The organism is Sulfurospirillum sp. SCADC (genome assembly GCF_000743525.1).
In the GTDB taxonomy this organism is placed as follows: domain Bacteria; phylum Campylobacterota; class Campylobacteria; order Campylobacterales; family Sulfurospirillaceae; genus Sulfurospirillum.
In genome coordinates, this window is record NZ_JQGK01000004.1 from 1 (window position 1) to 114,584 (window position 114,584).

Genomic DNA, 114,584 nt, shown 5'->3' on the forward strand with positions numbered 1-114,584 from the left:
TTTCGACCAGAAATAGAGGGTAACTCCCCTTGTTTATGGTCGAAATTATACTACAAAATTGCTTCTAAAGCCCTAAAAATAAGGGTTTTACTTGTTTTTCAGGGTCGACTACTTAAATCGAGGTATGTGCAAAACGATTCAGAGCATCTTTTATGATGCCATGTTAGGCTATTCAAAAACATTTGGCTTGGAGCAAAGATTGCATGACGATGTTTTTCCATCCGTTGTCCATAAACAGATAAAGTCAGATAATATCAATGCTGTAAACAATGCATACCAACATTTACAAATAATTAATGATACGGATATACCTGATCCAATAAAAGATATTATTCGAAAATATATCGAATCGTGTGACGATAATGAGTAAAATTAATTTTTAGGATTTTATCAGAAAGAGCTGATATAAAAGTCCAATAGTCATAATGGAATTCTTTTCAAGTTTCTTGTTGCCTTTATTATTGCGTAGTAAGAGTTTTGAATATATATGATTTGATAAAAGCTCTTACTTCCTCTACCTACTATTTCAAAATCTGTAGCATATTCAAGAGAATTCATGTTAAAATAAAATAATTATAACGTACTTGCTAATTTTTATGATTTTAATTGAGAAAAGTTTTTAATGTACTTTTTAATGTACCTTATTTTTAAAATATGTATTTAAGTGCCAATAAATAGATATGTTAGAGACCAGCATTCGAGCCACTCTTTCTTAACAAGTAAAATCCCATAAAATAGGCTTTATTAAAGCAATACAGAATTAATGTTCTGTGCTTTGTTACTAATTTGTTCATAAAATTAGACAAAATATTCTATCAATAGCCATTATAATTTTTAATAATATTTTTGTAATCAAGAGGATATATAATGTCTTATGTTTACAAAAATGGGAATAAATATCTCTACAAAAAAAGAATCCCCAATTCAAAGCACTTTTATTCCTTTACTTTATCAACAAATAAGAAAAAATCTGAAAAAATAGCACATTATTTTAATTTACTCAGTAGGAATTTTTTTATACTTTTAAGGGATCTAAAAATGGAAAAATGGGATTACGATGAAGTGATTAGGGTTTTAGATAATTACAAAGAAAAAGCATTAATTGAATATTCTAATTTAGAAAAAACTCGTCATATCTCACTTTCTAAACTGTTTCTTATAACCAAAGAAATTTTTGGTAAGAAAGAGTTTCTTTCCGGAGCACAACCCGAAGTTATAGATAAAGCTTTAGAAGCTTACGAATGGTTAGCTCTGTCATATGCAGATGATAAAAAGCCTATTATTGTCAGACGAGTTTAGCACTTCGTCTGACACATGGTAAAGGAAGTACGCTTCCATGGAGTATTTGCAACATTTGTGGGCTGGATGTCGATACGTTTTGTGAGCTCAATGGCTTGCCTCTGCTCGATCGTGCGCAGATTTACCAAGATGTCATCAACGCTGGATTTGAGATATTTTACAAAAAAGGCAATACCAATCACAGTACTGCCGCAAGTGTTTTTCGCATCATTCGCGCCATCGCCAACGACGAACACTCCGTACTTCCTCTGGGTGTTTACTTAGAAGGTGAGTACGGACTAAGCGATGTAGTGCTCAATGTTCCCGTTGTCGTGACGCGAAAAGGTGCAACGAAAATCCTCAATTACAAACTGCTTCCCGAAGAGCTTGAAGCCTTACATGTAAGCGCGAAAACGATGCAAAAGATGGCGCAAGAGGTGCTTACAAATTCATTGCTTTTAGTTGCGCCTCGCTCATAGGTGTTTTAGTGCCTTTTTCATCGTATTGGAAGCCGCTAACGGGGCTGCTGTGTTTAAATTCGATTTCATTGGTCAGCTTTCCAGATTCGTAGTAAAGCTTGGAGATGCCCTCCGCTTTGTTCTCATGAAACGGTGTTTCACTTTGCAGCTTGCCTGATGGATAGTAAATCTTTGCGATGCCCTCAGCCTTGTCGTTGATAAAAGGCGTTTTACTTTGCACTGTGCCAGATTTGAAATAGCTTTTTCTTAAGCCCTCCACGACATCATTTTTAAACGGTGTTTCGCCTTGCAACTCGCCTGATTCGTAATAGGTTTTGCCTACTCCTTCGCGTTTGCCCTCTTTAAAGGGCGTTTCACCGCGTAATTTGCCTGAGTCATAGTAAAATTTTCCTGTGCCATTGGCGAGCGCGTGGGTTTTGACCTCGATTAAAACGCCATCGTGTCTCTCTTCCAAATCGCCGTATTCGTAAATCTTTTCAGCACCATAAAGCGTTACGCTCAAAAGCACCATTAGTAACCATTTCATTGTTGGGTTCCTTCTCAATTTTTCGCGCATAGTAGCATATTAGATTTAACAGCGCCACTTCCATTCGAGAATTTCTGGCAAATCCTGCCCATACGTTTCGATGTAAGCTTTATGCTCGCGGAGTTTTTCGCGCATTTTTGCTTTGATCTCTTCGGCGTAAGGCTGCATATTAGGCACGCGATCCATCACGTCCATGACCAGATGAAACCGATCCATATCGTTTAAAACGACCATATCAAAGGGCGTTGTAGTCGTTCCCTCTTCTTTGTACCCTCTTACATGTAAATGCTCATGATTGGCTCTTCGGTACGCCAAACGGTGAATCAACCACGGATACCCATGGTACGCAAAAATCACAGGCGTCTCTTTGGGAAAGAGGGCGTTAAACGCTTCATGGTTAAGCCCGTGCGGATGCTCTTCGCTGGGTTGCAAGCACATCAAGTCCACGACATTGATAAAGCGAATGCTAAGATCGGGCACAAGGGTGCGTAAAATGCTCACTGCCGCTAGGCTCTCTAACGTTGGCACATCGCCACAGCATGCCATCACCACATCGGGCTCGCTTTTTTCATCACTGCTTGCCCACTGCCAAATCCCCATCCCTTTTTCACAGTGTGCAATGGCGTCTTCCATGCTAAGCCATTGCAATTCAGGCTGTTTGCCTGCAACGATGACATTGATGGCATCACGACTTTTAAGACAATGCTTCCCCACCCACAAAAGCGTGTTAGCATCGGGTGGAAAATAGACATTGACGATGTGCGCTTTTTTGTTCACGACGACATCGATAAACCCTGGGTCTTGGTGTGAAAAACCGTTGTGATCTTGACGCCAAACGTGCGAAGTCAGAAGATAATTGAGTGAAGCAATAGGTTTACGCCATGGGATTTCACGGCTCGTGACCTTAAGCCATTTGGCATGTTGGTTGAACATCGAGTCGATGATGTGGATAAACGCTTCATAACACGAGAAAAAGCCGTGCCTTCCTGTGAGCAGATACCCTTCAAGCCAGCCTTGGCAGGTGTGTTCGGAGAGGATTTCCATAACGCGACCGTCTTGGGAAAGGTGGTCATCACTTCCATCATGTTCTGCCATCCAAACACGATTGGTCACTTCAAAAAGGGCTCCTAAGCGGTTGGACGCCGTTTCATCAGGGCCGAAGACGCGAAACGTGTGCATGTTTTGGCGCATCACATCGCGAAGAAATGTACCTAAAACACGTGTGGATTCAGCGATAGATTGCCCATGAGATTGAACGTCCACCGCATAGGTTTTAAAATCAGGCAGATGCAAAGGCTCTAAAAGTGCTCCGCCATTGGCGTGAGGGTTTGCTCCCATACGTTTTTTGCCTTTGGGTGCAAGAGATGCCAGTTTTGGGATAAGTGTGCCATTGGCATCAAAAAGCTCTTCGGGCTTGTAACTTTTCATCCAGTTTTCAAGAATACTAATGTGCTCAGGCTTTGTATCTAACTCGGAGAGTGGGACTTGGTGCGAACGCCATGAGCCTTCGGTTTTAAGTCCATCGACCTCTTTAGGGCCACTCCACCCTTTGGGACTGCGCAGAATGATCATCGGCCAGCGAGGGCGCATTGTGTTTGCATTGACTCTGGCTTCATGCCAAATCGTTTTGATTTTAGTGACAATAATATCTAAGGTCTCTGCCATTTTTTGGTGCATGTATTCAGGTTCATCGCCTTCAACAAAGTAGAGCTCATAGCCATAGCCGATGAAAAGGTTTTCAAGCTCATCGTGCGAGATGCGCGCTAGGACGGTTGGATTGGCGATCTTATACCCATTGAGGTGGAGAATGGGAAGCACAGCACCATCGCGTTTGGGGTCTAAAAATTTGTTGGAGTGCCACGCGGTCGCCAAGGGCCCTGTTTCGGCTTCACCATCGCCTACCACGCAACATGCGATGAGCTCTGGATTGTCAAAGACCGCTCCATAAGCGTGTGAGAGCGCGTAACCCAGTTCGCCTCCTTCGTGGATGGAACCGGGCGTTTGGGGTGCTACGTGACTGGGAATGCCGCCAGGAAACGAGAACTGTTTAAAGAGTTTTTGCATGCCAGCTTCATTTTGGGAGATGTCGGGATAGACTTCGCTGTAGGTTCCTTCCAAATAGGTGTTGGCAACCACCGCAGGGCCTCCATGCCCAGGCCCTGCGATGAAAAGCATGTTGAGGTTATCTTTAAGGATCATCCGATTCATGTGCGCGTAGATAAAATTCAGCCCCGGCGTCGTGCCCCAATGCCCCAAAAGGCGAGGTTTGATATGCTCTAAAGTGAGAGGTTTTGTGAGCAAGGGATTTTCAAGTAGGTAAATTTGCCCCACAGAAAGGTAGTTCGCCGCACGCCAATACGCGTTAATGTGCTCTAATTCAGATGAGGAAAGTGGGTGATGTTTCATAAAACTCCTTTAGAATGAGTCTTGACTATGCTACTTCAATTTTACTTAAAAATCATGCGTTTGGCTTTACATGTAAAAAGTTAAAAGGGTGTATAGGTGGTCATTGTAATTTTCTTGATACCCTTTAGATGTAGGATTTTGCAAACATTTCAGGAGTCAAAATGCTAAAAGGTGTTCAAGGCGTTATCTGCGACTGGGCAGGAACAATGGTTGATTTTGGTTCACTCTCTCCCGTAGCTGCCTTTAAAGAGGCGTTTGAGCGTTACGGCTTTGAAGTCAGTTTTGAAGAGATACGCACGTTTATGGGTATGTTGAAATTTGAACATACGAAAGCGATTTTAGCGTTGGCGAAAGAGCGATTTTTGAAACAATTCGGACGTTACCCAACAGAAGAAGATGCAAGAGCGATTTACCACTCTTTTGAGCCAGCTTTATTTGATTCTTTAGCGCATTACTCCAAACCCATTCGAGGAGCCGTTCAGTTTGCTGAGGTTTTAAAGCAACGGGGTATTCAATTAGGCTCAACAACAGGATACACCTGTTCTATGATGGAAGTCGTCACCCATGAAGCTGCCAAAGAGGGGTATCGCCCCGATTGTTATGTTTCCCCATCAGCCTATCTTCCAGGACGTCCACACCCTTTTATGATCTATAAAAATGCGATTGAACTTGAGATCTATCCGCTTTCATCCATCATCAAAATCGGAGATACGATCAGCGATATTCATGAAGGTCTCAATGCAGGATGCTGGAGCATTGGCGTTGCCATGAGTGGCAATGAACTTGGGCTTTCGTATGAAGAGATGGAAGCACTTCCTAAAGAGCTTTTAAGCGAGAAATGCGCATTGGCACGTAAGCGATTGTACGATGCAGGGGCGCATTATGTGATTGATGGTATTTGGGAAGCTTTACCTCTTTTAGAAATCATCAATGAAAAAATCATCCAAGGAGAAAAACCATGTCTGATCGGTTTTGCGCGGGTATAAACCCAGAGTTGATTCCTCAAAATCCCTATCTTTTATTGACACCCGGTCCTTTGAGTACAAGCCGAGGTGTGCGTGCTTCTATGCTGCAAGATTGGTGTACATGGGATAGAGATTACAATGACATTGTTCAGAATATTCGCACAACATTGGTGAGCTTTGCTTCAAAAAGTGATGCGTATACCGCCATTTTGATGCAAGGAAGTGGAACGTTTAGCGTTGAAGCGGCTCTTGGAACACTTATGCCACGCGATGGAAGTACGCTGTTGGTTCTAGCCAATGGTTCGTATGGTGAGCGTATGGAAAGCATAGCTACGTATGCAGGTATTCCTGTGGTGAAACACACAGCACTGGAGATGCAGACCTTTTGTCTTGAAACGCTCGAAGAGACTCTAAAAACAGACCTTTCGATTACCAGTGTCGCTGTGGTGCATTGTGAGACAACGACAGGTATTTTAAACCCTATTGAGAAGATTGGTCGTATCGTTAAACAGTACCATAAACATTTTATTGTTGATGCTATGAGTAGTTTTGGCGGCATTCCCATTGATATGGATGCCTTGGACATTGATGTCTTGATTTCAAGTGCTAATAAATGTATTCAAGGCGTTCCAGGCTTTGGTTTTATGCTCTTTAAAAAAGAGCTTTTGAAACAGTGCAAAGGCAATGCAAGGTCTTTAAGCTTAGATGCGTATGATCAATGGGATGTTATGGAAAAAGGCGAGGGCAAATGGCGCTTTACCTCACCGACGCATGTGGTGCGTGCGTTTGATGAAGCGTTACACGAGCTTGAGTTGGAAGGTGGTATTGAAAAACGCCATGCTCGTTACAGTGCCAATCAACTGCTTTTGGTTGAAGGTATGGAGGCATTAGGGTTTACCTGTGTGGTTGATAAATCCCTTCAAAGCCCGATTATCACCAGTTTTTACTCTCCAAAAGAGGATGCTTATGATTTTAAAACATTTTATGACAGACTGAAAGAGAGTGGTTTTGTGATTTACCCCGGTAAAGTGTCGAACTGTGATAGTTTTCGCATCGGAACCATTGGGGATGTTTACCCTGAAGATATAACACGCTTGCTTCACGCCATTAAAAAGGCGATTTTTTGGTAATGCCCTACGCCTTAGAGAGTGGCTTTGCGCTGGTTTTTATGGCGTATCTGTTTCAGTTGTACAAAACATTTAAGACCAAACGAGGGGATGGCATAGCGCTCAATGGCTATTTAGTCACGTTCATTACGCTATCAGGTTACATCGTTTGGAGTAAGGGCACTATCGGTACGGTTAAGATTGCAGAGCTTTTTGTGCATACGCTCACCTTTGCCTACATTTTTAGTAAAAGCAAACGAGTAGCTTTTTCAAAAAAAGATACGGGCATTTTTATCGTAGCACTGATTGGCTCTTTGAATCTTATCGGCGGTATCGCCCAAGCGTACAAAAGTTTTCAAAATATTGCACCGCACGATGTCAGTTTTATGCACTATCTGCTCATTTTTATTGCAAACCTCCTCTTTTTACATGTAGCCTTTGTGGAACACGATCGTCTGGCTATTTTTGCAGGGCTTATCATTACAAACCTCGTTTACATGTACATTCTTTTCAAAACAGCCCAGAGTATTGCAAAGCGGTTACCGTAACCAAATTGTGGCTATCTATCGATAGGATTTTAACAAATCTTGTACGAAGGAGAGCGTATGTTTCAAAGAGGATTGTGTGTGATGGCAGGTGTGATGCTTGCGGGAAGTACTTTAATGGCAAAAGAGAGTTTGACGGTTTATACGGCGCTAGAGTCTGATCAAGTAAAGCCTTATTTAGAATCTTTTCAAAAAGTACAACCGGATATTGACGTTAAAATTGTACGTGATTCGACAGGCATTATTACCGCAAAATTATTAGCTGAAAAAGCCAATCCCCAAGTCGATGTTGTGTGGGGAACCGCCGCTACTAGCCTCGTTCTTTTGGAACAAAATGGGATGCTTCAACCTTACGCCCCCGCTTCTTTGGATAAAATCGACGCAAAATACCGCGATAGTAAAAACCCTCCTATGTGGGTTGGAAATGATGTTTGGGGTAGTGCGATCTGTTTTAACGAAGTGGAAGCTAAAAAGCAAAACCTCCCTTTACCCACCAGTTGGGAAGACCTTACAAAGCCTATTTATAAGGGCAAAATCGTTATGCCAAATCCTGCTAGTTCAGGGACAGGATTTTTAGATGTAACGGCGTGGCTTAAAATCTTTGGAGAGAAAAAAGGGTGGGATTACATGGATAAACTCCATGAGAACATCGGTCAATACACTCACTCAGGCTCCAAACCCTGCAAAATGGCAGCTGCGGGTGAATTTCCTATCGGGATCAGTTTTGAGTACCGTGCGGCAAAGTCTAAAAAAGAGGGTGCTCCTATTGCGATTGTCTATCCTAAAGAGGGGTTAGGTTGGGATTTGGAAGCGACGGCGATTGTGAAGGGAACCAAAAACCTAGAGGCTGCTCAAAAATTTGTCAACTGGGCAACGGGGGAAGAGGCAAACAAATTGTATGCTGAAAACTTTGCGGTGGTTGCCTACAAAGGGCTTTCTAAAAAAATCGAAAACATTCCTGAAAACTACGCTTCGATGCTGATTGAAAACGATTTTGGATGGTCGGCTAAAAACAGAGAAGCCATTTTACAAGAGTGGTCAAAACGCTACGAATCAAAATCTGAACCAAAAAAATAAGATGCAAAAAGGGGAGATAGATCCCCTCTTTCGATAAGGGAACAACGTGTTTGAAAGTGCTATTACTATTTCCAATGTGACCAAGCGTTTTGATGATTTTGTTGCACTGAATGAAATCAATCTTACGATTGATAAAGGGGAGCTTGTCTGTTTTTTAGGACCATCGGGATGCGGTAAGACAACACTACTGCGTATCATTGCAGGTCTTGAAACGTGTGATGAGGGTGAAATCATTCAAAATGGAAAGAGCATTACACATCTTCCTCCGCACAAACGCGATTATGGCATTGTCTTTCAAAGCTACGCTCTTTTTCCTAACCTTACAGTAGCCAAAAATATCGGTTACGGACTCAAAAAGAGAGATGTCGAAAAAAAAGAGGCTAAAAAACGGGTGAAAGAGCTCTTAGCGCTCGTGGGGCTGAGTGGGAGTGAAGATAAGTACCCAAGTGAACTCAGTGGTGGGCAACAGCAACGGGTTGCGTTTGCAAGAGCCATCGCTACCAATCCCTCTCTCTTGTTGCTCGATGAACCCCTCTCCGCACTGGATGCACGGGTGAGAGAACATCTGCGTCAAGAGATACGTGAACTTCAAAAAAACCTTGGCATTACGACGATTATGGTCACGCATGACCAAGAAGAGGCTCTGAGTATTGCCGATAAAATTGTGGTTATGAATCATGGGATTATTGAGCAAATCGGCACGCCTTTGGAGATTTACCATCATCCTAAAAGCCTTTTTGTGGCAGATTTTGTAGGGAAAATCAATCTTCTAGATGCTATCTACAAGGGAAATGGTTTTTTTGGGGTAGGGCAACTTCGCTTTAAAGTGGATGTTGTATCCCAGACCGATATTGTTGTAGGTGAAAAGATGAAGCTTTTAGTCAGACCTGAAGATATTAAGCCGTATCAAGAGAGTTATGAAGAGGTCAATATCATTGAAGGCGATGTGCTCAAGGTTACATTTTTAGGGAGCTTTTGCAGGATTTTAATGAGCATCAAGGGGCTTTTAGAAGAGCAGTTACTGTTTGATATTCCTCATAAAATGATCAAACAGTTTGCCATCAAAGAGGGAAATGCGCTTCAGTTGGGCATTTTCCCAAGTGATATTTGCTACTTTAAAGATACACACAATGCCTAGGCTGTTTGGCAATAGCCATAAAATGCTTTTTGGATTGATCGCTCTGATCCTTGTCTTTTTTTTGGCTCTTATTATCTTTTTCCCTCTTGTGGAAATTTTACAAAAAAGCGTCTATTCTTCTGAGGGAAAGTTGATTTACCTTGAGCATTTTAGTCTCTATCTGAGTCAGCCCAATACGCATACGCTGATTGGCAATTCATTGTTGGTTTCGCTTACAACCACGCTTATTATTGTTCCCATCTCTTTTATCTTTGCCTATGCCCTCATGCGTTCATGTATACCGTTCAAACCCCTGTTTCGCTACTTAGCACTTATTCCACTTCTCGCCCCATCCTTGCTTCCTGCTATCTCGTTTGTGTACCTCTTTGGCAATCAAGGTTTTTTGAAATCATGGATGGGAGAGAACTCCATTTACGGACCTTGGGGTATTATTTTAGGCGAATGCTTTTATGTGTTTCCGCATGTTTTGATGATCATCCTAAGTGCGCTTAGCCTCTCAGACGCAAGGTTATACGAAGCGGCGCAGAGTATGGGGGCTGGAAGTATCCGAAAATTTTTGACGATTACGCTTCCTAGTGCCAAATATGGACTTATATCGGCAACTATGGTATGTTTTACGCTGGTCATCACAGACTTTGGTGTTCCAAAAGTCATTGGAGGCGATTTTCATCTTTTAGCGACGGAGATTTACAAACAAGTCATCGGGCAACAAAATTTTGAATTGGGCGCCACGGTGGGTGTTTTACTGCTCATTCCATCGGTGATTACGTTTAGTGTGGATGCCCTTTTGCAAAAAAAGCAGCGCTCTAGTGTAGGCTCAAAATTTGTGCTGTACCGACCTAAACCCACTCGGTTATTTGACACGATCATGTTTTTCTTCTGTTTGGGCGTGGTGCTTTTACTGTTGATTATTTTAGGGGTCTCTCTTTTTGCCTCTTTTGTTAAATTTTGGCCGTATGATTTGAGTCTGGTGCTTAAAAATTACAACTTTGATATGATGGATGGTGGTGGCTGGAGCTCGTATCTAAACTCACTGCAACTTGCCATTTGGAGCGCGCTCTTTGGAACCATTATTGTTTTTCTAACCGCTTATGTGGTAGAGCGTAGCCGTTTATGGGCACCGCTGCTTGGGCTCATCAAACTGTTTGCACTGCTTCCTATGGCAGTCCCTGGGCTTGTTTTGGGCTTAGGCTACATCTTCTTTTTTAACAGTGCTACGAATCCATTGCATGGTATTTATGGAAGTTTAACGATCTTGATTTTATGTACGATTGCTCACTTTTTTACGACCAGTTATATGACGGCTATGACAACCATTAAGCAGATTGATCGTGAGTTTGACGATGTTGCAGAGTCGATGGGCGTTCCTTTTTATAAAACGTTTTTTAAGGTAACGGTGCCTATCGCACTCCCTTCGATTTTAGAGATAGCACGCTATTATTTTGTCAATGCGATGACAACGGTTTCAGCCGTTGTTTTTTTATACTCTCCTCAAACGACACTGGCGTCAATAGCCGTTTTAAATATGGATGATGCAGGAGATATGAGTGCAGCAGCGGCAATGGCGACACTTATTGTTGCGACTTCGGTTGGCATTACGCTGTTGTTTAATGCTGTTTCTTATGGTGTGAGTAAAGCAAGCCAAAGGTGGCGAATGTGTTAAAAAAAAGTTACATGTAAAGATGGTATTTCATCTTTACATGTAAAGCATTAAAGCGTGATTTTTGTTCCTAAAACGACTAGAAATTTGGCGATCCACTGAGGATGTGCCGGCCATGCAGGAGCAGTGACGAGGTTGCCGTCAACTGCAGCTTCCGTCACTTCAATCGCTTTGTATGTTCCACCTGCTTTGGTGACCTCAGGGGCGCATGCTGGGTAAGCGGAGCAACTTTTTCCACCCAAAACATCGGCTGCTGCTAAGAGTTGTGCGCCATGGCAAATCGCTGCGATAGGTTTGTTGGCTTTAGCAAAATGGCGTACCATTTCGAGCACTTTTTCATTGAGTCTTAGGTATTCAGGAGCGCGCCCTCCGGGGACGACAAGGGCGTCAAACTCTTCGACTTTAATCGCATCAAATGTACCATTAAGTGTAAAATTGTGACCTGGTTTTTCACTGTAGGTCTGGTCTCCCTCAAAATCATGAATCGCAGTACGGATAAACTCACCCGCTTTTTTGTTCGGACAAACAGCGATCACCGTGTGCCCCACTGCACCTAACGCTTGAAAAGGCACCATCACTTCGTAATCTTCCACATAGTCTCCGACGATAAACAGAATTTTCTTTGCCATGAAGTCTCCTTTAAAAATGGTTGTACTTAAGATTATAGCTGTATTGCATTACGAATTTCTTAATAGAATTCATCAGAATTCAAGACACGTTTTACATCAAAGTTATAGCCCTATCGTAACACGCTGTTTTGATGTTATTCAACAATAACCGTATACGTATGCTCAGGAATCTGTCGTAAATAAAAGATCATTTTCGCTGGTTTTTCACTGCATGCTACGGTGGTATTGGGTTTCATAAACGGAAAGGAAGCGGTGGTTAAGGTCTCATCTTTAGCGTTTAAAAGATGAAAATCATGCAAGCCACATTTGTTGCGACTGTCGCTTTCGCAGGCAACAGTGACACTTTTTTCGTTCTCATTGTAGCTTACATGTAAATCAATCGTATAACTCACAGGATGAGCGAAAAGCCTATAAACCAAGAGGCAAAGCAATAAAAGTTTTTTCATGGAGTGACTCCTAAACAAAAATCGTAGTTACTTTTTTGCGTCTCAATTGCAAAAACACTCTGAACGTTTTGCAGAGTATAGGCACTGTAAAGCGTGCCATCAATCGTGCAGACAATTGAAGGCTGTGTCGGCGAAAAGAGCGTTGTAAAGAGAATAACAATGCGTTTATCGACAACATTTGCCTTTACATGTAAAGGTTCAATACGTTCATCTTGATCACCTTTTTGAAGGACAAGGTTGAAATGGTTGCTCTGAAGCGGATAGAAATGGGCATCCAGAAAGTTTTTTTCTTCCCTCTCATCAAGCAGATGATCGTGGTTGGTGTCAAATTCAAACAGTAGCAGTTTGGAATTGAGCGTATCGAACATCCACTCGTGCACGATGCGATCCGATTCTATCCTCAGTGTGGTATCGATAAAAAAATGGGGATGCGCCCAAAGCGCTAGATGCGTCCCTACAACGAGTAAAAAAATTCTCATATCAGTATGGCAACACCTAAGCCAAACAGCAACGCAATGCCCACATAGCGGAGCGTTTGAAACAGAGTCTCATAGCGACGTATCTGTAGGGATTGTTTTAATTGTGTGGAGAGTATGGCTGCGATGGACATCGTGATGCCCATGCCAAGACTCATACTCACCGCACTGGCAACACCAAGGGTGTAATAGCCTAAAATCATGGAAAACAAAACGATGCTCATCACGCCAGGGCAAGGAACGATACCGATGGAGAGGGCGAGTTTGAAGAGTGTTTTATCGTTGGAAGGAAGCGGTATGTGTTTAGAATCGGTACGCTCTTTGAGGGTTTCATAGAGCAAAAAAAGTGCAATCAAAATGATAAAACAGGCGGAGAGTTTGTACATGTTCTCATTGATCAACTGAAAATGTTTGGTAATAGTGTGTTGAAAAAAGAGATACAAAATCGCCGTAATGCTTAAAGCCGAGAGTGTGTGAATGATGGAAGAGAGAAAAGCTGCTTTGAACGCAACACGGATGTTGGCGCCATGCACCAAAAAATAACTCGCGATAACCATTTTCCCATGCCCAGGGCCTAGTGCATGCACCAGCCCGTAGACAAAAGCACTCAGTATAATATACCCATACATTGCGCCACTTTGCGTCGCTTCTAACGCCTCAAATGCTTCCGTGATGGCAAAATTGATCTCTTTTTGCCATGCAATGATCTGCCCTAAAAACGTGTGGTAGAACATGCTCATCGCTCAATCTTCTCAAGTTGGGTCATCTGTTTGGGTTTGAGCTCTTTGTGAACGTTGGCGACAGGTTTGACATGCGCGTCACGCCCATAGATAAAACTCTGCTCTTCGACGATCACTTTATAGGCTTTGTTGAGAGTGAGGGCTCTTTGTTTGGAAGGAAGCAAGAGGTACGCAATGTCATCACGCAGTTTGGCAATCGCCTCTTTTTTAAGTTTCCAATACGCCTCTAAGCGCACATTTGGATTTTCAAGTTTGGTAAGCAACTCTTTTTGAATGTTGGCACTGTCTTTCTGCCAGCCTTTGACAAAAAACTTCTCCATCACCTCTTCATTGTCTCTAAACTCATCGCCGGCATTGTTGTTTTTGAGGTAGCGGACGTATTCGCTCTCACCATTGGGCAGAAGCATATCGCGCACGCCTTTGAATCCTTTTTCACTCCAGTGGTACCAGCCATCTTTGTGTGCCCCTTTTTCAAATTTGCGCTGAAAGACAAAGGTACTATCGGCGATGGCGCCAATGTTGTTGTGACATCCCATGCAAAAGAGCGTCTCTTCATAACTTTGAGGTCTTAGATCCCCTTTGGCATCTTCGATGAAACCTTGATAGTACCAGCCTATTTTATTATTGAGCCCTGTTTCAGGGTTGCCGATGTAAATGTCGATGTTATCGGGGGATGACTCTTTCTCTTTAAGATCTTCCATGCCTGCATTGGAGAGTTGAAAGTAGGGGTACCAAAAGAGTTTTTTGCCATAGCGAAGCTCTTTCATGCGAGGTGCTAATGCGATCTCACCGTTTGCATCAATGTCGATGTAGCGAACGGAGTGTAAAAACTCGGTATCTTTGGGGTAGAGCCCTGGTGCGATGAGGTAGTCGTTGGATTCGAGCAGTTTTTTGGCTTCACCCACATAGCTCATACTAAAGTGGGAAAGCTTTAGGGACTGCGCATCGTATGCAGGCTGTTTCCAGTTGAAAACGATTTCATTTGCCACGTCTAGTACCCCGTTTTGGTTCAAATCCACTCCGTAGCGCTTCTCATCTGTGGGAGCAATAACAAGGCTTTTTTGTTTAATAAGCGATTCAGTGATGAGCAAATTGAGTTTGTAAACTTCTTTATCGAAATGACCGTTTTCATCGTGTTGAAACGGTTTTGCAAGGCGAATAAGGACATCATCCGTACTACCGTTTGTCGGCCAAAAGGTGCCTAAAAAAGGATAATACGCAAACGCTCTCCAGCCCGTGTAGTCGCCATTGGGCGCTTGATCAAACCCCTCATCATCAAAGTGAAAATAACAATCAGGCACATACCCGTCCCACTGGTGATTGTCATTAAAATCCCATGCAGGTTGAAGATTTTTGAGTTTTTCTTGCAAAATAATCTTGCCATTTTTAAGGTAATTGTCTTCCCTGACATACGTCAAAATCGATGCGTCACTGATCGCATTGACCGCCTTCGTACGGTCCAAAAAGAGGTTGCTCCAAGGGTTTTTCAAAGCAGGAGCGGGAAAGTCGTAGGCGAGTTGTAACTCATCATCAAAAAGCGCGTAGTTGGGGATTTTATTTTTGATGTGACAGCTAAAACAGGGGTTGTGAAGGATATTGGGATTTTGAGCATCTTCTGTTTTCGTATAACATTGGCTTGTAATGTACGCTGTTTCATTGATGAGATGCGTGTTTTTGAGATCGATGTCGCCTGCAATGACGTTACATGTAAACAGGGCGATACCTAAATAAATTTTTATCATGATGTGATCTTGTGATGGAATAATTGTAATTGTAAAGCGCAATGGTTGCAATTTGATTACGTCAACTTTGAGTCAAATGTCACACATTTGTAATAGAGCCGTAATGAATTAATTTTAAAATTGAACTCTCATTTAAACTTAGAAGGAAGGAAAATGTCTTATACTCTGCTTAAAAATGTCATGACGACATCGTTCATCGGTTTGGTACTGAGTGCCTGTAGTACCACCACGCTATCGCCTGCGACGCAAGCGAATAATGAGGTCTATTTTAAACCTGTTAAAGCTCCGATTGCGGACGCGGAGAAAAAACAGATTATGACTTCAGAGGAAGTGGTTATCAACGGGCAGACGCATAAAATCGGTTGGCACACCATCGCACGAACGGGTCAAGTCTTACCCAGTTTAGACGGTAAAACGACGGAGATTTTTGGTCAAGTGAAAGATGAAACAGGAAAGCCTATTAGCCATAGCGATGGAAGTCCGTTTGTCTGTAAAACCAGCAAAGATGGCTCAGGCCCTGATCACACAACGCTTCATGAACGCAATGGACACTTTTATGCCATTACTCAATTTGAGTGTGGACCAGCAGCGATGTACATCTCACGACTTGAAAAAACGGCGGAGGGTGGATTTAAAGCGGTTGCGACTAGCCACATCTCACAAGCAGGTTATTACGGTGGATGGGTGCATTGTGCAGGTATGAAAACACCGTGGGGAAGCCATTTGGGCAGTGAAGAGTATGAAGCAAATGCCAGAGCCGTCGCCAAAGATGAGTACTATAATAACTTCACGCGCTATTTTAAAGAGGGCGAAAAAGCGCTCAATCCTTACTATTGGGGATGGATGCCAGAAGTGACCATCACAAGCGATAAAGGCGATACAGAGTACGTTAAACACTACTCAATGGGTCGTTTTGCACATGAGTTAGGCTATGTTATGCCGGATGAAAAAACGGTTTACTTGACCGATGATGGACTGAATGGTGCATTGTTTATGTTTATTGCCGATAAAGCGAAAGATTTGAGTGCAGGGACATTGTATTCAGCCAAGTTAGCGCAAAAAAGTGATCTTAATGGCGGTTCATTTGGTATAACATGGATCAATTTAGGACATGCAAACGATGCGCAAATTCGCAAGTTTATCGATAAAAAGCTCGCCTTTGAAGATATGTTTGAAGCGGTCAAAGACACCGATGGTAAATGCCCTGCAGATTTTCGTTCGGTCAATACAGCATGGGGAACAGAGTGTTTGAAACTCAAAACGGGTATGGGCGTTGTTGCGTCTCGTTTGGAGAGTCGAAGATTTGCAGCGTATCAAGGTGCAACGACAGAGTTTAACAAAAAAGAGGGCATTACCTTTGATGCAAAACGCAATCAACTCTACATCGCCATCAGTAGAATTCTCTACGGTATGGAAGATTACAAAAAAAGTGGTGAAGCCAGTACTAAATATGACCTTGGCGGTGGCAATCACATCAGACTTCCACGCAATGACTGCGGTGGTGTGTATAAGCTAGCGATCACAAGCGGACAAAAAGACTCTAGCGGCGTTGCGATTGCTAGTAATTTAGTCGCAGGCAATTTTGTGGGTGAAGTGATGGGCGTGATGAAAACTTATCCTAAGGGCAGTGAGTTTGAGAGCAATAAATGTGCGATCGATGGCATTGCAGAGCCTGACAACTTAACGTTTATCACCAAATCCAATGTCTTAATTATCGGTGAAGATACAGGTTTGCATCAGATCGATTATGTGTGGGCGTATGATGTTGAGACCAAAAGCCTCACAAGAATCCTTACAACACCGTACGGTTCTGAAACCACTTCTCCGTTTTGGTATCCAAACATTGGTGGTAATGGGTATTTGACAACGGTCATTCAACATCCTTACGGTGAGAGCGACAAAGATAAAAAAAGCTCACCACAAGACATTGAGTCATGGGTTGGCGTCGTAGGACCTTTCCCTGCCTTTGAATAAACTCTTGTTTGAAAGCTCAGGTACATTTTCCTGAGCTTTCTCTCCTTTATGGTTGGGTATGTTTTTTGCTTGTATCTTTACATGTAAAAGGAGTTTTCCATGGATAACAGACTATTTGAAATCGACCCGTACGCAGGGGTGAGTTATGGACTTTACAATTCGCTCAAAGGCGAAGATGGCAGTTTTGAGGACTTTTTGCTTCACTACGACTCCACGGGAGCCAGTAAAAATGATAGCTCATGGCTGACCGATTTGATCAACCAAGATACGCTCACGTCACTCTCCTCTACCACGGTTGTTGAAGCGATGAACACGTTGGGTGTGAGCGCACTTGATTTTGGAAGCTCTTCAAGCTATTTTGACACGCAAGTGTACGCGGCTAAAATGCAGTTGATGCAAGCGTTTTCTCAACGGGATGACTACGAAGCGATGAAACCTCTACTTGAACAGTTGATGGGTTAACGGCAAACGTAAGTGATGATGTCCGATTGAATCGAGCCAATGACAGGTTTTACCCATGGTTTAGGGGTATCGGTTGAGATCGCTTTGGCTGATTTGATACTATTGCCCAATTCGCGAATCACTCGTGATGGACAGTTAACTTCCACTTTGATGTAAAGAATCGTATCGTAGCTTAAGCGCTTGAGCGTCACATTGAAAAGCGTCGCTTTTTTACTCTCCTCAATTATGTAGTACTTATAAATATCTTTTTGCACCGTACGAGGCACTTCCACTTCACTTTTACGCGCTCCAAAGCAGTTGAGGCTCAGTGTCAGTGCTACTGCTATTCCAAAAAATTTTTGAATTTTCATGGGGATCTCCTAATGTCAATCTATGAGTTATTCTATCCAAAGCAGACTCATTTTGGCTTAAGCGGAATTTTCTAGTATGCGAGTTCAACAACAACGCTGCAATACGCTTTTACAGCAAAGCTCTAAAAGCTACGTTAACACTGGGTGTTCTTCGGCAGAAAGCCCACGCACCTTTGGTGCTTTCTCTTCTTGCAAAACTTAATGCACAAGAACTCTATTAAAGCGTCACTATTTCATTATTTATGATCTTTTTAGATACAATTGAAAAATTTACAGTGGTATTAGGTTTGCAAGAGGGGGCTTTGCATGGCGAATAGTGGCGAAAAAGAGCAAGATCAAAAAGAAAAAATCAAACACCTCTCCAAAGAGCTTCGTGCCGTGCAGAAAAATCTTGTGGAGCAGTTTTACACAGACCCACTCACGCGCCTTCCCAATCTTTATAAATTGCGTCATGACCTCGAAGAGATTAGTGATTTTACACTGATTATTGCCAACATTGACAACTTTAAATTGCTCAATGATTTTTACGGGTTTGTTGTGGGTGATTTCATCTTAGAATCTTTTGCAAAAAGCCTTAAAACCGAACTTCAAGATGTAAGTGTTTACCGCATGGCTGGCGATGAATTTGCCATTTTACTGCATGAACGCATGAGTTTTTACCTCTTAAAAAATTACCTCACCTATCTTTCGAAACAACTTACCCATCTGAAGTATGCTTACGCACAAACAGAGATTTACGTGGATTGCACGCTTTCATCCAGTGCGAGTTTTTCACACAGTGACATCTTTTCCAAAGTGAGTATGGCACTCAAATACGCCAAAAGAGAGCAGCTCAAATTTTGGATTTTTGAAGATACGATGAATTTCTCACAAGAGTACGAAAGCAACCTCAAATACGCCACCAAGGTGCGTAAAGCCATTATGGATTTCTCTGGCATTGTGCCGTATTTTCAGCCCATTATTGACAACACAACCGATGAGATCGTGAAGTTTGAAGCGCTCTCTCGTTTGGTCGATGAAGAGGGTGTCATTCACTCACCACACAATTTTATACCCATCGCGAAGATGATTAAGGTCTACGATAAAATCACGATGGCGATCATCGATAAAAGCTTCAAAGTGTTTGAAACACATCCGTTTGATTTTAGCATCAACCTCTCGTTTGAGGACATCATCAACGAGGAGATTTACGACTTTATCATCCGAAAACTGCGTGATTCTGATATGGGGCATCGCGTCACATTTGAGCTTTTGGAATCCGAACGTGTCAATGACTTTGACAAAGTCATGCACTTTTTCAATGAGATCAAACGCTACGGTGCGAAGGTTGCAATCGATGATTTTGGCAGTGGTTTTTCCAACTTCTCCTACATCATCAAGCTCAATCCCGATTTTATCAAGATCGATGGAAGCCTTATCAAAGACATCGACAAAGATAAAAATGCGCAGATTGTCGTGGAAACCATTGTCGATTTTTCCAAAAAAATGGGCATCAAAACAGTCGCAGAATTCGTCCACTCCAGCACGGTTCTCTCTACCGTCAAACAGCTTGGCATCGACTATTCACAAGGCTATTTCATCGACATGCCTTCACCTCAAATCGCGCTCTAAACTCTTTACATGTAAAGACTAAGCGACCTCCGTATCCCACAAAATACTTATACCGTATTCGGGATCGGGGACGACGTATTTAAAGTACTCACTTGTCCCTTTTCGCCCATGCAACCGCACCGCAATTTGCCCCTCTTTTAACAGTTGCTTCATCTCATACTCGCTGAGACTGCGTTTATTCCACCGCAAAAAGGTGTTCGAGTAGACCCGAAACCGACACGTTGCCTCGCTACTAAACACATAATCATCGTTGATGTCACGCTCCTTTTTCGCATGCTCACACGTATAAAGATTGACCTTTTGACCCTGAATGGTAAGCTTTTGCGAGATCACTGCACCTCCGCAGTAAGGACATTTGCCTAGAACCATGACACACCTCAGTTTTGATTTATGAGAGTATGGTAGCAAAGTAGGAGAAGTAAGGTTAAAAATATTTCAGAATGAAAGATAATGCACAAAAAGCTCTTTTTTTGATACAATAGAAGCACTAAAAAGAGGAAGCATCTTATGACAAAAGAGTTGATTTTAGACTATCTGACAACGCACAAAGCGTTTTTACAAGAGCAGTTTAATGTCAAAAAAATAGGACTTTTTGGAAGTTACGCCAAAGAGCAACAAACCTCACAAAGCGACATTGACATCATCGTCGATATGCCCGCTAGTTTTGACAATTACTACGCACTCAAAGAACTTCTTGAAAAAGAGCTGGGTGCGAAAGTCGATCTTGGGCTTGAAAAATCGATTCGTAAACTTATCAAAGAAAAAATCGCTCACGAAGTGCTCTATGTCTAGTCGCGATATAAGCCTTTATATTGTTGATATTTACATCGCAATCGATAAAATTTCCCGCTTTACATGTAAGATTCAAAATGGTGCTGAACTACTTGTACATGAAATGGCGTGGGACGCGTGCATCAGGGAGCTTGAGATCATCGGCGAGGCAACAAAAATACTTTTAAATAGAGGTCTTCTTAAAAGTGAATACCGTCGTATCGTCGACTTTCGCAACCAAATCAGTCATGGCTATTTTGGAATTGATGAAGAGATCGTTTGGGATGTGATCGCGCATAAATTGCCTGAATATCAAGCAGAATTGGTCACGATTGTGTCAAAAGAAAAGATAGCTCTTTTGGGCGCTATTGAACATGCGAAGGCAGAAAATGAGAAGAATGCACAAGTTTTGAAGTTTTTAGAGGGGCTAATGAAATAGCATCTATTCTTCGAGTAAAATGCCACTTTCAATGAAGCCACTAATTTTATTCACGATTTCTATATCATTTGTGGAAAAATATTCTTGGTGATAAAAATATTTATAAAGTATAAATAACTTATCTTTGTTTGTTTCAATATATAGAAAATTATCTTTTAAAACTTCAGTTGGTAAAGTTTTACTATCACCCAAAGAATATTGATGCTTTAAGTCATGTAAAAAAACTTCCATTACTGCTAATGTTTTAGTATTAAGTGTTTTTAAAGAATACAAAATATTTTCAGGAATTTTTATGTAAAAATCAGGAAATATTTTTATTTCAGAATCACGAATGTATGGAATTTTTTGTGCTATTTCAGTTAATCGAATAAGAAGATTATATTTTACAAAAATGATAGTAGTAAATGTCAAAAGATAAATTGTTCTTTCATTTACATCTTTTATTTTTTCGACATATTCTAAACAATTATTGAGCACTTGAATATAAATACGTGCATTTTTTTCTTCACTGAGTTGAATCGCATCTAAAATCGTTGTTTTATAGGATTTGAGAAGTTTATACTTATCATTTTGATAGATAACGTCAAAAAGCTCTTCTACACTTGGGCTGTAGAGTATAAATTTATTGACACTTTTTTCTTTGACGGTGTTAAAAATACTTTTATCATCACTTAGAAATGCTTCTTGCTTTGTAATGATGATAGTTTTGGTTTGGAAGTTTTCTGTGAGATTGGTAATAAAACCAAAAAGGTCGTTAAGGTCTATTTTGGAAGATTTTCGCTCAAAATCATCAAAGCAGACAATGCCGTTTGAAAGAGCTTCAGAGGCTTTATGTAATTTTTCTTTATTGGATAACTCATCTTTTAATTTAGCGATATTTTTTGCATCAATTTCAAAACCAAAAAAAGAGATTTTAGGTATAAAATCGACTGATTTTGTAAAAACAGAAGAAGCTTTTTTTATAAGATCGTTATCGCTTTCATATAAAAAACTATATGCTTTCTGCAAAATCTCGTTTTCAATATCTTTGATAGAGTCTTTACCATAAAGACTCACGAAAACATAACTTTTCTTTTTTGCTTTGATTTTTGGGATTAAATCTTTTTCAATGATATTTTTCCAAAAGTGGGTTTTTCCTGAACCCCATGCGCCTGAAAGCATCAAGATAGTGCCATTATTATCGTCATTCTCTAAATAGGGTTTTTTGCCTTCAATGAGGTACTGTTTGATGCTTTCAGAATTTGCCATAGACTACAAAAACCTCTCAACAAAAGCATCCAGATCTTCATCGCTCATCGCACCACTGACACGCTCAACTTCTTCGCCATCTTTAAAAACAATCAGCGTAGGAATGGAGCGAATCTTAAAGCGTGAAGCCAAAAATTGTTCGGCTTCGGTGTCAACTTTGGCAAATAAAACACGAAGCGGATAGACGCGTGCGGCTTGTTGGAAGGTGGGGGCGAAGGCTTTGCATGGAGCACACCACGGAGCCCAGAAGTCGACGATGACGGGAACATCGGTGTTGCTAAGGACTGCTTCAAGGATGTCGCTGGTCAGAGCGATGGGGTGTGGGTCGAGCAGGGACGTTTGGCATTTGCCGCAGTTTGCTTTTTTGTAGACTTCGAGTTTTGGGACATTATTGGTAGCCAAACAGTTGGGACAGATGACTTTCATGATTTATCCTTGTGTTGCGTATGCTTTTAAGGCGCTGAGTATTTCAGGTTCTATCGACCACTCTTTGCCATCGACTGACATCACTGATTCGCGTTTGATGCCATCAACTGAGCCTTTGGCGACGATGAATTCAAGGTAGGTTTCAACCTCTTCAAAGCTGGGTAAAACGTTTACATGTAAAACTTTTTCGAGCTCTGCGATGAAGCCGTATCCGCCCCAATTCGATACCGAAGCGATCATCGGGCAGTCGCAGGGAATGACGCAGTAGTCGTAGAAAAACTCTTTATCTTTAAGTACATCGGCGAAACTTCCCATGCCCACTTCATTGCCACCATCGCCGATGCCAAAGCTTGGGGCGGTTTTGGAGCCCAGTTTAAAAAGCTCGTCCACAGGTGCTGTGAACTCTTTGATGTCAACACCGCGAGAGTTGAGGTAGCGCCCTTCGTGGTTTTGCCCACATCGCTCGATGGAGAGGTGTGCAACGGGTTTATAGGTGTCTAAAAGCATCTCGTATTCTTGAACGCTTAGCCCTTCAAGAGGGATGTAGAGGGTTTTTATGTCGAAAAAGTACTCCTCACAAAAATGATCGGTGACGATGACAGGCGTGTAGCCTAACGTTTTGAACGCTTTGGCTAAAAAGTACGCCCCCAAAGGGCCATCGGTTTCGGCAAAACCTGCTACGTAAAAACCAGTGTAGATGAACACAACGCCTTTGTCCAGTTTTAAAAAAGCATGAACCGCATTTTTGGTGTGTTCGCTTCGGTAATGCGCTTGAATTTTGTCCATATGACGGGTGGAATGTTGAAGAACGATCTCTTCGATTGTATTAAAAGTGTGCATAAAAGCCTTTACATGTAAGAATTGTCTGGAAAAATTGTATCTAAAAATTGGGTACAATTCGATTAGTTTTTGATTAAAGGATGACCATGACGCCAAAAGAGTTACGCGCCAAAATCGCTAAAGGCGAGTTTACCAGACCCACAGCGGGCGAATGCCCCGGCTACATTCAGATGAATATGGTAGCCCTTCCCAAAGAGTATGCCAAGCGCTTTGAAGCGTTTGCCAAAGAGAATGCCAAAGCGATTCCCGTGCTTGAGGTGATTTACGAGGGGCATCATTCGAGTATTTTAGCTAAAGGTGCTGACATCTTAAGCGAAATTCCAAAGTACAACATTTTGCGAGATGGCGTTGTGGTCGAAACTGTGACCGACATCACGCCTTATTACAATCCTGATTTGGTCTTTTTCTTGATTGGGTGTAGCTTTTCGTTTGAGACCGCACTCATTGAAAATGGCATGCCACTGCGCCACGTCGATCAGCAAAAAAATGTCGCGATGTATCGCACCAATATCGCGCTTAAACCTGTGGAAGGCTTTTCAGGTGAGATGGTCGTAAGCATGCGCCCGATCAAAAAAGAAAAAGTCGCCGACGCGTGTGTTGTGACAAGTCATTTCCCTCGTATGCACGGCTCGCCGATACAAGTGGGTTACCCTGAGATGATCGGCATTAACGATGTTTCAAAGCCTGATTATGGCGATGCGATTGAGATCAAAGCGGATGAAATTCCATTGTTTTGGCCTTGCGGTGTCACGCCTCAAAATGTCATCACAGCCATGAAACTTCCCTTTGCGATCACCCACGCACCAGGGCATATGTTTGTGACCGATAAAAAAGACAGCGAATACTACGAATAAAATCCAATAATGTCATAAAGCACCAAAGGTGCGTGGGCTCACTGCCGAAGTGAACTCAGCGTTAGCGTAGCTTTTAGAGCTTTGCTCTAAAAGCGTGTCACGGTATAAATGCCTCTTGAAGAGGGTGAAACTGATAGGTTTTCACCACTTCAGGAAGCTTCTTCTCCAACATCTCAATTCCTTGAGGTTCATTTTTATTGCCATGAATCAAGATGATACTTCCTGTTTTTATCGGCTCATTTTTCGCGATCCACGCATTCGCACCGAGGGGAATCAAAAAGTAGGTCTCACGCAGTTCTCGCATCAGTTTTTCATCGGCAATGAGACCGGGAAAGCGAAAAAAGACCGATGGCGTAATGCCTTCTTCTAAGAGTTTTTTCTCCACACCTAAAATCTCACCTTGAACATCGGTGTTTACATGTAACATAAAATTATCGCAAATCGGAAGCTTTGGGTCGTAAAAATGGGTATGCGAATGGTTCACCCATGTGATCTGCAAAAGCGGATTATGGACCAGTTCTTTAAACTCTTTTTCATGGTGCTCTTTCCACGCGGAACTCAGTGCAATCGCAATCGGTGTTTTGCCATTTTGCTTTGTGAGTTTTTCGATAAAATCGCGCTCGTACCCTTGTTTGCTTGAAGGGCAGAGATCCATGCTGAGGTAAATCGCCTTGGGATTTTGCGTAAGGGCGTGGGTCGCGCCACCGTTTACATGTAAAGCGGTTGCCTCCTTTAAACGCTTGGCAAAAAGGCTTTGGTAAAAGCGCTCATCCAAAGGCTGAAATTTAGTTGCATCGAGGGCGAGAACTTTGGTTTGCAGGGTTTGCGTGTTTGTGGTAAGGTAAAACGTGACGCCACTGAGCTCAAAACGGCGAGAAATCAGCAGAAGTGTTCCATTTTGTTCGTATGCTTTGACAAAGACTTCGTAGCGCTTTATGTGCTCAACTGCTACCAAAGGAAGCCAACCGAGCATTAAAGCAAAAATTAGTCGTAACATGCACACTCCTTTTACAAGAATTTTAGCTCTTTTTTGAAAAAATATGATTATAATTTTGTAAATAGACTTCTTTCATACCTCTTGAAAAGATAAAGAGTTTGCTAAGAGTGCGTTAATTTTTGAAACTCAAAATTGAGTCATAGCCAAAGCTATGGCGATATTTTTAGTTTCAAAAAGTGATGGGCTATGAGCGACACTCTTTTTTCAATGAGGTATGAAAAAAGTCTAATATTGTCTAGGCGGTGTTTGAAGTTTCAAACGGATTTTGAAGGCTTTTAAAGCCTAATTGTAAGAATGAGAATGAGAGAATGACGGTCAACGAAGCAGTTTTAGAGATGCGTTACAGCGGAATCCCTGAAGAAGACATTGAGGAGATTCTCGAAATTTGCAAAAAAAAGGGGCTTAGTCCTCAAAACATTGACAATGAACTAGCAACCAGAGGCTTGGATAAAGTGTTTGAGTTTGAGTACGATGCCAGTGAGAGTTGGTTTGAAAGTGGAGCAAGTGCTTCAGCGCCAAAAGTCCCCAATAAACAGGGCACAGAAAAGGAAAAAAAGTAGATGGCAAAGCAGATAAGACAGATCATTGAAGAGTACTACGATGTGGTTTGGAACGAGAAAAAACTCGACCAAGCACAACGATTTTTAGACCCTTCACTCAATTTTAGAGGCTCGCTCGGTATGCGAGTCGATAGTATCAATGGGTTTTGTGACTACGCCAAGATGCTTTTTAGCGCCTTCCCCAATCTCTACCATGTGATCGAAGACATCGTCATCGATGGCGATAAAGCCGCTGTAAGACTCGTTTACACCGCAACACACTCTGGAAAACTCTTTGGTTTCGAGCCTACAGGAAATCGCATCCGTTACTCAGGAGCCTGCTTTTTTAAATTTGAAAATGAAAAAATCGTAGACGCGTGGGTCTTGGGTGATCTTAACGCACTTTACGGACAACTTAACAGCGCCAATCATTAAGAGTTCTGAAAGAACTTTTAACACGCTTTCAAAGCAAAGCTTCTCAAGCTACGTTAACACTAGGTTCTCTTCGGCAGAGAGCCCAAGAACTCTTGGTGCTTTCACTTCTTGCAAAATTATTTTGCAAGAAGGTTATTAGTTGTTGCATTTTTTTGCCTCTTTATGTGCCATCATGGAGTGAACGAGTAACGTCGTTACGATGATGGCACCTCCCATCAACGTATTGATATGCGGTTTTTCATCCATCAATATCCAGACCCAAAAGGGTGCGAGTACAGGTTCTATAATCGTTAAAAGCGCTACTTCAACCGAGGGTAAAAACTTGGTGCCAATGCCTATAAACGCGCGCGAAAGTGGCGTTAGTAAAATCCCCATAAAGAAAATAATCCCGATAGAGTAGCTATCCGGTAACACCATAGGTGCGCTAAGCATGGCGAGAAGCGATGCGATGAGAGCCCCTGTTCCAAAACATGCCAAACGATTGACCTCTTTGTTTCGCTCTAAAACAGATAGCATTGAAACAAAGGCTAATACACAGCTAAAAGCATAGAAATTTCCTTCCATATTGCCAAGACCTAAGTCATTAAATAAAATGATCGAAAGTCCTATAAAAACAAAAAAGATCGCTCCAAAGGTACGGCGTGGTGTTTTTTGTCTGAAAAAGATAAATGCGATCATTGCGCTCACCAAAGGGCCTGTACTTAAGATAAACACAGCACTTGCAACACTGGTATGTTTGATGGCAAGGATAAACAGAAAATTGCTAAGTCCTATACAAAGTCCACTCCAAAGTATGGAAGAGAGGTGATTTTTGTAGATGGAAACAATAGTATTTTTATATTTTATCCACAGCGTAAGATTGAGACTTACAAACATGCACAGACCAAAATAAAAGGTAAAGTTCTGCGCGCTCACATGGGTCATCTTAATCAATGGCGATTCAAAACTCATTAAAATCATACCAAGGGAGGTAATCCTAAAGGCTTTTGCGTAGGTCATGGGATTACTTTGTTTGGTTTTTGCGAAAGGTGATGTAGAGTTTTTCGATCTTTGTGCGCGCCCAAGGGGTTTTACGGAAAAATTTGAGGCATGCGTTGATGCTGGGATTGACATGAAAGCAGTTCATACGCATCATTTCATCGAGTTTTTCCCAACCGTAATGTTCTTGCAATTCAGTAATAAGTTTTTCAAGTGTGACGCCATGAAGGGGATTGGTAGTGTGTTCGGTATTGTTCATTGATTCCTCAAAAATGGGTTTTACATGTAAGGGAAATCCTTACATGTAAAAGGTGTTTAGTATTTTTCAACAACGAGTCCACCGTAACTTTGTACGGTTGGCATAATCTCGATGCGATTGACATTGACGTGTTCTGGAAGTTCTGCCAACGCGAAAATGGTATTGGCAATATCTTCTTTCGCAAGCGGTGTGGAATGGGCATAGACTGCATCGGCTTTGGCTTTATCCCCTTTAAACCTAATATCGGAAAATTCGGTTTGTGCCATGCCTGGCTCAATGTTGGTTACACGCACATGCGTGCCTTTTAGGTCGGTTCGAAGGTTGAGTGAAAACTGTTTGACAAACGCTTTGGTCGCGCCATACACATTGCCACCCTCGTACGGCCAACTGCCTGCGGTGGAACCGATGTTAAAAATGTACCCTGTTTTGCGCGCCACCATGACCGGAAGAACGGCTTTGGTTACGTAGAGTAAGCCTTTGATATTGGTGTCGATCATCTTCTCCCAATCATCCAAACTCGCTTCATTCGCATGCTCTAGTCCCAAGGCAAGTCCTGCGTTATTGACCAAAATATCGATGTTTTTGTACTCGTTTGGAAGTGAGGCGATGGCACTAAACACCTCTTCTTTTTGAGTCACATCAAAACACAGTGGCAAAATTTCGCAGGTGGATAAACGATTTTTCAGTGCTTCAAGTCGCTCTTTGCGACGACCCGTAACGATGACTTTATAACCAGCTTTCGCAAATTTCTCAGCCATTGCTTCTCCAAAGCCAGAAGTTGCTCCTGTAATCAAGACGATTTTTGACATGCGCATCCTTTACATATTTTTTATGATTATAGCAAAGTGAGGTGTAATGATACCTTTGGTAACTTGCTCAAAAAAGAAATTTCTCCTCCAAATTGCTAAAAATAGCCTTAAAATGGCTCTTTGCAATGGGTGAATTCAAGAAATCATACGCTTTGTTTAAAATTTCATCAGTTCTATTTGCCACAAAAGTCCAAAAATATATTAAGATTTCTTTGTTGAGTAAAAAGTATTCCTTTTAGTATTCCTAAATTTTACTAAGGTGTAAAACGTGGCAAAACAGAAATTTGGCGCAGAGATCATTCAGCGTGTAATAGAGAAAAATCAGACCAAAAAACGTGAAATTGCCCAATTGACCTTAAAAATTGACGCGAAACTTGATATCGCCCTTACAAAACTTTCCAGTGCTTTAAATATCTCCAAAAACAGATTGATCGAAGATATTTTGATGGAGAGTGGCATCTTGCAAGAGGTTGAGGAGAACTACTATGAGTAATTTCCCCACGCAAACGCTGGTTGTTCAATCCATACTAGAGGGCATCAGCAAAGCGGCGTACAACTTTCTTTTTTGGACGAACAACCGCCTTTCGCTCTCCAGTGGCCCTCAAAAAATTCTCTCCATTCACGTGGCACAGTCGTTGAGCCTGATTGAAAATGCGCCTGAGGTGTTCATTGATGCGACGGTTTCCGATATTTTGCGCTGTTCACTTCCCAACCGAAAAGCATTTAAGATGTTTATGGAAAAAAATGCGCTCTCTCAAGGCGTTTTTAGCATCACCCTCGATGAGCGATTTTCGCATCAAAATCACAATGACTCGACATCGCATGTGATCATCACGCTCAAAAATGGTGTTTGCAATGCCAAAGCGGAGTACAGTTACGAGATTGAGCGTTTGTGCAAAATGCTTCAGCGAAAAACCAAAGACGACAGCGCATTGGACTATGGTGTGTTTGCCTTTTACTCAGACCTTTCGCCTCAGGCGCGCAAAAAACTCTCCAAACGCATACCTGAAATTATTGCCAGTTTTGATGAGGTTGTGAGCCATTTTCCTTCTCTTCGTGCCAAGTGCATTAGCACTCCGATTCGTGAAGTGGAGAGTGTGGGTGAGTGGATGGCAGGGGCGTATGTGATCGAGCCAAACGTTGAAAATTAAGCAGAATTGTCTTTACATGTAAAACGATTCTGCTGAGTTTTCAAAATTTATAAAGGAGTGAGAATGAAGAAAATGTTTCCAAAATTGACAGCCTCTTTAGCGGTCTGTTCGATGTTAACCAGTGCAAGTTTCGCGGCAGCCGATGTGATTAAAATCGGTGTGCAAGCGCCTATTACAGGGCAATATGCCAATGAGGGTCAAAGCATCGACAACGGTGTGCGTTTGATCGTTGAGCAGTACAATGCAAGAGGTGGCGTATTAGGTAAAAAGATAGAAGTGGTCACCTGCGATGACCAAGGTGCGGCGCAACAAGCAGCGATTTGTGCAAAAAAATTGGTGAATGAAGGCGTAAAAGCGGTCATCGGCTCCTACACTTCAGGTGCAACCGAAGCGGCTCAAACGACGTATAACCGAGCAGGGGTACTTCAAACCAGCGATGGTACGAGTGACTCATTGATTGCGCACAAATACTGGACATTTTTTAGAAACTCATTCCCAAACAGTGCAGAAGCCGAATACACCGCGAAATACTTTGTAGAGGGCAAACAGTACAAAAAAATCGTGGTTCTCTCCGACTACTCAAGCTACTCAACCGACTTAGCGGACGCAACCGTGAAAGCGCTTAAAGCGAAAAATGCCAATATCATTTACGAAGGCAAAATCAAATCAGGCTCTCAAAACTTCACAGCGACGTTAACCAAAATCAAATCGATGGATCCTGACGTGATCTATTTTAGCGGTTACTACACCGATGGCGGACTCCTAAGAGCGCAACAAATGCAACTGGGCATTAAAGCAGACTTTGTGGGTGGCGACTCCAATGACAATCCAGACTACATGAAACTAGCAGGTGAGAGCGCTAAAGGCACCTTGCTTATCAATGTTCCCACACCTGACATCTTGCCGTACGACATCGCTAAAACGTTCTTAGTCGACTACAAAGCAAAATTCAACATGATGCCTGCATCCATTTGGTCACTGATGAATGTGGACGGACTTCGCGCGATTTTACATGTCATGGAGCTGAGCAAATCAGACGATACGAAAGTGATCGCAGAAGGCTTGCATGCCCTCAAAGATTTCCCAGGTATCACAGGCCCTGTGACCTTTAGAGAAGATGGCGAGCGCATTGGTGGTGGTTACATGACCTATGAAGTTCAAGCGGATAAAAGCTATAAGATCGTTTACCAATAAAAAAGAGCGCACAGCCAAAGAGGGTTTCTCTTTGGCTGTGCCATTACATTAGGATAAGGTGATCTTATGGATATTTTCTTACAACAAATGGTCAATGGTCTGACCATCGGAAGCCTTTATGCGCTCGTAGCGTTGGGCTATACGATGGTGTATGGCGTGATGCGACTGATCAACTTTGCGCACGGCGACCTCGTGGCTTTTTCAGCGTTTATCGGCTTAAGCGTTTATGCCCAAATATTTGGAGAGAGTGTCACCTCTTTGGTGGCAGTCATCACGGTTTTTGTCTTCACAGCGGCCATTGTAGCGTTTGTGGGTGTGCTTCTTGAGCGTCTTGCATACAGACCTTTACGAACGGCACCACGTCTAAGCGCAGTGGTTTCAGCCCTTGGAGCAGGGCTTGTGATTCAAAATTCGGTGATGCTGATTTGGGGACCCAATATGAAAATATTTCCCTCCAACCTTTTTCCCTCAACGATTTGGGAAATCGGCGGCATCGTCATTACGTTTACGCAAGTGATGATTTTGGGCGTTTCATCGCTCTTGATGGTGGGACTTTACTTTTTCATTCACCAAACCAAAATTGGCACCGCGATTCGAGCCGTGGCGATTGACCAAGACGCGGCAAAACTGATGGGCATTAATGTCAACCGCATTATTATGATTATTTTCATCATTGGCTCTTCTTTGGGCGCGGTGGCCGGACTGTTTATCGGCACCTATTACCGTGGCATTACCTTTGATATGGGTTGGATGTATGGGCTCAATGCCTTTGTTGCGGCGATTATGGGAGGCATCGGCAATATCCCCGGTGCGATGCTTGGAGGGTTACTTTTAGGACTCTTTAACGCGATGATTACGGGTTACATCTCGACGCAATGGGCGGAAACCTTTACGTTTGTGCTGCTCATCGGCATTTTGGTGTTACGACCCACAGGCATTTTGGGCGAAACTGTGGCGGAGAAAGTATGATGAACAAAACCAGTCTGATAGCAATTGCATTGCTTGTATTTATGGGCTTTTTCCCTCTGTTTGTTGACTCTGCATGGTTAGCCGTCGGCACCACCTTTTTGGTTTTTGCTGTCGTAGCACTCTCTCAAGACATCATTTTAGGGCGCGCAGGCGTTTTTCACATGGGACATGCACTGTTCTTTGGTTTGGGTGCGTACACGACTGCGATTTTAAATGTCAACTTTGGACTGCCTATCTTAGCGACATGGGTGCCTGCGGTGTTGGTTCCCATGCTCGTTGCGTTTATCATGGTGGCTCCGATTATTCATTTACGAGGTGATTATCTGCTGGTCGCGACCATTGGCTTTAACATCATCTTTATTCAAGTGCTTGAAAACGATGTTTTTGGGTTGACTGGAGGGCCAAACGGTCTTTTCGGCATCGATGTGGTAAGAGTTTTGGGTTACGACTTCAGCTCTCAAACGCACATGTACTATATGGCGTTTATCCTTTTGGGCATAACGCTTTTTATTATGCGCAATCTTGATAAGAGTAAATTTGGGCGAGCGATGTTTTACATCCACAAAGATGAGATTGCCGCACAAAGCATGGGCATTAATGTACGCTACTTTAAACTTTATGCGTTTATCTTGGGTGCGGGCATCGCGGGAGCGGCGGGAAGTATGTTTTCGGTTCAGTACTCCGCGGTCAGTCCTGAAGCGTTTAATGTCACGCAGTCTATTATGTTTTTCACCATCGTTTTAGTAGGTGGTTCGGCTTCGCTTCCGGGTGTTTTAATTGGAACGTTCATCATGTTTGTGCTTCCTGAAATGTTTCGAGAGTTTGAGACGGCGCGTTATTTGGTCTTTGGTATTGCGATGATTTTGACGATGATTTTACGCCCTCGTGGCATTTGGCCAGTTCGTTTTGGCAACATCCCAGACTTCCTTAAAAAGGGGGTCAAATGAGCGAGTATCTTTTAGAAATCAGCCATGTCAGCAAATATTTTCAAGGACTGGTCGCCATTAATGACCTTTCAATGAAGGTCAAAAAAGGGCAGATTTACGGCATCATCGGCCCTAACGGTGCGGGCAAAACGACGCTGTTTAACTGCATTACCGGTATTTATCGACCTGAAATCGGGCAAATTTTGTGGAAAGGCAAAGATATTAAAGGGATCAGTCCGCATAAAATTGCGGAGCTTGGCATCTTGCGTACCTTTCAGACGATTCGTCTCTTTTCGGAGATGAGTGTGGCAGAAAACATCATGTCGGGTCGTCACATCAAATCTAAACAGCGCTGGTATAACGGCGTTATCCCCACGCCTGCGTATTACAAAGATGAGAAAGCAAACTGGAAAAAAGTGGGCGAACTGATGGACTTTTTCCATCTTTCAGAGTTTGCGACCACACCTGCAGGCGATCTCTCGTATGGCATTCAAAGACGCATTGAGATGGCACGTGCTCTTGCGGCTGAGCCTGAGCTTCTCATTCTCGACGAGCCCGCCGCAGGGCTCAATGAACATGAGACGTTGGAGCTGACCCAAACGATTCGCAAAATTCAAGCGATGGGTGTGACGATCATGATGATCGAGCACGACATGGAGATGGTGATGAGTTTGTGCGAATACATCACGGTCATTAACTTCGGCGCGAAGATCAGCGAGGGTGTGCCTTCGTTTATCCAAGACGATCCTGTAGTGATTGAGGCGTATATTGGCAGTGATGAGGATGACGATAATGAGTGAAAAATTATTGGAAGTAAAAAGTTTACATGTAAACTATGGCGCGATTGAAGCGATCAAAGGCATTGATTTGTACGTCAATAAAGGTGAGGTCGTGACGATCCTTGGTGCCAATGGCGCAGGAAAAACAACGACACTTCGCACGATCAGCGGGCTGTTGAAGCCTAGCGCTGGAAGCATCTTTTTTGATGGCAAAGAGATCACACAACTGCCTGCACATGAGATCGTAAGTCTGGGCATGAGCCATTCGCCTGAAGGTCGTCGTGTGTTTGGCACGCTCAGTGTCGAAGAGAACCTGATGATGGGTGCGTACAGTCTTAAAACGTTTGATGCGCCGACATTGGAATGGATTTATGAGATTTTGCCACGGCTGAAAGAGCGCAAAAAACAGCTTGCAGGAACACTCAGTGGTGGTGAACAGCAGATGTTAGCGATTGGGCGAGCGATTATGAGTAAGCCAACGCTTTTGATCTTGGATGAACCCAGCCTTGGACTGGCTCCTGTTTTGGTTAAGGTGATTTTTAAGGCGATCAAAGAGATCAGCAAAACAGGCGTCACCGTGCTTTTAGTCGAGCAAAATGCGAAAGCGGCACTTAAACTGGCTCATCGTGGCTATGTGTTGGAGCTTGGGAAAATAACCCATAGCGGAAGCAGCGAGGAGCTTCTCAATTCGGAAATGATACAAGAGGCATATTTGGGCAAGAAAAAAGAGGCGTAACTTCAAACAAAGATGCCCGCCCCGCAAAAAGTGAGCATCTAAGACATGTCTAACCTTTTACATGTAAAGTGAAAGTTACTTAAATTTGATTTAAATACGAATTAAAGTTGAGGAACATTAATGCAAAACAATGAAATAATCATCGAGAGAGCCATAGCATTGGCAGAAAAATGGCAAAATCGTGCCACAGAGTTGGTCAGCGATTTTGATCAAAAATTCCACGTTAAAATGAACAAAATGCTCGGTCATCCTAAAGACAAGGTCTTTTTGATCGAGCTGATGGATCAGAGTTTTAGAAGTAAAAACCCCACACGCGTTGCCAATCAGATCGAGTATCTTTTCGCCAAATACGAAATGGCATCGTTTTTTACAACTTCCGAGCGCTTTTTGGTCTTTTTATTTCGCAATGCAGGCGTTTATCTGCCTCAGATTTCCATCCCACTTTTTATCAGTAACATCAGAGAAGATACCAAAACCGTGGTGCTCAAAGGCGAAGACGATGTGCTCAATGCCCATTTGATCAAACGCAAAAATGAGGGCACACGCATCAATCTCAATCTCATCGGTGAAGTCGTTTTAGGCGAAGAGGAAGCGGAAGAGCGGATTGAGAAATACCTCAAAGTGCTTGAAAATCCCAATGTCGATTATATCTCCATCAAAATCTCAACGCTCTTTTCGCAGATCAATGCGCTTGCGTACGAAGAGACGGTGGAAGAGCTCGTAAAACGTTTGAGTCGCATCTACGCACAAGCGAAAAAATACAGCTTCACCAATGCCAAAGGCGAACATACCAATAAATTTATCAACCTTGATATGGAAGAGTACCGTGATCTTGCACTGACATTCAGTGCCTTTACCCAAACGCTTGATTTGCCAGAGTTTCAAGATTTTCGAGCTGGCATCGTGCTTCAGGCGTATCTGCCTGATTCGCATCTGTGGCAACAAAAGCTCATCGCATGGGCGAAAGAACGGGTTGAAAAAGGCGGTGTGCCGATCAAAATGCGTTTGGTCAAGGGTGCCAATATGGAGATGGAAGAGACCGAAGCAGGGCTTCGTCACTGGGAACTCGTCACCCACATGCGCAAAATCGACACCGATAGCAACTATAAAATCATGGGTGAGTTTGGCTTGCGACCTGAGCATGCCAAGTATGTCAACCTTGGAATGGCATCGCACAATCTCTTTGAATTGGCGCATGGATATGAACTCGCGCGAGAGTATGGCACCACCGAGTTTTTCAGCATGGAGATGTTGGAAGGCATGAGCGAATCAGCGCGCCTTGCGATCAAAGAGATCAGCGGTGAGGTGATTTTGTACGCACCCACGGCGAAAAAAGAGCAGTTTACCAATGCCATTGCGTACTTGGTCAGGCGTCTGGATGAAAATACAGGCGAGGAGAATTTCATTCGCTACTCGTTTGGGCTTAAAGTCGGAAGCCCTGCGTGGGAGAGCCAAAAGCAAAAATTTATCGATGCGTTTGAAAATACAAAAGACCTTTTTATCGGCACAAAACGCCATCAAAACAGGCTAAGCGAACAGTGGGAAAATTACGAAGGTGGCAGTTTTTTCACGGGTACATACCATGGCGAAGCCGATACCGATTTTATTTTGCCACCCAATAAAGCGTGGGCAAAAAACATTCGCGCGAAATGGCAGAAAAAAGCAGGTGATGAGGTAAATGTTGCGCCTATTGTTGTGGGAGGCGAGGCGATTGTGGAGCGAGAAGTTAAAACTGTCATCGATAAATCGCAACTGAAAGAGAGCGTAGTGTGTGGTAAATACGCCCTTGCTACCCAAAAAGATTTAGAGCGTGCGGTGAAAGTTGCCGCGGAAGATAAAGATGGTTGGCGAAGCCTGAGTGCGAGCGAGCGCCAAAAAATCCTTGGGCAGGTTGCCAATAAAATGCGCGCCAAACGAGGTGATCTCATCGGAGTCGCCGCAGCCGAAGTGGGAAAAGTCTTTTTTGAAACCGACGTAGAAGTCAGCGAAGCCATCGACTTCTTAGAGTTTTACGGCCACAGCGCGCGCTATTTTGAGGGGTACAAAAACCTTACATGTAAAGGTAAAGGTGTGGGCGTCATCACGCCTCCGTGGAACTTTCCGATTGCCATTCCCGTTGGTGGTATTAGCGCTGCATTAGCGGCAGGAAACTGTGTGATCATCAAGCCTGCCAGTGCAGCAGCTTTGTGTGCGTATGAACTGTGTCAATGTTTTTGGGATGCAGGGGTGAGCAAAAATACCCTCCAATTTGTTCCGTGCGCGGGAAGTTTGGCGGGGGAATATCTTGTTCAAAATGAGAAGGTTGATTTTGTCATACTCACCGGTGGCGAAGAGACGGCATACGCAATGCTTAAAAGCCGTCCAAACCTCTTTTTAAGTGCCGAAACGGGTGGCAAAGATGCGACTATCGTGACCGCGATGAGCGACCGCGAGCAGGCGATCAAAAATGTGGTTCACTCCGCGTTTTCCAACAGCGGCCAAAAATGCTCCGCAACCTCGCTTTTGGTTTTGGAAGAGGAGGTTTACAATGACCCTCATTTCAAAGCTGGACTGATCGATGCAGCGAAAAGTTTACATGTAGGCTCGGTGTGGGACTTTACCAATCGTCTAGGCACGCTTGCCAATCCGGTCAGTGGCGCGCTGAAACAAGCACTTGAGAGCCTTGAAGAGGGTGAAAGTTGGGCGTTAGCGCCTAGTTATGCGGACGAAAACGAATACATGCTCAAACCTAGCATTAAATGGGGTGTCAAAGAGGGTAGTTTTTGCCATCGCACAGAGCTTTTTGGACCGATGCTTTCGGTCATGTGCGCGCGTGATTTGAAACATGCAATCGAGATCGTTAACGCGACAGGCTATGGACTGACGTCAGGCATTGAGTCACTCGATGAGCGCGAAGTGGCGTATTGGAGGAAGCATCTCAACGCAGGCAATCTGTACATCAACCGCGGAACAACCGGTGCGATAGTGCTGCGTCAGCCCTTTGGAGGCTTTGGCAAATCCGCTGTGGGTTCAGGCAGAAAAGCGGGCATTCACAACTACATCACGCAGTTTATGGAGATCGAAGAGGTTGCAGCGCCTCTTATCAACCATTCCCATCCACACGCGTTTCTTCCTCTGATTCATGGTTGGAAAGAGGGGTGCAGTAAAGGATTGTACGCAGAATTTAAGAGTGATTTTGAGAAATTAAGCTTCGCCGTTGGCAGTTACCTTGAAAATGTTGAAGCGACGTTTAGCCAAGAGCAAGACTTTGCAAAGGTGCGAGGTGAAGACAATCTTTTCAAATACCTCCCCCTCAAACGCATCGCACTTCGTGTGAGTCAAGACGATGGACTGTTTGATGTGATGAGCCGCATTATGGCAGCTCGCATCGCTCAAACTTCTTTACATATAAGCCTTGAATTTAGCGCGCAAAGCAGTGTGATAGCGTTTTTATATGAACATCACGGCATGCTATTTGGGAAAAAGGACACGATGGAACGCGAAGATGAGGCAACCTTTGTAGAATGTTTTGAGCATGTCGATAAAATCTTCTACGCAAACGCAGCACGCATCTCGCCTTTTGTGTACGCATCCGTTGCACAAAAAGCAAAGTGCATAGTAAGAGCAAAACCATTGATGGAAGGACGCGTGGAGCTATTGCACTATTTTGCCGAACAGAGCATTTCGCACAGCTACCATCGTTATGGCAATCTAGGAGCGAGAGGTATTAAAAAGTAAAAGTAAGAGAGGGGCATATTTGCCCCTTGTCTTTTTCAAATGAGTTTATTATGAGAAAAATGTATCGAGTTGAGAAGGTTCTTATCATTTTTTAAGCGGACATGGGCAATACTTTGTACGGTTCTAGTGAATAGATCGTCCGATTTCACTACTTTGCCACGTCATCGGTGATAATCTGACGTGGGGACTGTATCCTTCTATCATCTAACGCGTTTTGCTTCCCTATCCCATTAAGCTTTTGCTCTCAAAACACGTGTCGGTTCAAGATGGAAATTGTTCAAGACAATTCTCAATTTAGGTACATTTAAATACAGCTTCTGCATCAGTTTGAGTATCTTAGGCGCAACGGCAATGGTAATACCAATGGAGTTTAAATACAACTTTTATGTCGGTTCGAGAGAGTAAAGGGACTAAAATTTTAACTTTACATGTAAAATTAATGTAAGGATAAAGCAGTGTGACTCTTTATCCTCTTTTCTAAATTTACTTAAGTTTTTCGATAATCGTTTGATTGAGCTCGATGGTCTCTTTATTTTTGGCGATATTCTCTTTATTTTGTTCAATACGCTGTTTATTTTTCGTGATCTCTTCGCGGTTGAGCTCAATGAGGCGTGTGAGTTCATCGACGCGTTGCTCGTATTTATTGATAAGGTAGTAAATCACATAAACCAGCACCCCAATGACGATCCATTGTAAAATATCCATAGACGCTTCCTTCAGTCAAATTTGGTGCTATTGTACCCTTTTAATCCAAATCACGCAATAATCTCAAAAACGTATTCGCGCTTGAGTTTTTGCTCCAAAATCTCTTTGATGCGCAGGTCTGTAAAGGCGATGGCACTCAGCTCTTTTTCGTCATTGGGCTGATGAAGTGCCAGTTCGCGTAACACCTGCCCACGGTACGCTTTGGCGAAATGGCTGACAACTTTTCCCTTTTTGAGAAACTTCATCGTCATGTAAGGGCGTTTGAGGGTGTAAAACTTCTCGTAAAAGCCAGCGCGCAGATCGAGCACGCACTCATCGCCTATCCATGCATCAATCGCATCGCTAAAATGCTCTTTGTAAAACATTTCAGTTTTAAAACCAGCCAAGGTTTCGCCTTGTTGGAGTTTGTACTCAGGGATCAGATCGCCTGCTAACAGAGGACCAAAAAGATTGGAGAAGATCATGACATTGGTTTCAAGGTACGTGTGTGCGTTTTCAGTGAGTGTTTCAAACCGAAGATGATCGTAAGCAATGCCACTGTAACGAAGAATCGCTTTACATGTCAGTGCATCAAAAATAGGCTTGTTCGCTTGTGCTAAGACTTTTTGAGGGTCTTTAATGCCAAAAAGCTGTTGCAATGTTGGAATGTCTTGGCGCTTCAAAAGAGCTTGGTAGTTCTCTAAAACCTGCAGACGTTTTTCATATAAATAAGGAAAGATCAAACTCGATTTTTCAAGTTTTCCATGCGTCGTCAGTTCCCTTTTGGTCTCACTCGGGGAGAATAAAATTTTCATCTTCAGCCTTTATTGCAAACGTAAGCGACTATTTTAGCCAATATTCCACTAGAAACTGCAAAAAAGTATTGACTTTGGAAATCTTTTGAGATATAATTTCACCTCACAATCAAGGGTGCTGGTGTAGCTCAGTTGGTAGAGCAACTGCCTTGTAAGCAGTAGGTCGGCGGTTCGACTCCGTTCACCAGCTCCATTTTTGTTTGTGAAAGACAGTGTTTGACCAGCAATGAAATATGGTAAAAATACGGTGAGATACTCAAGTGGCCAACGAGGGCAGACTGTAAATCTGCTGACTATGTCTTCGAAGGTTCGAATCCTTCTCTCACCACCATTGCGGGAGTAGCTCAGTTGGCTAGAGCATTAGCCTTCCAAGCTGGGGGTCGCGGGTTCGAGTCCCGTCTCCCGCTCCAAGATTTTATAAGCAAACTGGGAGCTGTTGAATTTCTTCTGCTTTAGGGCACTACAGAACAAGTTCAGTAGTCTTACCTTCCTTCCTTATGAAATCAAATCGTTACTGGTATTTCGATACAATATGGTCCACCCTTTTGTAGTCGGCTCATATGGCTCAGGGGTAGAGCACTTCCTTGGTAAGGAAGAGGTCGAGGGTTCAAGTCCCTCTATGAGCTCCATCACTCAAAAAGTTTTTATAACTTTGACAAATTGAAATGTATTAAAAAAACAAAACTCATTACGGAGGAAAAAATGGCAAAAGAAAAGTTCTCTAGAACCAAGCCACACGTTAACATTGGAACCATCGGTCACGTTGATCATGGTAAAACTACGCTTACAGCTGCAATCTCAGCAGTTCTAGCGACAAAAGGTCTTTGTGAATTTAAAGATTACGATGGTATTGATAACGCTCCTGAAGAGAGAGAGCGTGGTATTACTATTGCAACTTCTCACATTGAATATGAAACAGAAAACCGCCACTACGCTCACGTAGACTGCCCAGGCCATGCTGACTATGTTAAAAACATGATCACAGGTGCTGCTCAAATGGATGGCGCGATTCTTGTTGTTTCTGCAGCAGATGGTCCTATGCCACAAACGCGTGAACACATTCTTCTTTCTCGCCAAGTAGGCGTTCCATACATCGTTGTTTTCATGAACAAAGCGGATATGGTTGATGATGAAGAACTTCTTGAGCTTGTTGAAATGGAAATCCGTGAACTTCTTTCTGTTTATGACTTCCCAGGTGATGATACTCCAATCGTTGCAGGTTCTGCGCTTAAAGCACTTGAAGAAGCAAAAGCAGGTACTGTTGGCGCATGGGGTGAAAAAATTCTTGCTCTTATGGCAGCTGTTGATGCGTATATTCCTGTTCCACAACGTGAAACTGAAAAAGATTTCTTGATGCCAATCGAAGACGTATTCTCAATCTCAGGTCGTGGTACCGTTGTTACAGGTAAAATCGAAAGAGGCGCTGTAAAAATTGGTGAGACTATTGAAATCGTCGGTATCAAAGATACTAAAACAACAACGGTAACCGGTGTTGAAATGTTCCGTAAAGAGATGGAACGTGGTGAGGCTGGTGATAACTGCGGTATCTTGTTACGTGGTATCAAAAAAGAAGAAGTTGAGCGTGGTATGGTTCTTTGTAAACCAAAATCAATCACTCCACACACTGACTTTGAAGCTGAAATCTATGTTCTTTCAAAAGAAGAGGGTGGTCGTCATACTCCATTCTTTAACAACTATAGACCACAATTCTATGTTCGTACAACAGACGTAACAGGTTCTATCACATTACCAGAAGGTACTGAGATGGTTATGCCTGGTGATAACGTAAAAATCAAAGTAGCAATGATCGCTCCTATCGCTCTTGAAGAGGGTACTCGTTTTGCAATCCGTGAGGGTGGTAGAACCGTTGGTGCGGGTGTTGTTTCAACAATCATCAAGTAATTTTAACATGTAAAGGGTTAACCCCTTTACATGTAATCAAGTCAAGGAAATATTATGACCGTTAAAATCGGACTTAAGTGTTCTGAATGTGGTGACATTAATTACACGACTACCAAAAACAGCAAGACAGTTACTGAAAAAGTTGAACTTAGCAAGTATTGTCCAAGACTGAAAAAACACACTGTTCATAAAGAAGTAAAATTAAAAAGTTAAGTCCCTTAAAAGACTTAACTTACATGCAGGGTAGTAGCTCCAACGGTAGAGCGTCGGTCTCCAAAACCGCAGGTTGGGGGTTCGAGTCCCTCCTACCCTGCCACTAGTCGAGGTAATACAATGGAAAAATTAAGAGCTTATTATCATCATTCTAAAGCTGAATTGTCAAAGGTTATATTCCCGATTAAAGAACAGATTCGAAATGCTTTCATCTCTGTCTTTGTCGTTGTAACCGTAATTTCACTCTTTTTGGCGCTGATTGATGCTATTATGTCTTTTTCTTTATCTTCTTTAATTTAAGGAGAAAGAATGGCACATAGATGGTATGCAATTCAAACCTATGCAGGTAGCGAGCAAGCAGTCAAAAAAGGGATTATTACTCTTGTCAATGATCATGGTATCGCTGAGAAGTTGGAGCAAATCGTTGTTCCAACCGAAGATGTCATTGAAGTTAAGAATGGTAAAAAAAAGATTAGTGAACGAAGTCTCTATCCTGGTTATGCGTTTGCAAAGCTAGATTTAGATACAGCACTTTGGCATCTTATTCAATCTTTGCCAAAAGTCGGAAGATTCATCGGTGAAGCAAAAAAGCCTACCCCGTTGAGTGAAAAAGATATTGCATTGATTTTAGAAAAAGCTGAGAAAAAAGGTGCACCAAAACCAAAAATCTTCTTTGAAAATGGAGAGAGTGTTAGGATTACAGAAGGTCCTTTCGCAAACTTTACAGGTTCAGTTGAAGAGTATGATATGGTTCATGGTAAACTCACACTCAATGTTTCAATCTTTGGTCGAAGTACTCCAGTTGAGATTCTCTATTCTCAAGTTGAAAAAATAGTCTAAGCGTAAAGGAAAAGAAATGGCAAAAAAAGTCATTGGTGAAATTAAATTGCAGATTGAAGCTGCTAAAGCAAACCCATCACCTCCAGTTGGTCCAGCCCTTGGTCAACGTGGTGTGAATATTATGGAGTTTTGTAAAGCGTTTAACGAAAGAACAAAAGAGATGGCAGGTTTTAGAATTCCTGTTGTTATCACTGTTTATGCCGATAAAAGTTTTACTTTTGTGACGAAACAACCACCTGCAACCGATCTTATCAAAAAAGCAGTTGGTCTTAAAAGTGGATCAAGTAACCCTTTAAAAAATAAAGTTGGTACCCTCAGTAAAGCTCAAATCCTTGAGATTGTTGAGAAAAAAATTGCTGATCTTAATACAACTGATCGTGAACAAGCAGCGAAAATTATTTCAGGTTCTGCTCGAAGTATCGGTATTAATATCGTCGATTAAAACTAACCCTTCACCGCCAGGGTTTTCAATATAAAGGCGGAAGCAAAATTATGCGGAGATAAAGAATGGCAAAGAAAGTAAATAAACGTTTTCAAGAACTTTTGAAAAAAGTTGATAAAGAGAAAAAATATTCTGTTGATGAAGCACTAGGCAATATTAAAAACCTTGCATCTGCAAAATTTGATGAAACAATCGAAGTAGCACTTAAACTTAACGTTGATCCACGTCATGCGGATCAAATGGTTAGAGGTTCTGTTGTTCTTCCTGCTGGGACTGGTAAAACGGTTCGTGTAGCGGTTATCGCTAAAGATGAGAAAGCAGATGAAGCAAGAGCAGCGGGTGCTGATATTGTTGGTAGTGATGATTTGATTGAAGATATTCAAGCAGGCAAAATCAACTTTGACGTTTTGATTGCAACACCAAATATGATGGGTTTAGTGGGTAAAGTTGGTCGTATTCTTGGACCAAAAGGTATCATGCCAAATCCAAAAACAGGTACAGTAACCATGGACGTTGCTAAAGCTGTTGAGAATAACAAAGGTGGACAAGTAAACTTCCGTGTTGACAAACAAGGAAACATCCATGCAGGTATTGGTAAAATTAGCTTCACATCTGAGCAAATCAGAGAGAACTTTGAAGCATTTATCAAAGCAATTAACAAACACAAACCTGCTGCTTCAAAAGGTAAATATATTAAAAGCGCCGTTGTGTCACTCACAATGAGCCCATCAATGAACCTTGAAAATCAAGAATTAATTGACCTTAAATAACAATTGACTTGAACATACGCCACTTCAATGGTTTGTGTTCAAGAGCCTTAAAAAATTATTGTTGTAAAGCACCGTTTTATGACATGACATGTACGTACTTAATCTTATGATTGGAGAGAGTAGAGGCGCAAGCTTAATTTGAGATCACTCATCTCTACTTGAAATCACCAGTTGGAAAGGAGAAAAATTGACAAGAACAGAGAAAGCTGAATTTATTAGTTCTCTAACTGAAGAGTTTAAATCTTCCGACGGTTTAATTGTTTGTGACTATAAAGGTCTTAATGTTAAAGCGATCGAAGCACTTAGAAACAGTGCTAGACCAGAAGCTGTTAGTGTTCAAGTAATTAAAAATACTTTGGCATCAATCGCTATGAAAAACGCTGGTATTGAAGGACTTGAACTTAAAGACACCAACATTTTTGTTTGGGGCGCTGACCAGTTAGCGGTAACAAAAATTGTTGCTACATTCGCTAAAACAAATCCAAATTTTATCATTAAATCTGGTTTTGCTGGTGGTATTGTGGTTGACGCTGCTAAAGTTGAAGCACTTTCTAAAATGCCATCACGTAATGAGCTTATTGGAATGCTTCTATCAACTTGGATGGCACCTATCACAAACTTTACCATCGGTCTTGATGCACTTCGTGCTAAAAAACAAGAGTCTGAATAGAGCGTATGTGTAAGCTTTTAGTCTTACATGTAAAGTGCAAGAGTGAAGCAATGATGAGACTTCTTGCAAAACAGTAAAAAGCTTTTGCTTTGAAAAGAGCGAGCTTTATATTAAATTATAATAATCAGGAGATTTGAAATGGCAATTTCAAAACAAGACGTATTAGAGTATATTTCAGGTCTTAGTGTTCTTGAACTAAGTGAACTAGTCAAAGATTTCGAAGAGAAATTTGGTGTATCTGCAGCTCCTGTTATGGTAGCTGGTGCTGGTGCTGCTGTTGCGGCAGAAGCAGTTGAAGAGAAAACTGAGTTTGACGTTATCCTTAAAGATGGTGGCGAGAAGAAAATCAATGCTATTAAAGTTGTAAGAGAAATCACAGGTCTTGGTCTTAAAGAGGCTAAAGACGCTGTTGAGGGTGCACCTACAACCGTTAAAGAGGGTGTATCTAAGCAACTTGCTGAAGAGATCAAAAAGAAACTTGAAGAAGCTGGCGCTGTCGCTGAAATCAAGTAATTTTATTACTTTAAGAGAAGCCTTGTGCTTCTCTTTTAAAACTTTTTCCTTGGAAATTCATTATTAGTCGTTACAACGTCTATCACAAGATAGATGAACCCACTGCCCTTTTCAAACAACTACACGAGGTAGACTCATGTTAAATAGCCTAAAATCTGGAAATCGCTTACGAGTTGATTTTTCCAAAGTCCCAAAAAAAATTGATGTACCCAATCTACTCCAACTTCAACAAAAGAGTTACGAACAGTTTTTAAATGTTGAAAATCTCAAAGAAGAGAGTGGTGTAGAGAAGGTTTTTAAATCTATTTTCCCTATTCATGATCCCCAAAACCGACTGACGTTGGAGTATGTTGGATCAGAAGTTGGAAAACCTAGATATACTGTCCGCGAATGTATGGAGCGCGGCCTTACGTATTCTGTCAGCTTGAAAATGAACATTCGTCTTATCTTATGGGATAAAGATGAAAAATCCGGTGAAAAAACGGGTGTAAAAGATATTAAAGAACAAGCCATTTTTATTCGTGAAATTCCTTTGATGACGGAGCGAACCTCCTTTATCATCAACGGTGTTGAAAGAGTGGTTGTTAATCAGCTTCACAGAAGCCCTGGTGTTATCTTCAAAGAAGAAGAGAGCCCAACGGTTGCGAACAAACTGATTTACAATGCTCAAATTATTCCTGATCGTGGTTCGTGGTTGTACTTTGAGTATGATGCGAAAGATACCCTCTTTGTTAGAATTAATAAACGCAGAAAAGTTCCTATTACGATTTTATTCAGAGCACTTGGTTACAGCAAACAAGATATCTTAAAACTTTTTTACCCTGTGCTTAACATTATGATTCGCGAGAATAAATTCCTGATTGAATTTTCAGCCGATAATTTCTTAGGTCGTGTCGATTTTGATCTTAAAGATGAGCATGGTAACCTTCTTTTAGCCGCAGGCAAACGTTTAGCGCGTAAAAAAGCAGAAAAATTTATTGAAGATGGTATTAAGTTTATCGAGTATCCTGTTGAAATTTTGGTCAATCGTTTCCTCTCCTCTCCAATCATTGATAAAGAGAGCGGTGAAGTACTGTACGATACCTTGACCCAACTTGATGAAGGAAAATTGGCAAAAATTATTGAGCAAAAATGTGAAATAATTGAAATTGCGAATGATCTAGCAAGTGGTGTGGATGACGCGATCATTAACTCGTTTATTGCCGATACGGAAACCCTTAAATTGCTTCGTCAAACCGAGAGTATTGAAGATGAGAATGATCTAGCGGCGATTCGTATTTACAAAGTTATGAGACCAGGTGAGCCTGTGACCAAAGAAGCGGCAAAACTGTTTGTCAAAGATCTTTTCTTTAATTCCGAGCGTTACGACTTAACCAAAGTGGGTCGTATGAAGATGAATCATAAACTTGGTCTTAGTGTGCCTGAGTATGTGACAATTATGACGAGTGAAGATATTATCAAAACAGCCAAATACTTGATCAAAGTTAAAAATGGTCAAGGTCACATCGATGATCGTGATCACCTTGGAAACAGAAGAATTAGAGCGATTGGTGAGTTGCTTGCGAATGAACTTCATGCCGGTCTCATTAAAATGCAAAAAGCGATTCGTGATAAATTTACAGCACTGAGTGGTAGCGTTGAAGAGTTGATGCCACATGATTTGATTAACTCTAAAATGATTACGTCTGCCATTGCAGAATTTTTCTCCAGTGGGCAGTTATCCCAATTTATGGATCAAACCAATCCACTCAGTGAAATTACGCATAAAAGAAGACTTTCTGCTCTTGGTGAGGGCGGTTTGGTGAAAGAGCGCGCTGGCTTTGAAGTCCGTGACGTTCACCCAACACACTACGGAAGAATTTGTCCTGTTGAAACCCCAGAGGGGCAAAACATTGGTTTGATCAATACACTTTCTATGTATGCGAAAGTCAATGATCTCGGTTTCGTGGAAGCACCGTACCGTAAAGTTGAGAATGCAACGATTACCGATGAAATTATTTATATCACAGCAACGCAAGAAGAAGGCTTGGTTATTGCTCCTGCCAGTACGAAAATCAATGAGAACAACGAGATTGTTGAAGATTTGATTGAGGTTAGGGTTGATGGTGAGACCGTATTGATTGAAAAAGAGAAAGTGGACTTAATCGACCTTTCATCTATGATGATTGCCGGTGTTGCAGCTTCACTGATTCCATTCTTGGAACATGATGATGCCAACCGTGCGCTTATGGGTTCAAACATGCAACGTCAAGCAGTACCTTTGGTAAAATCAGATGCTCCAATTGTAGGAACAGGTGTTGAAAAAATTGCAGCACGTGACTCATGGGAAGCGATTAAAGCAAAACGTGCGGGTATGGTTGAGAAAGTCGATAATAAAAATGTTTACATTCTAGGTGAAGATGAAGGTGGCGCATTTATTGACCATTATGCGCTTCAAAAAAATCTTAGAACCAACCAAAATACAACCTTTACCCAAAAAGTCATTGTCAAAAAAGGTGATATGGTAGAAGCGGGTGGCGTGATTGCCGATGGTCCAAGTATGGATCAAGGTGAGCTTGCTATCGGTAAAAATGCCATGGTTGCTTTTATGCCATGGAATGGTTATAACTACGAAGATGCGATTGTTATCTCTGAACGCATGATTCGTGAAGATGCCTTTACGAGTGTTCATATTTATGAAAAAGAGATTGAAGCACGCGAACTTAAAGACGGTGTGGAAGAGATCACGAAAGATATTCCAAACGTTAAAGAAGAAGAGCTTGCGCACCTTGATGATAGTGGTATTGTCAAAGTTGGTACCTATATTATGCCAGGTATGATTCTTGTTGGTAAAGTTTCACCCAAAGGTGAAGTTAAACCAACCCCTGAAGAGAGACTTTTACGCGCAATTTTTGGTGAAAAAGCAGGACATGTTGTCAATAAATCACTGTATGCAACGCCTTCATTAGAAGGTATTGTGGTGGATGTTAAGATCTTTACGAAAAAAGGTTATGACAAAGATCCTCGCGCTGTTCAAGCGTATGAGCAAGAAAAAGAGATACTAGACCGTGAACATCATGATAAACTCTTGATGTTAGATCGTGAAGAGATGTTACGTATCAATGCGCTGCTTCTTCGAAATCCATTGAATGAAGATCAAGAAATCAGCAAAACCAGCTATAAAAAAGGTGACTTTATTAAGGCAGAAGATCTTCATAATGTAAACCGTTTTTCAATCAATTCGATTGTCAAAGCGTTTTCGAATGAAATTCAAGATGCGTATAAAGACCTTAAAGGCTACTTCCAAAATGAGAAGAAAAAACTCAAAGAAGAGCACGATGAGAAGCTCAATATTATTGAAAAAGATGATATTTTGCCAAGTGGTGTTGTAAAGCTTGTTAAAGTGTATGTCGCAACGAAACGTAAACTCAAAGTGGGCGATAAAATGGCAGGACGTCACGGAAATAAAGGTATTGTCTCCAATATCGTTCGTGAAGTGGATATGCCTTACCTTAAAAATGGTGAGATTGTGGATATTGTTCTCAATCCACTGGGCGTTCCAAGTCGTATGAATATCGGACAAATTCTTGAGGTTCACTTAGGACTTGTTGGTAAACGTCTGGGCGATCAAATCGAAGAGATTTTTAAAGAGAAGCAAGGTGACTGGATCAAGTCACTTCGTGAAAAAATGATTAGTATCGCGGATGTTGCAAAATTGATGGATGCTCGTAATTTTATGGATGCTTTAAATGATGAGCAACTCTTAGGGTATGCACGTGATTGGAGCAAGGGTGTGCGTTTTGCAAGCCCGATCTTTGAAGGTGTCAATACAGAAGAATTTGCAAAACTCTTTGAGATGGCAAAAATCGATATGGATGGCAAGACTGAGTTGTATGATGGCATGACCGGTCAGAAAATGCACGAAAAAGTCAATGTGGGTTACATGTACATGTTAAAACTCCACCACTTGGTTGATGAAAAAGTCCATGCACGAAGTACAGGACCTTACTCTTTGGTCACACAACAGCCCGTGGGTGGTAAAGCACTTTTTGGTGGACAACGATTTGGTGAGATGGAGGTTTGGGCGCTTGAGGCATACGGTGCTGCCCATACCCTAAGAGAGATGTTAACAGTCAAATCAGACGACGTTGAAGGACGTATTTTAGCTTATAAAGCACTCACACGAGGTGAAAATGTCCCTCAAACAGGAATTCCTGAAACATTCTATGTTTTAACGAATGAGTTGAAGTCTTTGGCTTTAGATGTTGAGATTTATGACGAGGTGGAAGAAGATGAAACGACTAGAACCAATTGAGATTCACGAAGAGAGCCGTCCTAGGGACTTTAAAGCATTTCAACTAAGACTTGCAAGCCCAGAGAAGATCCGCTCATGGAGTTATGGTGAGGTCAAAAAGCCAGAAACCATTAACTATCGTACGCTCAAACCAGAGCGTGATGGCCTTTTTTGTGCGAAAATCTTTGGACCCGTTAGAGATTATGAATGTCTATGCGGAAAATACAAAAAGATGCGCTACAAAGGCATCAAATGTGAGAAATGTGGCGTTGAAGTCACCAGTACCAAAGTAAGGCGTTCACGTATGGGTCACATCGAGCTAGTGACGCCTGTGGCGCATATTTGGTATGTGAACTCACTTCCAAGCCGTGTGGGAACACTGCTTGGTGTTAAGATGAAAGATCTTGAACGCGTACTTTATTATGAAGCGTACATTGTTGAACAAGCAGGTGAAGCGTTTTACGATGCTGAAAATAAAAACAGAGTCGCTTTGTACGATGTTTTAAACGAAGAGCAATATCAGGCATTGCAACAAAAATTTGGTGATACAGGTTTTGTGGCAAAAATGGGTGGTGAAGTGATTCGTGATCTTTTAGCAAGCCTTGATCTTGTAGAAGTTCTAGGACAGCTTAAAGAAGACATTAACCAAACCAGTTCAGAAGCGAAGAAAAAAACGATTATTAAACGTCTCAAAGTGGTTGAAGCATTCCTTCACAGTGGCAACCGTCCTGAGTGGATGATGATTACGATGTTACCCGTTTTACCGCCAGATTTACGCCCACTTGTTGCCCTTGATGGCGGTAAGTTTGCGGTGAGTGATGTAAACGATTTGTACCGTCGTGTGATTAACCGAAATGCACGTTTGAAACGTTTGATGGAACTTGATGCACCAGAGATTATTATTCGCAACGAAAAAAGAATGTTACAAGAAGCGGTCGATGCGCTGTTTGATAATGGTCGTCGTGCGAACGCTGTTAAAGGAGCTAACAAGCGTCCTTTAAAATCGCTTTCAGAGATCATTAAAGGTAAACAAGGCCGTTTCCGTCAAAACCTTCTTGGCAAAAGAGTTGACTTTTCAGGTCGTTCGGTTATTGTTGTAGGACCAAACCTAAAAATGGATCAGTGTGGTCTTCCGAAACAGATGGCACTTGAATTGTTTAAACCGCATTTGTTAGCACGTCTTGAAGAAAAAGGGTACGCAACAACGGTTAAACAAGCGAAAAAAATGATTGACTTGAAAACCAATGAAGTATGGGAATGTTTGGCGGAAGTGGTTAAAGGGCATCCTATTATGCTTAACCGTGCGCCAACGCTTCACAAACTCTCTATTCAGGCGTTTCACCCTGTTTTGATTGATGGGAAAGCGATTCGTTTGCATCCTCTCGTTTGTTCTGCTTTTAACGCGGACTTCGACGGCGATCAAATGGCGGTTCACGTTCCATTGTCTCAAGAGGCGATTGCTGAGTGTAAGATTTTGATGCTTAGTTCGATGAACATCTTGCTTCCAGCTTCAGGTAAAGCGGTAACGGTTCCAACCCAAGATATGGTCTTGGGTCTTTACTACTTAACGCTAGAGAAGCCGAATGCAAAAGGTTCTAATAAAATTTTTGCCAATGTGGATGAAGTACATATCGCGATTGATGCAGGATTTTTAGATATTCATGCCAAAATTAAGACACGTATTAACGATAGAATACTCTTTACTACCGCGGGACGTTTGATTTTAAAATCAATTTTACCTGCGTTTGTTCCTGAAGAGTTATGGAACAGGGTCTTGAAGAAGAAAAATATTGGTGGTTTAGTTGACCATATTTTTAAAGAGGGTGGCATTGGTATTACGGCAGGATTCTTGGATAATCTCAAAAATCTTGGTTTTAAATATGCAACACAAGCGGGAATTTCAGTTTCGATTGATGATATTCGTGTGCCTGATACCAAAGTGAAAAAGATTAAAGAAGCAAAGAAAAAAGTACGTGAGATCCAAAAACAGTTCAGCTCGGGTTTATTAACCGAGCAAGAGCGTTATAACAAAATTATTGATATTTGGACCGATACGAACAATGATGTGGCTTCTGAAATGATGAAACTCACCGAGAGTCATAAAGGCGGCTTTAACTCCATTTACATGATGGCAGACTCAGGAGCGAGGGGTTCTGCGGCGCAGATTCGTCAGCTAGCTGGTATGAGGGGTCTTATGGCGAAACCGGATGGAAGTATTATTGAAACACCGATTATTTCAAACTTCCGTGAAGGTCTAAACGTTCTTGAGTACTTTATTTCAACGCACGGTGCGCGTAAAGGTCTTGCGGATACCGCTCTTAAAACAGCGAACGCGGGTTACTTGACCAGAAAACTGATCGACGTTGCACAAAACGTTAAAGTGACGATGGATGATTGTGGTACACACGAAGGTGTTGAGATTACCGAAATCAGCGAGAGCGGTGAGCTTGTTGAATCACTCTATGAGAGAGCAACAGGACGTGTTCTTGCCGAAGACGTTATCGATACGATTACCAATGAAGTCCTTTTCACCGAGGGAACATTGATTGATGAGAAGAGCGCACAAGCCCTTAAAGAGGCGAGCATTAAGTCCGTGGTTATTCGTACACCGATTACATGTAAAGCTAAAAAAGGTGTCTGTGCGAAATGTTATGGTACCAACTTGGCTGAGGGAACTTTGGTTCGTCCTGGTGAAGCGGTTGGTATTATTTCAGCGCAATCCATTGGTGAACCAGGTACGCAGTTGACCCTTCGTACCTTCCACATCGGTGGTACGGCATCAACGGAATCTCAAGATCGTCAAGTCATTGCTCAAAAAGAGGGTTTTATCCGTTATTACAATGTAAAAACGTATGCAACCAAAGAGGGTAAAAACATCGTTGCAAACCGTAGAAATGCGGCTGTTTTATTGGTTGAGCCAAAGATCAAAGCACCGTTTAAAGGTACGATTGAGATTGATACAGCGCACGAAGAAACTGCAATTACGATGAGTGGAACAGCCGGTGAGACGATCCGCTATACCCTTCGTAAAAGTGACTTTGCAAAGCCAAATGAGCTTGCAGGTGTGAGTGGTAAAATCGAAGGTAAATTCTACATCCCTTACGTGAGTGGTGATGTGGTTGAAATGAACGAGAGTATCGTAGAGGTTATTAAAGAGGGTTGGAACGTTCCAAGCCGTATTCCTTACGCAAGTGAACTTAAAGTCAAAAATGGTGAGCCGATTATTCAAAAAATTCATGCGGATGCAAAAGGTATTGTCAAATACTATAAACTTCGTGGGGATTATTTAGAGCGTATCCATGACATTGAAAAAGGTCATATTGTTAAAGAAAAAGGTATTTTTGCGGTTGTTGCGGATGATGATGATCGAGAAGCGATTCGTCATTACATTCCTCGTGACTCCATTATTGATGTCAATGACAACAGCATGGTTGAAGGTAAAACACTGCTTGCGTACCCATCCACCAGTGAGCAAATTACGATTGCTGAGTGGGATCCGTACTCTACACCAATTATTGCGGAAGATGCGGGTACGATTACGTTTGAAGACATTGAACCAGGGATTAGTGCGACAGAACAATTCGATGATATGACGGGTCAAAGCAGACTTGTGATCAACGAGTATCTTCCAAGCGGCATGAAACCGACGATCATCATTGCCAATAAAAACGGTGAGATTGTGAAGTACCAATTGGAGCCAAAAACAGCGATCTTCGTTCAAAATGGCGTTACCGTTGGCTTGGCAGATTTGATCGGTAGAACACCAAAAGCGATTGCAAAATCGAAAGATATTACCGGCGGTCTTCCACGTATTAGTGAACTTTTTGAGGCACGTCGCCCTAAAAATGCAACCGTGATTGCAGAGATTGATGGAACGATTCGTTTTGGTAAGCCACTTCGTTCGAAAGAGCGTATTATCATTGAAGCCGTTGATGGTACAAGTGTTGAGTACTTGGTCGATAAAAACACACAAATTCACGTTCAAGCGGGTGAGTTTGTGCATGCGGGTGAGCGACTCACCGATGGTGTAATTTCAAGTCATGATATTTTACGTATTATGGGTGAAAAAGCGCTTCACTATTATTTGATCAGCGAAATTCAACAAGTGTATCGTGGACAAGGTGTTGCGATTAACGATAAACACATTGAGGTGATCGTTTCTCAAATGCTACGTCAAGTAAGAATTGTTGATAGTGGCGATACCAAGTTCATTATGGGTGATTTGATTAGCCGTAGACGTTTCCGTGAAGAGAATGAAGCGGTCATGAAAATGGGTGGAGAACCTGCAATTGCTGAGCCAACACTCCTTGGTGTTACTCGTGCGGCGATTGGTAGTGATAGTGTTATCTCTGCAGCTTCGTTCCAAGAGACAACCAAAGTTCTAACCGAAGCGAGCATCGCTGGTAAGATGGATATGCTTGAAGATTTGAAAGAAAATGTTATTTTAGGACGTATGATCCCCGTTGGAACAGGTCTTTATCAGAACAAAAGCTTTAATCTAGAGTTAAACCCAAGTAGAGGTTAAGTTAAGGTTCCCTTAACTTAACCTTTTTTTAAGCTATTTTTAAATAAAATTAGCACCTATTTTTTACAAAATAAAGGAAATAATGTGCCAACCATTAACCAACTCGTCAGAAATGAGAGAAAAAAGGTGATTAAGAAATCAAAATCACCTGCACTTGATAAGTGCCCTCAAAGAAGAGGCGTTTGTACAAGAGTTTATACAACAACTCCTAAGAAACCAAACTCTGCTTTGAGAAAAGTTGCCAAAGTCAAATTGACCAGCGGTTTTGAAGTCATTAGCTACATCGGTGGCGAGGGACACAACCTACAAGAACACTCCATTGTATTGGTACGTGGCGGTAGGGTAAAAGATTTACCAGGTGTTAAGTACCATATCGTACGTGGTGCGCTTGATACTTCAGGTGTTGCAAAAAGAACGGTGTCTAGAAGTAAATACGGTACAAAAAGACCAAAAGCTAAATAAATTTAACCACAGGTGATGTCCTTTGTTTTGACATCATTTGAGTAAAATTTTCAAAAAATTTGAAGGAAATAGTATGAGAAGAAGAAAAGCTCCTGTAAGAGAAGTATTACCAGATCCAATCTACAATAGCAAGATTATCACAAAGTTTATCAATGCGTTGATGCTCGATGGAAAAAAGAGTGTTGCTACGAAAGTATTTTATGGTTCATTAGAACTTGCTGAAAAAAGAAGCGGTACACTCAAGGGTATTGAAATTTTTAATGCAGCTATCGATAACGTTAAGCCTGTTATGGAAGTAAAAAGCAGACGTGTCGGTGGAGCAACCTATCAAGTTCCTGTCGAAGTTAGAACAACTCGTCAACAAGCATTGGCTCTTAGATGGTTAGTCTCTTACGCTCGTAAAAGAAGTGAGAGAACGATGATCGAGAGGTTGGCCAATGAACTTTTAGATGCGGCTAATAGTAGAGGCGCTACCTTTAAGAAAAAAGAAGATACTTATAAAATGGCAGAAGCAAACAAAGCGTTTGCTCACTATCGCTGGTAAGATGACGCTGGGGATGTTTACATGTAAACATCCCTTTCTTCAGAACTACACTCCTAATATAACAAGGAAATTATAATGGCAAGAAATACCCCTATTGAAATGGTTAGAAACATCGGTATTGCTGCGCACATTGATGCAGGTAAAACCACAACAACTGAAAGAATCCTTTTTTACACCGGTATCTCTCATAAAATTGGTGAGGTACACGATGGTGCTGCGACAATGGACTGGATGGAGCAAGAGAAAGAGCGAGGTATTACCATTACTTCAGCGGCTACGACATGTACATGGAAAGATCACCAAATTAACATCATCGACACCCCAGGCCACGTTGACTTCACGATTGAAGTTGAGCGTTCTATGCGTGTTCTTGATGGCGCAGTCGCTGTATTTTGTGCCGTTGGTGGCGTTCAACCCCAATCTGAAACCGTTTGGAGACAAGCGAATCGTTATCATGTTCCACGAATGGTTTTCGTTAACAAAATGGACCGTGTAGGTGCAGACTTTTATAACGTTGAAGCTCAAATTAAAAATCGCCTCAAAGCCAATCCAGTGCCTATTCAAATTCCTATTGGTGCAGAAGAAAATTTTAAAGGTGTTATTGATCTCGTTGAGATGAAAGCGCTTGTTTGGGATGATGATGCGGCTATGGGTTCAAACTACCAAGTCGTTGAAATTCCAGCTGACCTTATGGATAAAGCAACTGAATACCGTGAGCGAATGGTTGAAGCTGTTTCTGAGACCAGTGATGAGTTGATGGAAAAATACCTTGGTGGCGAAGTGCTTACCAATGCTGAAATTAAAGCAGGTATTAAAGCGGGATGTCTTGCAATGACCTTTATTCCTATGATTTGTGGAACAGCGTTTAAAAACAAAGGTATTCAACCGATGTTAGATGCTGTTATTGATTATATGCCAGCTCCTACTGAAGTTCACGCGATTAAAGGTGAGTATGACGATGGACGTGAGTGTGTGGTTGATTCAACCGATGAGGGTGAATTTGCTGCGCTTGCATTTAAAATTATGACCGATCCTTTTGTGGGTCAATTAACCTTCGTTCGTGTGTATCGTGGTTCATTGGAAAGCGGCAGTTATGCTTACAATACAACCAAAGATAAAAAAGAGAGAATTGGTCGTTTGCTTAAAATGCATGCGAACAAAAGAGAAGAGATCAAAGTCCTTCACTCTGGTGAAATCGGTGCGGTTGTAGGTCTTAAAGACACCCTAACCGGTGATACACTTGCGAGCGAAAAAGATCCTGTTATCTTAGAGAGAATGGTATTCCCAGATCCAGTTATCTCTGTTGCGGTTGAGCCTAAAACGAAAGCGGATCAAGAGAAAATGGGTATTGCGCTTCAAAAATTGGCGCAAGAAGATCCAAGCTTTAGAGTAGAGACCGATGAAGAGAGTGGTCAAACGATCATCTCTGGTATGGGTGAGCTTCACTTAGAGATTCTTGTTGATCGTATGCTTCGTGAGTTTAAAGTCAGTGCGGAAGTAGGTCAACCACAAGTTGCTTACCGTGAGACAATTCGTGCCTCAGTTAACCAAGAATACAAATACGCAAAACAATCAGGAGGGCGAGGACAATACGGTCACGTTTACCTCAAAATCGAACCTCAAGATGCAGGTGCTGGTTATGAGTTTATCAACGACATCAAAGGTGGAGCAATTCCAAAAGAGTTTATCCCTGCGGTTGATAAAGGTATTAAAGAAGCTTTGGGTGCGGGTGTACTTGCAGGTTATAAAGTGGAAGACGTTAAAGTTACCCTTTATGATGGAAGTTACCATGATGTTGACTCCTCTGAGATGGCGTTTAAATTGGCTGCTTCTATGGGCTTTAAAGAGGGTTGTCGTAAAGCAAAACCGGTTATTCTTGAGCCAATTATGAAAGTGGAAGTTGAAACTCCAGAAGACTTTATGGGTGATGTTATTGGCGATCTTAACCGTCGTCGTGGACAAATCAACTCAATGGATGATAGAAGTGGTAACAAAATTGTTAACGCATTCTGCCCGTTGGCTGAAATGTTCGGTTACTCTACAGACCTTAGAAGTCAAACTCAAGGCCGCGCTTCTTACTCTATGGAATTTGATCACTATGATGAAGTACCTAGAAACGTTGCAGAAGAAATTATCAAAAAACGTAACGGTTAATTCGTTTACATGTAAAGAGTCTTCGGGCTCTTTACACCCCTGTTTCTACCAAAATCTTCCAAACGCACTCTTTTTACAATTCACTAAAAATGACATTTTTAGCCTTAACTATCAACAATAAATCGCTATAATCTCGCGTTTTGGATGAAATACTTCTCGCAAAGGTTAACACGTGATAGAGATAAAAAATCTCAGTAAATACTTTAACGACCAAAAAGTTTTAGACGACATCAGTTTACATGTAAATGCAGGTGAAATATTTGCCATCGTTGGGCACAGTGGTGCAGGTAAATCAACGCTGCTTCGTTGTATCAACGGGCTGGAACGCTTTAGTGATGGCGATCTTATGGTATTAGACAAAGAGGTTAAAACACTCAACGCGCATGGTCTGAATGAATTAAGAAGCCAAATTGGTATGATCTTTCAAAACTTCTCACTGCTCAATCAAAAAAATGTGTATGAAAATATCGCGCTTCCGATGCGTGTTTGGAGCTATAGCACAGAAGCGATTCAAAAAAGAGTCGATGAGCTTTTAAGTCTTGTGGGACTTGAGGCTAAAAAGTTTGTCTATCCTAAAGAGCTCAGTGGTGGTCAAAAACAACGTGTTGCGATTGCAAGGGCACTCACGCTTAATCCTAAAATACTGCTCAGCGATGAAGCGACATCCGCCCTTGATCCCAATACCACCCAATCAATTTTAGAACTTTTACAAGAGATTAACATCAAACTGGGTGTTACGATCATCATCGTGACCCATGAAATGGACGTTGTCAAAAAAGTGGCATCGCGTGCTTTGCTCTTAGAGGATGGTAAGGTCATTGGTCTTGGACGGATTGAAGATCTTTTTTTAAGACCCGATGAAACGATGATGCGGTTTTTGGGTGAAGATGAAGAGCTCCCAACGGAGGGTGTGAATATCAGGCTGTTCTTTCCTCATACGATCTCTTATCAACCCATTGTGACACAGATGGCGCGAGAGCTTGATGTGAATTTCACAATTGTCTGGGGAAAGCTTGAAAAGCTTAACGACCATGTGGTTGGCTCGCTTGTGATCAATATGGATGAAAAGACCTCCGGTAGAATAACAGACTATTTGCACGAAAAAACGGAAGTCATTTGGGAGGTACTCTAAGATGGAACAGACTATTACATCATTTTTTGAAAAATCTTTCGTCATGAAAAGCGTGCTCATTGATGCAGTCATTGAGACACTCACGATGAGCCTTGTTTCAACGTTTTTGGCAACATTCATTGGGTTTATGCTGGCGATTGTGCTCATAATCACCGATAAAAATGGCATCTCGCCCAATCGATACACCTATAAATTCTTAGATGTCACGATCAATATGTTGCGCTCATTTCCGTTTATTATCCTCATCATCGTCTTGTTTCCTGTGACAAAATTTTTGGTTGGAAAGCATACGGGAACGTTCGCGATGATTGTACCGCTTACGATTGGAACAGCTCCTTTTATCGCTCGCATGATCGAAGGTGCTTTTAAAGAGGTAGATAAAAGTGTTGTTGAAGCGGCACAATCGTTTGGAACGAATAAATTTCAAATCATTTTCCGCGTGCTTTTGCCTGAAGCATTTCCAAGCATTATCTCTGCGATTACGCTCTCGTTGATCATTATTGTCGGTTTTTCAGCGATGGCAGGCACCGTTGGTGGTGGCGGTCTTGGCGCAGTAGCAATGAATTATGGTTATTACCGGTTTGATGCGCTTTATATCTTTTGGACGGTTTTTATCTTGATTGTGCTTGTGCAGATTTTTCAAAGCTTGGGGGATATTCTCTATAAAATTGTGAAGCATTAACGCTAAGTTTTCCGTGTCATTCAGTCCCTTTTAATGCGAATGACGTTAGGATTTCACAAATGTATAGTAAACAAAGTGTTTTACTATACATTTAGTTATTTTAAGGAGTACACATGTATAAACGTTTAGGGGCTATTTTTGTGGGAGCCGTGCTTGCCTTTAGTGGGTGCAGTGGCGATAAAAAAGGTGAAGATAAAGTAACTTCAAAAGAAGATAAAAGTGCGAAAACAATTATTGTTGGGGCAACACCCGTACCACATTCTGAGATATTGGAAATTGCAAAACCTCTTTTAGCCAAAGAAGGGTATACACTTGAGATCAAAGTCTTTAATGATTATGTGATTCCCAATAAAGTGACCGACAGCGGTGAAATTGATGCGAACTTTTTTCAACATACACCGTATTTGAACGAGTTTAATAAAAGCCAAGGCACAAAATTGGTGAGTGTGGGCAATATTCACATCGAGCCAATTGGTGTTTACTCTAAAAAGATTAAAGCGCTTTCTGAGCTTAAAGAGGGTGATAGTGTCGCAATTCCTAATGATCCAAGTAATGCTGGACGTGCTTTGGATGTTTTAGTAAATGCAGGCCTCATCAAACTCAAAGATGCTGAACATAAAACTAAACTGGACATCGTGGAAAATCCAAAAAACCTTACCTTCACAGAGCTTGAAGCAGCGCAACTGCCTCGTGTGATTGAAGATTTTACGATTGCGGTCATTAACACCAATTACGCGCTTCCTGTAGGACTCAATCCAAGTACCGATGCGCTAGCCCTAGAGTCTGCGAATTCTCCGTATGCCAATATTTTGGTCGTTAAAGCGGGCAATGAGAATAGCGACAAAACCAAAGCATTGCTCAAAGCGGTTCAATCCGATGAAGTGAAAAAGTTTATCGTTGAAAAATACAAAGGCGCCATTGTTCCTGCGTTTTAACGCATCATTGACGCATTCTTTCAATCAAAGTGTCTCTTCGGATACACTTTGATTCTTTCTCCTTTAACTTTCCTAAGTCTATTTTTGTTATAATCCCGCCACACAAAATCTCGCCAATGTCCCCATAGCTCAGCAGGATAGAGCATCAAATTCCTAATTTGAAGGCCGTGCGTTCGAATCGCGCTGGGGACACCACCACTTTTTAATTCCTTCTTCAAACTAAATGTTTGATCTTTTCATTCTCATCCCATAACAATTAATGAAACGTTTCAAAAACTACATTATAATTTTCTATATGATTGAATTAAACACCACCTAAAACGATTCGTTCTAAAAGAAGATCAATCTGTTATACTTTATACAGGAGAAAACGATGGATGAACTTGATGTACAAATTCTAAAATTACTGGAACACACGGGTAGACTTTCCCATGAAGAGATTGGAAAATTGGTTCATATCTCAAGACCTGCTGTGCATCAGCGTGTGGCTAAGCTTGAGAAAAATGGGGTGATTAAAGGGTATCGCGCTATTCTTGATTGGAAAATGCTGGAGCAAAAAATTCAAGCGTATATCTTTATCAAAGTGAAATGCCAATCGTTTCAAGAGATTACTTCAAAAATTCTCAATATCCCCTTAGAGAACGGTGCCATTTTAGAGTGTCAGCGCTTAGCAGGCGAGTGGTGCATGGTGTTAAAAGTACGTGTGAGTTCTCCGGATGATATTACGCATTTTTTGGATGAGCTTGTAACGTTTTCTGAAGTGTATGAGACATCGACCACGTTTGTTCTCTCAACCTTGCATGAAAACGGCTTTAGTGAACTGTAAAATAGAAGAAGGAAAATAAGCATGCGCACTTTTATATGGTTTTGTAGTGGTGAAAGAGAAAAAGCATCCTAGGCTTATTGAATGGAGAGATACCACAATCATTGGCATTTTATTGCTTTCGGCAGGAAATGGATTTTTAGTGATTGCTGAGAAAACGATTCCTTCTTCCATTGCGGCTATTGTGATTGCAACGGTTCCTTTGTGGATGATAGTGATCGCTTGGTTACTCAAAATTCAAACCAAACCCAACAAAAGCACGCTTATAGGAACGCTGATTGGCTTTATCGGTGTAGTGATTTTGATGTTTCCCTTTCATCAAGAACATCTTCGCTTTGATACATTTGGGCTTTTGATTACACTCTTAGGTGCCATTTTATGGTCATTAGGCTCCATCTATTCTCAAAAAGCAACCTTGCCCTCTTCGGTGATGCTCTCAACCGCGATGCAGATGCTCTCAGGTGGCTTGGTTTTAATGATCACTGCAACGCTCTTTGGCGAATGGCAACAGTTTCAGATAGAAACGCTCTCTTTGCGCTCGGTGTTGGCTTTGGCGTATTTAGTGTTGATTGGCTCTTTGGTGGGCTTTAGCGCGTATGTCTGGCTTTTAAAAAATGCCTCACCTTATCTTGCCTCAACCTATGCCTTTGTCAATCCGATGGTCGCACTTTTTTTAGGGTACTTTTTTGCCGATGAAGTGCTAAGTGTGAAAGCGTTGATCGCAACGGTGTTGATTATCAGCGCGGTGGTGATGATCACTCTTTCAAAAGCCAAAAAAAGATTACACCAGTAGCGCATCAATGTGTGCGATCTCAAGAGGAGTGAGCGTAAACTCACCGATGCTTAAATCCTCTTTCATGTGTTGGGCGGAGGTGGTGCCATTGAGGGGGATGATACCTTGGTGCATCACGTAACGGTAAAAAATTTGCGCAGCACTTTTGTTGTAATTTTGAGCCATTTTTTGAAGAAGGGGTGAGTGCAAAATATGCGGATTGGCACTGAGTGTCCAAAAGCTCTGATAGATCATCCCTTTCTCCTTTAGCCAAGCGCGAAGCGTTGTATCGTAATGAACGTCTGCGTAAAAACGGTTTTGAACGATGGAGGGTTTAATGCGCGCATCTTCAAAGAGTTTGTGCAACAACGAAGGATCATAGCAGTTGCTAATGCCGATACGACGGACATCCCCTTTGTCAAATAGCGATTCAAAGACTCTCCAAGCTTTGAGTAAATTCACATAAGGAAAAAGGGGCGAATGCAATAAAAAAGAGTCCAGATAGTCTGTTTGCAAATTGTGCTTGGAGACATGACACGACGTGATAATCTGCTCTTCTAGCGTGGCGTTAGCATCATAAGGAAGACGCTGTGGGTCTTGACCTGAAAGTGGCGTAAACTTGGTTTGAATAAAAAGCTCTTCTCTTTTTCCACCTTTTTGGTAAAAACGAGCACACCCTTCGCCGACGAGTGCTTCTTCATAATGCTTAGGTTGGCACGCCGTATCGATGCCTCTAAAGCCACTTTCAAGCGCTAAAGCGACTAAATCTGCCGTGCGCTCTTTTTTCCATGCGGTGCCATACAGCATAAGTGGAATAGTGTTCATGAAAACTCCTTTGCCTTATTATAAAGGATTTTGTTTCAAGGGTGCTTTTTTTGCAAGATTAAACCTTACATGTAAAGCGTTCCATAGAGATGACGCTGTAGCATAGCACAAAGGAGTCACGATGTTAGATTATCATGCCCAAACGATGCACTCATACCGCTCTGTGCGCACCAAGTCACACAGCATTGACTGGGATCATCCACCCAAACAATTTAAAATTTACCCTGAAACGTTTACGCGCATTCTGCTTGATAAAAAGAGTCCCGATCACCGCTTTTTTTATTTGATTGGCGGTATCACCGCACAAAAAAGCTACCCCGGTGTGACGTATGCTCTGCGCACCAATCCGAGTGCAGGAGCACTGTACCCGACCGAAATTTATCTACAGATACGAGGTGTGGAAGGTTTTGCAAATGGCATTTACCATCTTTCACCCTTTGAGACATCCTTGGTGTTGCTGCACCCTTTAGCGGAGGATGAAGGCGTTGAGAGCTTTTTACATGTAAAGAAAATAAACGGGTTTATTTTTCTCTTCTCCACGCTGTACTATCGCTCTTCATGGAAGTATAAAGACCGTGCATTTCGCTATTGTTTGCATGATACGGGGCATATGATAGGTACCTTAGAGGCTTCATGTGCACTCAGCGATCAATCGTATCGCATCCTTTACGCCATAGAGAAAAAAGCATTAAATGCGCTCTTTGGCTTCACACAAGAGGAGTTTTTTCTCTCCTCAGCCATCGTTGGAGAGGAGGATAAAACGTTTACATGTAAAGCGCCAATGCTAAGCTTGCCGTATGTCAATGGCACAGGATTTTTTGAAGCCAATGCGCGTGTGGAAGCGGTGTATGACGCAACGTGTGCGCTTTTGCCTAAGAAGCAAACGACAACAATGCCTGCGTTTAACGTGGATAAAGAGCGTTTCATGCAAGCGATTTGGAGGCGTCGTTCCATTCGTGACTTTGCCCAAAAGCCCATCTCCCAAGAGGAATTTTTAGCTGTTATGGATTGTGTAACCCAGCCCATTCCAAGTGATTGCGATGTTGAGGTGGGAATCTACGCGATCATCAACCGCGTTGAGGGAATGGAGCAGGGCGTTTGGAAGGAGGGTGTTTATCTGCAAAGCGGTGATTTTGCACGCAAAGCAGGCTACCTTTGCTTGGAGCAAGCTTTGGGCGAAGAGAGCGGTGTTACCTTCTTTTTGGTCGGCAACGATGCGCGCAATTACCAAGCGATGGTGCAAAAAGCAGGCATTATCGGGCATCGTATGTATGTGATGAGTGAATACATGGGCTTTGGGTGCAGTGGCATTGGGGCGTATTATGATGAAGAGGTGATGGCGTTTTTAGACACGCAGGGCATGATTCTCTACGCCCTTGCGATCGGTCGATGAGGCAGTTGACAGTAGGTGTAAAGGAGTAAAAACAGAGCCGAACTGTACACAATGCCTCCAAGCCCTATCCACATCCAGATAAATGAGAGCTCCCAATAGTTCACACACAGTGCGAACACGATGCTGGGTGTCAAGATTTGGCGGAAAAATCCGATGTAAAAAATCATCGCAGGTTTTTTGATGCCTTGTAAGGTGGCGACACACGAAAAATGGGTCACGTAACCGAAAAAGAGAAAGAGCATCACATAGATGTAAGTTGTGCCATAGGTGATCACTTCCACGCTTGGGTCAAACTGCGAGACCAGCCACGCTCCGCTAAACCACAAAATGCCCATACCGATAAAACTGAGTGTGTAGCCATACGCAAGGGCGTACAACAGTGTTTGACGCACACGTTCAAATTTGCCAGCACCCATGTTGTTGGAAACAAGACTGAGCACCGCACTGCTAATACCAAGAGAGGGCAATAACATCAACTGCTCCACACGAAACCCGATGCCGTATCCCGCAACCGCTTGGTAGCCATACAGGGTCACAAAATGAAGGGCGATCAGTGAGCCAAAGGACATCATCAGCATATTGAGCCCTGGTGGTATTGCTTGGGTGAAAAAGGTTTTATAGATGCGACGGTCTGGGTAAAAATGCGCTTTACATGTAAAGTTGATCAGCCCCGTTTTAAGGCTTTTGTATAGCAGATACCCTGCGTTAATCACTTGGACTAAAACCGTGGCAAACGCAATGCCTCCGATGCCCATCGCAGGGACAAATCCCCAACCGTAAATGAAAAGAGGGTTGAATGCAATATTGGCAAAAAAGCCAAAAATGAGGGTGTTGCGATAACTCTTGGTATCGCCTGTTGCAAACAAAACGCTGTTGAGTGCAAAATTGGCAAAGAAAAAAGAGGTGCCCAGTAAAATGACTTTGATGTAATCAAGTGCTAATGCGTGGTAATGCTCCTCAGTACCGATCCATGTGAGCAGCTCCGAGGCAAAACAAAACCCTAAAAGCCCCAAAAAAATGCCTACAGTTACCACCAGCGCAACTCCTTTTTTAGCGATAATGCTTGCAAGAAAGAGGTGCTGTTTCCCGTACGCATGCCCAATGAGTGCGGTTAAAGCGCTCGTTCCCCCGTACGCCATCCCAATGATGAAAAAAAAGAGAAACGAAGAGGCGGAAAGTGCTGCGAGTGCTTCGGTGGAGATAAGCCCTGCATAGTAGGTATCAACGATGTTGTACAGCGTGTTAAAGAGCATTCCAAGACTCGAAGGAATGGCAAGCTGGCGCAAAAGCAACGGGATAGGTTTATGGGTAAGAGAGGTCGAATCCATGCAGGCTCTTTTTGATTTTATCATAACGCCTTACGGCTTTGAAAGAGCTCATTTTTTATGGATATAAAAATGATTTTAGACTCATTAATTCCTCATTTTATTTCGTTAAGCTTCATTTATAAAAATAAAAATTACACAATAAATGTAACTTTTATTTAAGGTTTACACGTTTCCAGTATGAAAAATCGATAGACTTTTTTCAATGTGTTATAAAAAAAGTCTATTAAATCTAAGGAGAACACAATGACAAAGAAGATGGACAGAAGATCGTTTTTAAAAGTAGGCGGTGCTGCGGCAGGTGTTGCTGTTGCGACAGTAAGTGCTGAGGCGATTCCTTTGGTGGGAGATTCTATTTTGCACGATGGTGTGGATGGTGTAAGTGCCTCACACTTTGGTGCGGTTAAGACCAAAGTGCGCAACAGTCGCTTTGAAAGTGTGGAAGCATTTGAGGGTGACAGCTATCCTAGTACCTTGATCCAAGGGCTTCCGGCACGTACCTATGCGCAAGATCGTATCTTGTATCCGTGCGTTCGTGAGGGGTATTTGAAAAATGGTTATAAAAGCGATAAAACAAAACGTGGAAATGAAAAATTTGTACGTGTTTCGTGGGAAACAGCCTACGATTTGATTGCGAATGAGCTCAAACGTGTGTATAAAGATTTTGGCGCGGACGCGATCTTTGGAGGAAGTTACGGATGGTTTTGTGTCGGAAGTCTCAATAATCCACAAGCATTAGTAGGCAGAATGCTCGGAATTGCAGGAGGTTATACCTCACGTACGTGCACCTATTCTACCCATGCTATTCGTCAAATTACTCCATACGTCACAGGTACAGACGAATCAACAGCACCTGTTACTGTTTATCCTGTTATTATTGAAAATTCAGAATGTATCGTATTTTGGGGAAGCGACCCAGTTAATACCAACCAAATTGCATGGGGCGTGCCAGATCATCAATCGTATGCTTATCTAAAAGAGCTCAAAGAAACGGCTAAAAAACGCAATATTAAGTTTTACATTATTGATCCAGTGTATAACAATACGGGTGTCTACTTTGGGGCTGAACATATTCAAATTCGCCCAACCACGGATGTTGCTTTGATGCTAGGTATGGCACATTATCTCTACAGCGAGAACCTTTACAGCAAAGAGTTTGTTGGCAAATACACCACTGGTTTTGAAGAGTTTAAAAAATACTTGATAGGCGAGAGCGAAGACATGCTTCCGAAAACACCTGAGTGGGCATCTACCATTTGTGGCGTGCCTGTGGATGTTATCAAAGCACTTGCTAAAGAGTTTGTTTCTAAACGTACGATGCTAATGGGTGGATGGGGAACACAGCGCGCACACCATGGCGAACAACCCAACTGGATGATGATTACACTTGCAAGTATGATCGGTCAAGTAGGGCTTCCTGGTGGAGGTTATGGTATGAGTTACCATTACTCGGATGGTGGTGTTCCAATGCCTGCAGCAGCTTCGGGTAATGCACTCAGCGAAAAACCTCTTAATGGTTCCGTTGGAGCGGTTGCCGATGCTGAGAATGTAGCTGCATCTCCTGGACTTTCAGGTATTAGTATCAACTCCAAAATGGAGGGTCCATGGAAACAACGCAAAATCAATGTGATCCCAGTATCACGTATTGTTGAATGTTTGGAAAACCCTGGAAAAGAGTACAACTTTGATGGTAAAGCGTATAAATATCCTGAGATTAAAATGACCTACTGGGCAGGTGGTAATCCTTTCCATCATCACCAAGATCGTAACCGCATGGTGAAAGCGTGGCAAAAACTCGACACCTTTGTCGTCAATGAGTGCTTTTGGACAGCGTCCGCACGAATGGCAGACATCGTTCTTCCTGCAACGACGGAACAAGAGCGCAATGACATCACCAAATCACACTCTAATAGCTACATTTTTGCAATGAAGCAAGCGATCAAACCTGTGGGCGAAGCAATGGATGATTTTGATATTTTTGTCAACATCTTAAGACGTTTTGGTGCCAATGAAGTTCTTGCCTTTACAGAGGGCAAAACGAAGATGCAATGGGTTGAGTCTTTCTACGAAGAGTCTTACGCAAAAGCCATAAAATCAGGCGTCAAAATGTTGCCTTTCAAAGAGTTTTGGGAAAAAGGATTTGTCAAATTTGAGACACCTGAGAGTGCCAAAAAATTTGTTAAACATGCTAAATTTAGACAAAATCCTGTGATTAACCGCCTTGGAACACCTTCGGGTAAAATCGAGATTTTCTCGAAAAAAATTGCAGGCTATAACTACAAAGAGTGCAAAGGTCACCCAATGTGGTTTGAGCCAATGGAGTGGTTAGGAAGTAAAGTAGCCAAAGAGTTCCCCCTAAACTTAGTCTCGCCACACCCAAAATACCGCCTTCACTCACAGCTTAATAATACATGGTTGCGTGATCTTGAAGAGGTTGAAGGAAGAGAACCTATCTGGATGCACCCCAAAGATGCCGAAAAACGAGGCATCAAAAATGGCGATGTTGTCCGTATCTTTAATAAACGTGGACAAGTATTGGGAGGCGCCGTTGTGACCGAAGCAGTTATGCAAGGTGTTGTGAGAATGCAAGAAGGTGCGTGGTACGATCCAAGCGAACCTGGCAAAGCAGGCACATTGTGTCGACATGGCGATGTGAATGTTCTGACACCAGATGTAGGAACATCCGAACTTGCCCAAGGTAACCAAGCAACGGCTTTGGTCGAAATTGAGAAATTTAAAGGGGAAGTGCCCGAAATTGGCATCTTCAAAGCACCAAAAATTAAAGGGATTTAATGCGACTATTTTCTATCATAGCGCCACTGTGCGCCGCAACGATGATGTTTGCAGCAGGTGGTTCATTTTTGAGTAAAAATGCACCTCTGTATGCAGAGGTAAGCGAAAGCTCAGCTCTTGGAGAGCTGATCATCGCATCAGAAGTCAAAGAGCTCTCCCAAAAGGGCTCTTTTAGTGAGGTTGAGTTTGTCGGTTTTGTTCCAGAGGGCAGCAACGTTGTGTACGAAAAAGCAGGCATGCTCATCATTGGCTTTGAAGCAAGCAACCCTTCTGTACTTAACGTATTGGGTAAAAAAACCGATGAATACGGCAGTGTATGGATCAATGTGTCGGTAAAAGGTTTTGTCAAAACCGACGCGCTAAGCAGTGATAAAAGTAAGGTTTTGGGTATAGGAAAAGCACTGTTTCAAGCCAAATGCAGTACGTGTCATGCCTTGCACGCAGAAGATGAATTTGATGTAAATGTTTGGCCTAGCATCCTCGAAGCGATGGGTCAACAAGCAGGTCTTTCAAAAGCTGAGAGATTTAGTATTGAGAAATACCTTCAAAATTATACAAAGTAGTTTGGCTCACTCTTTGCTAGCATGCTCTAGCGAAGAGTACTTTATGAAAAAAGCACTCATAATGCACCAAGAAAAAATTGGCTAAAATCTTTACATGTAAAGTCATTTTAAAGGATATTGAATGGAACTTTGGTTGGAAAAACTGAAATCTCTGCGACTCCTTTATGCCGAAGATGAAGAGGGCATTCGCAAACCTATGGCAAATACACTCTCGTATTATCTCAAAGAGGTGCTTGAAGCACGTGATGGTGAAGAGGCACTCGATATTTACTATGAACAACGTCCCGACATCATTCTAACCGATCTTAGAATGCCTCGAAAAGATGGGCTCTACATGGTCAAAGAGATTCGAAAAATCGATAAAAAAACCCCAATTTTAATGATTACCGCGCATACGGATAAAGAGTATTTACTCAGTGCCATTGAGCTTAAGATTGAAAAATACCTGATCAAACCCGTTGCGCTGGATGAACTCTTAGGCGCTCTTAAGTTGTGCGTAACCGAAATTGAATCAGGTCGTTCCCTTTTTCTTGAATGTAAAAATTGTAAATTTGACTTTAATGCGAAACGCATCATCCACAGCGATGGTAGCGAAGTTGAACTTACGCATAAAGAGTCTGATTTTTTAGAACTCTTACTTCGCAAAAAAGGGATGATTGTGAGCTACGAAGAGATTGAGATGAATGTTTGGAAAGAAGAGTACATGAGTATTGCAGCTCTTCGTACATTGGTAAAATCCTTGCGTAAAAAGCTTCCAAACAGTTCCATTAAAAACCATTCTCAAACGGGATATAGTTTTGAAATTTAGCGTGTTATGGCTGTGCTTAGCGTTGGTAGCGTACACGACGAGTACACCAGAGTATCGTCTTGATGAGAGCGCGGCAAAAGCTTTACATGTAAAAGATTCAAGATCCCATATTAAGATATTTTTACCTGCAATGCCCTACGTCAGTGTTGCACGATTGATCAACGAAGGCTTAGTCCGACTTGCTGATAATGAACAAGGTTGGGAGTACTCTTTGGCAACACAGTGTTTGAAAAAAACACCACTTCTTTATGAATGTAATTTACGCCAAGGCGTGAAATTTCAAGATGGAACGGCTTTTAATGCAGATGCCGTCATCAATAATTTTCGCTATTTTATGGCACAACCTATCAATTATACGGATATCAACCATCGCCTCAAAGGCGTTGAAAAACTCTCTGATTATAAGATAAAAATAGAGTTGTATAAGCCTTATGGGATGCTGTTTCGAGACCTCGCTCGTATTAATTTTTATACGGAAGCGTATCTGAAAAAATTTGCATGGAGAGGTGCCGCAACAGGTCCAAATATTGAAGAGGCAGGGCCTTATGGCTTAGGACCTTATGTCTTGGTTGAAGGCGTAATAACAGGACGAAAACAAACACCCAAAGTTATTTTAAAAGCAAATCCGTACTATTGGGAAAAAGGGTTTCCTAAAATTGAAACGATTACGTTGTATACACAGCTTGAAACCGATAAAGCACTTAAAATGATGACAGAGCATGAAGGAGAGCTTGATTTTATGCCCATTCCCTTTAATAAAAAAATAGAGACTATGCTTTCGGCGTATTCTAAATTGGTTATTTTGCCTTCAACCAATAATTTTGCACTCTACTTTAATTTAATTAAAAAAGATTCACCTGTCTACGATAAAAAAGTACGTCAAGCCCTTAATTGCGCTTTAAATCAATACAACCTTTTAACCTTTACTTATAAGCAAGAAGGTTCATTAAATCGCGAAGCATTGCATGTCAATGAGTGTCCTTTAAGTCATGAAGAGATATCAGAAGCCCTTAATAACAAACACTTCAAGATCGTTACACAAGACTCACTTCTGTTTTTATGGAAGGGCATTGAATACCAACTCTCTCAGTACAATGTTACATTGCACTATATGATTACATCCGATGAAAAGATGGTTTATGACTTTTTGCTCTCTAACAATGAGACTGTTCAAGATTGGGATATTTTGAGTCAAAATACCATAGATTGGTATGGTCGTCATCCTTGGTTAATATTTTTTAATTACCAAGAAGGAAATCCATGGAGTTTTGTGCGAGGAGATAAGATCATGCAATCGTATATATCCGATTTTTTTGGTCTTGAGCAAAATACTCCTGAATTTAATGTATTATGTGAAAAGATACGCCAACGTGCTAAAGAAGAGGCCTACATGTTGTTTGTCCCTACGCCTAACAATGTATTTGCCATGAATAAAGAGTTGGTTTTTGAACCGCTAGGCATTGGCATGCAACCTTTTTGGAAAGCCAATATTACCGATCAACACTGGTCCATTCGTGGCGATAAGCCTTATCCCAAAGAGCTTCAAGTCCCTATCTTTCCAAAGCGACTACCATGAAAAAGATCCAGATAAAATATAAACTGTTTTTATTGTTTAGCGTTTCATTCATTGGAATGTTGATCCTTGCCGAGCGTTCGTTTAAACTTTCACAAGAGAACATCAGCAATGCTACGACCATTTTTGAAAACTCACAAAGTACACAGCATTTGCAAGAGAATTACATTGAGCCTATTAATGCTTTGCGTGAAATGAGTCTTTCCTTAGTCATGTCACCGAATGAGGATTATCGTAAAACGATTGAAGTTGATATTATGAAACAGAAAGAGCGCCTTGAAGAGAATTTTCTCAAACTTGATTCAAAAACATATGATTTTTGGAAAGTGTACGCAAGCAGCGTAGAAAAGACCTGTGGTTATCTTGCGGCGCATTTTGAAGAGGGCGCGTTTGTGTATGTCAATTCCACTGAACGCGATCACTATTATGCGCTTTTAAATCGCCTCAAAGCGCTTCAGCATGATGCTGTGAATCAAGCAGAACAAAATTTTGCGGACATTCAAACCGGTGCTCAGGCTTTGAAATATGAATTAGCCATACTAATTCTCGTTCTTTCTAGTTTAGTCTTTACCGTAGGATATTTGCTCTCGAACCACATTGTCTCTTCTATTTTAAAATTGCAAGAGGGGCTTAAAGAGTTTTTTATCTATTTGGAAATAAAAAATATACCGCCTAAATCCATTGCGCTTAGTAGCAGGGACGAACTAGAAGATATGTCAAAACTGCTTAATCGTAGCATTGCTAAAGCGTCAGCCAATATAGAACAAGACATCGTTTTTGTCGAAGATGCGATTAATGTGGTCAATGATCTTAAAATAGGAAAACTCTCCTCACGCCTTCATGCGACTGCACAAGCCCAAGAGTTACAACTACTCAAAGACGTGGTAAATGCGATGATTGATAACTTGGAATCTAAGATTAATGAAGAAATTTTCAAACGGAGCGAGCAAGAAAAACTGCTGATTCAGCAGAGTAAATTGGCGAGTATGGGTGAAATGATCGGCAATATCGCGCATCAATGGAGACAGCCTTTGGGCGAGCTGAGTGCGCTTTTGATGAATATTCAAGTGAAACATGACTTTAATGATCTGGATGATGCGTACATGCTCTCCTCCATTCAGCAGTGTATGAAAATTAATGGCTATATGTCAGGCACGATCAGTGATTTTCAAAACTTCTTTAAGCCTTCCAAAGAGAAAGAGGTTTTTGAGATCAGTGAGGCATGTGAGCGCTCCATTGCGATCTTGCAAGCGTCCCTTAAGTACCATGGCATCGAATTTGCATTTGATATTTCTGCAAAAATGGAAGTGTTGGGTTACCCCAATGAGTTTGCTCAGGCGCTTTTAAACATTCTCTCCAACGCCAAAGATGTCTTAAGTGAGCGCGAAATTAGCAATCCGTTTATTCGTCTGAATCTCAAAAAAGGGTACAAATACATTCTGATCGTGATCGAAGATAACGGTGGTGGCATCGCAGATGAGCACATGGAACGCATTTTTGAGCCTTACTTTACGACCAAATATGCGAAGCAAGGTACGGGCATTGGGCTTTATATGACGAAGATGATTATTGAAAATAACATGGGTGGGATTATTAGCGTTAAAAATACAGATATTGGAGCGCTTTTTACGATTAAACTGCCCAGTGTTTCAGACGTTATTGTGGAGGATGAGGCTTAAAAAAAGCGTTTACATGTAAAAGATCTTGCAGAACTCTAAACACGCTTTTAAAGCCAAGCTCAAAACGAAGTTTCCTTGAAAAAGCTACGCTAACACTGGGTTTTCCTCGGCGGAATGCCCACGCACCTTTGGTGCTTTTACTTCTTGCAAATTGAGTTTTGCAAGAAGTCTAAAGATGCTTTAGGCGTGAGTATTTTTCTCTGCGATCATGTCATCAAGGGTTTTAAAGAGCACTTTACTCTCTTTTTCCACCTCTTTAAAGGCGTGCACAATCTGCTCTTTCTCATCCAAAAGATTCGAAGAGGTGGAATGAATCAGTTTTGCCACTTCAAGCACATGGTTGTGGAAATTTTGGTGTGGTGTATAGAGTGCCTTGAAGCTTTGCGTATCGCCAAAAATCTTCGCCCCATCGTGGTGATACCACTCACCCAAGCTACAGGTCTCATGGTTTTGGAACGATGCGTCTTTGTCATTGACATACACGGCACTGTACGCGTTGGATTTAAAGATCGCGTGGTTCATCTTAGCAAGCGTGATAAAAATCGTCTGCTGAATGGTGTTGATGTTCGTAGCAGTTGTGTTGGAATGCTCGATGAGGCTATTAAACGTAAGGCTTAGGGTATCCAGCGTTTTAGTAGAGGCATCGGCATTTTCTTTCATCGCGTCGGCATTGGTTTCAAGCCCTGCGGTCTCTTGCTGCAGCATCTTAATCGATATGGCGATCTCTGCAGTTGCTTTTTGGGTTGTTTCAGCGAGCTTTCGTACTTCATCAGCGACTACGGCAAACCCACGTCCATGTTCGCCTGCACGTGCTGCTTCGATCGCAGCATTGAGTGCGAGCAGGTTGGTTTTATCGGCGATGTCATTGATCATATCGACCACATTGCTGATGTCGCGCGTTCGCTGTGCCAAAACGCCGATACTCTGCTCATTTTGGTTGACAAACTCGACCAAGGAGGTGATTTTGCTGATGGTGTCGCGTAGATTTTGGTAGCTTCCTTTGGTCTCATCCGCGTAAATTTCACCATCGTGCGCAATGTCCTTGAGACGCTCCACAATGAGGGTCAGATTGGACTGAACAGTTGAGAAGTCATTCGAGCCACTGCTGATTTGCGCGAGCTCCGCATTGAGCGTGTTTCGTGCGATAAATTCGTGCGTTTGCTGCATCGCATGCACCGATTGGTTCACCATATTGGTCTGCTCTTTAAACTCGCCGTGCATCCCTTTTTGCAAGATTTTACGGCTAAAATCCTCTTTGGACGCTGCTAAAATGGTCGATTTTATCTCTTTGGTGACGAGCTCAAAATTGTCCAAAAGGGAGTTCATATTGGAGCAGAGCAGTTTAAGCTCTCCACCATCTTGAACATTTACAATGCGTCCGTGTAGATTACCGTGTTCGCTCTCTTTGACAATGTTTGCAAGTGCATGAATCGTTTTTTGCACCTTTCGGATGTTGATAAACATAAACCAGCCCAGTGCAAAATTGCTAAGGTTGAGGATTTGGATCCAGTGCAGGCCATTAAAGGTGACTTCCAAGCAAAAGGCAATAAAAAAAATAACCAGTGAAATGAGGTTGGCATCTTGGATTTTTGCAAGAGACGATCTATTCATACGAGAGGATGAAGGCATCATAGCTGACCTTTAATTGAGATAGCGTATTTTTTAAAATAGCATTGGACGCGGATATACCGCCTTGCTTTTCAGCGTTGAGCATTTTTTGATACAGTGGTTCAATGACTTCAATACCTTTGGTACTTGGAGAGCGACGAACAGAGTGATAACCAATAAGCTGGTTCGTTTTCGTGTCAATGATAGGCGTTATATAGGCATGAACCCAGTAGTAACAATTGTTCTTCGTGCGGTTTTTAACATAGGCAAAAATTTCATTGCCTGCTTGAACACGCTCCCATAAAAGTTTAAAAATAGCTTTAGGCATGTCCGGGTGGCGTAAAATATTATGAGGAGCACCCAAAAGTTCGTGCTCTTTAAAGCCAGATATTTCGATAAAAAGATCATTTGCGTAGGTTATTCTGCCTTTGAGATCTGTTTTAGAGACGATAAAAATGTTTTCGTTAAAACGAAGCTCATCGCCTTTTTGAGTAATGGACATGGTGGATACTCCTTCTAAAATTGTAAATATTTAGTATAACACAATAAATCGTTTCTACGTCACAACTTCATATGCAATAAACATTCCTAATCACGATCATTACTTTTGGTAGCGTAATTAAATAGCGTTCTTTCAGAACTCTTGACATATTTTTAAAGCAAAGCTTTAAAAACTACGTTAACACTGCATTCTCTTCGGCAGAGTGCCCACGCACCTTAGGTGCTTTTATTTGTCTGTTTTAAAGGTAAAGATAGCGCCTTGGCTTTGGGCGGTTTGATTGAGGATGACATTGGCTTGCCAGATCATATTGCCAACCACGCAGGTAGGCAGCATTCCCTCTCCCTCATAGACGCCTTGGGCGGTTTGGTTTAGCTTGATCGTATGCAGTCCCATGTTCATATTGGTCGCAAACAGTTTGATCTCAAGGGAGGGCAGATCAACTTTAGAGGTGACCTTAAACTGCAGAGGCTTCATCAGCGGAATCTCTTTGGGCGTTATCTCTAAAGAGAGCGAGGAGCCATCTTTCAGTGTCACGTCACAAGCGCTTACATGTAAATCACACGCGTCACTGGCGTGCACAAAATGGGTATCGCCCACCCACCATTGGTAAACATCGTGCGAGTCAATCAACACATACGCTCCAACACCCACAACAGCAATAATTTCGATGATCAGCCACTTCAAAAATCGAGACGAGAACATAAAGTCTCCTTCTAAAAAAAAGTGTGTGGAGTTTAACATCACTTGGGTAAATTTTGAGTAAAGTGGATGCGACAGCTCCTTTAAAGTTGACGCTCGCTAGAATTGGAACACTTCATCCAACGAGGATAGCAATTTAATGGCGCATATTACGGTTGATGGCACGGTATTAGAGGTTAAAGAGAGTGCTTTGTTAATTGAAGAGCTTCTCGTTCACAAGATCAATATTCCCCATTTTTGCTACCACCCAGCCCTTGGAAAAGATGGCAATTGTCGTATGTGTATGGTCGAAATCGAAGGCCAAAAACGCCCGCAAATCGCCTGTGATACGCCCATAAAAGAGGGTATGATCGTTCGTACCAAAGGTGCCAACATCGACCGCGTGAAGCGCTCCATCTTAGAGCTTGAACTGATCAATCACCCCATCGACTGTCCCATCTGCGATCAAGCAGGCGAGTGTTCGCTTCAAAATTATTATATGGACGTAGGACTCTATGAGAGTCGTTTGAGCACACCTAAAACCAGAGGCGAAAAGCATGTGGATTTGGGCTCGAATGTCGTGCTTGATCAAGAGCGCTGTGTACTCTGTACACGTTGTGTGCGCTTTACCAAAAACATTACCAAGACCAATGAACTAGGTGTTCTCTCGCGCGCCGATCACTCGGTCATTAGCACATTTCCCGGTTCCAAACTTTCCAATCCCTATGCGATGAATGTGGTCGATCTCTGCCCTGTGGGCGCACTGACCAGCCAAGATTTTCGGTTTCAAAAAAGGGTCTGGTTTTTAAACACCAAAGAGGCGATCTGCGATCATTGTGGCAGAGGCTGTTCCATTTTTGTTGATCACCACAAAGAGAAGTACAAAAATGAGGTGATTTATCGCTACCGTCCACGACTCAACGACCAAATCAATGGCTATTTTATCTGCGATGCAGGAAGGCTGAGTTACTCCAAAGAGAATGAAAACCAAACGTTTCATGCCCTGATTCGTGGCAAAATGAGCGAATACGCATACGCTGAGGGAAAACTCCAGCGTCTTTTAAAGCGCCACTTGGGTACAACACTGTTTCTGCTCTCTTCCAACCTCTCTTTGGAAGAAATGGTGCGGGTGCAAAAGCTCTCAAAACTCTATGAAATCACACTCAATGCCTACGAGCCTGAACGATTTGATGAAACATTTGGCGATGATTTTTTAAAATGCAATGATCGCTCCGCCAATGCCAGAGCACTACCACTTTTAGACATTGAGACGAGCAAAGAGGGGTTGGAAACAGCCCTTGAAAAAGCAGAACTGGTCGTGCTTATCGGACGCAGTGATGCAAAAATCATTAAAGCGATGGGCTATACGCGCAATACCGTGATTCTCTGTTCCAGCTGTGAGGTTACATGTAAAGAGGTGGAACTCGTCCTTCCCATCGCTTCACACACCAGACGCGAGGGCAGTTTCATCAATGTGGATGGCTACATTCAGTACAGCCCCTGTGCTATCCAAAGCGAGCATGGACACAAAACACTGCTAACGCTTTTGGCCTCTATTTTAGGCGATACGATCTTTACATGTAAAGAGGTTTGGGAGGCTGAACTCTTCTTTTATGAGGTGCTTAAAGGAATCACGTTTGAGTCTTTGAAAACAACACCAAAGATCGCCCTATGAGTACGCTTAGCGTCTTTGTGGTCATCCTCAACGTCATTTTAGCACTGCTTTTTTCGCTTGGTTTAGCGCCGATTTTGGTCTGGGTGGAACGTCGTGTGGCAGGACTCATCCAAGATCGTTTAGGTCCCAATCGCTGTCATATTAAGGGTATTCGTTTGGGTGGGCTGGTTCAATCCTTAGCCGATATGCTTAAACTGGTATTCAAAGAGGATTTTCAAGCCAAAGCTATTCAAGAGAATTTTTGCTTCTCATTAGCCCCTGTCATCGTCTTTGTCTCTGCTTTTTTGAGTTTTATGGTCATACCCTTTGCCGATGATCTGATCATCAACGGTGAGCGTTTCATCATGCAAGGTTTGCCGACGGATCTGGGCATTCTTTGGTTTTTAGCGTTAGCGGGATTGAGCGTTTATGGCATCATGCTTGGAGGTTGGGCGAGTCGAAGCAAATACTCCCTTTTGGGTGCGATGCGAGCAGGTGCGCAAGTCATCAGCTACGAAGCGGCGATGGGACTTTCCGTAGTTTCACTGCTCATTACCTATGGCTCGATTCATCTAGGCGACATTGTGGCGTATCAAGGTGAGCTTCTGTTTGGGTTTATTCCAGCGTGGGGCATTATCGTTCAGCCGATTGCGGCGATTATTTTTATCGTCACCGCGTTTGCCGAAGCCAATCGTACGCCGTTTGATTTAGCCGAAGGCGAGAGCGAAATCGTCGGCGGTTACCACACCGAATACAGCGCAATGCGTTTTGGACTCTTTTTCGTAGGCGAATACGTCGCAATGAGCGCATCTAGTGCGTTGATTGTAACCCTCTTTTTGGGCGGTTATCATCTGCCCTACCTCAATACCCAAACGCTTCAAACCACGATGCCTTACGTGTTAGGCTTCATCATTTTAACCCTTCCTTTAGGCAGTTTTTATGCGATGCGTTGGATCAAAAAACATAACCGTTGGTATCTCAAAAGTGACGTGCGAAACACCGAGAGTGCGGTGCTTCAAAAAGGGTTGATTGGTCTGAATATTCTGGTTATCGCAGGGCTTGGAGCACTGCTTTATCTTGGGCTGACACCAACCTCTACGAATGTTGCAACAGCGGTCATTCAGGTCTTAACCTTTGCAGCCAAATTATTTTTGATGAATTTCGTGTTTGTTTGGGTGCGCTGGACACTGCCTCGTTTTCGTTACGATCAGTTGCAAACCCTCGGGTGGAAAGTGCTGATGCCTTTGGCGATTGCCAACATCGTCATTAGCGCGATTATCATCGTGGTAAAGGGGCTGTAGATGGGCATCAAGGTCGTTAAACGCCATGGCAATACCCTCAAAGAGAAGCTCTATTTGCCTGCCATTTTTGGCGGTATGAAGACCACGCTTTCGCATTTCATCACCAATCTAAGCGATAAGCCGCATATCTCCACGATTCTTTATCCCGAAGAGCAACCGCACGACATCAGCGAACGTTACCGAGGCGTACACCGTCTGACCAAACGCGACGATGAGAGTGTGCGCTGTGTGGCGTGTTTTATGTGCGCAACGGCGTGCCCTGCGGAGTGTATTTTTATCGAAGCCGAAGAGCGAACGGATGGGGTCGATGAGAAGATGCCCAAACGTTTTGATATTGACCTTTTAGAGTGCGTCTTTTGCGGCGCATGTGTGGAAGCGTGTCCGTGTGACGCGATTCGCATGGACAGTGGCATTTTTAGTTTTATCGGTAAAAAACGCGAAGATTTTGTGCTCACCAAAGAGCAACTTTTAGCCAATAAGGAGAAAAAGCAATGATGGATATTCTCTTTTTACTGCTGGGCTCCTTTGCGATTTTAGGCGCTATTGGCATGGTTGGTTTTCATCAGCCTGTTCACAGTGCGCTCAGCCTTATTTTAACGATTCTGGCACTTGCAGGACTGTTTGCTCTTTTAAGTGCGTCGTTTTTGTTTATGGTGCAAATCATCATCTATGCAGGCGCTATTTTAACGCTTTTCATTTTTATCATCATGTTTTTAAACGTCAAAGAGGCGAATTTGCCCAAAGAGCCCACTAAAAACATCACGCTCTTTTTAGGCTCTTTGGCACTGTTACCGTTCAACTTTTTGATTTTGCGCGCGTTTTACCAAATGCCTTTACATGTAAACAGTGTTGAGAGTGATTTTGGGAAGATAAAACCCCTTGGCATGGAGCTTTTCACGCAGTGGCTCTTGCCGTTTGAACTCATCTCTATTTTACTCCTCGTCGCACTCATCGGTGCGGTTGTTTTGGGTCGAAAGGACGAAGCATGATCGCCAATACCCTTTTTGGCTACATCGTCGTTGCCATGGTACTGTTTTCCATCGGTCTTTTAGGCGTCATCAGCCGTAAAAATATCTTTGTCATTTACATGTCGATTGAGCTGATGCTCAACGCGGTTAACCTGATCTTTGTCGCTCTTGGCACCTACCATAACGATATGGGCGGGCACGTGATGGCAATGCTGGTCATCGCGATTGCTGCAGCCGAAGCTGGGGTGTTTTTATCGCTGATTATCGTGCTTTACCGTCGTAAAAAATCACTTGATTCGGACATGTTTCGAACCCTCTCTCAAAAGGAGGCTGTATGAGCGCTCTTCTGGCAGGAATTGTCCTAGCGCCTCTGCTTTCAGCCGTGTTGATCGGGCTTTTGTACATGCTCAGCATCACCCAAATGCCTCTTTCCAAAAGATGGTTTACGCTGCCTGCATTGTTTGCACCCTTCCTCAGTTTTTGCTTTGGTGTCATTGCCTTTTTAGAGGTTGCCAACAGTGGAACAGCGTTGCATTTTGAGCCCTATTTATGGCTTAGTGTGGGCGAATATAAAATCTATATGGGCTTTTTGGGCGATAAACTCTCTTTATTTATGGTGCTTTTTATTACCTTTGTAGGATGGCTGATCCATCTTTACGCGACTGCGTATATGAGCAATGACAAAGGGTATGGCAAATTTTTCTTCTACTTCAACCTCTTTTTAAGTTCGATGCTTCTGCTTGTTCTTGCCGATGGCCCTTTGATTATGTTTATTGGTTGGGAAGGGGTAGGGCTTTGTTCGTATTTGCTCATTAGCTTTTATTTCCAAGATAACTCCAACGTTGTTGCAGGCAATAAAGCCTTTATCGTCAACCGCATGGGCGATCTTGGCTTTTTGGTGGGATTGGCGATTCTCTTTTTTTACTGTGGAAATGCAGGGTTTAGTTATACCACTATTGCGCACCACGTCGCTTCCATGCCTTCTTCCTTGCTGCAAATCGTAGGCATCGCGCTCTTTATCGGTGCGATGGGAAAATCGGCTCAGATTCCCCTCTACGTCTGGTTGCCTGACGCCATGGCAGGGCCAACGCCTGTTTCAGCGCTCATTCATGCTGCAACGATGGTCACCGCAGGTGTTTACATGGTCGCGCGCTTTGCTTTCTTGTATGAGCTGATTCCTAGTGTCGGTCTTTTCATCGCATACATTGGCGCGTTTAGTGCGCTTTTTGCTGCGGTGATTGCGACCAAGCAGAGCGATATTAAAAAGATTTTAGCCTACTCAACGATGTCGCAACTGGGTTACATGTTTATCGCTGTGGGGTTGGGTGCGTACAGCAGTGCGCTGTTTCATGTCTTTACCCACGCCTTTTTTAAAGCGCTTCTGTTTATGGGAGCAGGTGCGGTGATTATCGCGTTGGACCATGAACAAAATATCTTTAAAATGGGCAAAATGCGCAGTGTTACGCCTGTGGTGTACCTCACGATGCTGATGGCAACCTTGGCGATCAGCGGTATTCCTCCGTTTGCAGGATTTTTCAGTAAAGATGAGATTTTGCTTGTCGCGTTTGCAAGTGGCGAATACGTCATTTGGGGCATTGCGCTATGTAGTGCTGTTTTGACCGCCTACTATATGTTCCGACTCTTTTTTGTCGTTTTTGAGGGTAAAAATGCTTTACATGTAAACCATCCGCACGATGTCTCTTGGGTGATGAAAGCGCCTCTTGTTGTGTTGGCTTTGGATTCCCTTTTGGCAGGATTTATGGGCTTACCATCCTTGTTAGGCGGAAGCCATCTGATCGGTTCGTGGCTTGGGGAATGGGGTATGAGAGTGATAAGCGTAAACCATGAAACCGAGTGGTTTTTACTCGGTCTCAATGTCACTGTTTCGCTTTTAGGTATTGGCATCGCGTATCAAAAATTCTATGCGTATGATCTCTCACGCCACAAAGAGGCCAAAGGCATTGTCTACAACAAGTTTTACGTGGACGAGATTTACGACGTTTTATTTGTCCGTTCCATTCGAAAACTCAGCGAATTTATTGCGGTGAGTTTGGATGTCAACATCGTTGATCGCGCCATTATGGGGCTGAGTCATGGGTTTATCAAACTAGGGCATGTGGTCGCACTCGTGCAAAATGCCAATGTCCGCTTTTACGCGCTCATTATGATGCTGGGCATCAGCGTGGCGTCATGCTATTTGATTTGGGCAGTGGAGTAACATGAGTATCGGCATCCTTTCAATCATCATTTTTCTACCCATGGTCGTGGCACTCGTCCTCATGGTAGCCCCTCTTTCTTCGCGCATCACGCGCAATGCCGCGTTTGGCGTCTCACTCACCATTTTCGCGTTAGCACTTTACATCTACACCCATTTTGAGCTCACAGGGACGATTCAATTTAAAGAGTTTTACCCTTGGATTAAGAGTTATGGCATCTCGTACAGCCTTGGCATTGATGGTTTTTCGCTGATTATTTTGATGCTGATCGCCACGCTGATCCCCAGCGCATATCTACTTTTATGGAACAATGCGCGCTCTAAAAGCTACTGGATTAGCATGCTTTTTATCCAATCAGGCATCAGTGGTACGCTCTTTTCGCTTGATCTCTTTTTGTTCTATTTCTTTTGGGAAGCGATGTTGTTGCCAGTCTTTATGATCATCGGTCTGTTTGGCTCGGGAAATCGCGTCTTTTCAACGCTGAAAATCACGATTTACACCATTATGGGCTCGCTCTTTATGTTCGTGAGCATTCTCTATTTGGGCGTGGCGCACTACTATGAGTTTGGGGTTTGGAGTTTTGCACTTTCCGATTTGGTCAACATCAGCACGATTGCGCGTGAGCAAAAAATCTTTCTCTTTTTTGGGTTTATGCTCGCTTTTGCGATCAAGATTCCTCTGTTTCCTTTTCACTCATGGTTGCTTCAAACGTACTCTAACTCGCCTACAGGTGGCGTTTTCTTGCTCTCATCCATCATGGCAAAACTCGGTGTGTACGCCTTGGTTCGTTTTATGATGCCTCTTTTCCCAGACCTCTTTGTCGAGTTCTCGATCTATTTTGTCGCACTTGGCATTTTTGGGTTGGTCTATTTTGGCATCGCTGCGATTTGTCAGATGAACATCAAAAAAATGTTTGCCTATTCGTCCGCTTCGCATCTAGGATTTATCACCGCCGGCGTTTTTGCGCTCAATGTGCAAGGCATGATGGGAAGTGCGTTTTTGATCGTCGCGCACGCTATTGCGACAGGGGGACTTTTCTTATTGGTCGGTGTGATGGAGCGACACTTAGGCATTCGCTCACTTGCAGGACTTGGAGGCATTGCGATCAAAGCGCCGTGGTTTACGCTCTTTTTTGCCATCATGCTTTTTTGTACCGTGGGCATTCCAGGAACAAATGGGTTTGTGGCGGAGCTTTTGATCGTTTTGGGCATTTTTCATTACAATCCTTACCTTGGTGTGCTCTCCGCCCTCACCGTTTTAGTCGCGGCAAGTTACATGTTTTGGGTTTTTCAAAAAGCGGTTTTGGTTAAAAGTGACAACGATGTCTCGAACATGAAAGACTTAACATTTTATGAGATTTTAGGTTTGCTTCCTTTAGCCACACTCATCATCGCTATGGGTGTTTACCCCGACCTTTTCTTGTATAAAATCGAGCCAACCTTGCAGCACTATCTCATCGATATTTTACATGTAGGAGTGAAGTGATGCTTTGGACACACCTCAGTTATCTTTTACCGCTCATCATTGTTGTGAGTGGAGCGGTTCTTTTGATGCTTCTCTCCCCCGTTGAGCGTTTTTCAATGGAGCGTTTTTCACTCTTTACCTTTGTCATTTTGCTTTTGGCTTTGGGGGCAGATCTCTATTATTTTGGCATACTGTTTACCGCCTTTCCGATGGAAGAACTCTTTTCCAAGATGCTCATTGTGGATAGTTACTCGGTCTATTTTGACGCACTCATTCTCTGTGGTGCGTTGGTAACGTCTCTCATTGGGACACACTATTTTCAAATCAAACGCCATTTTAAAAAAGAGTTTTTCTCGCTCTTTTTGTTTTCTGTTTTTGGCATGATGCTTTTGGTGCACGCGAATGAGCTTTTAACGGCATTTATCGCCCTTGAGATCGCATCGCTTTCTTTGTATGTGATGATCGGCTTTCAAAAAATCCACGACAAACGCGTCGAAGCCAGCTACCAATATTTAGTGCTTGGCTCCATCTCAGGCGCATTTTTTCTCTTGGGTTCTGCGCTGATTTACGCAGGACTTGGCACAACTATTTTAGGTGACCTTGGAAAAGCACTCGATGGATTAATGGGCAAAGATGTTTCGCTGATTATCATCGGTGCAACGTTTATTTTGGTCACATTTTTGTTTAAAATCTCTGCGTTTCCGTTTCAAAACTGGACGATTGACGTCTATGACGGCTCACCTCTGCCTGTAACAGCGTTTATGGCAGCAACGTTCAAAGTGGCGATTTTTGGCTTTGTTCTTCGTTTGATGCTGATCGATCTCGACCCGATTCGCGACATTTGGGACACGCTTTTTGTCGTCGTTATTTTAGCAACACTGCTTTATGGAACATTTTTGGCGATCATCCAAGAGAGTTTGAAGCGTATGCTTGCAGCCTCGAGCATCGTTCACACAGGCTATCTGCTCATCGCGTTTGTCTCTATCGGTTACGCAGGGGAGAGCGCTTCATCGTCCATCATTTTCTATCTTATCGCGTATTTTCTCTCCGCGATGGGTGCGTTTGGACTGATCTCCTACATCGCCGCCGATGAGCATGTGCGCGTTACGTATGAGGACTTTCGTGGCTTTGCACATGTGCATCCCTATATGGCAGCGATGCTCAGTGTTTTTATGCTCTCCCTTGCTGGCATCCCCAGTACCATCGGATTTGTCGGTAAATTCTACATCTTCACAGGCGCCATCGAAGCAGGCTACACCTTTCTCGCCGTATGCGGCATCATCGCCACATTTATCTCCATCTATTACTACTTCAAACTCATCGCACTGATGTACTTTTACCCAGCGTGTGAGAAAGAAGGAGCCATGATCCCCACACTGAGCGGCATTACGCCCATTACGATTGGTGTGATTGCAGTTGCTGTTATTTGGGGAGGTATTGGCAATACTTTCATCGCTTATTTCCCAGGGGTGGATTTCTTGATCGATACGGCGAGACTTTCGTATATGTCGTTGTTTATCAAATAGTTTTTACATGTAAAGGCTATTTTTGCCAAAAATTTTAATAAAATATGAATCTTTAATTTATGGAATGATTTTGGCTCTTGTCTAATATTATTTCATTTTGAAATATTTATAGGAAAATTTAGTAATTACTAGGTATTCTTTCAAAAATCAGTAAGGTTATACATGAGTGAAGAGTTAATCCAAAGAGGGCTAGATAAAAAAAACCCAACTTCAAAAATTGGTAAATGGAATTATTATTGCATTGGTGCAACAACGCTCAAAGCCCTTAGAACCGCTGATATTATTCGTAATGTTGATTATGGTTCATTAGAATTAAAAAAAGTAGATGGAATTATTATTAACAACAAAGATGTAATTGCAATTGTCGAATTTAAACAACCTAAAGAGTTTAAAACAAGTAAACAAAAAGATAAAGCAATTACTCAAGAAATAGAAGTTGCAAAGATTTTAGGTTCAAAAATTATCATTGCAACAGATACAATTGATACGGTTTGGGTTAATGCTTTAACAGGTCAAAAAATTTGTAATGAAAATGGCAACCCAATAACAACAGCGTTTAGTCCTTCAGATGAAAATATAGCCTCTCTTATAGAAAAAATAAACTATTCAATCAACGAAAAAAACAATAATATACTCCCAAAACAGCTAGTAAATCCAACAGATCTAGCAACTTCTATATGGCAAGATGTTTGGAGTGTAAGTGGTGCAACTCCTGAAAATTGTCTCTATACTTTCGTGGAACTATTTATTTTTAAATATTTAAGTGATTTAGGTATTTTACGAGACATTGATAGTTTTGATTTTGTATATAGCTTGCAAGGAAAAAGAACAGATGATGAAATACTTCAATATTATGCAGATAATATTAGAAAAAAAATAAAAGAACTTTTTCCATACAATACACTTGATAACACTACTATTATCAATGGCACTATTTTTGTAAGTAAAGACCAAAAATCTGTGTCAGGATATAGTACCGTTTTCTTAAAAGTTCTCAAAAAATTTGCTGACTATGGAAGGTTAGAGCATATTGACTACGACTTTAAAAGTCAACTTTTTGAAAGTTTTTTAAAAGAGAGTATTAGCAAAAAAAATTGGGGTCAATTTTTTACCCCTATGAAAGTCATCCGTGCTATTAACGAAATGGTCAAAGATGAAGTTAAAGAGGGTGCAGTTATTTGTGACCCAGCATGTGGTGTGGGCAAGTTTTTATTAGAACCAGTCAAAAGTAGATTATCTCAATTTTACAAAGTCGAAGGGGAGAAAGTTATCCCCAAAATCACTATAAGAGGATTTGATAAAGGATTTGATAAAGACGAACAGAAAACAATTATATTAGCTAAAGCAAATATGCTTATTTATTTTAGTGAAATCATTAAAGATTATCCCAATCATACGGTTGAATTTGGAAAGATTTTCAATGAAACGTTTACCCTTAAAACAAATTCAATATTAGGTACTTTAAGAGATCCTATAGAAAATGAGTATGATTTAATTCTTACTAATCCACCATATGTCACAAGTGGAAGTAGCAATCTAAAAGATGAAATCACTAAAGATCTTGAATTAAAAAAATACTATAAAATCAATGCCATAGGTGTTGAGGGTCTTTTTATGGAGTGGATTATTAGGGCTTTAAAACCAAATGGAAAAGCCTTTATTGTTGTGCCAGATGGTATTTTTAATCGTCAAAATGACAAAAATCTAAGAGAATTCATTAAGCAAGAGTGCTTTATTGATGGGATTATTTCATTACCGCTCAATACATTTTTTACGACCAATAAGAAAACATATATCTTATGTTTGACCAAAAAAAATAAAAAATCAGATATTCAATGTGACCCCGTATTTACCTATCTTGTGAGTGAAATAGGAGAAAGTAGAGATATTTATAGATTTAATATAGAACAAAACGATCTTGGTGAAGCAACAAAACTCTATAATTTCTTTAAAGGCAATAAGTCTAATTTTGCAGAATTTAACAAAGATCCACGATGTAAGATATTTTCAATAGATAAATTTATACCTGATACTCATTGGTCAGTGGATAGATGGTGGAGTAAAGAAGAAAAGATAGCGTTAGGTATTGAAGAAGAAGATAAAGCAGTAAGCATGCTTGATTTTGCTTCGATTGTACAAGATATGTCCGAAACTTTAGGTGGATTTAGTGCAATAATTAAAGAAACAAGCCAAAAAAAAAACAAGATAATCCAATCTCAGACAATTAGTTTATCAGATGATAAATATTTTGATCTGTTCATTGGAAAAAGAGTAACAAAAACCCAATTAAGAGAAATAGTGGGAGATATTCCTATATACAGCGCAAATGTCTTTGCTCCAATAGGATTCCATCATACTTCAAATATAAACAATTTTGATACTGACACAGTTTTGTGGGGCATTGATGGTAACTTTGAATTCAATACCATTAAGAAGAACCAGTCATTTGTTACAACTGACCATTGTGGTGCAATAAAAATATTAAATGAATGTATATTGTCTGAATTTCTTATGATAAAACTTGAAGAATGTAAACATATTTATGGATTTGATAGAGGGCTTAGGTCATCATTAAAAAATATGAAAAATATAAAATTACACATTCCTATTTTGGCTAATGGCGATTTTGATGTTGAAACCCAGAAAAATATTGTAGAAAAATATAATATCATTAATGATCTAAAAATAAAAGTAGCTGAATATAAACAAATTATCAGAGCTTTGAAAGTAAAAATTGATGATGAATCAGAGAATTTTAGTGAAGTTAGAATAGGTGATATTTTTGAAATAAAAAAAGGCTTATCAAAATACACAAAAACCTATGGTAAGGAGCATATAGGTATTTATCCAGTCTATTCAGCTTCAAATATTGCACCGTTGACATATATTAATAGCTATGATTATGATGGGGAATATCTCACTTGGGCAACAAATGGTTTTGCTGGATATATAAAAGTTTTAGATGGTAAGTTTTCAGCAAATGGCGATAGAGGAGTACTGATTCCAAAAGTATTAAAAATTGACTTAAACTATATCAAATTTACATTGGAACCGAAACTTAGAATTCTTGCAAAAGGGCGCAAAGGCGACAAAGGTGAAGATGAATTTACAAAAGTTTATCCATCAATGGTAGAGCAATGTATGATCAAAATACCAACTTTATTAAATGGTGATTTTGACATTGAAACACAAAAGATGCTAGCTCATAAATATATGACTATCGAGCAACTTAAAGTTTCCATGGAAGAAGAACTTACAAAAATTGAAAAATTAATGGTTACATTCTAAATAAATTGAAAATGCAAGTAGTTCCAAATAGCCTTTACATGTAAAGCTATTGAATCAATGTCTCAAACTCTTCGCGAAACTTTTGAATGTAACTCTGCGCGATGAACGCAACAGAAGGTGCGAAAACACAGATGGTTTTGCCATTGAGCATATCGCAGGCATCAAGGATGATTTTAAAATCTTCCTGTGTGCCTTTACCGGCTAAGATTTTGGTTAAAATGTGATCGACCCAGCCGGTGCCTTCGCGACACGGTGTGCATTGACCGCAGGATTCGTGGTGGTAGAATTCAAAGAGGTTTTTCATCACTTCGGGAATACTCACCTCTTCATCCATCACAATCATACCGCCGGTTCCCAAAGAGGAACCATGTGCTTTGAGACTTTCGTAATCCAGCGTTATATCTTCGATCTCATCAGCTCTGAGTATCTGCACCGATGAGCCTCCGGGAATGATGGCTTTGAGTTTTTTACCATTTTTAATGCCACCGCATAGCGTGTAGATCACCTCTTTCATGCTCGTTCCATACGGCAGCTCATAGACACCGGGTCGTTCTACCTGACCGCTGATGCCAAAAAGCATCGTGCCAGGTGATTCTGCTGAGCCATAAGCGCGGTACGCTTCGTAGCCTTCGTTGATGATGTACGGCACACTGGCGATGGTTTCGACATTGTTAACGACCGTTGGATTACCAAAAAACCACTCAGGTTCTTTTCCTTTGGGTTTGAGTCTTGGATGTCCGCGTTTGCCTTCCAATGATTCTAAAAGGGCGGTTTTTTCACCACAAATGTACGCCCCAGCTCCTTTATGAACCGTTACATGTAAAGCGTAATCGTGCCCTAAAATGTTCTCGCCCAAAATGCCAGCAGCATAGGCTTCATCGATGGCATTTTGTAAGCGGTTGATCCAAAAAACATACTCGCCACGAACGTAAATATAGGCATGATGCGCACCGATGGCGTAAGAAGAATCGATGATGCCTTCAATGAGCAGATGCGGATCAAACTCTAAAATCTGACGGTCTTTAAAGGTTCCCGGTTCGCCCTCATCGGCGTTAATGACCAAGTAAATAGGTTTGTCACTGTTCTTGGGAATGAGCCGCCACTTCTCGCCCGTTGCCGCACCTCCGCCACCTTTGCCACGCAGTCCGCTTTTTTCAACTTCCGCGGTAACCGCATCAGGGCTCATCGTAAAAAGTTTCTCTAAAGAGGCATAACGACCATAGTTTCGCGCGACTTCGAGGGTATGCGCATTGGGAATCTCAAAATTTTTACTGACCAGTTTCACCATCATTTTGAAAGTTCCTCCAAAAGCGCATCGAGTTTTTCAAGTGTGAGATTTTCGATGTAATCATCGTTGAGTCGCATACAAGGACTTGTCCCACATGAGCCTAAACACTCGACCAACGAGAGGGTGAATTTGCCATTTTTCGTGGTTTCTCCTGCTTTGATGCCAAGGCGATTTTGCAGATGCTCTTGCAAGGTTTTAGCCCCAGCTAGCATACAGGAGAGTGTTTTGCACAGCTGAATATGATGTGTTCCAATGGGCTGAAGCAAAAACATCGAGTAAAACGAAGCGACTGAGTAGACATCCATCGCCGAACATCCCAATTTTTTCGCCACAAATTGCATTGCATCAAGGCTAATCCACCCCTCTTGGTACTGAACCATCCATAACGAAGGGAGCATCAAGGAGCTTTTATCGGGGTAGCGCTCTAACAGGGCACTAAATTTTTCCTCATTGTCTTGATTGAATAAAAAGGTGCTCATCGATCCAACTCCCCTGCTATGATATTAAGACTCCCCAAGGTTAGAACCGCGTCGGCGATCATGCTGCCTTCAATGATGCGTGGGTATGCCGCCATCGCGTAAAAACACGGAGGTCTGACTTTGACTTTGTAGGGTGTGCCACTGCCATCGCTGACGATGAAAAAGCCGAGCTCCCCATTGCCGCCCTCAATCGCTCGGTAGTACTCAGAAGCAGGCACTTTCACCCCCTCGTAGATGAGTTTAAACTGATTCATTAAGCCTTCGATGTTGCTATACACCTCTTTTTTAGGCGGCAAAGAGATCGCATGATCTTGCACGCAAATCGCACCTTCGGGTAAGCGTTGCATCGCTTGATGGATGATGCGTGTACTCTGCTTGATCTCTTCAAAACGCACCATCATACGATCGTACACATCGCCCACACTGCCTAAAGCGATGTCAAAATCAAAGGTTTCGTAGTGGTAATAAGGTGCCGTGACACGAAGATCGTAAGGTACGCCACAGGCTCTAAGATTGGGCCCGCTCAGTCCTCGGTTGATCGCGTCTTCTTTGGAAATAATGCCTACATTTTGGGTACGGTCATGAAAAATACGGTTGTGTTCGATCAGTTTGAGCGTATCGCTGACCCCTTGTTGGATCTCTTTAAGACACACCTTGAGATCATGTTCAAAGCCATCGTACAGATCGTAACTCATCCCACCAATGCGCATGTACGAGTTGGTCAGGCGTGCTCCGGTAAGTTTAGAGAGAAGGTCATACACTTTCTCGCGTGGGTTGTAAAGGTACCAGTAATTGGTCAGGGCTCCCATATCCACCAAAATCGCCGCCAAACAGACAAGGTGGTCGATGATGCGTGAAAGCTCACCGATGATAACACGAATAAACTTCGCGCGCTCAGGCAGATCAACACCTAAAATGCCCTCAACGGCGTGGGCGTAAGCGATGTTGTTTAAAATCGCCGAGCAGTAATTCAGCCGATCAGTATAGGGAATAATCTGATTGTACGTATGGTTTTCGCACGACTTCTCAAAGCCACGGTGCAAGTAGCCGATCTCACTGACCGCGGAGGTGATATTTTCGCCATCAAGTGCCACAAAGGTGCGAATCGTCCCGTGGCTTGCAGGGTGTGCTGGGCCAAGGTTTAAAAACATCAGATCTTCGTGTGAAGTGTAGCCTTTGGATTTAAGGCGCGGTGTCATCTCATCCATCAGCGTGTCACTTTGGTGGCATAGTTGCCCCTGCGTAATCGGATAGTCTTTGCGCAATGGATGTCCCACAAACTCTTTGTGATTTAAAATGCGTTTGAGGTTGGGGTGATTTTTAAAGTGAATGCCGTACTGATCCCAAATCTCTCGCTCCGCCCAATTCGCACTTTTAAACAGTGGTGTCACGCTTTGCGTTGCAAGGGAGCTGTCGATGTAAGTTTTGATCGTGATAAGGTTTTGAAAATTCTGATCGCGCAAAAGATAGACAACGGCAAAGCGCTCGGGTTGCGTTTTTACATGTAAATAATCAATCGCGGTGATGTCGACCAAAAAGGTGTAATTATCCTCTTCCAAGAGTGTCTGAAAGGCTTTGAAAATAAGTGCTTTATCTAAAACAAACGCGCCATACGCATCCACGCTGTAAGAGGTTTTGAACTGTTCTTTAAAGGATTTAGACATCGAGCACCCCTTTAAAAATACGTTTAGCACGATCCTCTAAAAGGCTTTGTGAGGCTTGAATCTTTTGAACCTCCAAAAGAGCGTCCAAAAAGGCTTCAGGACGCGGAGGGCAACCTGCGACATACACATCCACAGGGATGATGCTGTCGATGCCTTGAAGCGTGGTGTAGTTGTCGTAAAAACCACCGCTACACGCACACGCTCCTGCGCTAATGACCCATTTGGGTTCGCTCATTTGATCGTAAATCTTTTTTAAAATCGGCGCTTGCTTGTAACTCACGGTTCCTGCGATGATGAGCAGATCGGCTTGGCGAGGGGAGAAGCGCACGACTTCGGCACCAAAACGGGAGATGTCGTATTTGCTACTGGCCACGCTCATAAATTCGATTGCACAACAGGCGGTTCCAAAAACATACGGCCACATGGAGGATTCTCTTGCCCATGAAATGGCGCTGTCCAGTTTGGTGGTAATGAGGCTTTCGCCAAAAATTGCTTCTGCGCCTACTGCCATGAGAGTGCCTTGATACGGTAGATGTAAATGAGACCTAGCAGAAGCAGTCCGATGAAGGTAAACATCTCAAAAAGCCCAAAAAGGGAGAGTTCTCGCACATTGACAGCCCAAGGAAACATAAAGACGATCTCGACATCAAAAAGCACAAATAAAATCGCCACCAGATAAAACTTGGCGCTAAAGCGACTTTCACTGTTTCCGATGGGAGAACTAATCCCGCTTTCGTACACACTGTTTTTGGCTTTAGTGCCACCGCTGGAAGGACCAAGTTTGCGACTGAGTAAAAAAAGTGTGGGAAGAAGGATGACCAGTAGAGCGACGATTGAAGAAGCTAACATAAGTTCGAGTGACATGGGCACATCTTTCGTTGAAGTTCGATGGATTGATAATAACCAAAGATTTTTAAAATGTACGTAAAAAAAGAAAATCAATTCGGATTCGTCAAAAGAGGAGCTCTTAAGTGATTTTTTTATAGAATAGCCCCAAAAATTGTAGTAGACTCACGTGCTGTTTCTAGCAGTGAACGTCTATGTAAAGAGGGGTTGTATGCGCTATCTGGTCTTCTTGTCTCTGTGTGCTCTTGCCTTATATGCGGCAACGGCTGAGGATATTTATAAAATCTACAAAACGAAAGGTATCAACGCTGTTGAGGATTTCCTCAAAAAAGAGTTTGAATCCAAAGAGGTCAAAGCTCCGATTAAAGAGGTTAAAAAAGAGAAAGAAGAGATTCTTGAACCTGCGGTGAAACTGGGGCAAAATAGGTTTGTAAAACCAAAAGCACCGAGCGAAAAAGAGAGTGTATCCCGTGATTATTGGCTCAAACACCTTAAAGGACTTGATGTCAGTTATGGTTACTATGAAGATGTCGAGTCGCTTGTTGTCTGCGAAAAAGAGAAAAAACGGTGTGAAGTCTACCACATTGAAACCGATGGTTTGAAACTGGTGCGTGGGCATGACGATGTGATTATGGGGAAAAGTGGCGACAAACTCAAGCGAGGCGATCTTAAAACGCCTGTAGGGGTTTATGAAATCACCAGACGCTTTAAGCCGACGGATCAGTTCTATGGACCATTGGCATTTGTGCTCTCCTATCCCAATCTTTTTGACACGTTACGCAATAAAAGCGGCGATGGTATCTGGATTCACGGTATGCCCATTGATGGGAAAGATCGCGATGATCGTACCAAAGGGTGTGTTGCCTTTGAGAACAACCAACTCTTAACGCTCGATACCGAAATTAACGCGCAAAGTGCTGTTGTAATTATTGGCGAATCCAAAGTTCCTAAAATGACACGTGAGCAAATTGCGACGATTTTAAGTGAAGTGTATAAATGGCAACGTGCTTGGAAAGTCAATGACATCAATGCCTATTTGAACTATTATTCCAATGATTTTAAGCGCGCGGATGGTTCAGGCAAAGTCGCATTTTCCAATACAAAAAAACAGATTTTCTCACGTAAAGAGAAAAAAACAATTTTGTTTGAGAATATGAGCATTGTGCCTTATCCGACCATTGATAATCGCAAACTCTTTAAAATATCATTTTACCAAACGTACAAGAGTCCTTCTTTCTCCTCAAAAGGCGAGAAAGAGCTTTACATAGAGCTTATCGGTGATAAAATGCAGGTCTTAGCAGAGAAATAAGGATAGACGATGAATCCAAACGAAATAGAGATTGATACGGAGCTTGCAAAACTTATTGAAGCCAGAGATGCGTTTATGGATTATATAGATGCAAATGTTCCAAAAGATGGCAAAGGGATCGCGTTTGATTTTTCAAGCGCCCCAATGCTCGATGCAAAAACGGTATACGAACATTTTTATAAACTCGATTATCAAGCCCGAAAAATAAGGGGTTTTGTAATCCGCAATCTTGGGGTGGAAGCGTAAAATAATGGCATTTATTACAATTCATAAAGCACACTTTTTTCATAATCTTGATCTTTTGTGTGCCAAAGCTGGGGGCAAAACAAAGCTCATGGCGGTTTTAAAAGACAACGCGTATGGGCATGATCTGAGGACAATGGCAGAACTAGCCTCTGAGTACGGGCTGCTGCGCGCTGCGGTTAAAAATATCGAAGAAGCAGAATCCATTGCCGATCTGTTTGAAGAGGTTTTGGTGTTAGTTGACCATCCTACATGTAAAACACTCTCGCCTTCCATCTCGCTTGCCACACACTCGTATGAAGCGCTTCAAGCACTGCCCAAAGGTGCTTCGATTCATCTCAGTCTTGATTCGGGGATGCACCGTAATGGCATTAAAGAAGAGCACATTGAAGAAGCGATGGCACTGATACATGCAAAAGAATTGCGCTTAAAAGGGGTCTTTACTCATTTTAGAAGTGCGGATGAGCTGAACAGCGAACTCTTTTGGCAACGTGCCAATTTTGAGCGCGCGAAATTCAAAATCAAAGCGATAGCCCAAGCGTATGGAATGCCCGCTATCGCTTTTCACTCGTGCAATTCCGCCGCCCTCTTGCGTGTTAGCTCCATTGGGAGTGATGATTATGCCCGTTCAGGCATCGCGATGTATGGCTACACGACGCTTCCTTCCTCTATCGCTTCATTCGATCTGAAACCTGTTCTTGCCCTTTGGGCAGAAAAGCTAAGTTCTCGTATCTTGAAAAAAGGGGAACGTGTTGGATACGGTGGGGTTTATGAAGCCCAAGAGGACGAACTGATCTCAACCTATGACATTGGCTATGGGGATGGATTTTTTCGTTTTGATGGCTTTCGTCCTGTTCCAATGGCAGATGGCAGTCTTACCAAGGGGCGCATGTCTATGGACAGTTTTTGCCTCGGTGGCGATGCTCAAAAGGTGTGCATGTTTGAGGATGCCAACCCTTTGGCGCAGCAGTTTCATACGATCAGTTATGAGATCATTACAAAGCTCTATCCTGCACTAAGGCGTGTTGTTATTTAACGGAGGCTACATACCTTTTAGTTCTCATAAAACGTGTTTTATGAAGCTTTAGGGGGTGTTGAAGATACCGTTACGTAAATGGTGTAACACCCATAATTTAACTCTCGGTGGTTTGGAGTTTCACTTCGATGGCATTTCCCTCTTTGGCAGAGGCTGCAACAAGGGCACTCTCCGCTCTGGCTTTGAAGCTACCGATGGTGTCTTTGGGTGAAATCGAAGTGATGCCATAACTGCAACTGATTTTGCCGACTCTGGCGAATTTGGTCTCATCTAAAATCGCTTGAAGTTTTTTAGCCACGTGTTGCCCTGCACGAAAATCTACATCGGGCAAAAGCAGAGAGAACTGGTCATTGCTCCACTTTCCAAAAATATCCACTTCACGTGTATTTTTAATGACTAACTGTATAAAATCTTTTTTAAGGGTTGTCACCACTTCGGCTGGAAAGACCTTGGTAAGGTTTTTGAGCATCGTAATGTCGATGAGAACCAGTGTTAATTGGGTATGGTAGCGTTTATGGCGTTTGTACTCTTGATCGATGTGTTCTTGCAGTTTTATAAAGTTCATGATATTGAGTACCTTATCAAACTGTCCCGTCGTATCGCTGGAGTATTGCGAATTGAGGTTTTGCAAGAGCTCTTTTTTCGCGGCTATAGAGAGCGTAAATGTCAGCATCTGTGCGCATTTTTCGATCATATCTGTCTGTTCTTCCAAAAATTTTGCATCGTTGGTTGCTAGCACAAGATTGCCCAAAATGGTTTCACTGCGAGGCTCTTTTAATGCAAAGCTCAAAAGCGTGACCGGTTTATTTTCTGCCTTAACGCTCTCTTTGGATCTCATTCGTTTTTCCAAAAAGCAGTTAATGGCAAACGTCTCAACAGCACTTCTGGAAGGGTTCGTGCGAAACGGTAAAATCTCTTTGGAGCGAAACGTGGCTTTGATAAACTCATTTTCATTGTAGAGGCTCAGGCTCTCTTTGCTGTAGATAAAAAGTAAGCTTGATTCAAGATGCAGACTCTCTTCAAGCATTTCAAGTGCTTTCATCACATTGATTTTGGTCGAGAGCGAGGAGAAGAGAATGTCAGAGATCCGTTGTAATTCTGCATATTGATTGGGAGGTATGGGCGCATTTTTATCCATACGCTGTTTGAAAAAAAGCGGTGTTAGGGTAAGCGTAAAGAGAAGCCCTGCAGTTAAGAGTTTAATAAATATAAGCGTGTGCGGTGTTTTGAGTAAAATTTCATCCATCAACGAAGAGCCGTAAAGCGATACATTGGTATACGCGTCAAGAAACCAATAAAGTAACGTTATAAGCGAAGCAAGGATCAAAGAGTGTTGTTTGCTCATATACCCTCGTTAAAGTGATTTAATACCGGTTTCAAATAAAATCCCATCGATGGCATGAGAAGCTGCAAATTCGATCTCATTTTCATCATTGCTTAAAAGTAACACTTTGCTATCAAAAAGGTAATTATCGGCAATTTTTTGCGCATGAAGGGCTAAACTTTTATCGACAACAAAGTAAGAAGCACCTAGCGCATTGGCAAAAATGAGCTCTTTAATATGTCTTACATGTAAAGCAAACGAAATCTTTTGTGCGACACAATACGCTGATAAGGCAGGTTCAAACTCAAAGAGAACCACAGCGTGTGAGGGTGTTTTGGCAATCTCTTCGATGGATGCAACTTGGTAGAAAGGCTCGCTGGAAATAAGTTCATGACCGATTAGTATCATTAGGGCAACCTTGCACACTCTTTCGAGCAGTAATAAAGTCCATCTTTAATGATGGCCTCTTTGTGGCTGATAAAGGTTGAACACGCATGGCACTCGACCATTGTTTCACCCTCTAGAACTTTTTTGGAAGCACTTTTTTGAATATCGTCTTTACGGCTATTTTTGAAAAAAAAGATATAAATTAGAAAGATAACACCGGCAAACAACGCGATTTTAATGAACATGAACATCCTTCATAACAAGATAATAGCGTTTATCACGCTGGTAAACGTGGCAATTTTTCAGCCCTTGGATCTCTTCATCGACCAGTTCGCCTTTGTAAAACAGAAGCGTTGTGGAAGGATCAATAAAGTTTTGACACAATTGTACCAACATTTTGGTGTTGGTAACGGCGCGCGAACTAATCAGATCGACCTGAAAAGGTGTGACTTTTTCCACTCTATTGGTGCATACATCGACATTTTTAAGTTCCAGTGTAGTTTTGGCTAAATGTAAAAAAGCACTTTTCTTTGCAATCGGCTCAAACAGTGTAAAATGAACGTGTGGCAGAGCCAGGGCGAGTAAGAGACCTGGAAATCCAGCCCCAGTGCCTATGTCAATCGCACGTTTTAAATCGTTTACATGTAAATACTGCAAAGGGTAAATGCTATCGTCCACATTTTTGAGTACAACCTCTTTGGTTTTGGCACCCGAGATATTGTGGGTTTGGTTGTATTGCAGCAGAAGGGTCGAAAACACGTCCACATCTTGCCAAAACGTATTGGGAAGCTCATATACAGCCATTGCCTAAAACCTTGTGTGTCATTTAAGCTTTTATAATAGCAAAATAGCGATTAATGAGCGATTAACCAAAAAATATAAGCATTCTTAGGGTAAGAAAGTCTCAAAAAAGGTTCAATAAATACGTCGTTGCAACTAATTGTTTCTATTTAGCATTCATTTATCAAGAAGCAGTAGAATGAAGTGTCTCTAAATTTTCAACAAAGGAGTTTTTTATGGCGATTATTTTACCGGCACTTCCTTACGAAGCTAACGCACTAGAACCTTACATCTCAGCCAATACCCTCTCTTTTCATCATGGAAAGCATCATCAAACCTATGTTACCAATCTGAACAATCTTATCAAAGAGAGTGAACTCGCCGACGAGAGTCTTGAAAAGATCATTGTAGCGGTTGTTAATAACCCTGAAAAAGTGGGTATTTTTAACAATGCCGCTCAAGTGTGGAACCACACCTTTTACTGGAACTGTATGAAAAAAGGCGGTGGTGGCATTCCCACTGGTGCCATTGCTTCTAAAATAACGGAAGATTTTGGCAGTTTTGAAGCGTTTGCCGATGCGTTTAAAAACGCAGGACTTACACAATTTGGTAGCGGTTGGGCGTGGCTGGTGTTAGAGGGTGGAAAACTGAAAATCACCAAAACCGCCAATGCTGACACGCCACTAGCCCACGGTCAAAAAGCACTTTTAACCGTCGATGTCTGGGAGCATGCGTATTATCTGGATTATCAAAACAGACGCGCTGATTATATGGATATTCTCCTCAAAAATCTTGTCAATTGGGATTTTGTTAACGCAAATTTAAACGCGTAACGTGCTTTTTTTAGGTTTACATGTAAAGCTCAAATGCTTTACATGTAAACACGTTTTTACGCTTGTTCACTGCCACAATAGGGGCATTTTTTAGCCGCAACGGGGATAGCCATAGCACATTCTGGGCAGACTTTTGTGACTGCTTCAGGTACTTTTTTCGGAGCGATTTTTGAGTAGCCTTTGATCATCATAAACATGACAAAGCCTAAGATGACAAACGAGGTGAAGTCATTGAAAAAGACACCCAGTTTAATCGCAGGCGCTCCTGCTTTTTCCAAATCTGCCAAAGAAGCATACGCCTTGCCATCGAGTGCGATGAAAAGCGATGAAAAATCCACATTGCCCAAAAGCAGACCAATGGGAGGCATAATCACGTTTGAGACAAGTGATTTGACAATGGTCGCAAATGCCGCACCAAAGATAAACCCAACCGCCATATCGACCACATTACCTTTGAGTAAAAAATCACGAAATTCTTTGAACATGGAACTCCTTTAAAATAGATGTTTGACGAAATATTTGGGAGATTCGACATATCTAAAATGGTGCGTATCCAAGTTATTCAAGAAGCTGAACGATGAGATCAGCATCGGCAATGCTGGCTTCGCGTATCATTGTGACTCCTAAAGAAGATGTCCCATTTGCTCTTTTTTCGTCTTCAAATAGCCTGCATTAAATTTATTGGAAGGAATAATCACAGGAATTCGCTCGACAATTTCAATGTTTTTCAGACTCTCAATTTTTTTAGGATTGTTGGTTAAAAGCTTAATTTGGGTGATCTTAAAATGGTCCAAAATAAACTCGACGATCTCATAGGTGCGCTCATCATCGAGAAAGCCTAGCTGATGGTTCGCTTCGATGGTGTTAAACCCTTTGTCTTGCAGCGCGTACGCATTGACTTTGTTGAGAAGCCCAATGTTTCTGCCTTCTTGACGTAAATAAATGACCATTCCACCTTGTTTTTCAATGGTTTCAAGCGCAAATTCCAGCTGATCACGGCAGTCACATTTGAGGCTTCCCATGCTGTCTCCGGTTAAACATTCGCTGTGAACACGCACCAACGGAATCTCTCCTAAAGGCTCTTTAAAAACGACTAAATGCTCTTTAATACCCTCTTTAAACGATTGGATTTTGAACGTCCCAAAACGTGATGGGAGGTTCGCAACCTCGGAAATTTCTATTTTCATTTTCTTTTATATCCAGTTATGCTAAAATCGTTATTTTTTATTAGACTTTCAAAAAGTCTTAGCACGCCACAACAGCGAAGCTCTTGTGACTACGTTAGCCACTGGGGCGCTAAAGCTAGCCGATTTCATCGGCAGAAAGTTTAATAAGGCAGGTCATTTTAACCAAGATAAGGCAAAAGAATGTTTAAAAGATTTAGAAGACTAAGAATGAATGCAACGCTTCGTTCACTGGTGCGCGAAACAACACTGAGTATGGACGATTTTATTTATCCGTTATTTGCTAAAAGCGGCGAAGGGTTTAAAAAAGAGATCAGCTCGATGCCGGGCGTTTTTCAGATGAGCATTGATGAAATTGTGAAAGAGTGTGGAAGCTTGCAAGACCTTGGCATCAACTCGATTATTTTATTTGGTATTCCTGAGGTCAAAGACAGCGTGGGAAGCGACGCGCTCTGCGAGCATGGCATTATCGCGAGTGCGATCAAAGCCGTTAAAAAAGCGTATCCGAACATGTTTGTCGTGACCGATTTGTGTTTTTGTGAATTTACCGACCACGGACATTGTGGTATTTTAGACATCGAGCATGAGAGCGTTGATAACGACGCGACACTCGAAATCTTAGCCAAACAAGCCCTCGTGCATGCGCACGCAGGTGCAGATATGATCGCTCCAAGTGGTATGATGGATGGTATGATCGAAGCATTACGCGAAGCGCTGGATAGCGAAGGGTTTATCAACCTTCCGATTATGAGTTATTCGACCAAATTTGCCAGTGCCTATTATGGACCCTTCCGCGATGTGGCAGAGTCTGCTCCAAGCTTTGGTGATCGTAAAACCTACCAAATGGACCCAGCAAACCGCAGAGAAGCGATCGCAGAATCGGTGGAAGATGAGATGCAAGGGGCGGACATCTTGATGGTTAAACCTGCTCTTGCATACCTAGACATCATCCGCGATGTGCGCAATGCAACCTCAACCCCTTTGTGTATTTACAACGTGAGTGGCGAGTACGCGATGCTTAAAGCCGCTGGGCGTGCAGGCGTGATTGATTATGAGCGTGTGATGATGGAGACGATGATCGCGTTTAAACGTGCTGGGGCTGATATGATCATCAGTTACCATGCGAAAGAAGTAGCTAAAGTTTTAAGAAGGAGATAAATTCTACGCAAGGCGTTAGCTTTAGTGCGGGGAATTTTATAGGGGCTTTGCCCAAATAAAAGGAGACATAAAAGTATGAGACATTTTTTAACCCTGAAAGATTATAGTAAAGAAGAGATTTTAGAGATCATCGATTTGGCGATCAAGATCAAAAAACAGGCTAAAAAAGGGAAATTTAAACCCTACCTTGAAAATCAAACCTTAGGGATGATTTTTGAAAAAAGCTCTACGCGTACGCGTGTGAGTTTTGAAGTCGGCATTCATCAGCTTGGAGGCAAAGGATTATTCCTCTCTTCCAATGACTTGCAACTCGGACGCGGTGAGCCCATGAAAGACACGGCGCGCGTTATTAGCCGCATGGTGGATATAGTGATGATACGCACCTTTGCGCAAAGTACCTTAGAAGAGTTTGCCGCTTATTCACGTGTGCCTGTTATCAGCGGTCTGAGCGATTCGTACCATCCTGTGCAATTGATGGCAGATTATCTTACAATGGTCGAGTACAAAAAAGATCAAAACCCCATCGTCGCGTATGTAGGCGATGGCAATAACATGACCCATTCGTGGCTCATGCTCGCTTCCAAACTGGGCTTTGAGCTTCGCGTCGCAACCCCCAAAGGGTATGAAGTCGATGCGACCATTTTAGAAGAAGCACTTGCTTTTGCCAAAGAGAGTGGTGCGGTCATTACAATCGGCAATGATCCAAAAGAGGCGATCAAAGGTGCTACGGTAGTGACAACCGACACATGGGTTTCGATGGGTCAAGAAGCGGAAAAAGCGAAGCGAATTGCTGATTTTCAAGGGTTTATGGTTGATGATGCGATGATGGACTTGGCAGAAAAAGATGCGATGTTTTTACACTGCTTGCCAGCGTACCGCGATTATGAAGTGAGTGAAAGTGTCTTTGAAGCACATGCCGATGAGATTTTTGATGAGGCAGAAAACAGACTTCATGCCCAAAAAGCCGTGATGGTATGGCTCGATAGGCATAGAAATAGCTAATGGAATTTAAAAGACGAAAAGAGTTCAGGATGATAGAAAAAATTTCTAAGGGTTTGAGCCTCAGTAAACAAAAAGAACAAACGGTTTTGGAGATAACTCCCAGCGAGGAAGAGAGCACAAAACTTTTGCGCCTTAAACGCGGTTCATGGGACAATGCGAAAGAGCCATGGTTGGTGTATGACGAGAAGCAAAAGCTCCATGCACTGCTCTCCATTGAGACGCTGAGCAAGATGATAGAGCATTTTAAAAAAGCGGAGCAAGAAGCCCTCTTTTTAAAGCTCGAAAAGAGCATTTTGCAGCAGTTACCGCTCGATTTTAACGATGTTTTAACCGTGGCAATGGAAGAGATGAACAAAAGTAAAAAGAAAGACATAGACTTTAATAAACTAATCAAAAAGATCAAAAAAGATCACCCCAATCTCTTTTTAGATATTAAAGATCTCTATTTGCCTGAAGGGGCGAGTATTATCAGCGCGACACAGCGCTAGGATGCAGCATGATTGATTTTGATAAATTTGCCAAGTACTCCAAAGCGGGTCCTAGGTACACGAGTTACCCAACAGCGCCCGAGTTTCACGAGAGCTTTACATGTAAAAGTTATGAGGACGTCTTGGCAACCCAAGATAAGAGCCGTAAACTCTCTTTATATTTTCACCTTCCTTTTTGCCGAAGTGCTTGTTATTTCTGTGGCTGTAACGTTGTTTACACGAGCAAAGAAGATAAAAAAGAGCGCTACATTGACTATCTTGAGCGCGAACTCGAACTGCTTTCCAAACACCTTGATACGTCGCGTGAAGTGATTCAGATGCACTTTGGTGGTGGTACACCAACGTTTTTTAGCACAGCACAGTTGGAGCGCATTATCGGCGCTATCAAGCGCCACTTTAAAAACTTTGCCAAAGACGCTGAAATCAGCTGTGAGATCGACCCTCGTTACTTAACCAAAGAGCAGTTAGATGTGCTTACATGTAACGGGTTTAACCGTGTGAGTTATGGTGTGCAAGACTTTAACGATGGGGTTCAAAAAGCGATCCATCGCATCCAGCCTTACGATGTGACTGCCAATGTCGTGAAGATGGCAAAAAGTGCAGGCATCAAGTCGATCAATATGGATTTGATTTACGGACTGCCGTATCAAACGTTTGGTACGTTCAAAGAGACACTTCGTTTAGCCGTTTCCCTTGATCCAAGCCGTTTAGCCGTCTTTAACTACGCGCACGTGCCGTGGATGAAAAAATCAATGCGTAAGATCGATGAAACGACACTCCCACACCCGAGTGTCAAGCTTGCCATTATGCGTTATACGATTGATTATTTAGAGTCCAATGGCTACAAAATGATCGGCATGGATCACTTTGCAAAGCCAGATGATGAGCTTTTCTTGGCGATTGAAAAAGGCGAATTGCACCGCAATTTCCAAGGGTATACGACCAAAGGTGGCGCTGATCTTATCGGCATTGGACTCACGAGCATCGGTGAGGGTTTGAGTCATTACGTGCAAAACTTCAAAGAGATGGATGCGTACGAAAACGCCATCGATGCGGGTGTTTTGCCTGTGCATCGTGGGTTGACACTCAATGATGACGACGTACTTCGCAAAGCGGTTATTATGGAGATGATGAGCAATTTTAAACTCAATATCGCTGGCATTGAACAAGCATTTGGCATTGACTTTTTTGACTATTTTGCGGATGCTGTTAAAGCGCTTGAGCCATTTGAGCAAGAAGAATTAGTCGTTGTGGATAGAATTGCTAAAAAAATCTTCGTCAATACCACGGGCACACTGCTCATTCGCAACATCGTGATGCCTTTTGATGCGTACCTCCAAAAAATCCCTGAAGAGCTACGACGCTTCAGTAAAACGGTGTAAATGATGTTTAAATTTAATGTAACGAGCGATGCGTGTGTCAAGTGCGGAAAATGTATTCCTGTGTGTACGATTCACGAAGTTAACCGTGATGAAGTAACTTCGCCACGAGGCTTTTTAGATCTTCTTGGCGCGTACCAACGCGGTGAACTCGAGCTGGATAAAAACGCTAAAGACATCTTTGAGAGCTGTTTTTTATGTACTAACTGTGTCGATGTCTGTCCGAACGATCTGCCTGTGGATATGCTGATAGAACAAGCACGTAATGATATTCGTAAAAAATTTGGACTTGCGTGGTACAAAAAACTCGCCTTCTTTTTACTGCGCAACCGTAACATTATGGATGTGCTTGCACGCTTTGGTTACATGTTTCAAACCTGTGGTTTTAAGATGGTAGAGAAACAAAGCTCTATGTATCTTAGAAATTTCCCTATCATTAAGATGGACAGACTCTTTCCAAGCCTTGCCAAAAAGACCTTTTTAAATTCCCATCCTGATGTTGTTTATAATGGTGGTAAGGGCAAAGTAGGTATTTTTATCGGGTGTTTGGCAAACTACATGTACACCGACATCGGCAAGTCGCTTTTAGAGATTTTAAAAGAGTTACAGATAGACGCTTACCTTATCAAACAACAAAAATGCTGTGGTGCGCCTCAGTACTTCACGGGCGATTTTGACAGTGTGGATTTTTTGGCAAAATTCAACATCGAATACATCGAAGGTTTTGTAAATGAACTTGATGCCATCATCATCCCTGAAGCGACCTGTAGCGCGATGATCAAAGCAGACTACATTCATTTTTTCCACGATCAACCCGAGTGGCAAGCAAGAGCCAAAGCCATCGCTCCACACATCTTTATGGCAACGGAATACCTAGAGAAAAAGACGAATTTAGCACAGATCTTAGCAACCAAAGCCAAACAAAGCGACACCGTTACCTACCATGACCCCTGCCACGCTCGTAAAATGCAAGGCGTTTGGAAAGAACCACGCAACTTACTCTCTAAAAATTACGCCATGATTGAGATGAGCGACCCAAATCGCTGTTGTGGTTTTGGTGGCGTTACCATGCAAACTGGAAATTACCGTTTTGCTAAAGCCGCAGGACTCCCAAAAGCCGCGATGATTAAAGAAACAGGTGCTGAGTATGTCAGTGCTGAGTGTAGCGCCTGTCGTATGCAGCTGAGTGATGCAATGCACGGACAAAAGGTCGATGTTGTGTTTAAAAACCCGATTGAGTTGATTGCTAAAGCGCTAAGAGAGGGGTAATACTGCCTAATGTTTTTTCTATTGTAACAGAGCTCAATGTGGGGTCGAAATTTTTGACCTCACGTTGTGTGTAATTCTTCAATTTATGGTGAATATTAGTGAATCCAACGATTAAATGCCGTAGTCGTGCTCAACCTTTGAAATTCTTGTTTTAAAAGATAAATACCATTTTTCATGACCAAGCCTTTGTGCTTCTTGATGCTCAAGATTAGCTTTCCAGTTTTTTATTGACTCAATATCTGACCAATACGAAACGGTAATGCCTACATCTTCTCGCGCAGACTCAACTCCGATAAATCCAGGCTGCTTTGAAGCCAATTCAACCATTTTAGTTGCCATTTCTCCGTAACCATTATCACCTTCAGTGCGAAGAGAAATAAAGATTACTGCGTAATACGGTGGCTTTGGTGTTTTTGCTATGAGAGACATGGGAACTCCTTTATTGGTATTTTGCGAATACTATCTATAAAGAGCTTGATATTTGTTAAATAATTGAACACATAAACTGTTAGCTAAAATGTGGAAGGCAGAGGTAGCTAAACTCTTTACATGTAAACCCCTCATTTGACAAAAAACCTTCACCTATGTATAATAAACACTAAATAAAGTACCAAAAAAGGTGTCTATTATGCAACCTATTTTATCAAACTACACAGCAAGCATCACTGAGCTTAAAAAATCACCTACGCAAATCCTTGAAAATGCAGGCGATGAAGTCATTGCTATACTCAATCATAATGTGGCAAGTGCTTACCTTGTTCCTTCTAAAACCTATGAAAAATTGATGGCGATGCTAGATGATTATATGCTCTCCAAAGAAGTCACAAGCAGGCAAAGCGAAACTTATACGCCTATCAAAGTAACACTTGATGAGCTATGAGTTAGAGTTTCACCCACAAGCGCTCAAAGAGTGGAAAAATTTGGGTGAGACTATTAAGGAGCAGTTTAAAAAGAAACTGAAAGAGAGACTGGAAAATCCAAAAGTGCCTAAAGACAAACTGGTTGGATTTGATGCGGTCTATAAAATCAAACTCAAAACAGCAGGATACAGACTTGCCTATGAAGTGATTGATGAAAGGGTTGTTATCATTGTTTTAGTTGTGGGAAAACGTGAAAACAATAAAGTTTACAATGCGCTTCATTCACGATTTGGCAAATAAATTATCTTTACATGTAAACCCCTCCTTGACACCAATCCTTCATTAAACTATAATTATCCATAAGATTATCCGTATAATAGCGAGGATTAAAATGCTAACTTACAAACCCAATGAACTGATGAGTAGTACCGATGTAGCGAAGAATTTTGGCAGTGTACTTGCGAAATTGGCGAGTCATGAGGTTGCGAAAATTGGTGTTTTGAAAAACAACAAGCTTGATTTTGTGATTATGCGTAACGATGAAATAGACCAACTTGTGCAACAAGAGATTGCACGGTTAAAATTTGAAGAAGATAAAAAATTTGTAGCCGCTCAAGTGCAAAAACTCAAAAACAACGAAGCGACCTTTTATTCACTTGAAGCGTTAGAAAAACGTTTAAGCAATGAAGCTTAGGTTTGAAAAAGAGTTTGTGCTTTCTCTCGAAAAAAAGATTCAGTTTATAGCGTTGGATAATCCAAGTGCCGCTAAAGCCTTTCAAAAAGGTATTTTGAAAAGTTGTCAAACATTGCTTGAGATGCCCTATAAATGTAGACAATCCATCTATCATGATGATAAAACGATACGAGATCTCATTTACAAAGGCTATACCATTGTTTATGCGATTGAAGAAGAGTTTATCTCTGTCTTGGCGCTGATTCATCAAGAATTATATCATCCAAAAGGGGCGTGATATAAGAAATAAAACCTTTACATGTAAACCTCTAGTTTTTCACCAAAAGATACTTCTTCCAAATCCAAATCGCCAACATAAGCGCCACACTTCCAAACAAAGCTCCGAACAATCCCACGTTTGCCATTGAACTTTTCGATATAACGAAACTTCCCACAAAAGCACCTCCGCCGATGCCAATGTTATAGATGCCCGAATAAAGGGACATGGCAACGTCGGTTGCATCGGGGGTTAGTTCTAAAACGGTGACTTGCAGAATGAGGCTAACGAGGCAAATCGCAATGCCCCAAAATAGGCATAGAGCGCTGAATGGCATTTCATAAGGTGCAAAGGGAAGCATCAACAGTAGCGATGCAATGAGGAGTCCGAGTGAACTGACAGCAATCGTAAAAGGATAGTGGTGTTTGAAGCGTGCGAAGATGATACTTCCAAGCATCCCTGCGATACCGAAGATAAAAAGTGTGATGGTCGCAAAGTCACCGCTTAAATGGGCGATTTGTTGCACAAAAGGCTCGATGTAGGAGTACGCTGTAAAATGCGCGGTGATGGCTAAAGCGGTTAAAAGATACACACCCATAAGGGCTGGTCGTTTAATGAGTTGCGGTAAACTTTTCAGCGAACCTGCGTTCACACTGGGAAGCTGTGGTAAGAGTTTGAGGAGAAAAAACATCATCGCAAAGGCGATCAAAGCGATGCAGGCAAAGGTGGTGCGCCAGCCCAAACTTTGACCGATGAGACGACCCAGAGGTAAGCCCAAAACGATGGCAAGGGATGTGCCTGTGGCTAAAATGCCCAGTGCGCGCGTTTTTTTACCTTGTGGGGCTAAACGATACGCTAGTGAAGCGGTTATCGACCAAAAGATAGCATGCGAAAGGGCGATGCCAATGCGCGAAATCATCAAAACCCAAAAACTCCACGCGAGCATGGAGAGAATATGACTGGCAATAAAAAAAGAGAATAAAAGCAGAAGCAGTTTTTTGCGCTCCATATCTTTGGTAAGCAGCATCAACGGTAACGATGTTGTGGCTACGACCCACGCATAAACGGTCATCATCAGTCCAGCGTGTGCTTCGCTAATGTTAAAATCACTCGCGATGTCCGTGAGGAGGCTAATGGGAGCAAATTCGGTGGTGTTAAAAATAAACGCTGAAATGGTGAGACAAACGACGGGAAACCAAGGTCTCCATAAGCGTAAAAGCGAAGCAAACATAGTCAAAAAGCCTTGTGGTAAATGAGCGGTCATTGTAGCCAAACTAGGGAAAAACCTCGTTGAAACGCTCGTTTGAGAGCGGGGATTTAACGAAAAATTTGTATAATAATCGCTTACATGTAACCAAAAGAGGACGAATGAAAGAAGAAAATCTCTGCCCTTGTGATAGTGGAAAAACCTATGCAACGTGTTGTGAACGGTACCATAAACATCATAATGCTCCAACGGCTGAGGCACTCATGCGTTCACGTTACGCTGCGTTTGTCTTTGGATTGGTGGACTATCTGGTTGAAACCACGCATCCAAGCCATCGCACAAAGCATTTGAGAGAAGAAATTGCCTTTACATGTAAAGCGTTGGCATGGACAGATTTGAGTGTTTTAGAGTGTTGGCAAGGGGGAGAAAACGATAAAGTAGGTAAAGTCTCGTTTCGTGCTTCGTTTGTGCAAAATGATGCGAAAGGTTTGCATGAAGAGCATTCACGCTTTAAGCGATTTGGCAAAGCGTGGATGTATGTCGATGGCGATGTGAAAGGGTAGTCATGTACGCACTGGAAGTGATTCAGCAAGAACTCAAAGAGGACATCGAGCATTTTGGGCGCGTGGTGTACGTCAAAAAAGGCGAAATCCTGATGCGCCCCGAAGAGTGCATGGAGCACTTTTTTGTCATCTTGGAAGGACGTGTCAAAATTTCACAGATCAATTTTGAGAATGGCAAAGAGCAGATACTCTATCTTTTATCGAAAGGCGATATGTACGACATCATTACCCTTTTGGATGCCAAAGTGCATGAGAATGTGGCGATGGCGCTCGATGATGTGAAACTCCTTGTCTTTCCCATCGAGCTGTTTCGCGAGTGGATCGAGACCAAACCTTCGTTTAACAAACTCTTTTTGCCTTATGTTGCGAAACAACTGCGCGATGTGGAAACCTTGGCAAGCGATCTTTCGTTGTATGATACGACAACGCGTTTGGTAAAATTGATCGCTAAAAATATCGAAAAACAAGGCGATAAGCAGACGCTTAAACTCATTAATAACCTCTCGCATGAAGAGCTCGCAAGCCTTGTGGGGACAGTGCGCAAAGTGCTTAACCGTAATTTACAATCCTTAAAAAAGCAAGGGCTGATTGATGTGAAACGCAAAGAGATTTTCATCAAAGACTCCCAAAACCTACTCGAACACCTTCCTGAAGAATAAACGTCATACAATCACATTCTGCCTCGCAAGAGGCAAGCTTTAGCGCCACAGCGGCTTAGCGTAGGCTTTTGGGCTTTGCCTAAAAGCCGTGATTAAAAATGGTTTTTGTGCTACTTAAGTGGCAGACATTTATTTTTACATGTATTAAACTTCTCTCAAAAAAATAAGGAGTTTACCATGTTAGTCACACGATTTAATCCGTTTAGAGAACTCAAAGAGTTGGAGAGTCGCTTGTTTAACTACAATCTTGAACAAGCAGATGAGAGTGGCATCTCCGCGTTTCGTCCAACGGTGAGTACGCGTGAAGGTGAATTTGCGTACCACATTGAAGTCGATCTTCCAGGGATCAAAAAAGAGGACATTCACATTGATCTCAAGGAAAATCAGATCATCATCTCAGGCGAGCGAAGTTTTAAAGAAGAGCGTGCGGAAAAAGACTACTACAAAGTCGAGAGCAGTTACGGCAAGTTCCAACGAAGCTTCGCGCTGCCTGAGAACGTAGATGTGGAAAACATTGAGGCGAGCAGCGAAAACGGTGTGCTCGAAGTCGTGCTTCCTAAACTCAAAGTTGAAAAAAGCGAAGTGAAAAAAATCGCCGTCAAATAGTTTACATGTAAGGAGTGCAAAGCTCCTTACCTCTTCTTCATTCTCCTCTAATCCCAAATGTGTTAGCATACTTACGATCTTTTACATGTAAGGATTTTAATGCTTTTTTGGAATAACATTTACAGCCAATTTGACCCTGTTGCTTTTAAATTAGGACCCGTTGCCGTGCATTGGTATGGGCTTATGTATATGCTTGCCCTTCTTGGCGCGCTTTACGCCGCGAAGTGGTTTGTCAAGCGTGATAATCTCGGCTTTACTAATCAAGTCTTAGAGAGCTATTTTATTTGGATCGAAATCGGCATCGTTTTGGGTGCGCGCATTGGGTATATTCTGTTTTACGATCCGCATGTGGATTATTATTTAAGCCATCCATGGCAGATGTTTAACCCTTTTATGGATGGAACGTTTGTGGGCATTCGGGGCATGAGCTATCATGGTGCGATTGTCGGATTTTTCCTAGGAACGTGGTTTTTTTACCTCAAACACACGATCAACGTCTGGAGACTTTTGGATGTGGTAGCGCTCAGTGTGCCGGTGGGGTATGTTTTTGGTCGTATCGGAAACTTTTTAAATCAAGAGCTCTTTGGTCGTCCCACCGACGTGCCATGGGGTATTTACGTCGATGGTGTACTGCGTCACCCTTCGCAACTCTACGAAGCACTCCTTGAAGGCTTAGCGGTCTTTCTCCTGCTGTATATCTATCGAAACTTCAAAAAATACGATGGTGAGCTCATCGCTCTGTACGGGCTTTTCTACTCCATTGGTCGCTTTGTGGCGGAATTTTGGAGAGAACCCGACTTCCAAATTGGCTTTGTCTATGGCGATTGGATGAGCAAAGGACAAGCGCTCTCAATTCTGATGGCAATTGCCTCTGTTGTATTATATATGCTTATTATCAAACAGGGGAGAAGAGGGTAAAAAATCCCTTTTAAATCCCCTTTCGTGTATTATAATTTCGATCAGTATGTACACAATAGCATAATCGTAATGCTTCAAAATGAACTAAAAATGCTTTGGAAATAGGGTTTTTAAATGAGATTAAGTATTTATGAATGTGTTATCGTGCACATTGATGAGTGTTTATAAAACTTCACAAAAAGGATAAGATGTGAGTGACCTACTTGAAGGTTTTCTAGGTACGAGCGTTGAGGGAAAAAAGAGTAGAGTTCCAGCCAAACTTGATTATATTCAAAGTGCGACAGGACTCTTCTTAGGTTTGTTTATGTGGGGACATATGTTCTTTGTATCAACAATTTTGATCAGCAAAGACTTTATGTACACCGTAACCAAAATGTTTGAAGGCAGTCTGTTCTTAAGCGAACCACAGCCTTGGATCGTTTCAGGAATCGTATTGTTTGTGTTTGCTGTCTTTATTGTACATGCAATGCTCGGTATGCGAAAATTGCCTATTAATTTTAGACAGTATCAAGCCTACAAAACACACATGGGCATGATGAAACACGATGATACGACAATGTGGTTTACACAAGCGTTCACCGGTTTTGCAATGTTCTTCTTGGGTTCTGCACACCTCTTTACGATGGCGGTTAAAGCAGATGAAATTGGACCATACGGTTCAGCCGATAGAATGTACAGCGACTTTATGTGGCCATTTTATCTTCTTCTTCTTCTAGCCGTTGAGTTCCACGGTGGTATTGGTCTTTACCGTCTCTGTGTTAAATGGGGTTGGTTTGAAGGCGAAAACGCTAAAGAATCTCGTAAAAACCTCAAAAAAGTGAAATGGGCTGTTACCGTCTTTTTCTTGGCACTTGGTCTTTTAACACTGGCTGCGTATGTCAAAATTGGCTACGAGCACAGAGATAATGCAGGTGAAGCGTATAAACCAACGGCACAAGTAGAAGCAAGATATGATGTGAAGGTTAGGGCGTAAAAATGAACGTAAAATATTGTGATGCACTGGTAATCGGTGGTGGTTTAGCAGGTCTTAGAGCGGCGGTTGCGACGCAATCTCGTGGTCTTAGTACAACAGTTTTAAGTCTTTGTCCGGTCAAGAGATCTCACTCTGCTGCGGCACAAGGTGGTATGCAAGCAAGTCTTGGTAACTCAAAAATGAGTCGTGGTGATAACGAAGATGTTCACTTTGCCGATACCGTAAAAGGTAGCGACTGGGGCTGTGACCAAGAAGTTGCACGTATGTTCGTTACCGTTGCTCCTAAAGCGATCCGTGAATTAGCGGGCTGGGGCGTGCCTTGGACGAGAATTGCTAAAGGTAGCAGAGAAGCGATCATCAATGCTGAGCGAACAACCATTGTGGAAGACGATGAAGTCCATGGTTACATTCACTCACGTGACTTTGGTGGTACGAAAAAATGGAGAACCTGTTATACAGCAGATGCAACAGGACATACCATGCTTTTTGGTGTTGCCAATGAAGCACTTAAACATAACGTCAACATTGAAGATCGAAAAGAAGCGATTGCGTTGATTCATGAAAACAACCGTTGTTACGGTGCGATTGTAAGAGATCTTGTAACAGGTGAGCTTTGGGCTTACGTTGCTAAAGGAACACTCATCGCAACGGGGGGTTATGGAAGATTGTACAAACAAACAACCAATGCGGTTATTTGTGATGGTATCGGTGCTGCGATTGCCCTTGAGACGGGTGTTGCGACACTGGGTAACATGGAAGCCGTACAATTCCACCCAACTCCAATCGTTCCTTCAGGTATCCTTTTAACTGAAGGTTGTAGAGGTGATGGTGGTCTTCTAAGAGACGTTGATGGACATCGTTTTATGCCTGACTATGAGCCAGAGAAAAAAGAACTAGCAAGTCGTGACGTTGTAAGTCGTCGTATGATGGAACACATCCGTAAAGGTAAAGGTGTTAAATCTCCGTATGGTGAGCATTTGTGGCTAGATATTTCGATTCTTGGTCGTGCACACATTGAGAGAAACCTAAGAGATGTGCAAGAAATTTGTCAAATCTTTAACGGTATTGACCCTGCGGATGAAGGTCCAAAAGGTTGGGCGCCCGTTCTTCCAATGCAACACTACTCAATGGGTGGTATCAGAACCAAACCAACGGGCGAGTCTCCTACCCTTTCAGGTCTCTTCTCTGCAGGTGAAGCGGCATGTTGGGATATGCACGGATTTAACCGTCTTGGCGGTAACTCAGTGAGCGAAACCGTTGTTGCAGGTATGATTGTGGGTGATTATTTTGCAGATTTTTGTTTATCCAATGAAGTGGATGTTAATACGGCAACGATTGAAAAAGCACTCAAAAAACAAAAAGATTTTATCGATCATCTGTTAACCAACAAAGGTAAATACAACATCTTTGAAATCAAAAACAGAATGCGTGAAATTATGTGGGAAAAAGTTGCGATTTTCCGTGATGGCAAAGGTCTTGCTGAAGCGGTCAACGAGCTTGAAGAGCTGCTTAAAAAATCGCACGATGTTAACGTTAAATCGAAAACAACCTCTGCCAATCCAGAGCTTGAAGAGGCGTACCGAGTCCCTATGATGCTCAAACTTGCTCTGTGTGTTGCGATGGGTGCGCGTGAGCGAACCGAGAGTCGTGGAGCGCATTACCGTGAAGACTTCTTGAAACGTGATGATGCAAACTGGTTGAAACGAACCCTTACCTCATGGAGCGAGGGTGCTACGCTTCCAACCGTGAGCTATGAAGATTTAGACATTATGAAGATGGAAATTCCACCAGCGTTCCGCGGATACGGTGCAAAAGGTATGATTATTGAAAATGAACTCAGCCTTAAACGCCAAGAAGAGGTAGACAAGATTCGTGAAGAGATGGAAGCTGCAGGCAAAGACAGACATGCGATCCAAGATGCGCTGATGCCATTTACGCTTCAACCTTACTATAAAGCTAAAAATGAGAGATTTGGAGATGCACAATGAGTAGAACGATTACCATAAGGGCTATGAAATATAACCCACAATCAAAACTTTCTAAAGCACACTTTGCAGAGTACAAGCTAGAAGAGACTGATGGTATGACTCTGTTTATTGCGCTGACCAAAATTCGTGAGACAATGGACGCGGATCTTTCGTTTGACTTTGTATGCCGTGCAGGTATCTGCGGTAGTTGTGGCATGATGGTCAATGGTAAACCCTCTTTGGCATGCCGTACATTGACAAAAAATTTCCCAGGTGGCGTGATTCAACTTATGCCAATGCCTGCATTTAAACTGATCAAAGATCTTTCGGTTGATACTGGTAACTGGATGAACGATATGAGTAGACGTGTTGAGAGTTGGATTCACACGAACCACAAACCTGATATTGCTAAACTTGAAGCGCCGATGGAGCCAAAACTCGCGGATGAGACCTTTGAGCTTGATCGTTGTATTGAGTGCGGTATTTGTGTTGCAGCGTGCGGTACAAAACTCATGCGTCCAAACTTTATTGGTGCGGTTGGTTTGAACCGAGTGGCTCGTTTTGCTATGGATCCACACGATGAGAGAACCGATGAAGACTTCTATGAGCTTGTCGGTGATGATGATGGTGTTTTTGGATGTATGAGTCTCGTTGCGTGCGAAGACAACTGCCCAAAACACTTACCACTTCAATCAAAAATCGCTTATATGAGACGCAAACTCGTAGCGCTTAGATAAATTTGCCTTCTTTTAAAGGGATAAGACACTTGTCTTATCCCTTGCCTTAATCTTGACATTTAGTCTTACATTTTTGTTTCTATTATAAGAAATACTGATATAATCAAAAAAACTTTAAAGATAGTATCTCATGCATGTAATCAATGATTTTTTCTTACTTATTTGGAGTGAGAGGTTAAACCAGCAGGCTGTTTTTGACGAAAAACATAAACGAGAGCTTGATCAGATTCTCTCAACCGCTTTCGATCATTTTTGCGATAGCGCTGCTATCTTGCTTATCATCAGCCCTCACAATTGTGCCAACATGGCACGCCTTGAAGAACCTAAAACCGTTTTAAAAACCCTGTTTCAACACACAACCTTTAGCAAAGAAACAATTCAATACGCTCAAAGCCAACTGCTCGGATATTTGATAGATCTAGGTAATGTCCAGATCAATCATGCCATTTTGAAACGCTTAGAGCTTTTAAAAAAAGAGGGGATTATCTCCTACGATGCCTTGCGTTCTCTCAGCAGCATCCTCTCACTTATCGAAGAGAAAAAGATCGAAGTCACGGCTTTACATGTAAAGCATGCAACACCCCAAGAAAACTACTACAAAACAGCACTCTATAGGCTTTTTGTTGCCATTGAAAACCTTAGACAGGTGATTGAACTTCCTCGTCTTCAAGAGCGCTTACATGGTATCCCCGAACGCCTTGAAAATCAACGCTTTTCCATCGGTATCACGGGCGTTATGAACGCAGGAAAATCCACGATGCTCAACGCGCTTTTGGGGCAAGAGGTTCTAGGAACGTCCGTTGTTCCCGAAACCGCCAATCTCACATTGATCAAATACGCCAAAGAGCCTTACGCTGTTGTAAACTTTTGGAATGCCAAAGAGTGGAACACCATCGAAGAGGGTGCGAAAAGCCTTAAGAGTTTGGAAGCGTTTGTAAAAGAAAGTAGGGCGCATTTTGGTGAAACGTTTAACACCCTCATCACTTCCAAAGGCGAGAGTGCGTCCATCCCCGTGGAAAGCTTAGCGCTGTATACCTCCGCCAAACACTCCGATAAAAAATGCAATCTTGTCAAAAGCGTGGAACTCTACACCGATCTGAAGTTTGTTCAAGATGGCGTCCAAATCGTCGATACTCCAGGACTCGATGATCCTGTGGTACAACGTGAAGAGATCACGCTGGAATACCTCAGTGAATGCGATTTGATGATTCATCTTATGAACGCGGCGCAAGCGGCAACGCAAAAAGATATTGACTTTATCATCGACGCGCTGTTGTACCGTAACGTGGCGCAGTTGCTCATCGTCATTACGCGCATTGACGCGATTGCCGAAAAAGAGTTGCAAGAGGTTATCGACTACACCAAACGCAGCATCGAAGCGCGTTTGAAAGAGCAAAACAGGGGTGCAAAACTCGATGAAGTGATCGCCAAGATCGTCTTTATTCCGATTGCGGGAAAACTGGCGTTGATGCACAAATTAGCT

114 protein-coding genes, 6 tRNA genes and 1 pseudogene (1 of these 121 running past the window's edge) are annotated in these 114,584 nt (G+C 42.2%); 85 read left to right on the top strand and 36 right to left on the bottom strand.

Features of this window, described 5'->3' with window-relative positions; genetic code table 11:
- Positions 1–867 precede the first annotated feature (867 nt).
- Positions 868–1,299, top strand: a complete 432-nt coding sequence (locus tag JU57_RS03265) for a hypothetical protein (RefSeq protein ID WP_037956945.1) — start codon at positions 868–870, stop codon at positions 1,297–1,299.
- Positions 1,300–1,343: 44 nt separating this feature from the next.
- The gene (locus tag JU57_RS03270) at positions 1,344–1,757 is read left to right on the top strand and encodes a hypothetical protein (RefSeq protein WP_349678047.1); all 414 of its coding nucleotides are present in this window, start codon (positions 1,344–1,346) and stop codon (positions 1,755–1,757) included.
- Here the strand turns inward: JU57_RS03270 and JU57_RS03275 are convergent.
- Complete coding sequence (locus tag JU57_RS03275) at positions 1,720–2,283, bottom strand: toxin-antitoxin system YwqK family antitoxin (protein WP_037956948.1); 564 nt, start codon at positions 2,281–2,283, stop codon at positions 1,720–1,722. The two genes, JU57_RS03270 and JU57_RS03275, sit on opposite strands and share 38 nt — an antisense overlap.
- Positions 2,284–2,328: 45 nt before the next feature.
- Positions 2,329–4,689: a phosphoketolase family protein gene (locus tag JU57_RS03280; protein ID WP_037956951.1), complete on the bottom strand. Its 2,361-nt coding sequence runs from the start codon at positions 4,687–4,689 to the stop codon at positions 2,329–2,331.
- Between the two features lie 161 nt (positions 4,690–4,850).
- On the opposite strand from JU57_RS03280, the gene phnX reads away from it, so the two are divergent.
- Genes phnX through JU57_RS03310 form a run of 6 tightly spaced genes read left to right on the top strand, consistent with a single transcriptional unit; the run spans position 4,851 to position 11,183 of the window.
- Positions 4,851–5,675: a phosphonoacetaldehyde hydrolase gene (phnX, locus tag JU57_RS03285; RefSeq protein ID WP_037956954.1), complete on the top strand. Its 825-nt coding sequence runs from the start codon at positions 4,851–4,853 to the stop codon at positions 5,673–5,675.
- Positions 5,648–6,784 (top strand): 2-aminoethylphosphonate--pyruvate transaminase, encoded by a 1,137-nt coding sequence (phnW, locus tag JU57_RS03290; RefSeq protein ID WP_051906547.1) that lies wholly within the window; start codon positions 5,648–5,650, stop codon positions 6,782–6,784. The genes phnX and phnW overlap by 28 nt, the downstream gene beginning before the upstream one ends.
- Positions 6,778–7,308 (top strand): hypothetical protein, encoded by a 531-nt coding sequence (locus tag JU57_RS03295; RefSeq protein WP_294875604.1) that lies wholly within the window; start codon positions 6,778–6,780, stop codon positions 7,306–7,308. The genes phnW and JU57_RS03295 overlap by 7 nt, the downstream gene beginning before the upstream one ends.
- A 57-nt stretch (positions 7,309–7,365) precedes the next feature.
- Entirely contained in the window at positions 7,366–8,382 is a 1,017-nt protein-coding gene (locus JU57_RS03300; RefSeq protein ID WP_051906549.1) for a putative 2-aminoethylphosphonate ABC transporter substrate-binding protein, read from the top strand.
- 46 nt (positions 8,383–8,428) lie between these two features.
- A complete protein-coding gene (locus JU57_RS03305; RefSeq protein WP_037956960.1) occupies positions 8,429–9,520 on the top strand; it encodes a putative 2-aminoethylphosphonate ABC transporter ATP-binding protein in 1,092 nt (363 codons plus the stop codon).
- Entirely contained in the window at positions 9,513–11,183 is a 1,671-nt protein-coding gene (locus JU57_RS03310; RefSeq protein ID WP_037956963.1) for a putative 2-aminoethylphosphonate ABC transporter permease subunit, read from the top strand. Before JU57_RS03305 ends, JU57_RS03310 begins: the two co-directional genes overlap by 8 nt.
- A 47-nt stretch (positions 11,184–11,230) precedes the next feature.
- Here JU57_RS03310 and JU57_RS03315 read toward each other — a convergent pair whose 3' ends face one another.
- The 5 genes from JU57_RS03315 to JU57_RS03335 all read right to left on the bottom strand — a co-directional run bounded on the left by JU57_RS03315 (position 11,231) and on the right by JU57_RS03335 (position 15,213).
- The gene (locus JU57_RS03315) at positions 11,231–11,809 is read right to left on the bottom strand and encodes a DJ-1/PfpI family protein (RefSeq protein WP_037956965.1); all 579 of its coding nucleotides are present in this window, start codon (positions 11,807–11,809) and stop codon (positions 11,231–11,233) included.
- A gap of 134 nt (positions 11,810–11,943) precedes the next feature.
- Positions 11,944–12,255, bottom strand: a complete 312-nt coding sequence (locus JU57_RS03320; protein WP_037956969.1) for a hypothetical protein — start codon at positions 12,253–12,255, stop codon at positions 11,944–11,946.
- Entirely contained in the window at positions 12,252–12,734 is a 483-nt protein-coding gene (locus JU57_RS03325; protein WP_037956972.1) for a DUF1007 family protein, read from the bottom strand. Before JU57_RS03325 ends, JU57_RS03320 begins: the two co-directional genes overlap by 4 nt.
- Positions 12,731–13,471: a nickel transporter gene (locus JU57_RS03330; protein ID WP_037956974.1), complete on the bottom strand. Its 741-nt coding sequence runs from the start codon at positions 13,469–13,471 to the stop codon at positions 12,731–12,733. The genes JU57_RS03325 and JU57_RS03330 overlap by 4 nt, the downstream gene beginning before the upstream one ends.
- Positions 13,468–15,213 (bottom strand): hypothetical protein, encoded by a 1,746-nt coding sequence (locus tag JU57_RS03335; RefSeq protein ID WP_037956978.1) that lies wholly within the window; start codon positions 15,211–15,213, stop codon positions 13,468–13,470. Before JU57_RS03335 ends, JU57_RS03330 begins: the two co-directional genes overlap by 4 nt.
- A 153-nt stretch (positions 15,214–15,366) precedes the next feature.
- Here JU57_RS03335 and JU57_RS03340 point away from each other — a divergent pair, with 153 nt between their 5' ends.
- The gene (locus JU57_RS03340; protein ID WP_037956982.1) at positions 15,367–17,187 is read left to right on the top strand and encodes an alkaline phosphatase PhoX; all 1,821 of its coding nucleotides are present in this window, start codon (positions 15,367–15,369) and stop codon (positions 17,185–17,187) included.
- Between the two features lie 99 nt (positions 17,188–17,286).
- Positions 17,287–17,649, top strand: coding sequence for a hypothetical protein (locus tag JU57_RS03345; protein WP_037956985.1), 363 nt, complete (start codon positions 17,287–17,289; stop codon positions 17,647–17,649).
- Here JU57_RS03345 and JU57_RS03350 read toward each other — a convergent pair.
- A complete protein-coding gene (locus JU57_RS03350; RefSeq protein ID WP_037956989.1) occupies positions 17,646–17,999 on the bottom strand; it encodes a hypothetical protein in 354 nt (117 codons plus the stop codon). The two genes, JU57_RS03345 and JU57_RS03350, sit on opposite strands and share 4 nt — an antisense overlap.
- Positions 18,000–18,305: 306 nt before the next feature.
- Here JU57_RS03350 and JU57_RS03355 point away from each other — a divergent pair, with 306 nt between their 5' ends.
- Positions 18,306–19,610 (top strand): bifunctional diguanylate cyclase/phosphodiesterase, encoded by a 1,305-nt coding sequence (locus JU57_RS03355; RefSeq protein WP_037956993.1) that lies wholly within the window; start codon positions 18,306–18,308, stop codon positions 19,608–19,610.
- Between the two features lie 18 nt (positions 19,611–19,628).
- Here the strand turns inward: JU57_RS03355 and JU57_RS03360 are convergent, their stop codons facing one another.
- Positions 19,629–19,979: a hypothetical protein gene (locus JU57_RS03360; RefSeq protein ID WP_037956996.1), complete on the bottom strand. Its 351-nt coding sequence runs from the start codon at positions 19,977–19,979 to the stop codon at positions 19,629–19,631.
- A gap of 138 nt (positions 19,980–20,117) precedes the next feature.
- On the opposite strand from JU57_RS03360, the gene JU57_RS03365 reads away from it, so the two are divergent.
- Complete coding sequence (locus JU57_RS03365) at positions 20,118–20,402, top strand: nucleotidyltransferase family protein (protein ID WP_051906551.1); 285 nt, start codon at positions 20,118–20,120, stop codon at positions 20,400–20,402.
- Positions 20,395–20,820 carry a HepT-like ribonuclease domain-containing protein gene (locus JU57_RS03370; RefSeq protein WP_051906552.1) on the top strand — a complete coding sequence of 142 codons (426 nt, stop codon included), beginning with the start codon at positions 20,395–20,397 and terminating at the stop codon, positions 20,818–20,820. The genes JU57_RS03365 and JU57_RS03370 overlap by 8 nt, the downstream gene beginning before the upstream one ends.
- 3 nt (positions 20,821–20,823) lie before the next feature.
- On the opposite strand, the gene JU57_RS03375 is transcribed toward JU57_RS03370, so the two are convergent.
- Genes JU57_RS03375 through JU57_RS03385 form a run of 3 tightly spaced genes read right to left on the bottom strand, consistent with a single transcriptional unit; the run spans position 20,824 to position 23,334 of the window.
- Complete coding sequence (locus JU57_RS03375; protein WP_037956999.1) at positions 20,824–22,068, bottom strand: P-loop NTPase fold protein; 1,245 nt, start codon at positions 22,066–22,068, stop codon at positions 20,824–20,826.
- A gap of 3 nt (positions 22,069–22,071) precedes the next feature.
- Complete coding sequence (trxC, locus tag JU57_RS03380) at positions 22,072–22,494, bottom strand: thioredoxin TrxC (protein WP_037957002.1); 423 nt, start codon at positions 22,492–22,494, stop codon at positions 22,072–22,074.
- A 3-nt stretch (positions 22,495–22,497) separates the two neighbouring features.
- Complete coding sequence (locus JU57_RS03385; protein ID WP_037957005.1) at positions 22,498–23,334, bottom strand: DUF4392 domain-containing protein; 837 nt, start codon at positions 23,332–23,334, stop codon at positions 22,498–22,500.
- 86 nt (positions 23,335–23,420) lie between these two features.
- On the opposite strand from JU57_RS03385, the gene JU57_RS03390 reads away from it, so the two are divergent.
- Positions 23,421–24,188, top strand: a complete 768-nt coding sequence (locus JU57_RS03390) for a putative hydro-lyase (protein WP_037957008.1) — start codon at positions 23,421–23,423, stop codon at positions 24,186–24,188.
- 97 nt (positions 24,189–24,285) lie between these two features.
- Here the strand turns inward: JU57_RS03390 and JU57_RS03395 are convergent, their stop codons facing one another.
- On the bottom strand, positions 24,286–25,185 hold the full coding sequence (locus JU57_RS03395) for a hypothetical protein (protein ID WP_051906554.1): 900 nt from the start codon (positions 25,183–25,185) through the stop codon (positions 24,286–24,288).
- A gap of 308 nt (positions 25,186–25,493) precedes the next feature.
- Here JU57_RS03395 and JU57_RS03400 point away from each other — a divergent pair, with 308 nt between their 5' ends.
- Together JU57_RS03400 and JU57_RS03405 are read left to right on the top strand one after the other, a co-directional pair.
- Positions 25,494–25,745, top strand: a complete 252-nt coding sequence (locus tag JU57_RS03400; RefSeq protein WP_294875626.1) for a hypothetical protein — start codon at positions 25,494–25,496, stop codon at positions 25,743–25,745.
- Positions 25,746–26,159, top strand: coding sequence for an ester cyclase (locus tag JU57_RS03405; protein WP_037957011.1), 414 nt, complete (start codon positions 25,746–25,748; stop codon positions 26,157–26,159). It begins immediately after the preceding gene.
- Between the two features lie 135 nt (positions 26,160–26,294).
- On the opposite strand, the gene JU57_RS03410 is transcribed toward JU57_RS03405, so the two are convergent.
- Genes JU57_RS03410 through JU57_RS03420 form a run of 3 tightly spaced genes read right to left on the bottom strand, consistent with a single transcriptional unit; the run spans position 26,295 to position 28,205 of the window.
- Positions 26,295–27,158, bottom strand: a complete 864-nt coding sequence (locus JU57_RS03410) for a DMT family transporter (protein WP_037957013.1) — start codon at positions 27,156–27,158, stop codon at positions 26,295–26,297.
- A 4-nt stretch (positions 27,159–27,162) separates the two neighbouring features.
- Complete coding sequence (locus tag JU57_RS03415; protein ID WP_037957016.1) at positions 27,163–27,396, bottom strand: VF530 family protein; 234 nt, start codon at positions 27,394–27,396, stop codon at positions 27,163–27,165.
- A 56-nt stretch (positions 27,397–27,452) separates the two neighbouring features.
- On the bottom strand, positions 27,453–28,205 hold the full coding sequence (locus JU57_RS03420) for an SDR family oxidoreductase (RefSeq protein ID WP_037957019.1): 753 nt from the start codon (positions 28,203–28,205) through the stop codon (positions 27,453–27,455).
- A 268-nt stretch (positions 28,206–28,473) separates the two neighbouring features.
- Between JU57_RS03420 and JU57_RS03425 the strand changes: the two genes are divergently transcribed.
- The 8 genes from JU57_RS03425 to JU57_RS03460 all read left to right on the top strand — a co-directional run bounded on the left by JU57_RS03425 (position 28,474) and on the right by JU57_RS03460 (position 37,677).
- Positions 28,474–28,698, top strand: coding sequence for a hypothetical protein (locus tag JU57_RS03425; protein ID WP_037957022.1), 225 nt, complete (start codon positions 28,474–28,476; stop codon positions 28,696–28,698).
- Positions 28,691–29,356: a hypothetical protein gene (locus JU57_RS03430; protein WP_037957025.1), complete on the top strand. Its 666-nt coding sequence runs from the start codon at positions 28,691–28,693 to the stop codon at positions 29,354–29,356. Before JU57_RS03425 ends, JU57_RS03430 begins: the two co-directional genes overlap by 8 nt.
- Positions 29,357–29,419: 63 nt before the next feature.
- Entirely contained in the window at positions 29,420–30,550 is a 1,131-nt protein-coding gene (locus tag JU57_RS03435; RefSeq protein ID WP_037957027.1) for a branched-chain amino acid ABC transporter substrate-binding protein, read from the top strand.
- Between the two features lie 66 nt (positions 30,551–30,616).
- Positions 30,617–31,519: a branched-chain amino acid ABC transporter permease gene (locus JU57_RS03440; RefSeq protein ID WP_037957029.1), complete on the top strand. Its 903-nt coding sequence runs from the start codon at positions 30,617–30,619 to the stop codon at positions 31,517–31,519.
- Entirely contained in the window at positions 31,516–32,466 is a 951-nt protein-coding gene (locus JU57_RS03445) for a branched-chain amino acid ABC transporter permease (RefSeq protein WP_037957031.1), read from the top strand. The genes JU57_RS03440 and JU57_RS03445 overlap by 4 nt, the downstream gene beginning before the upstream one ends.
- Positions 32,463–33,245, top strand: coding sequence for an ABC transporter ATP-binding protein (locus tag JU57_RS03450; protein ID WP_037957033.1), 783 nt, complete (start codon positions 32,463–32,465; stop codon positions 33,243–33,245). Before JU57_RS03445 ends, JU57_RS03450 begins: the two co-directional genes overlap by 4 nt.
- A complete protein-coding gene (locus JU57_RS03455; RefSeq protein WP_037957035.1) occupies positions 33,238–33,960 on the top strand; it encodes an ABC transporter ATP-binding protein in 723 nt (240 codons plus the stop codon). The genes JU57_RS03450 and JU57_RS03455 overlap by 8 nt, the downstream gene beginning before the upstream one ends.
- A gap of 120 nt (positions 33,961–34,080) precedes the next feature.
- Positions 34,081–37,677, top strand: a complete 3,597-nt coding sequence (locus tag JU57_RS03460) for a bifunctional proline dehydrogenase/L-glutamate gamma-semialdehyde dehydrogenase (RefSeq protein ID WP_051906556.1) — start codon at positions 34,081–34,083, stop codon at positions 37,675–37,677.
- Between the two features lie 483 nt (positions 37,678–38,160).
- Here JU57_RS03460 and JU57_RS03465 read toward each other — a convergent pair whose 3' ends face one another.
- Both JU57_RS03465 and JU57_RS03470 read right to left on the bottom strand, forming a co-directional pair.
- On the bottom strand, positions 38,161–38,382 hold the full coding sequence (locus JU57_RS03465) for a hypothetical protein (RefSeq protein WP_037957036.1): 222 nt from the start codon (positions 38,380–38,382) through the stop codon (positions 38,161–38,163).
- A 50-nt stretch (positions 38,383–38,432) separates the two neighbouring features.
- Positions 38,433–39,176 (bottom strand): YaaA family protein, encoded by a 744-nt coding sequence (locus JU57_RS03470; RefSeq protein WP_037957038.1) that lies wholly within the window; start codon positions 39,174–39,176, stop codon positions 38,433–38,435.
- 117 nt (positions 39,177–39,293) lie between these two features.
- Here JU57_RS03470 and JU57_RS03475 point away from each other — a divergent pair.
- From JU57_RS03475 to JU57_RS03585, 25 genes and pseudogenes are all read left to right on the top strand, one after another.
- A tRNA-Thr gene (locus JU57_RS03475) sits at positions 39,294–39,369 on the top strand.
- Between the two features lie 53 nt (positions 39,370–39,422).
- Positions 39,423–39,507 (top strand) — tRNA-Tyr (locus JU57_RS03480).
- Positions 39,508–39,509: 2 nt separating this feature from the next.
- Positions 39,510–39,586: transfer RNA gene (locus JU57_RS03485), tRNA-Gly, on the top strand.
- A 144-nt stretch (positions 39,587–39,730) separates the two neighbouring features.
- A tRNA-Thr gene (locus JU57_RS03490) sits at positions 39,731–39,805 on the top strand.
- A gap of 73 nt (positions 39,806–39,878) precedes the next feature.
- The gene (gene tuf, locus JU57_RS03495; protein ID WP_037957321.1) at positions 39,879–41,078 is read left to right on the top strand and encodes an elongation factor Tu; all 1,200 of its coding nucleotides are present in this window, start codon (positions 39,879–39,881) and stop codon (positions 41,076–41,078) included.
- 54 nt (positions 41,079–41,132) lie between these two features.
- Positions 41,133–41,291, top strand: a complete 159-nt coding sequence (rpmG, locus tag JU57_RS03500; protein WP_012856149.1) for a 50S ribosomal protein L33 — start codon at positions 41,133–41,135, stop codon at positions 41,289–41,291.
- Positions 41,292–41,318: 27 nt separating this feature from the next.
- Positions 41,319–41,394 (top strand) — tRNA-Trp (locus JU57_RS03505).
- A gap of 17 nt (positions 41,395–41,411) precedes the next feature.
- Positions 41,412–41,591, top strand: coding sequence for a preprotein translocase subunit SecE (gene secE, locus JU57_RS13975; protein WP_041956442.1), 180 nt, complete (start codon positions 41,412–41,414; stop codon positions 41,589–41,591).
- A gap of 9 nt (positions 41,592–41,600) precedes the next feature.
- Positions 41,601–42,131 carry a transcription termination/antitermination protein NusG gene (nusG, locus tag JU57_RS03510; protein WP_037957041.1) on the top strand — a complete coding sequence of 177 codons (531 nt, stop codon included), beginning with the start codon at positions 41,601–41,603 and terminating at the stop codon, positions 42,129–42,131.
- A 16-nt stretch (positions 42,132–42,147) separates the two neighbouring features.
- Positions 42,148–42,573, top strand: a complete 426-nt coding sequence (gene rplK / locus JU57_RS03515; RefSeq protein ID WP_025343668.1) for a 50S ribosomal protein L11 — start codon at positions 42,148–42,150, stop codon at positions 42,571–42,573.
- A 65-nt stretch (positions 42,574–42,638) separates the two neighbouring features.
- Complete coding sequence (rplA, locus tag JU57_RS03520; protein WP_037957044.1) at positions 42,639–43,343, top strand: 50S ribosomal protein L1; 705 nt, start codon at positions 42,639–42,641, stop codon at positions 43,341–43,343.
- A 187-nt stretch (positions 43,344–43,530) separates the two neighbouring features.
- Positions 43,531–44,013 carry a 50S ribosomal protein L10 gene (gene rplJ / locus JU57_RS03525; protein WP_037957046.1) on the top strand — a complete coding sequence of 161 codons (483 nt, stop codon included), beginning with the start codon at positions 43,531–43,533 and terminating at the stop codon, positions 44,011–44,013.
- Positions 44,014–44,151: 138 nt separating this feature from the next.
- Complete coding sequence (gene rplL, locus JU57_RS03530; RefSeq protein ID WP_037957048.1) at positions 44,152–44,526, top strand: 50S ribosomal protein L7/L12; 375 nt, start codon at positions 44,152–44,154, stop codon at positions 44,524–44,526.
- 136 nt (positions 44,527–44,662) lie between these two features.
- Entirely contained in the window at positions 44,663–48,820 is a 4,158-nt protein-coding gene (gene rpoB, locus JU57_RS03535; protein WP_037957050.1) for a DNA-directed RNA polymerase subunit beta, read from the top strand.
- Positions 48,798–53,324, top strand: coding sequence for a DNA-directed RNA polymerase subunit beta' (gene rpoC, locus JU57_RS03540; RefSeq protein WP_037957052.1), 4,527 nt, complete (start codon positions 48,798–48,800; stop codon positions 53,322–53,324). Before rpoB ends, rpoC begins: the two co-directional genes overlap by 23 nt.
- 84 nt (positions 53,325–53,408) lie before the next feature.
- Complete coding sequence (gene rpsL / locus JU57_RS03545; protein WP_012856158.1) at positions 53,409–53,786, top strand: 30S ribosomal protein S12; 378 nt, start codon at positions 53,409–53,411, stop codon at positions 53,784–53,786.
- Positions 53,787–53,859: 73 nt separating this feature from the next.
- Positions 53,860–54,330 carry a 30S ribosomal protein S7 gene (gene rpsG / locus JU57_RS03550; RefSeq protein WP_037957054.1) on the top strand — a complete coding sequence of 157 codons (471 nt, stop codon included), beginning with the start codon at positions 53,860–53,862 and terminating at the stop codon, positions 54,328–54,330.
- A gap of 75 nt (positions 54,331–54,405) precedes the next feature.
- Entirely contained in the window at positions 54,406–56,484 is a 2,079-nt protein-coding gene (gene fusA, locus JU57_RS03555; RefSeq protein WP_037957056.1) for an elongation factor G, read from the top strand.
- Positions 56,485–56,656: 172 nt separating this feature from the next.
- The gene (locus JU57_RS03560) at positions 56,657–57,616 is read left to right on the top strand and encodes a methionine ABC transporter ATP-binding protein (RefSeq protein ID WP_037957059.1); all 960 of its coding nucleotides are present in this window, start codon (positions 56,657–56,659) and stop codon (positions 57,614–57,616) included.
- Between the two features lies 1 nt (position 57,617).
- Positions 57,618–58,298 (top strand): methionine ABC transporter permease, encoded by a 681-nt coding sequence (locus tag JU57_RS03565; protein WP_294875663.1) that lies wholly within the window; start codon positions 57,618–57,620, stop codon positions 58,296–58,298.
- 113 nt (positions 58,299–58,411) lie between these two features.
- Positions 58,412–59,233: a MetQ/NlpA family ABC transporter substrate-binding protein gene (locus tag JU57_RS03570; RefSeq protein ID WP_037957061.1), complete on the top strand. Its 822-nt coding sequence runs from the start codon at positions 58,412–58,414 to the stop codon at positions 59,231–59,233.
- A 118-nt stretch (positions 59,234–59,351) separates the two neighbouring features.
- Positions 59,352–59,428, top strand: a tRNA-Arg gene (locus JU57_RS03575).
- A gap of 178 nt (positions 59,429–59,606) precedes the next feature.
- Positions 59,607–60,059, top strand: coding sequence for an Lrp/AsnC family transcriptional regulator (locus tag JU57_RS03580; protein WP_037957064.1), 453 nt, complete (start codon positions 59,607–59,609; stop codon positions 60,057–60,059).
- 34 nt (positions 60,060–60,093) lie between these two features.
- A pseudogene (locus JU57_RS13980) lies at positions 60,094–60,351 on the top strand (EamA family transporter); the annotation flags it as partial.
- On the top strand, positions 60,331–60,849 hold the full coding sequence (locus tag JU57_RS03585; RefSeq protein ID WP_349678033.1) for an EamA family transporter: 519 nt from the start codon (positions 60,331–60,333) through the stop codon (positions 60,847–60,849). The pseudogene JU57_RS13980 and the gene JU57_RS03585, both read left to right, overlap by 21 nt.
- On the opposite strand, the gene JU57_RS03590 is transcribed toward JU57_RS03585, so the two are convergent.
- Positions 60,838–61,653 carry an aldo/keto reductase gene (locus JU57_RS03590; RefSeq protein WP_037957067.1) on the bottom strand — a complete coding sequence of 272 codons (816 nt, stop codon included), beginning with the start codon at positions 61,651–61,653 and terminating at the stop codon, positions 60,838–60,840. The genes JU57_RS03585 and JU57_RS03590 overlap by 12 nt on opposite strands.
- 121 nt (positions 61,654–61,774) lie before the next feature.
- On the opposite strand from JU57_RS03590, the gene JU57_RS03595 reads away from it, so the two are divergent.
- On the top strand, positions 61,775–63,046 hold the full coding sequence (locus tag JU57_RS03595) for a nitroreductase family protein (protein WP_037957070.1): 1,272 nt from the start codon (positions 61,775–61,777) through the stop codon (positions 63,044–63,046).
- Here the strand turns inward: JU57_RS03595 and JU57_RS03600 are convergent.
- Complete coding sequence (locus JU57_RS03600; protein WP_037957073.1) at positions 63,022–64,374, bottom strand: MATE family efflux transporter; 1,353 nt, start codon at positions 64,372–64,374, stop codon at positions 63,022–63,024. The two genes, JU57_RS03595 and JU57_RS03600, sit on opposite strands and share 25 nt — an antisense overlap.
- A gap of 243 nt (positions 64,375–64,617) precedes the next feature.
- Between JU57_RS03600 and torA the strand changes: the two genes are divergently transcribed.
- The 5 genes from torA (at position 64,618) to JU57_RS03625 (ending at position 71,787) form a co-directional block, all read left to right on the top strand.
- The gene (gene torA / locus JU57_RS03605) at positions 64,618–67,164 is read left to right on the top strand and encodes a trimethylamine-N-oxide reductase TorA (RefSeq protein WP_294875672.1); all 2,547 of its coding nucleotides are present in this window, start codon (positions 64,618–64,620) and stop codon (positions 67,162–67,164) included.
- On the top strand, positions 67,164–67,727 hold the full coding sequence (locus JU57_RS03610; protein ID WP_051906560.1) for a hypothetical protein: 564 nt from the start codon (positions 67,164–67,166) through the stop codon (positions 67,725–67,727). Before torA ends, JU57_RS03610 begins: the two co-directional genes overlap by 1 nt.
- Positions 67,728–67,848: 121 nt before the next feature.
- Positions 67,849–68,535 (top strand): response regulator transcription factor, encoded by a 687-nt coding sequence (locus JU57_RS03615; protein WP_037957075.1) that lies wholly within the window; start codon positions 67,849–67,851, stop codon positions 68,533–68,535.
- Entirely contained in the window at positions 68,525–70,111 is a 1,587-nt protein-coding gene (locus tag JU57_RS03620; protein ID WP_294875676.1) for an ABC transporter substrate-binding protein, read from the top strand. The genes JU57_RS03615 and JU57_RS03620 overlap by 11 nt, the downstream gene beginning before the upstream one ends.
- Entirely contained in the window at positions 70,108–71,787 is a 1,680-nt protein-coding gene (locus JU57_RS03625; protein WP_037957081.1) for an ATP-binding protein, read from the top strand. Before JU57_RS03620 ends, JU57_RS03625 begins: the two co-directional genes overlap by 4 nt.
- A gap of 180 nt (positions 71,788–71,967) precedes the next feature.
- Here JU57_RS03625 and JU57_RS03630 read toward each other — a convergent pair whose 3' ends face one another.
- From JU57_RS03630 to JU57_RS03640, 3 genes are all read right to left on the bottom strand, one after another.
- Positions 71,968–73,416: a methyl-accepting chemotaxis protein gene (locus tag JU57_RS03630; RefSeq protein WP_294875680.1), complete on the bottom strand. Its 1,449-nt coding sequence runs from the start codon at positions 73,414–73,416 to the stop codon at positions 71,968–71,970.
- Positions 73,391–73,897, bottom strand: a complete 507-nt coding sequence (locus tag JU57_RS03635) for a PAS domain-containing protein (RefSeq protein WP_051906562.1) — start codon at positions 73,895–73,897, stop codon at positions 73,391–73,393. Before JU57_RS03635 ends, JU57_RS03630 begins: the two co-directional genes overlap by 26 nt.
- Before the next feature lie 225 nt (positions 73,898–74,122).
- Complete coding sequence (locus JU57_RS03640; protein WP_037957087.1) at positions 74,123–74,599, bottom strand: hypothetical protein; 477 nt, start codon at positions 74,597–74,599, stop codon at positions 74,123–74,125.
- Between the two features lie 136 nt (positions 74,600–74,735).
- Here JU57_RS03640 and JU57_RS03645 point away from each other — a divergent pair, with 136 nt between their 5' ends.
- The 9 genes from JU57_RS03645 (at position 74,736) to JU57_RS13660 (ending at position 86,992) form a co-directional block, all read left to right on the top strand.
- On the top strand, positions 74,736–76,250 hold the full coding sequence (locus JU57_RS03645) for a 2Fe-2S iron-sulfur cluster-binding protein (RefSeq protein WP_037957090.1): 1,515 nt from the start codon (positions 74,736–74,738) through the stop codon (positions 76,248–76,250).
- Entirely contained in the window at positions 76,247–77,530 is a 1,284-nt protein-coding gene (locus tag JU57_RS03650) for a complex I subunit 1 family protein (protein ID WP_037957093.1), read from the top strand. The genes JU57_RS03645 and JU57_RS03650 overlap by 4 nt, the downstream gene beginning before the upstream one ends.
- Positions 77,531–78,025, top strand: coding sequence for an NADH-quinone oxidoreductase subunit I (locus JU57_RS03655; RefSeq protein WP_037957096.1), 495 nt, complete (start codon positions 77,531–77,533; stop codon positions 78,023–78,025). It abuts the gene before it with no gap.
- A complete protein-coding gene (locus JU57_RS03660) occupies positions 78,022–78,519 on the top strand; it encodes an NADH-quinone oxidoreductase subunit J (protein WP_037957098.1) in 498 nt (165 codons plus the stop codon). Before JU57_RS03655 ends, JU57_RS03660 begins: the two co-directional genes overlap by 4 nt.
- On the top strand, positions 78,516–78,836 hold the full coding sequence (gene nuoK / locus JU57_RS03665; RefSeq protein WP_037957101.1) for an NADH-quinone oxidoreductase subunit NuoK: 321 nt from the start codon (positions 78,516–78,518) through the stop codon (positions 78,834–78,836). The genes JU57_RS03660 and nuoK overlap by 4 nt, the downstream gene beginning before the upstream one ends.
- Positions 78,833–80,716: an NADH-quinone oxidoreductase subunit L gene (nuoL, locus tag JU57_RS03670; RefSeq protein ID WP_037957105.1), complete on the top strand. Its 1,884-nt coding sequence runs from the start codon at positions 78,833–78,835 to the stop codon at positions 80,714–80,716. Before nuoK ends, nuoL begins: the two co-directional genes overlap by 4 nt.
- Position 80,717: 1 nt before the next feature.
- Positions 80,718–82,199, top strand: coding sequence for an NADH-quinone oxidoreductase subunit M (locus tag JU57_RS03675; RefSeq protein ID WP_037957108.1), 1,482 nt, complete (start codon positions 80,718–80,720; stop codon positions 82,197–82,199).
- Positions 82,199–83,704 carry an NADH-quinone oxidoreductase subunit N gene (locus tag JU57_RS03680; RefSeq protein WP_037957111.1) on the top strand — a complete coding sequence of 502 codons (1,506 nt, stop codon included), beginning with the start codon at positions 82,199–82,201 and terminating at the stop codon, positions 83,702–83,704. The genes JU57_RS03675 and JU57_RS03680 overlap by 1 nt, the downstream gene beginning before the upstream one ends.
- 162 nt (positions 83,705–83,866) lie before the next feature.
- Positions 83,867–86,992, top strand: coding sequence for an N-6 DNA methylase (locus JU57_RS13660; RefSeq protein WP_051906564.1), 3,126 nt, complete (start codon positions 83,867–83,869; stop codon positions 86,990–86,992).
- 46 nt (positions 86,993–87,038) lie between these two features.
- Here JU57_RS13660 and nuoF read toward each other — a convergent pair whose 3' ends face one another.
- From nuoF to JU57_RS03710, 5 genes are read right to left on the bottom strand one after another with little or no spacing between them, the layout of a single operon-like run.
- The gene (nuoF, locus tag JU57_RS03690; protein WP_037957113.1) at positions 87,039–88,283 is read right to left on the bottom strand and encodes an NADH-quinone oxidoreductase subunit NuoF; all 1,245 of its coding nucleotides are present in this window, start codon (positions 88,281–88,283) and stop codon (positions 87,039–87,041) included.
- Entirely contained in the window at positions 88,280–88,759 is a 480-nt protein-coding gene (gene nuoE / locus JU57_RS03695; protein WP_037957115.1) for an NADH-quinone oxidoreductase subunit NuoE, read from the bottom strand. Before nuoE ends, nuoF begins: the two co-directional genes overlap by 4 nt.
- On the bottom strand, positions 88,756–90,423 hold the full coding sequence (gene nuoD / locus JU57_RS03700) for an NADH dehydrogenase (quinone) subunit D (RefSeq protein WP_037957117.1): 1,668 nt from the start codon (positions 90,421–90,423) through the stop codon (positions 88,756–88,758). Before nuoD ends, nuoE begins: the two co-directional genes overlap by 4 nt.
- Positions 90,416–90,934, bottom strand: a complete 519-nt coding sequence (locus JU57_RS03705; protein WP_037957120.1) for an NADH-quinone oxidoreductase subunit B — start codon at positions 90,932–90,934, stop codon at positions 90,416–90,418. The genes nuoD and JU57_RS03705 overlap by 8 nt, the downstream gene beginning before the upstream one ends.
- Positions 90,925–91,287, bottom strand: a complete 363-nt coding sequence (locus JU57_RS03710; protein WP_037957122.1) for an NADH-quinone oxidoreductase subunit A — start codon at positions 91,285–91,287, stop codon at positions 90,925–90,927. Before JU57_RS03710 ends, JU57_RS03705 begins: the two co-directional genes overlap by 10 nt.
- Positions 91,288–91,480: 193 nt before the next feature.
- On the opposite strand from JU57_RS03710, the gene JU57_RS03715 reads away from it, so the two are divergent.
- Genes JU57_RS03715 through JU57_RS03725 form a run of 3 tightly spaced genes read left to right on the top strand, consistent with a single transcriptional unit; the run spans position 91,481 to position 93,857 of the window.
- Positions 91,481–92,578 (top strand): L,D-transpeptidase family protein, encoded by a 1,098-nt coding sequence (locus tag JU57_RS03715; protein WP_037957124.1) that lies wholly within the window; start codon positions 91,481–91,483, stop codon positions 92,576–92,578.
- Positions 92,579–92,587: 9 nt separating this feature from the next.
- A complete protein-coding gene (locus tag JU57_RS03720) occupies positions 92,588–92,824 on the top strand; it encodes a hypothetical protein (RefSeq protein WP_037957126.1) in 237 nt (78 codons plus the stop codon).
- 4 nt (positions 92,825–92,828) lie between these two features.
- Positions 92,829–93,857, top strand: a complete 1,029-nt coding sequence (locus tag JU57_RS03725) for an alanine racemase (protein ID WP_037957128.1) — start codon at positions 92,829–92,831, stop codon at positions 93,855–93,857.
- Between the two features lie 97 nt (positions 93,858–93,954).
- Here the strand turns inward: JU57_RS03725 and JU57_RS03730 are convergent, their stop codons facing one another.
- From JU57_RS03730 to rsmG, 4 genes are read right to left on the bottom strand one after another with little or no spacing between them, the layout of a single operon-like run.
- Entirely contained in the window at positions 93,955–95,202 is a 1,248-nt protein-coding gene (locus JU57_RS03730; RefSeq protein ID WP_037957130.1) for a diguanylate cyclase, read from the bottom strand.
- A gap of 9 nt (positions 95,203–95,211) precedes the next feature.
- On the bottom strand, positions 95,212–95,589 hold the full coding sequence (locus JU57_RS03735; protein ID WP_037957133.1) for a hypothetical protein: 378 nt from the start codon (positions 95,587–95,589) through the stop codon (positions 95,212–95,214).
- Positions 95,589–95,813 carry a PP0621 family protein gene (locus JU57_RS03740; RefSeq protein WP_037957135.1) on the bottom strand — a complete coding sequence of 75 codons (225 nt, stop codon included), beginning with the start codon at positions 95,811–95,813 and terminating at the stop codon, positions 95,589–95,591. The genes JU57_RS03735 and JU57_RS03740 overlap by 1 nt, the downstream gene beginning before the upstream one ends.
- A complete protein-coding gene (rsmG, locus tag JU57_RS03745; protein ID WP_037957136.1) occupies positions 95,803–96,372 on the bottom strand; it encodes a 16S rRNA (guanine(527)-N(7))-methyltransferase RsmG in 570 nt (189 codons plus the stop codon). The genes JU57_RS03740 and rsmG overlap by 11 nt, the downstream gene beginning before the upstream one ends.
- Before the next feature lie 212 nt (positions 96,373–96,584).
- On the opposite strand from rsmG, the gene JU57_RS03750 reads away from it, so the two are divergent.
- Complete coding sequence (locus JU57_RS03750; protein WP_037957137.1) at positions 96,585–97,181, top strand: superoxide dismutase; 597 nt, start codon at positions 96,585–96,587, stop codon at positions 97,179–97,181.
- Between the two features lie 56 nt (positions 97,182–97,237).
- On the opposite strand, the gene mscL is transcribed toward JU57_RS03750, so the two are convergent.
- The gene (gene mscL, locus JU57_RS03755) at positions 97,238–97,666 is read right to left on the bottom strand and encodes a large conductance mechanosensitive channel protein MscL (RefSeq protein WP_037957139.1); all 429 of its coding nucleotides are present in this window, start codon (positions 97,664–97,666) and stop codon (positions 97,238–97,240) included.
- 138 nt (positions 97,667–97,804) lie between these two features.
- Positions 97,805–98,368: a GTP cyclohydrolase II gene (ribA, locus tag JU57_RS03760; RefSeq protein WP_037957140.1), complete on the bottom strand. Its 564-nt coding sequence runs from the start codon at positions 98,366–98,368 to the stop codon at positions 97,805–97,807.
- A 180-nt stretch (positions 98,369–98,548) separates the two neighbouring features.
- On the opposite strand from ribA, the gene hemB reads away from it, so the two are divergent.
- From hemB to JU57_RS03785, 5 genes are all read left to right on the top strand, one after another.
- Complete coding sequence (gene hemB / locus JU57_RS03765; protein WP_037957142.1) at positions 98,549–99,523, top strand: porphobilinogen synthase; 975 nt, start codon at positions 98,549–98,551, stop codon at positions 99,521–99,523.
- A gap of 75 nt (positions 99,524–99,598) precedes the next feature.
- Positions 99,599–100,525 carry an ornithine carbamoyltransferase gene (gene argF / locus JU57_RS03770; RefSeq protein WP_037957144.1) on the top strand — a complete coding sequence of 309 codons (927 nt, stop codon included), beginning with the start codon at positions 99,599–99,601 and terminating at the stop codon, positions 100,523–100,525.
- 29 nt (positions 100,526–100,554) lie between these two features.
- Positions 100,555–101,013: a DUF2603 domain-containing protein gene (locus JU57_RS03775; protein ID WP_294875714.1), complete on the top strand. Its 459-nt coding sequence runs from the start codon at positions 100,555–100,557 to the stop codon at positions 101,011–101,013.
- Positions 101,014–101,021: 8 nt separating this feature from the next.
- Positions 101,022–102,395: an oxygen-independent coproporphyrinogen III oxidase gene (hemN, locus tag JU57_RS03780; protein WP_037957150.1), complete on the top strand. Its 1,374-nt coding sequence runs from the start codon at positions 101,022–101,024 to the stop codon at positions 102,393–102,395.
- A 3-nt stretch (positions 102,396–102,398) separates the two neighbouring features.
- Positions 102,399–103,661: a (Fe-S)-binding protein gene (locus JU57_RS03785; protein WP_037957336.1), complete on the top strand. Its 1,263-nt coding sequence runs from the start codon at positions 102,399–102,401 to the stop codon at positions 103,659–103,661.
- 111 nt (positions 103,662–103,772) lie between these two features.
- Here the strand turns inward: JU57_RS03785 and JU57_RS03790 are convergent, their stop codons facing one another.
- Positions 103,773–104,090, bottom strand: coding sequence for an antibiotic biosynthesis monooxygenase (locus JU57_RS03790; protein WP_037957153.1), 318 nt, complete (start codon positions 104,088–104,090; stop codon positions 103,773–103,775).
- Positions 104,091–104,289: 199 nt separating this feature from the next.
- Between JU57_RS03790 and JU57_RS03795 the strand changes: the two genes are divergently transcribed.
- The 4 genes from JU57_RS03795 to JU57_RS03810 all read left to right on the top strand — a co-directional run bounded on the left by JU57_RS03795 (position 104,290) and on the right by JU57_RS03810 (position 105,492).
- Positions 104,290–104,541, top strand: a complete 252-nt coding sequence (locus JU57_RS03795) for a type II toxin-antitoxin system Phd/YefM family antitoxin (protein WP_037957156.1) — start codon at positions 104,290–104,292, stop codon at positions 104,539–104,541.
- Positions 104,531–104,821 carry a type II toxin-antitoxin system RelE/ParE family toxin gene (locus tag JU57_RS03800; RefSeq protein ID WP_037957159.1) on the top strand — a complete coding sequence of 97 codons (291 nt, stop codon included), beginning with the start codon at positions 104,531–104,533 and terminating at the stop codon, positions 104,819–104,821. Before JU57_RS03795 ends, JU57_RS03800 begins: the two co-directional genes overlap by 11 nt.
- Before the next feature lie 91 nt (positions 104,822–104,912).
- Positions 104,913–105,215, top strand: coding sequence for a hypothetical protein (locus JU57_RS03805; protein ID WP_037957162.1), 303 nt, complete (start codon positions 104,913–104,915; stop codon positions 105,213–105,215).
- Positions 105,205–105,492: a type II toxin-antitoxin system RelE/ParE family toxin gene (locus JU57_RS03810; protein ID WP_051906566.1), complete on the top strand. Its 288-nt coding sequence runs from the start codon at positions 105,205–105,207 to the stop codon at positions 105,490–105,492. The genes JU57_RS03805 and JU57_RS03810 overlap by 11 nt, the downstream gene beginning before the upstream one ends.
- Before the next feature lie 31 nt (positions 105,493–105,523).
- On the opposite strand, the gene JU57_RS03815 is transcribed toward JU57_RS03810, so the two are convergent.
- Positions 105,524–106,702 carry a sugar transporter gene (locus JU57_RS03815; RefSeq protein ID WP_037957165.1) on the bottom strand — a complete coding sequence of 393 codons (1,179 nt, stop codon included), beginning with the start codon at positions 106,700–106,702 and terminating at the stop codon, positions 105,524–105,526.
- A 137-nt stretch (positions 106,703–106,839) separates the two neighbouring features.
- On the opposite strand from JU57_RS03815, the gene JU57_RS03820 reads away from it, so the two are divergent.
- The 8 genes from JU57_RS03820 to JU57_RS03855 form a co-directional block, all read left to right on the top strand.
- Entirely contained in the window at positions 106,840–107,241 is a 402-nt protein-coding gene (locus tag JU57_RS03820; RefSeq protein ID WP_037957169.1) for a YchJ family metal-binding protein, read from the top strand.
- 2 nt (positions 107,242–107,243) lie between these two features.
- On the top strand, positions 107,244–107,900 hold the full coding sequence (locus tag JU57_RS03825; RefSeq protein WP_037957172.1) for a Crp/Fnr family transcriptional regulator: 657 nt from the start codon (positions 107,244–107,246) through the stop codon (positions 107,898–107,900).
- 177 nt (positions 107,901–108,077) lie between these two features.
- On the top strand, positions 108,078–108,506 hold the full coding sequence (locus tag JU57_RS03830) for an Hsp20/alpha crystallin family protein (protein WP_037957174.1): 429 nt from the start codon (positions 108,078–108,080) through the stop codon (positions 108,504–108,506).
- Between the two features lie 99 nt (positions 108,507–108,605).
- A complete protein-coding gene (gene lgt / locus JU57_RS03835) occupies positions 108,606–109,424 on the top strand; it encodes a prolipoprotein diacylglyceryl transferase (protein ID WP_037957176.1) in 819 nt (272 codons plus the stop codon).
- Between the two features lie 190 nt (positions 109,425–109,614).
- Complete coding sequence (locus JU57_RS03840; protein ID WP_037957180.1) at positions 109,615–110,397, top strand: fumarate reductase cytochrome b subunit; 783 nt, start codon at positions 109,615–109,617, stop codon at positions 110,395–110,397.
- Positions 110,398–110,399: 2 nt separating this feature from the next.
- Complete coding sequence (locus JU57_RS03845) at positions 110,400–112,385, top strand: fumarate reductase flavoprotein subunit (protein ID WP_037957182.1); 1,986 nt, start codon at positions 110,400–110,402, stop codon at positions 112,383–112,385.
- Positions 112,382–113,101, top strand: coding sequence for a fumarate reductase iron-sulfur subunit (locus JU57_RS03850; protein WP_037957184.1), 720 nt, complete (start codon positions 112,382–112,384; stop codon positions 113,099–113,101). Before JU57_RS03845 ends, JU57_RS03850 begins: the two co-directional genes overlap by 4 nt.
- A gap of 130 nt (positions 113,102–113,231) precedes the next feature.
- Positions 113,232–114,584, top strand: the 5' portion of a protein-coding gene (locus JU57_RS03855; RefSeq protein WP_037957187.1) for a dynamin family protein. It continues 1,020 nt past the right edge of the window; only the first 1,353 of its 2,373 coding nucleotides appear in the window; the start codon lies at positions 113,232–113,234; the stop codon falls past the right edge of the window.

What these genes read in the sequence shown, in the direction of transcription:
- JU57_RS03265 (WP_037956945.1), top strand. Translation starts at nt 868, where the DNA reads ATGTCTTATGTTTACAAAAATGGGAATAAATATCTCTACAAAAAAAGA.
- JU57_RS03275 (WP_037956948.1), bottom strand. Translation starts at nt 2,283, where the DNA reads ATGAAATGGTTACTAATGGTGCTTTTGAGCGTAACGCTTTATGGTGCT.
- JU57_RS03280 (WP_037956951.1), bottom strand. Translation starts at nt 4,689, where the DNA reads ATGAAACATCACCCACTTTCCTCATCTGAATTAGAGCACATTAACGCG.
- phnX (WP_037956954.1), top strand. Translation starts at nt 4,851, where the DNA reads ATGCTAAAAGGTGTTCAAGGCGTTATCTGCGACTGGGCAGGAACAATG.
- phnW (WP_051906547.1), top strand. Translation starts at nt 5,648, where the DNA reads ATGTCTGATCGGTTTTGCGCGGGTATAAACCCAGAGTTGATTCCTCAA.
- JU57_RS03300 (WP_051906549.1), top strand. Translation starts at nt 7,366, where the DNA reads ATGTTTCAAAGAGGATTGTGTGTGATGGCAGGTGTGATGCTTGCGGGA.
- JU57_RS03310 (WP_037956963.1), top strand. Translation starts at nt 9,513, where the DNA reads ATGCCTAGGCTGTTTGGCAATAGCCATAAAATGCTTTTTGGATTGATC.
- JU57_RS03315 (WP_037956965.1), bottom strand. Translation starts at nt 11,809, where the DNA reads ATGGCAAAGAAAATTCTGTTTATCGTCGGAGACTATGTGGAAGATTAC.
- JU57_RS03320 (WP_037956969.1), bottom strand. Translation starts at nt 12,255, where the DNA reads ATGAAAAAACTTTTATTGCTTTGCCTCTTGGTTTATAGGCTTTTCGCT.
- JU57_RS03325 (WP_037956972.1), bottom strand. Translation starts at nt 12,734, where the DNA reads ATGAGAATTTTTTTACTCGTTGTAGGGACGCATCTAGCGCTTTGGGCG.
- JU57_RS03330 (WP_037956974.1), bottom strand. Translation starts at nt 13,471, where the DNA reads ATGAGCATGTTCTACCACACGTTTTTAGGGCAGATCATTGCATGGCAA.
- JU57_RS03335 (WP_037956978.1), bottom strand. Translation starts at nt 15,213, where the DNA reads ATGATAAAAATTTATTTAGGTATCGCCCTGTTTACATGTAACGTCATT.
- JU57_RS03340 (WP_037956982.1), top strand. Translation starts at nt 15,367, where the DNA reads ATGTCTTATACTCTGCTTAAAAATGTCATGACGACATCGTTCATCGGT.
- JU57_RS03345 (WP_037956985.1), top strand. Translation starts at nt 17,287, where the DNA reads ATGGATAACAGACTATTTGAAATCGACCCGTACGCAGGGGTGAGTTAT.
- JU57_RS03350 (WP_037956989.1), bottom strand. Translation starts at nt 17,999, where the DNA reads ATGAAAATTCAAAAATTTTTTGGAATAGCAGTAGCACTGACACTGAGC.
- JU57_RS03355 (WP_037956993.1), top strand. Translation starts at nt 18,306, where the DNA reads ATGGCGAATAGTGGCGAAAAAGAGCAAGATCAAAAAGAAAAAATCAAA.
- JU57_RS03360 (WP_037956996.1), bottom strand. Translation starts at nt 19,979, where the DNA reads ATGGTTCTAGGCAAATGTCCTTACTGCGGAGGTGCAGTGATCTCGCAA.
- JU57_RS03365 (WP_051906551.1), top strand. Translation starts at nt 20,118, where the DNA reads ATGACAAAAGAGTTGATTTTAGACTATCTGACAACGCACAAAGCGTTT.
- JU57_RS03370 (WP_051906552.1), top strand. Translation starts at nt 20,395, where the DNA reads ATGTCTAGTCGCGATATAAGCCTTTATATTGTTGATATTTACATCGCA.
- JU57_RS03375 (WP_037956999.1), bottom strand. Translation starts at nt 22,068, where the DNA reads ATGGCAAATTCTGAAAGCATCAAACAGTACCTCATTGAAGGCAAAAAA.
- trxC (WP_037957002.1), bottom strand. Translation starts at nt 22,494, where the DNA reads ATGAAAGTCATCTGTCCCAACTGTTTGGCTACCAATAATGTCCCAAAA.
- JU57_RS03385 (WP_037957005.1), bottom strand. Translation starts at nt 23,334, where the DNA reads ATGCACACTTTTAATACAATCGAAGAGATCGTTCTTCAACATTCCACC.
- JU57_RS03390 (WP_037957008.1), top strand. Translation starts at nt 23,421, where the DNA reads ATGACGCCAAAAGAGTTACGCGCCAAAATCGCTAAAGGCGAGTTTACC.
- JU57_RS03395 (WP_051906554.1), bottom strand. Translation starts at nt 25,185, where the DNA reads ATGTTACGACTAATTTTTGCTTTAATGCTCGGTTGGCTTCCTTTGGTA.
- JU57_RS03400 (WP_294875626.1), top strand. Translation starts at nt 25,494, where the DNA reads ATGACGGTCAACGAAGCAGTTTTAGAGATGCGTTACAGCGGAATCCCT.
- JU57_RS03405 (WP_037957011.1), top strand. Translation starts at nt 25,746, where the DNA reads ATGGCAAAGCAGATAAGACAGATCATTGAAGAGTACTACGATGTGGTT.
- JU57_RS03410 (WP_037957013.1), bottom strand. Translation starts at nt 27,158, where the DNA reads ATGACCTACGCAAAAGCCTTTAGGATTACCTCCCTTGGTATGATTTTA.
- JU57_RS03415 (WP_037957016.1), bottom strand. Translation starts at nt 27,396, where the DNA reads ATGAACAATACCGAACACACTACCAATCCCCTTCATGGCGTCACACTT.
- JU57_RS03420 (WP_037957019.1), bottom strand. Translation starts at nt 28,205, where the DNA reads ATGTCAAAAATCGTCTTGATTACAGGAGCAACTTCTGGCTTTGGAGAA.
- JU57_RS03430 (WP_037957025.1), top strand. Translation starts at nt 28,691, where the DNA reads ATGAGTAATTTCCCCACGCAAACGCTGGTTGTTCAATCCATACTAGAG.
- JU57_RS03435 (WP_037957027.1), top strand. Translation starts at nt 29,420, where the DNA reads ATGAAGAAAATGTTTCCAAAATTGACAGCCTCTTTAGCGGTCTGTTCG.
- JU57_RS03440 (WP_037957029.1), top strand. Translation starts at nt 30,617, where the DNA reads ATGGATATTTTCTTACAACAAATGGTCAATGGTCTGACCATCGGAAGC.
- JU57_RS03445 (WP_037957031.1), top strand. Translation starts at nt 31,516, where the DNA reads ATGATGAACAAAACCAGTCTGATAGCAATTGCATTGCTTGTATTTATG.
- JU57_RS03450 (WP_037957033.1), top strand. Translation starts at nt 32,463, where the DNA reads ATGAGCGAGTATCTTTTAGAAATCAGCCATGTCAGCAAATATTTTCAA.
- JU57_RS03455 (WP_037957035.1), top strand. Translation starts at nt 33,238, where the DNA reads ATGAGTGAAAAATTATTGGAAGTAAAAAGTTTACATGTAAACTATGGC.
- JU57_RS03460 (WP_051906556.1), top strand. Translation starts at nt 34,081, where the DNA reads ATGCAAAACAATGAAATAATCATCGAGAGAGCCATAGCATTGGCAGAA.
- JU57_RS03465 (WP_037957036.1), bottom strand. Translation starts at nt 38,382, where the DNA reads ATGGATATTTTACAATGGATCGTCATTGGGGTGCTGGTTTATGTGATT.
- JU57_RS03470 (WP_037957038.1), bottom strand. Translation starts at nt 39,176, where the DNA reads ATGAAAATTTTATTCTCCCCGAGTGAGACCAAAAGGGAACTGACGACG.
- tuf (WP_037957321.1), top strand. Translation starts at nt 39,879, where the DNA reads ATGGCAAAAGAAAAGTTCTCTAGAACCAAGCCACACGTTAACATTGGA.
- rpmG (WP_012856149.1), top strand. Translation starts at nt 41,133, where the DNA reads ATGACCGTTAAAATCGGACTTAAGTGTTCTGAATGTGGTGACATTAAT.
- secE (WP_041956442.1), top strand. Translation starts at nt 41,412, where the DNA reads ATGGAAAAATTAAGAGCTTATTATCATCATTCTAAAGCTGAATTGTCA.
- nusG (WP_037957041.1), top strand. Translation starts at nt 41,601, where the DNA reads ATGGCACATAGATGGTATGCAATTCAAACCTATGCAGGTAGCGAGCAA.
- rplK (WP_025343668.1), top strand. Translation starts at nt 42,148, where the DNA reads ATGGCAAAAAAAGTCATTGGTGAAATTAAATTGCAGATTGAAGCTGCT.
- rplA (WP_037957044.1), top strand. Translation starts at nt 42,639, where the DNA reads ATGGCAAAGAAAGTAAATAAACGTTTTCAAGAACTTTTGAAAAAAGTT.
- rplL (WP_037957048.1), top strand. Translation starts at nt 44,152, where the DNA reads ATGGCAATTTCAAAACAAGACGTATTAGAGTATATTTCAGGTCTTAGT.
- rpoB (WP_037957050.1), top strand. Translation starts at nt 44,663, where the DNA reads ATGTTAAATAGCCTAAAATCTGGAAATCGCTTACGAGTTGATTTTTCC.
- rpoC (WP_037957052.1), top strand. Translation starts at nt 48,798, where the DNA reads ATGAAACGACTAGAACCAATTGAGATTCACGAAGAGAGCCGTCCTAGG.
- rpsG (WP_037957054.1), top strand. Translation starts at nt 53,860, where the DNA reads ATGAGAAGAAGAAAAGCTCCTGTAAGAGAAGTATTACCAGATCCAATC.
- fusA (WP_037957056.1), top strand. Translation starts at nt 54,406, where the DNA reads ATGGCAAGAAATACCCCTATTGAAATGGTTAGAAACATCGGTATTGCT.
- JU57_RS03565 (WP_294875663.1), top strand. Translation starts at nt 57,618, where the DNA reads ATGGAACAGACTATTACATCATTTTTTGAAAAATCTTTCGTCATGAAA.
- JU57_RS03570 (WP_037957061.1), top strand. Translation starts at nt 58,412, where the DNA reads ATGTATAAACGTTTAGGGGCTATTTTTGTGGGAGCCGTGCTTGCCTTT.
- JU57_RS03580 (WP_037957064.1), top strand. Translation starts at nt 59,607, where the DNA reads ATGGATGAACTTGATGTACAAATTCTAAAATTACTGGAACACACGGGT.
- JU57_RS03590 (WP_037957067.1), bottom strand. Translation starts at nt 61,653, where the DNA reads ATGAACACTATTCCACTTATGCTGTATGGCACCGCATGGAAAAAAGAG.
- JU57_RS03595 (WP_037957070.1), top strand. Translation starts at nt 61,775, where the DNA reads ATGTTAGATTATCATGCCCAAACGATGCACTCATACCGCTCTGTGCGC.
- JU57_RS03600 (WP_037957073.1), bottom strand. Translation starts at nt 64,374, where the DNA reads ATGGATTCGACCTCTCTTACCCATAAACCTATCCCGTTGCTTTTGCGC.
- torA (WP_294875672.1), top strand. Translation starts at nt 64,618, where the DNA reads ATGACAAAGAAGATGGACAGAAGATCGTTTTTAAAAGTAGGCGGTGCT.
- JU57_RS03610 (WP_051906560.1), top strand. Translation starts at nt 67,164, where the DNA reads ATGCGACTATTTTCTATCATAGCGCCACTGTGCGCCGCAACGATGATG.
- JU57_RS03615 (WP_037957075.1), top strand. Translation starts at nt 67,849, where the DNA reads ATGGAACTTTGGTTGGAAAAACTGAAATCTCTGCGACTCCTTTATGCC.
- JU57_RS03625 (WP_037957081.1), top strand. Translation starts at nt 70,108, where the DNA reads ATGAAAAAGATCCAGATAAAATATAAACTGTTTTTATTGTTTAGCGTT.
- JU57_RS03630 (WP_294875680.1), bottom strand. Translation starts at nt 73,416, where the DNA reads ATGCCTTCATCCTCTCGTATGAATAGATCGTCTCTTGCAAAAATCCAA.
- JU57_RS03635 (WP_051906562.1), bottom strand. Translation starts at nt 73,897, where the DNA reads ATGTCCATTACTCAAAAAGGCGATGAGCTTCGTTTTAACGAAAACATT.
- JU57_RS03640 (WP_037957087.1), bottom strand. Translation starts at nt 74,599, where the DNA reads ATGTTCTCGTCTCGATTTTTGAAGTGGCTGATCATCGAAATTATTGCT.
- JU57_RS03645 (WP_037957090.1), top strand. Translation starts at nt 74,736, where the DNA reads ATGGCGCATATTACGGTTGATGGCACGGTATTAGAGGTTAAAGAGAGT.
- JU57_RS03650 (WP_037957093.1), top strand. Translation starts at nt 76,247, where the DNA reads ATGAGTACGCTTAGCGTCTTTGTGGTCATCCTCAACGTCATTTTAGCA.
- JU57_RS03655 (WP_037957096.1), top strand. Translation starts at nt 77,531, where the DNA reads ATGGGCATCAAGGTCGTTAAACGCCATGGCAATACCCTCAAAGAGAAG.
- JU57_RS03660 (WP_037957098.1), top strand. Translation starts at nt 78,022, where the DNA reads ATGATGGATATTCTCTTTTTACTGCTGGGCTCCTTTGCGATTTTAGGC.
- nuoK (WP_037957101.1), top strand. Translation starts at nt 78,516, where the DNA reads ATGATCGCCAATACCCTTTTTGGCTACATCGTCGTTGCCATGGTACTG.
- nuoL (WP_037957105.1), top strand. Translation starts at nt 78,833, where the DNA reads ATGAGCGCTCTTCTGGCAGGAATTGTCCTAGCGCCTCTGCTTTCAGCC.
- JU57_RS03675 (WP_037957108.1), top strand. Translation starts at nt 80,718, where the DNA reads ATGAGTATCGGCATCCTTTCAATCATCATTTTTCTACCCATGGTCGTG.
- JU57_RS03680 (WP_037957111.1), top strand. Translation starts at nt 82,199, where the DNA reads ATGCTTTGGACACACCTCAGTTATCTTTTACCGCTCATCATTGTTGTG.
- JU57_RS13660 (WP_051906564.1), top strand. Translation starts at nt 83,867, where the DNA reads ATGAGTGAAGAGTTAATCCAAAGAGGGCTAGATAAAAAAAACCCAACT.
- nuoF (WP_037957113.1), bottom strand. Translation starts at nt 88,283, where the DNA reads ATGATGGTGAAACTGGTCAGTAAAAATTTTGAGATTCCCAATGCGCAT.
- nuoE (WP_037957115.1), bottom strand. Translation starts at nt 88,759, where the DNA reads ATGAGCACCTTTTTATTCAATCAAGACAATGAGGAAAAATTTAGTGCC.
- nuoD (WP_037957117.1), bottom strand. Translation starts at nt 90,423, where the DNA reads ATGTCTAAATCCTTTAAAGAACAGTTCAAAACCTCTTACAGCGTGGAT.
- JU57_RS03705 (WP_037957120.1), bottom strand. Translation starts at nt 90,934, where the DNA reads ATGGCAGTAGGCGCAGAAGCAATTTTTGGCGAAAGCCTCATTACCACC.
- JU57_RS03710 (WP_037957122.1), bottom strand. Translation starts at nt 91,287, where the DNA reads ATGTCACTCGAACTTATGTTAGCTTCTTCAATCGTCGCTCTACTGGTC.
- JU57_RS03715 (WP_037957124.1), top strand. Translation starts at nt 91,481, where the DNA reads ATGCGCTATCTGGTCTTCTTGTCTCTGTGTGCTCTTGCCTTATATGCG.
- JU57_RS03720 (WP_037957126.1), top strand. Translation starts at nt 92,588, where the DNA reads ATGAATCCAAACGAAATAGAGATTGATACGGAGCTTGCAAAACTTATT.
- JU57_RS03725 (WP_037957128.1), top strand. Translation starts at nt 92,829, where the DNA reads ATGGCATTTATTACAATTCATAAAGCACACTTTTTTCATAATCTTGAT.
- JU57_RS03730 (WP_037957130.1), bottom strand. Translation starts at nt 95,202, where the DNA reads ATGAGCAAACAACACTCTTTGATCCTTGCTTCGCTTATAACGTTACTT.
- JU57_RS03735 (WP_037957133.1), bottom strand. Translation starts at nt 95,589, where the DNA reads ATGATACTAATCGGTCATGAACTTATTTCCAGCGAGCCTTTCTACCAA.
- JU57_RS03740 (WP_037957135.1), bottom strand. Translation starts at nt 95,813, where the DNA reads ATGTTCATTAAAATCGCGTTGTTTGCCGGTGTTATCTTTCTAATTTAT.
- rsmG (WP_037957136.1), bottom strand. Translation starts at nt 96,372, where the DNA reads ATGGCTGTATATGAGCTTCCCAATACGTTTTGGCAAGATGTGGACGTG.
- JU57_RS03750 (WP_037957137.1), top strand. Translation starts at nt 96,585, where the DNA reads ATGGCGATTATTTTACCGGCACTTCCTTACGAAGCTAACGCACTAGAA.
- mscL (WP_037957139.1), bottom strand. Translation starts at nt 97,666, where the DNA reads ATGTTCAAAGAATTTCGTGATTTTTTACTCAAAGGTAATGTGGTCGAT.
- ribA (WP_037957140.1), bottom strand. Translation starts at nt 98,368, where the DNA reads ATGAAAATAGAAATTTCCGAGGTTGCGAACCTCCCATCACGTTTTGGG.
- hemB (WP_037957142.1), top strand. Translation starts at nt 98,549, where the DNA reads ATGTTTAAAAGATTTAGAAGACTAAGAATGAATGCAACGCTTCGTTCA.
- argF (WP_037957144.1), top strand. Translation starts at nt 99,599, where the DNA reads ATGAGACATTTTTTAACCCTGAAAGATTATAGTAAAGAAGAGATTTTA.
- JU57_RS03775 (WP_294875714.1), top strand. Translation starts at nt 100,555, where the DNA reads ATGATAGAAAAAATTTCTAAGGGTTTGAGCCTCAGTAAACAAAAAGAA.
- hemN (WP_037957150.1), top strand. Translation starts at nt 101,022, where the DNA reads ATGATTGATTTTGATAAATTTGCCAAGTACTCCAAAGCGGGTCCTAGG.
- JU57_RS03785 (WP_037957336.1), top strand. Translation starts at nt 102,399, where the DNA reads ATGTTTAAATTTAATGTAACGAGCGATGCGTGTGTCAAGTGCGGAAAA.
- JU57_RS03790 (WP_037957153.1), bottom strand. Translation starts at nt 104,090, where the DNA reads ATGTCTCTCATAGCAAAAACACCAAAGCCACCGTATTACGCAGTAATC.
- JU57_RS03795 (WP_037957156.1), top strand. Translation starts at nt 104,290, where the DNA reads ATGCAACCTATTTTATCAAACTACACAGCAAGCATCACTGAGCTTAAA.
- JU57_RS03800 (WP_037957159.1), top strand. Translation starts at nt 104,531, where the DNA reads ATGAGCTATGAGTTAGAGTTTCACCCACAAGCGCTCAAAGAGTGGAAA.
- JU57_RS03805 (WP_037957162.1), top strand. Translation starts at nt 104,913, where the DNA reads ATGCTAACTTACAAACCCAATGAACTGATGAGTAGTACCGATGTAGCG.
- JU57_RS03810 (WP_051906566.1), top strand. Translation starts at nt 105,205, where the DNA reads ATGAAGCTTAGGTTTGAAAAAGAGTTTGTGCTTTCTCTCGAAAAAAAG.
- JU57_RS03815 (WP_037957165.1), bottom strand. Translation starts at nt 106,702, where the DNA reads ATGTTTGCTTCGCTTTTACGCTTATGGAGACCTTGGTTTCCCGTCGTT.
- JU57_RS03820 (WP_037957169.1), top strand. Translation starts at nt 106,840, where the DNA reads ATGAAAGAAGAAAATCTCTGCCCTTGTGATAGTGGAAAAACCTATGCA.
- JU57_RS03825 (WP_037957172.1), top strand. Translation starts at nt 107,244, where the DNA reads ATGTACGCACTGGAAGTGATTCAGCAAGAACTCAAAGAGGACATCGAG.
- JU57_RS03830 (WP_037957174.1), top strand. Translation starts at nt 108,078, where the DNA reads ATGTTAGTCACACGATTTAATCCGTTTAGAGAACTCAAAGAGTTGGAG.
- lgt (WP_037957176.1), top strand. Translation starts at nt 108,606, where the DNA reads ATGCTTTTTTGGAATAACATTTACAGCCAATTTGACCCTGTTGCTTTT.
- JU57_RS03845 (WP_037957182.1), top strand. Translation starts at nt 110,400, where the DNA reads ATGAACGTAAAATATTGTGATGCACTGGTAATCGGTGGTGGTTTAGCA.
- JU57_RS03850 (WP_037957184.1), top strand. Translation starts at nt 112,382, where the DNA reads ATGAGTAGAACGATTACCATAAGGGCTATGAAATATAACCCACAATCA.